Annotated in this window: 103 protein-coding genes and 2 pseudogenes (1 of these 105 running past the window's edge); 50 read left to right on the top strand and 55 right to left on the bottom strand. The window is 73.7% G+C overall.

Annotated features, from left to right (window positions below):
• The 6 genes from AMK25_RS28930 to AMK25_RS32100 all read right to left on the bottom strand — a co-directional run.
• Positions 1–189, bottom strand: partial view of an urease accessory protein UreF gene (locus tag AMK25_RS28930; RefSeq protein ID WP_241826536.1) — the beginning only. Its footprint begins 489 nt before the window's first position; the window shows 189 of its 678 coding nt (coding positions 1–189); its start codon is at positions 187–189; its stop codon lies beyond the left edge, outside the window.
• A 17-nt stretch (positions 190–206) separates the two neighbouring features.
• On the bottom strand, positions 207–770 hold the full coding sequence (gene ureE / locus AMK25_RS28925; RefSeq protein WP_073831525.1) for an urease accessory protein UreE: 564 nt from the start codon (positions 768–770) through the stop codon (positions 207–209).
• Between the two features lie 57 nt (positions 771–827).
• Positions 828–2,546, bottom strand: a complete 1,719-nt coding sequence (locus AMK25_RS28920; RefSeq protein ID WP_073831524.1) for an urease subunit alpha — start codon at positions 2,544–2,546, stop codon at positions 828–830.
• Between the two features lie 41 nt (positions 2,547–2,587).
• Positions 2,588–3,097 carry an urease subunit beta gene (locus tag AMK25_RS28915; protein WP_073831523.1) on the bottom strand — a complete coding sequence of 170 codons (510 nt, stop codon included), beginning with the start codon at positions 3,095–3,097 and terminating at the stop codon, positions 2,588–2,590.
• Positions 3,098–3,140: 43 nt separating this feature from the next.
• Positions 3,141–3,443, bottom strand: a complete 303-nt coding sequence (locus AMK25_RS28910) for an urease subunit gamma (RefSeq protein ID WP_064445193.1) — start codon at positions 3,441–3,443, stop codon at positions 3,141–3,143.
• A gap of 93 nt (positions 3,444–3,536) precedes the next feature.
• Complete coding sequence (locus AMK25_RS32100) at positions 3,537–3,746, bottom strand: MFS transporter (protein ID WP_241826535.1); 210 nt, start codon at positions 3,744–3,746, stop codon at positions 3,537–3,539.
• Between the two features lie 111 nt (positions 3,747–3,857).
• On the opposite strand from AMK25_RS32100, the gene AMK25_RS28900 reads away from it, so the two are divergent.
• A complete protein-coding gene (locus AMK25_RS28900) occupies positions 3,858–4,580 on the top strand; it encodes a YoaK family protein (protein WP_241826534.1) in 723 nt (240 codons plus the stop codon).
• Between the two features lie 3 nt (positions 4,581–4,583).
• Here the strand turns inward: AMK25_RS28900 and proC are convergent, their stop codons facing one another.
• The 4 genes from proC to AMK25_RS28880 form a co-directional block, all read right to left on the bottom strand.
• On the bottom strand, positions 4,584–5,402 hold the full coding sequence (gene proC / locus AMK25_RS28895) for a pyrroline-5-carboxylate reductase (protein ID WP_073831522.1): 819 nt from the start codon (positions 5,400–5,402) through the stop codon (positions 4,584–4,586).
• A gap of 78 nt (positions 5,403–5,480) precedes the next feature.
• Entirely contained in the window at positions 5,481–6,509 is a 1,029-nt protein-coding gene (locus AMK25_RS28890) for a 6-phosphofructokinase (RefSeq protein ID WP_073831551.1), read from the bottom strand.
• 179 nt (positions 6,510–6,688) lie between these two features.
• Positions 6,689–7,192: a pyridoxamine 5'-phosphate oxidase family protein gene (locus AMK25_RS28885; protein WP_073831521.1), complete on the bottom strand. Its 504-nt coding sequence runs from the start codon at positions 7,190–7,192 to the stop codon at positions 6,689–6,691.
• A 56-nt stretch (positions 7,193–7,248) separates the two neighbouring features.
• Positions 7,249–7,752 (bottom strand): polyadenylate-specific 3'-exoribonuclease AS, encoded by a 504-nt coding sequence (locus AMK25_RS28880; protein ID WP_073831520.1) that lies wholly within the window; start codon positions 7,750–7,752, stop codon positions 7,249–7,251.
• Positions 7,753–7,999: 247 nt separating this feature from the next.
• Between AMK25_RS28880 and AMK25_RS28875 the strand changes: the two genes are divergently transcribed.
• Positions 8,000–8,692: a Crp/Fnr family transcriptional regulator gene (locus AMK25_RS28875; protein WP_013287664.1), complete on the top strand. Its 693-nt coding sequence runs from the start codon at positions 8,000–8,002 to the stop codon at positions 8,690–8,692.
• Between the two features lie 63 nt (positions 8,693–8,755).
• Here AMK25_RS28875 and AMK25_RS28870 read toward each other — a convergent pair whose 3' ends face one another.
• Complete coding sequence (locus tag AMK25_RS28870) at positions 8,756–8,998, bottom strand: hypothetical protein (RefSeq protein ID WP_073831519.1); 243 nt, start codon at positions 8,996–8,998, stop codon at positions 8,756–8,758.
• A 59-nt stretch (positions 8,999–9,057) separates the two neighbouring features.
• Between AMK25_RS28870 and AMK25_RS28865 the strand changes: the two genes are divergently transcribed.
• A complete protein-coding gene (locus tag AMK25_RS28865) occupies positions 9,058–12,606 on the top strand; it encodes an ATP-binding protein (protein WP_241826533.1) in 3,549 nt (1,182 codons plus the stop codon).
• Positions 12,607–12,609: 3 nt separating this feature from the next.
• Here AMK25_RS28865 and AMK25_RS28860 read toward each other — a convergent pair whose 3' ends face one another.
• A complete protein-coding gene (locus AMK25_RS28860) occupies positions 12,610–13,305 on the bottom strand; it encodes a lysophospholipid acyltransferase family protein (protein ID WP_073831518.1) in 696 nt (231 codons plus the stop codon).
• Between the two features lie 185 nt (positions 13,306–13,490).
• Between AMK25_RS28860 and AMK25_RS28855 the strand changes: the two genes are divergently transcribed.
• Both AMK25_RS28855 and AMK25_RS28850 read left to right on the top strand, forming a co-directional pair.
• Positions 13,491–14,330: a DUF308 domain-containing protein gene (locus tag AMK25_RS28855; protein ID WP_073831517.1), complete on the top strand. Its 840-nt coding sequence runs from the start codon at positions 13,491–13,493 to the stop codon at positions 14,328–14,330.
• 172 nt (positions 14,331–14,502) lie between these two features.
• Entirely contained in the window at positions 14,503–15,921 is a 1,419-nt protein-coding gene (locus tag AMK25_RS28850; protein WP_073831516.1) for an alpha,alpha-trehalose-phosphate synthase (UDP-forming), read from the top strand.
• 16 nt (positions 15,922–15,937) lie between these two features.
• Here AMK25_RS28850 and AMK25_RS28845 read toward each other — a convergent pair whose 3' ends face one another.
• The 6 genes from AMK25_RS28845 to AMK25_RS28820 form a co-directional block, all read right to left on the bottom strand.
• Complete coding sequence (locus AMK25_RS28845) at positions 15,938–16,762, bottom strand: alpha/beta hydrolase (protein WP_073831515.1); 825 nt, start codon at positions 16,760–16,762, stop codon at positions 15,938–15,940.
• Positions 16,759–18,162 (bottom strand): flavin-containing monooxygenase, encoded by a 1,404-nt coding sequence (locus AMK25_RS28840; protein ID WP_073831514.1) that lies wholly within the window; start codon positions 18,160–18,162, stop codon positions 16,759–16,761. The genes AMK25_RS28845 and AMK25_RS28840 overlap by 4 nt, the downstream gene beginning before the upstream one ends.
• 55 nt (positions 18,163–18,217) lie before the next feature.
• Positions 18,218–18,916, bottom strand: a complete 699-nt coding sequence (locus tag AMK25_RS28835; protein WP_073831513.1) for an endonuclease/exonuclease/phosphatase family protein — start codon at positions 18,914–18,916, stop codon at positions 18,218–18,220.
• 1 nt (position 18,917) lies between these two features.
• The gene (locus AMK25_RS28830) at positions 18,918–19,874 is read right to left on the bottom strand and encodes an ROK family glucokinase (RefSeq protein ID WP_198937697.1); all 957 of its coding nucleotides are present in this window, start codon (positions 19,872–19,874) and stop codon (positions 18,918–18,920) included.
• 64 nt (positions 19,875–19,938) lie between these two features.
• Entirely contained in the window at positions 19,939–20,571 is a 633-nt protein-coding gene (locus AMK25_RS28825; protein WP_073831511.1) for a hypothetical protein, read from the bottom strand.
• 38 nt (positions 20,572–20,609) lie between these two features.
• Positions 20,610–21,065, bottom strand: coding sequence for an SRPBCC family protein (locus AMK25_RS28820; RefSeq protein ID WP_073831510.1), 456 nt, complete (start codon positions 21,063–21,065; stop codon positions 20,610–20,612).
• A 165-nt stretch (positions 21,066–21,230) separates the two neighbouring features.
• Here AMK25_RS28820 and AMK25_RS28815 point away from each other — a divergent pair, with 165 nt between their 5' ends.
• From AMK25_RS28815 to AMK25_RS28795, 5 genes are all read left to right on the top strand, one after another.
• Positions 21,231–23,033, top strand: coding sequence for an AMP-dependent synthetase/ligase (locus tag AMK25_RS28815; RefSeq protein WP_073831549.1), 1,803 nt, complete (start codon positions 21,231–21,233; stop codon positions 23,031–23,033).
• Between the two features lie 14 nt (positions 23,034–23,047).
• Positions 23,048–24,742: a sensor histidine kinase gene (locus AMK25_RS28810; protein ID WP_073831509.1), complete on the top strand. Its 1,695-nt coding sequence runs from the start codon at positions 23,048–23,050 to the stop codon at positions 24,740–24,742.
• A 7-nt stretch (positions 24,743–24,749) separates the two neighbouring features.
• On the top strand, positions 24,750–25,418 hold the full coding sequence (locus AMK25_RS28805; RefSeq protein ID WP_013287678.1) for a response regulator transcription factor: 669 nt from the start codon (positions 24,750–24,752) through the stop codon (positions 25,416–25,418).
• Between the two features lie 197 nt (positions 25,419–25,615).
• Positions 25,616–26,428, top strand: a complete 813-nt coding sequence (locus AMK25_RS28800; RefSeq protein WP_073831508.1) for an SAM-dependent methyltransferase — start codon at positions 25,616–25,618, stop codon at positions 26,426–26,428.
• Positions 26,421–28,172, top strand: coding sequence for a putative bifunctional diguanylate cyclase/phosphodiesterase (locus AMK25_RS28795; protein ID WP_073831507.1), 1,752 nt, complete (start codon positions 26,421–26,423; stop codon positions 28,170–28,172). The genes AMK25_RS28800 and AMK25_RS28795 overlap by 8 nt, the downstream gene beginning before the upstream one ends.
• Before the next feature lie 43 nt (positions 28,173–28,215).
• On the opposite strand, the gene AMK25_RS28790 is transcribed toward AMK25_RS28795, so the two are convergent.
• The 4 genes from AMK25_RS28790 to AMK25_RS28775 all read right to left on the bottom strand — a co-directional run bounded on the left by AMK25_RS28790 (position 28,216) and on the right by AMK25_RS28775 (position 32,769).
• Positions 28,216–29,340, bottom strand: coding sequence for a glycosyltransferase family 4 protein (locus AMK25_RS28790; protein WP_073831506.1), 1,125 nt, complete (start codon positions 29,338–29,340; stop codon positions 28,216–28,218).
• On the bottom strand, positions 29,337–30,596 hold the full coding sequence (locus tag AMK25_RS28785; RefSeq protein WP_073831505.1) for a M48 family metallopeptidase: 1,260 nt from the start codon (positions 30,594–30,596) through the stop codon (positions 29,337–29,339). Before AMK25_RS28785 ends, AMK25_RS28790 begins: the two co-directional genes overlap by 4 nt.
• Positions 30,597–30,938: 342 nt before the next feature.
• Positions 30,939–31,163, bottom strand: a complete 225-nt coding sequence (locus AMK25_RS28780) for a hypothetical protein (RefSeq protein WP_073831504.1) — start codon at positions 31,161–31,163, stop codon at positions 30,939–30,941.
• Positions 31,164–31,368: 205 nt separating this feature from the next.
• Positions 31,369–32,769 (bottom strand): NYN domain-containing protein, encoded by a 1,401-nt coding sequence (locus AMK25_RS28775; RefSeq protein WP_073831503.1) that lies wholly within the window; start codon positions 32,767–32,769, stop codon positions 31,369–31,371.
• 127 nt (positions 32,770–32,896) lie between these two features.
• Here AMK25_RS28775 and AMK25_RS28770 point away from each other — a divergent pair, with 127 nt between their 5' ends.
• The 5 genes from AMK25_RS28770 (at position 32,897) to AMK25_RS28750 (ending at position 38,408) form a co-directional block, all read left to right on the top strand.
• Complete coding sequence (locus AMK25_RS28770; RefSeq protein WP_073831502.1) at positions 32,897–34,654, top strand: DEDD exonuclease domain-containing protein; 1,758 nt, start codon at positions 32,897–32,899, stop codon at positions 34,652–34,654.
• Between the two features lie 129 nt (positions 34,655–34,783).
• Positions 34,784–36,571 (top strand): RelA/SpoT family protein, encoded by a 1,788-nt coding sequence (locus AMK25_RS28765; RefSeq protein WP_073831501.1) that lies wholly within the window; start codon positions 34,784–34,786, stop codon positions 36,569–36,571.
• Between the two features lie 49 nt (positions 36,572–36,620).
• On the top strand, positions 36,621–37,160 hold the full coding sequence (locus AMK25_RS28760) for an NUDIX domain-containing protein (protein WP_073831500.1): 540 nt from the start codon (positions 36,621–36,623) through the stop codon (positions 37,158–37,160).
• A gap of 44 nt (positions 37,161–37,204) precedes the next feature.
• A complete protein-coding gene (locus AMK25_RS28755) occupies positions 37,205–38,068 on the top strand; it encodes a nucleotidyltransferase family protein (RefSeq protein ID WP_073831548.1) in 864 nt (287 codons plus the stop codon).
• 52 nt (positions 38,069–38,120) lie between these two features.
• Entirely contained in the window at positions 38,121–38,408 is a 288-nt protein-coding gene (locus tag AMK25_RS28750; RefSeq protein ID WP_043329379.1) for an Lrp/AsnC family transcriptional regulator, read from the top strand.
• Positions 38,409–38,469: 61 nt separating this feature from the next.
• On the opposite strand, the gene AMK25_RS28745 is transcribed toward AMK25_RS28750, so the two are convergent.
• The 5 genes from AMK25_RS28745 to ctaE form a co-directional block, all read right to left on the bottom strand.
• Positions 38,470–39,138 (bottom strand): DUF4142 domain-containing protein, encoded by a 669-nt coding sequence (locus AMK25_RS28745; RefSeq protein ID WP_073831499.1) that lies wholly within the window; start codon positions 39,136–39,138, stop codon positions 38,470–38,472.
• Between the two features lie 209 nt (positions 39,139–39,347).
• Positions 39,348–40,979: a cytochrome bc1 complex cytochrome b subunit gene (gene qcrB / locus AMK25_RS28740; RefSeq protein ID WP_073831498.1), complete on the bottom strand. Its 1,632-nt coding sequence runs from the start codon at positions 40,977–40,979 to the stop codon at positions 39,348–39,350.
• On the bottom strand, positions 40,976–42,064 hold the full coding sequence (gene qcrA / locus AMK25_RS28735) for a cytochrome bc1 complex Rieske iron-sulfur subunit (RefSeq protein WP_073831497.1): 1,089 nt from the start codon (positions 42,062–42,064) through the stop codon (positions 40,976–40,978). Before qcrA ends, qcrB begins: the two co-directional genes overlap by 4 nt.
• Before the next feature lie 67 nt (positions 42,065–42,131).
• Complete coding sequence (gene qcrC, locus AMK25_RS28730) at positions 42,132–42,965, bottom strand: cytochrome bc1 complex diheme cytochrome c subunit (protein ID WP_073831496.1); 834 nt, start codon at positions 42,963–42,965, stop codon at positions 42,132–42,134.
• A 72-nt stretch (positions 42,966–43,037) separates the two neighbouring features.
• Entirely contained in the window at positions 43,038–43,637 is a 600-nt protein-coding gene (gene ctaE, locus AMK25_RS28725; RefSeq protein WP_030500142.1) for an aa3-type cytochrome oxidase subunit III, read from the bottom strand.
• A gap of 108 nt (positions 43,638–43,745) precedes the next feature.
• Between ctaE and AMK25_RS28720 the strand changes: the two genes are divergently transcribed.
• The 4 genes from AMK25_RS28720 to AMK25_RS28705 all read left to right on the top strand — a co-directional run bounded on the left by AMK25_RS28720 (position 43,746) and on the right by AMK25_RS28705 (position 46,665).
• Complete coding sequence (locus AMK25_RS28720; protein ID WP_073831495.1) at positions 43,746–44,699, top strand: cytochrome c oxidase assembly protein; 954 nt, start codon at positions 43,746–43,748, stop codon at positions 44,697–44,699.
• Positions 44,700–44,803: 104 nt separating this feature from the next.
• Positions 44,804–45,202, top strand: a complete 399-nt coding sequence (locus AMK25_RS28715) for a hypothetical protein (protein ID WP_073831494.1) — start codon at positions 44,804–44,806, stop codon at positions 45,200–45,202.
• Between the two features lie 79 nt (positions 45,203–45,281).
• Positions 45,282–46,328, top strand: coding sequence for an anthranilate phosphoribosyltransferase (trpD, locus tag AMK25_RS28710; protein WP_073831493.1), 1,047 nt, complete (start codon positions 45,282–45,284; stop codon positions 46,326–46,328).
• Positions 46,329–46,458: 130 nt separating this feature from the next.
• The gene (locus tag AMK25_RS28705; RefSeq protein ID WP_073831492.1) at positions 46,459–46,665 is read left to right on the top strand and encodes a hypothetical protein; all 207 of its coding nucleotides are present in this window, start codon (positions 46,459–46,461) and stop codon (positions 46,663–46,665) included.
• Between the two features lie 1,023 nt (positions 46,666–47,688).
• On the opposite strand, the gene AMK25_RS28700 is transcribed toward AMK25_RS28705, so the two are convergent.
• Both AMK25_RS28700 and ctaC read right to left on the bottom strand, forming a co-directional pair.
• Positions 47,689–48,117, bottom strand: a complete 429-nt coding sequence (locus AMK25_RS28700) for a cytochrome c oxidase subunit 4 (protein WP_073831491.1) — start codon at positions 48,115–48,117, stop codon at positions 47,689–47,691.
• 10 nt (positions 48,118–48,127) lie between these two features.
• A complete protein-coding gene (gene ctaC / locus AMK25_RS28695) occupies positions 48,128–49,099 on the bottom strand; it encodes an aa3-type cytochrome oxidase subunit II (protein ID WP_030500135.1) in 972 nt (323 codons plus the stop codon).
• A 171-nt stretch (positions 49,100–49,270) separates the two neighbouring features.
• On the opposite strand from ctaC, the gene AMK25_RS28690 reads away from it, so the two are divergent.
• Together AMK25_RS28690 and AMK25_RS28685 are read left to right on the top strand one after the other, a co-directional pair.
• Positions 49,271–50,422, top strand: a complete 1,152-nt coding sequence (locus AMK25_RS28690) for a cysteine desulfurase family protein (RefSeq protein WP_073831490.1) — start codon at positions 49,271–49,273, stop codon at positions 50,420–50,422.
• Entirely contained in the window at positions 50,419–50,637 is a 219-nt protein-coding gene (locus tag AMK25_RS28685) for a sulfurtransferase TusA family protein (protein WP_073831489.1), read from the top strand. The genes AMK25_RS28690 and AMK25_RS28685 overlap by 4 nt, the downstream gene beginning before the upstream one ends.
• 59 nt (positions 50,638–50,696) lie before the next feature.
• Here AMK25_RS28685 and AMK25_RS28680 read toward each other — a convergent pair whose 3' ends face one another.
• From AMK25_RS28680 to AMK25_RS28665, 4 genes are all read right to left on the bottom strand, one after another.
• Positions 50,697–51,248, bottom strand: coding sequence for an AAA family ATPase (locus tag AMK25_RS28680; protein WP_073831488.1), 552 nt, complete (start codon positions 51,246–51,248; stop codon positions 50,697–50,699).
• Entirely contained in the window at positions 51,245–52,219 is a 975-nt protein-coding gene (locus AMK25_RS28675) for a carbohydrate kinase family protein (protein ID WP_073831487.1), read from the bottom strand. The genes AMK25_RS28680 and AMK25_RS28675 overlap by 4 nt, the downstream gene beginning before the upstream one ends.
• 178 nt (positions 52,220–52,397) lie before the next feature.
• Entirely contained in the window at positions 52,398–52,766 is a 369-nt protein-coding gene (gene erpA, locus AMK25_RS28670) for an iron-sulfur cluster insertion protein ErpA (protein WP_043329360.1), read from the bottom strand.
• Between the two features lie 139 nt (positions 52,767–52,905).
• Positions 52,906–54,066, bottom strand: a complete 1,161-nt coding sequence (locus tag AMK25_RS28665) for a glycerate kinase family protein (RefSeq protein ID WP_198937696.1) — start codon at positions 54,064–54,066, stop codon at positions 52,906–52,908.
• Positions 54,067–54,109: 43 nt separating this feature from the next.
• Between AMK25_RS28665 and nadA the strand changes: the two genes are divergently transcribed.
• From nadA to AMK25_RS28650, 3 genes are all read left to right on the top strand, one after another.
• Positions 54,110–55,285 (top strand): quinolinate synthase NadA, encoded by a 1,176-nt coding sequence (gene nadA, locus AMK25_RS28660; protein ID WP_073831485.1) that lies wholly within the window; start codon positions 54,110–54,112, stop codon positions 55,283–55,285.
• A gap of 213 nt (positions 55,286–55,498) precedes the next feature.
• Positions 55,499–56,854 (top strand): UDP-N-acetylglucosamine 1-carboxyvinyltransferase, encoded by a 1,356-nt coding sequence (murA, locus tag AMK25_RS28655; RefSeq protein ID WP_030500128.1) that lies wholly within the window; start codon positions 55,499–55,501, stop codon positions 56,852–56,854.
• 79 nt (positions 56,855–56,933) lie between these two features.
• Positions 56,934–57,542, top strand: a complete 609-nt coding sequence (locus AMK25_RS28650) for a DUF3043 domain-containing protein (protein WP_073831484.1) — start codon at positions 56,934–56,936, stop codon at positions 57,540–57,542.
• A 76-nt stretch (positions 57,543–57,618) separates the two neighbouring features.
• Here the strand turns inward: AMK25_RS28650 and AMK25_RS28645 are convergent, their stop codons facing one another.
• Positions 57,619–57,927 carry an AzlD domain-containing protein gene (locus AMK25_RS28645; RefSeq protein ID WP_073831483.1) on the bottom strand — a complete coding sequence of 103 codons (309 nt, stop codon included), beginning with the start codon at positions 57,925–57,927 and terminating at the stop codon, positions 57,619–57,621.
• Complete coding sequence (locus tag AMK25_RS28640; RefSeq protein ID WP_073831482.1) at positions 57,921–58,733, bottom strand: AzlC family ABC transporter permease; 813 nt, start codon at positions 58,731–58,733, stop codon at positions 57,921–57,923. The genes AMK25_RS28645 and AMK25_RS28640 overlap by 7 nt, the downstream gene beginning before the upstream one ends.
• Before the next feature lie 67 nt (positions 58,734–58,800).
• Between AMK25_RS28640 and AMK25_RS28635 the strand changes: the two genes are divergently transcribed.
• Complete coding sequence (locus AMK25_RS28635) at positions 58,801–59,361, top strand: helix-turn-helix domain-containing protein (protein WP_073831481.1); 561 nt, start codon at positions 58,801–58,803, stop codon at positions 59,359–59,361.
• On the opposite strand, the gene AMK25_RS28630 is transcribed toward AMK25_RS28635, so the two are convergent.
• From AMK25_RS28630 to AMK25_RS28620, 3 genes are read right to left on the bottom strand one after another with little or no spacing between them, the layout of a single operon-like run.
• Entirely contained in the window at positions 59,345–60,322 is a 978-nt protein-coding gene (locus AMK25_RS28630) for an ABC transporter ATP-binding protein (protein WP_073831480.1), read from the bottom strand. The two genes, AMK25_RS28635 and AMK25_RS28630, sit on opposite strands and share 17 nt — an antisense overlap.
• Positions 60,319–61,131 (bottom strand): ABC transporter permease, encoded by an 813-nt coding sequence (locus AMK25_RS28625; protein WP_073831479.1) that lies wholly within the window; start codon positions 61,129–61,131, stop codon positions 60,319–60,321. Before AMK25_RS28625 ends, AMK25_RS28630 begins: the two co-directional genes overlap by 4 nt.
• A complete protein-coding gene (locus AMK25_RS28620) occupies positions 61,124–61,975 on the bottom strand; it encodes an ABC transporter permease (RefSeq protein ID WP_073831547.1) in 852 nt (283 codons plus the stop codon). Before AMK25_RS28620 ends, AMK25_RS28625 begins: the two co-directional genes overlap by 8 nt.
• 3,525 nt (positions 61,976–65,500) lie before the next feature.
• Between AMK25_RS28620 and AMK25_RS28615 the strand changes: the two genes are divergently transcribed.
• On the top strand, positions 65,501–67,804 hold the full coding sequence (locus AMK25_RS28615; RefSeq protein WP_083664846.1) for a WG repeat-containing protein: 2,304 nt from the start codon (positions 65,501–65,503) through the stop codon (positions 67,802–67,804).
• A gap of 8 nt (positions 67,805–67,812) precedes the next feature.
• Here the strand turns inward: AMK25_RS28615 and AMK25_RS28610 are convergent, their stop codons facing one another.
• On the bottom strand, positions 67,813–68,292 hold the full coding sequence (locus AMK25_RS28610; protein WP_073831478.1) for a cupin domain-containing protein: 480 nt from the start codon (positions 68,290–68,292) through the stop codon (positions 67,813–67,815).
• A gap of 80 nt (positions 68,293–68,372) precedes the next feature.
• On the opposite strand from AMK25_RS28610, the gene AMK25_RS28605 reads away from it, so the two are divergent.
• Together AMK25_RS28605 and AMK25_RS28600 are read left to right on the top strand one after the other, a co-directional pair.
• Positions 68,373–69,032 carry a TetR/AcrR family transcriptional regulator gene (locus tag AMK25_RS28605; RefSeq protein ID WP_073831477.1) on the top strand — a complete coding sequence of 220 codons (660 nt, stop codon included), beginning with the start codon at positions 68,373–68,375 and terminating at the stop codon, positions 69,030–69,032.
• A gap of 41 nt (positions 69,033–69,073) precedes the next feature.
• The gene (locus AMK25_RS28600) at positions 69,074–70,072 is read left to right on the top strand and encodes an aldo/keto reductase family protein (RefSeq protein ID WP_073831476.1); all 999 of its coding nucleotides are present in this window, start codon (positions 69,074–69,076) and stop codon (positions 70,070–70,072) included.
• A 52-nt stretch (positions 70,073–70,124) separates the two neighbouring features.
• On the opposite strand, the gene AMK25_RS28595 is transcribed toward AMK25_RS28600, so the two are convergent.
• Both AMK25_RS28595 and AMK25_RS28590 read right to left on the bottom strand, forming a co-directional pair.
• Positions 70,125–70,922 carry a site-2 protease family protein gene (locus AMK25_RS28595; protein ID WP_073831475.1) on the bottom strand — a complete coding sequence of 266 codons (798 nt, stop codon included), beginning with the start codon at positions 70,920–70,922 and terminating at the stop codon, positions 70,125–70,127.
• Positions 70,919–71,119, bottom strand: coding sequence for a hypothetical protein (locus tag AMK25_RS28590; protein ID WP_073831474.1), 201 nt, complete (start codon positions 71,117–71,119; stop codon positions 70,919–70,921). Before AMK25_RS28590 ends, AMK25_RS28595 begins: the two co-directional genes overlap by 4 nt.
• A gap of 175 nt (positions 71,120–71,294) precedes the next feature.
• Between AMK25_RS28590 and AMK25_RS28585 the strand changes: the two genes are divergently transcribed.
• The 4 genes from AMK25_RS28585 (at position 71,295) to AMK25_RS28570 (ending at position 75,690) form a co-directional block, all read left to right on the top strand.
• Complete coding sequence (locus AMK25_RS28585) at positions 71,295–71,504, top strand: hypothetical protein (RefSeq protein ID WP_030500114.1); 210 nt, start codon at positions 71,295–71,297, stop codon at positions 71,502–71,504.
• A gap of 48 nt (positions 71,505–71,552) precedes the next feature.
• A complete protein-coding gene (locus AMK25_RS28580; protein ID WP_073831473.1) occupies positions 71,553–73,574 on the top strand; it encodes a bifunctional adenosylcobinamide kinase/adenosylcobinamide-phosphate guanylyltransferase in 2,022 nt (673 codons plus the stop codon).
• The gene (cobS, locus tag AMK25_RS28575) at positions 73,564–74,337 is read left to right on the top strand and encodes an adenosylcobinamide-GDP ribazoletransferase (protein ID WP_073831472.1); all 774 of its coding nucleotides are present in this window, start codon (positions 73,564–73,566) and stop codon (positions 74,335–74,337) included. Before AMK25_RS28580 ends, cobS begins: the two co-directional genes overlap by 11 nt.
• Before the next feature lie 63 nt (positions 74,338–74,400).
• Positions 74,401–75,690, top strand: a complete 1,290-nt coding sequence (locus tag AMK25_RS28570) for a DUF2314 domain-containing protein (protein WP_073831471.1) — start codon at positions 74,401–74,403, stop codon at positions 75,688–75,690.
• A 10-nt stretch (positions 75,691–75,700) separates the two neighbouring features.
• Here the strand turns inward: AMK25_RS28570 and gcvT are convergent, their stop codons facing one another.
• Positions 75,701–76,825: a glycine cleavage system aminomethyltransferase GcvT gene (gcvT, locus tag AMK25_RS28565; RefSeq protein ID WP_073831470.1), complete on the bottom strand. Its 1,125-nt coding sequence runs from the start codon at positions 76,823–76,825 to the stop codon at positions 75,701–75,703.
• 166 nt (positions 76,826–76,991) lie between these two features.
• Here gcvT and AMK25_RS28560 point away from each other — a divergent pair, with 166 nt between their 5' ends.
• A complete protein-coding gene (locus tag AMK25_RS28560) occupies positions 76,992–78,560 on the top strand; it encodes a leucyl aminopeptidase (protein ID WP_073831469.1) in 1,569 nt (522 codons plus the stop codon).
• 74 nt (positions 78,561–78,634) lie between these two features.
• Here the strand turns inward: AMK25_RS28560 and AMK25_RS28555 are convergent, their stop codons facing one another.
• The gene (locus AMK25_RS28555) at positions 78,635–78,964 is read right to left on the bottom strand and encodes a hypothetical protein (RefSeq protein WP_013287729.1); all 330 of its coding nucleotides are present in this window, start codon (positions 78,962–78,964) and stop codon (positions 78,635–78,637) included.
• Positions 78,965–79,143: 179 nt separating this feature from the next.
• Between AMK25_RS28555 and lpdA the strand changes: the two genes are divergently transcribed.
• The gene (gene lpdA / locus AMK25_RS28550) at positions 79,144–80,535 is read left to right on the top strand and encodes a dihydrolipoyl dehydrogenase (RefSeq protein ID WP_043329337.1); all 1,392 of its coding nucleotides are present in this window, start codon (positions 79,144–79,146) and stop codon (positions 80,533–80,535) included.
• A 65-nt stretch (positions 80,536–80,600) separates the two neighbouring features.
• The gene (gene sucB, locus AMK25_RS28545) at positions 80,601–82,433 is read left to right on the top strand and encodes a 2-oxoglutarate dehydrogenase, E2 component, dihydrolipoamide succinyltransferase (protein ID WP_073831468.1); all 1,833 of its coding nucleotides are present in this window, start codon (positions 80,601–80,603) and stop codon (positions 82,431–82,433) included.
• A 61-nt stretch (positions 82,434–82,494) separates the two neighbouring features.
• Here sucB and AMK25_RS28540 read toward each other — a convergent pair whose 3' ends face one another.
• The gene (locus AMK25_RS28540) at positions 82,495–83,430 is read right to left on the bottom strand and encodes an SDR family NAD(P)-dependent oxidoreductase (RefSeq protein WP_073831467.1); all 936 of its coding nucleotides are present in this window, start codon (positions 83,428–83,430) and stop codon (positions 82,495–82,497) included.
• Positions 83,431–83,578: 148 nt separating this feature from the next.
• Between AMK25_RS28540 and AMK25_RS28535 the strand changes: the two genes are divergently transcribed.
• From AMK25_RS28535 to AMK25_RS28520, 4 genes are all read left to right on the top strand, one after another.
• Positions 83,579–84,145, top strand: coding sequence for a TetR/AcrR family transcriptional regulator (locus tag AMK25_RS28535; protein WP_073831466.1), 567 nt, complete (start codon positions 83,579–83,581; stop codon positions 84,143–84,145).
• A gap of 44 nt (positions 84,146–84,189) precedes the next feature.
• Positions 84,190–85,515 carry a low temperature requirement protein A gene (locus AMK25_RS28530; protein ID WP_073831465.1) on the top strand — a complete coding sequence of 442 codons (1,326 nt, stop codon included), beginning with the start codon at positions 84,190–84,192 and terminating at the stop codon, positions 85,513–85,515.
• 208 nt (positions 85,516–85,723) lie between these two features.
• Positions 85,724–86,671: an LLM class flavin-dependent oxidoreductase gene (locus tag AMK25_RS28525; protein ID WP_073831545.1), complete on the top strand. Its 948-nt coding sequence runs from the start codon at positions 85,724–85,726 to the stop codon at positions 86,669–86,671.
• An 11-nt stretch (positions 86,672–86,682) separates the two neighbouring features.
• Positions 86,683–87,693, top strand: a complete 1,011-nt coding sequence (locus AMK25_RS28520; RefSeq protein WP_073831464.1) for an aldo/keto reductase — start codon at positions 86,683–86,685, stop codon at positions 87,691–87,693.
• Positions 87,694–87,720: 27 nt separating this feature from the next.
• Here AMK25_RS28520 and AMK25_RS28515 read toward each other — a convergent pair whose 3' ends face one another.
• Together AMK25_RS28515 and AMK25_RS28510 are read right to left on the bottom strand one after the other, a co-directional pair.
• Positions 87,721–88,269: a PIN domain-containing protein gene (locus AMK25_RS28515; protein WP_073831463.1), complete on the bottom strand. Its 549-nt coding sequence runs from the start codon at positions 88,267–88,269 to the stop codon at positions 87,721–87,723.
• Positions 88,270–88,280: 11 nt separating this feature from the next.
• Entirely contained in the window at positions 88,281–88,751 is a 471-nt protein-coding gene (locus AMK25_RS28510) for a helix-turn-helix domain-containing protein (protein WP_073831462.1), read from the bottom strand.
• Between the two features lie 120 nt (positions 88,752–88,871).
• On the opposite strand from AMK25_RS28510, the gene AMK25_RS28505 reads away from it, so the two are divergent.
• Positions 88,872–89,771, top strand: a complete 900-nt coding sequence (locus AMK25_RS28505) for a TIGR01777 family oxidoreductase (RefSeq protein ID WP_073831461.1) — start codon at positions 88,872–88,874, stop codon at positions 89,769–89,771.
• 28 nt (positions 89,772–89,799) lie between these two features.
• Here the strand turns inward: AMK25_RS28505 and AMK25_RS28500 are convergent, their stop codons facing one another.
• On the bottom strand, positions 89,800–91,035 hold the full coding sequence (locus AMK25_RS28500) for an extracellular catalytic domain type 1 short-chain-length polyhydroxyalkanoate depolymerase (RefSeq protein WP_073831460.1): 1,236 nt from the start codon (positions 91,033–91,035) through the stop codon (positions 89,800–89,802).
• Positions 91,036–91,208: 173 nt separating this feature from the next.
• Between AMK25_RS28500 and AMK25_RS28495 the strand changes: the two genes are divergently transcribed.
• The 3 genes from AMK25_RS28495 (at position 91,209) to AMK25_RS28485 (ending at position 94,130) form a co-directional block, all read left to right on the top strand.
• Positions 91,209–93,020 carry a DUF2079 domain-containing protein gene (locus AMK25_RS28495; protein WP_073831459.1) on the top strand — a complete coding sequence of 604 codons (1,812 nt, stop codon included), beginning with the start codon at positions 91,209–91,211 and terminating at the stop codon, positions 93,018–93,020.
• A gap of 70 nt (positions 93,021–93,090) precedes the next feature.
• Positions 93,091–93,732: a lipoyl(octanoyl) transferase LipB gene (gene lipB, locus AMK25_RS28490; protein ID WP_043329324.1), complete on the top strand. Its 642-nt coding sequence runs from the start codon at positions 93,091–93,093 to the stop codon at positions 93,730–93,732.
• 5 nt (positions 93,733–93,737) lie between these two features.
• On the top strand, positions 93,738–94,130 hold the full coding sequence (locus AMK25_RS28485) for a VOC family protein (RefSeq protein WP_073831458.1): 393 nt from the start codon (positions 93,738–93,740) through the stop codon (positions 94,128–94,130).
• 551 nt (positions 94,131–94,681) lie between these two features.
• On the opposite strand, the gene aspS is transcribed toward AMK25_RS28485, so the two are convergent.
• A complete protein-coding gene (gene aspS / locus AMK25_RS28480) occupies positions 94,682–95,968 on the bottom strand; it encodes an aspartate--tRNA(Asn) ligase (RefSeq protein ID WP_073831457.1) in 1,287 nt (428 codons plus the stop codon).
• 357 nt (positions 95,969–96,325) lie between these two features.
• Between aspS and lipA the strand changes: the two genes are divergently transcribed.
• Positions 96,326–97,372, top strand: a complete 1,047-nt coding sequence (gene lipA / locus AMK25_RS28475) for a lipoyl synthase (RefSeq protein ID WP_198937695.1) — start codon at positions 96,326–96,328, stop codon at positions 97,370–97,372.
• A 60-nt stretch (positions 97,373–97,432) separates the two neighbouring features.
• Positions 97,433–99,148, top strand: a complete 1,716-nt coding sequence (locus tag AMK25_RS28470) for a DUF423 domain-containing protein (RefSeq protein ID WP_241826530.1) — start codon at positions 97,433–97,435, stop codon at positions 99,146–99,148.
• 20 nt (positions 99,149–99,168) lie between these two features.
• Here the strand turns inward: AMK25_RS28470 and AMK25_RS28465 are convergent, their stop codons facing one another.
• Positions 99,169–102,318: a helix-turn-helix transcriptional regulator gene (locus AMK25_RS28465; protein WP_241826529.1), complete on the bottom strand. Its 3,150-nt coding sequence runs from the start codon at positions 102,316–102,318 to the stop codon at positions 99,169–99,171.
• A complete protein-coding gene (locus tag AMK25_RS32510) occupies positions 102,315–102,485 on the bottom strand; it encodes a hypothetical protein (RefSeq protein ID WP_174537813.1) in 171 nt (56 codons plus the stop codon). Before AMK25_RS32510 ends, AMK25_RS28465 begins: the two co-directional genes overlap by 4 nt.
• A 215-nt stretch (positions 102,486–102,700) precedes the next feature.
• On the opposite strand from AMK25_RS32510, the gene AMK25_RS28460 reads away from it, so the two are divergent.
• Complete coding sequence (locus tag AMK25_RS28460) at positions 102,701–103,390, top strand: DUF4191 domain-containing protein (protein WP_073831456.1); 690 nt, start codon at positions 102,701–102,703, stop codon at positions 103,388–103,390.
• 60 nt (positions 103,391–103,450) lie between these two features.
• Here the strand turns inward: AMK25_RS28460 and AMK25_RS28455 are convergent, their stop codons facing one another.
• The gene (locus AMK25_RS28455; protein ID WP_073831455.1) at positions 103,451–103,852 is read right to left on the bottom strand and encodes an RDD family protein; all 402 of its coding nucleotides are present in this window, start codon (positions 103,850–103,852) and stop codon (positions 103,451–103,453) included.
• 182 nt (positions 103,853–104,034) lie between these two features.
• Here AMK25_RS28455 and glnA point away from each other — a divergent pair, with 182 nt between their 5' ends.
• Complete coding sequence (gene glnA, locus AMK25_RS28450; RefSeq protein WP_073831454.1) at positions 104,035–105,459, top strand: type I glutamate--ammonia ligase; 1,425 nt, start codon at positions 104,035–104,037, stop codon at positions 105,457–105,459.
• Between the two features lie 58 nt (positions 105,460–105,517).
• Here the strand turns inward: glnA and mptB (AMK25_RS28445) are convergent, their stop codons facing one another.
• Positions 105,518–107,002, bottom strand: coding sequence for a polyprenol phosphomannose-dependent alpha 1,6 mannosyltransferase MptB (gene mptB / locus AMK25_RS28445; RefSeq protein WP_073831453.1), 1,485 nt, complete (start codon positions 107,000–107,002; stop codon positions 105,518–105,520).
• Positions 107,003–107,013: 11 nt separating this feature from the next.
• Positions 107,014–108,426 (bottom strand): polyprenol phosphomannose-dependent alpha 1,6 mannosyltransferase MptB, encoded by a 1,413-nt coding sequence (gene mptB / locus AMK25_RS28440; protein ID WP_073831541.1) that lies wholly within the window; start codon positions 108,424–108,426, stop codon positions 107,014–107,016.
• 36 nt (positions 108,427–108,462) lie between these two features.
• Between mptB (AMK25_RS28440) and AMK25_RS33290 the strand changes: the two are divergent.
• Both AMK25_RS33290 and AMK25_RS33285 read left to right on the top strand, forming a co-directional pair.
• Positions 108,463–109,341: pseudogene (locus AMK25_RS33290) on the top strand (hypothetical protein); the annotation flags it as partial.
• Positions 109,342–109,461: 120 nt separating this feature from the next.
• Positions 109,462–110,199, top strand: a pseudogene (locus tag AMK25_RS33285) (hypothetical protein); the annotation flags it as partial.
• Between the two features lie 220 nt (positions 110,200–110,419).
• On the opposite strand, the gene AMK25_RS28430 reads toward AMK25_RS33285, so the two are convergent.
• Positions 110,420–113,443, bottom strand: a complete 3,024-nt coding sequence (locus tag AMK25_RS28430; RefSeq protein ID WP_073831451.1) for a bifunctional [glutamine synthetase] adenylyltransferase/[glutamine synthetase]-adenylyl-L-tyrosine phosphorylase — start codon at positions 113,441–113,443, stop codon at positions 110,420–110,422.
• Positions 113,444–113,445: 2 nt separating this feature from the next.
• Complete coding sequence (locus AMK25_RS28425; RefSeq protein WP_073831540.1) at positions 113,446–114,213, bottom strand: type 1 glutamine amidotransferase; 768 nt, start codon at positions 114,211–114,213, stop codon at positions 113,446–113,448.
• A gap of 117 nt (positions 114,214–114,330) precedes the next feature.
• On the opposite strand from AMK25_RS28425, the gene AMK25_RS28420 reads away from it, so the two are divergent.
• The gene (locus AMK25_RS28420; RefSeq protein ID WP_443189935.1) at positions 114,331–115,206 is read left to right on the top strand and encodes a S66 peptidase family protein; all 876 of its coding nucleotides are present in this window, start codon (positions 114,331–114,333) and stop codon (positions 115,204–115,206) included.
• The last annotated feature ends 137 nt before the right edge of the window (positions 115,207–115,343 follow it).

Below are 115,343 nucleotides of genomic sequence, written 5' to 3'. Positions count from 1 at the left end.
CGCCACGAGCAGCGCGACGCCGTCACCGGTGGCGGCGGCACGGGTGACCGTCCGCACGAACTCCTGCAACGTGGTCCGGTCGTGCACCGCGCCCTGCTCGACAGCCGTCTCCAGCCCGTTGGAGAAGGAGAACGCGCCGACCGGGAAGACCGAGTCGCCGAACTGGAGCAGCTTCAGGGCCTCGGTCACCGTGGACACCCGGCCCCTCAGTTCAGATCGGCGGGCAGGTGCGTGTGCGGGGTCGAGTCGGCCCCGCCGAACAGCCGCCGCGACTCGTGCGGGGCCAGGTACGCGATGATCTCGGTGCCGGGGATGAACTCGTGGGTGAGGCCGGTGAACGCGTGTGTCCGCATCACCGAGTCCATGACCTTGCGGTCCACCGTCAGCGGGACGTACATCTTGGTGCCCTTCACCACCGCCGGCCAGTGCTGGTTGCCGATCGCGTGGCCGAGTTCGACGGCGGAGCGGATCACCATGTCCAGCGACTCGCCGTGCAGCGTGTCGAGGTGCACGACCATCACCTCGCCGAGCGCGATCCGGGCCACCACAGCGGTCGCCGTGGCGTCGTCCCAGGCGAGCACGTCGCCGTCGCGCAGCCGTACGCCGCGGGACAGGGACAGCGCCAGTTCGGTGCCGAGGCTCGTGGTCCGGCGCAGCCGGCTCTTCTGGGCGTCCCACTGGTCGAGGACCAGGTCGTCGACCTTGGCCTCCCGGAGCCGCTCGGTCCAGGCCGGCTCGTTCACGTTGCCGAGTACCGTTTCGACGAGCATGTGTTCTCCTTTCACGCGGCCCGCCGCCGGCCCGGCCGGGGCGGGCGCCGCGCCGGGTCAGCTGAAGAAGTAGAGCTGGCTGAGGGGAAGGTTCTTGGCCGCCGGCACTGTCGCGTGCACGCCGTCCATCTTCACGGCGAAGGTCTCCGGGTCGACCTCGAGCTTCGGCGTACGGTCGTTGCGCACCATGTCGCGCTTGGTCAGGTTGCGGCAGCCGTAGACCGGCATGACCTGCCGTTGCAGGCCGAGCTTCTCGGCGACGCCCGCCTCGTGCGCGGCCCGGGACACGAACGTCACGCAGTTCTTGGCGACCTGGGTGCCGGTGGCGCCGAACATGGGCCGGTAGTAGACCGGCTGCGGGGTGGGCAGCGAGGCGTTCGGGTCGCCCATGATGGACCAGGCGATCATGCCGCCCTTGAGCACCATCTTCGGCTTCGTGCCGAAGAACGCGGGCTCCCAGAGGACGAGGTCGGCGAGCTTGCCCGGGCTGACCGAGCCGATGACGTGCGATACGCCCTGGGTGATCGCCGGGTTGATGGTCATCTTGGCGACGTAGCGCAGGACGCGGAAGTTGTCGTTGGCGTCGGAGTCCTCGGCCAGCTTGCCGCGGACGTTCTTCATCTGCCCGGCGAGCTGGACGGTGCGCAGCCAGGTCTCCCCCACCCGGCCCATGGCCTGCGAGTCGCTCTGCATCATCGAGATGACGCCCTCGTCGAGGAGCACGTCCTCGGCGGCGATGGTCTCGGTGCGGATCCGGCTCTCCACGAAGGCGACGTCCGAGGGCACCTTCGGGTTGAAGTTGTGACAGACCATGATCATGTCGTACAGCTCGGACTGGCTGTTGATGCCGTACGGCACGGTGGGCGTGGTCGAGGCGGGTAGCACGTTCATCTGGCCGGCGACCTTGATGATGTCCGGCGCGTGCCCGCCGCCCGCGCCCTCGGTGTGGAAGGTGTGGATGGTGCGGCCCTCGAAGGCGGCGATGCTGTCCTCGATGTAGCCGCTCTCGTTGAGCGTGTCGGTGTGGATGCTGATCTGGACGTCGTACTCGTCGGCAACGGCCAGGCAGGACCGGATCACCGCGGGCGGCGCGCCCCAGTCCTCGTGGATCTTGAAGCTGGGCACTCCGGCCATGATCTGCTCGACGAGGGGCGCCCGGCCGCTGCTGTTGCCCTTGCCCAGCAGGCCGATGTTGATCGGCAGGTTCTCGAAGGCCCGCATCATGTTGTGGATGTTCCACGGGCCGGGCGTGATGGTGACGCCGTTGGTGCTGTCGCTGGGCCCGGTGCCGCCGCCCCAGAGGGTGGTGACGCCGTTGCTGAGCGCGGCGTACACCTGCTGCGGGGTGACCAGGTGGACGTGCGCGTCGATGCCGCCGGCGGTCAGGATCAGGTGCTCGCCGGAGATCGCGTCGGTGCCCGGACCGGTCACCAGGCCCGGGGTCACCCCGTCCATGATGTTGGGGTTGCCGGCCTTGCCGATCCCGGCGATCTTTCCGTCCTTGATCCCCACGTCCGCCTTGACCACGCCGAGCAGCGCGTCGAGGATTGTCACGTTGGTGATCACCAGGTCCACCACGCCCTCGGCGCTGGTGGCCTGGCTGGCGCTGCCCATGCCGTCGCGCAGGGTCTTGCCGCCGCCGTACATGACCTCGTCACCGAGGACCCGCAGGTCCTTCTCGATCTCGATGTAGAGGTCGGTGTCACCCAGCCGGATCTGGTCGCCCGTGGTCGGGCCGTACATTCCGGCATATTCCTGCCGTGAGATCTGACTCATGCGTTCTCGCTCCAGCTCTGGCGCGTCGAAGGATTGCCGGGCTACTTGTCGCCCTTGCCGCTCTTGTCCTGGCCCTTGCCCTTGCCCTTGGCCTGGTCCTTGGTCTGACCCTGGTCCTGCTGCTGCGACATGGTCTTGAAGCCGCGCGTCTGGGCCTGGTGGAGCGCCTCGGCCCGGTCCGGCCGGTACCCGGGGATCGGCCCGTCGCCGGTCCAGCCCTGGACCAGGCCGTTGAAGCCGTACACCCGCTGGGAACCGCCGTACGGGACGAGCTGGACGGTCTTGCGGTCGCCGGGCTCGAACCGGATCGACGTCGTGGCCGGGATGTTCAGCCGCTTGCCGAACGCCGACGGGCGGTCGAACTCCAGGAAGCGGTTGGCCTCGAAGAAGTGGAAGTGGGAGCCGACCTGGATGGGCCGGTCACCGGTGTTGTGCACGACCACCTCGGTCACCGGCCGCCCGGCGTTGAGTTCCAGAGGTTGGTCGCTGAGCTTGTAGCCGCCGATGGGCCGAAGGTGCTTGGAGTTCGGTCCCGGATGTTGCTTCGCCATGTCGCCCCCGCTCTGCCGGAGACCGTGGCCTCCGGTCGCTGCTCTACTGGATGGGTGAGTGGACGGTGATCAGCCGTGACCCGTCGGTGAAGACCGCCTCGACCTGGAGCATCGGGATCATGTCCGCCACGCCGGGGATCACGTCGTCCGCCGTGAGCACGTGGCTGGCGTCGTTCATGACCTCCTCGACGGTCTTGCCCTCCCGCGCGCCTTCGAGCGCCGCGGCGCAGATCACCGCCACGGCCTCGGGGTGGTTGAGCTTGACCCCGCGCGCCCTGCGGGCGTTTGCGACCATCGCCAACGAGTGGATCGTCAGCTTGTCGAATTCCTTCGGCGTGAGATGCACTTCGCGATCCCTTCGTCCGCACCTTCTGTACGGTTTCAGCTATTTCGTCACCGTAGGAGCGGATTGACGGCCCCGCAGGCTTTCAGGGAGATTTCAGGAACCGGTGTGCGTCCGCTTGCGCCGGTCGTAGTCGGCGACCCACATCTGCTGGATCTGCTCCAGCGTCCGGCCCTTGGTCTCCGGCAGATAGCGCCGGACGAACAGGAAGCCGACCACGCACAGGCCGGCGAAGAGCGCGAAGACGCCCGACCGCGTGCGGCGGGGCAGCCGATCGGCCGCGCGTCCGCCCGGGCGACCGCCCACCGAAACGGGCGAAAGCCTCTATACGCGACATATAGTAGGTTCGCCGCAGCGGCCCGACAGCGAAATTCCCGGACGCTGCCAGGGCTGCTCCTGCACACGGACGGGGGACGGGTGAACCGGTCGGCGCCGTACGGCCCCGCGGACTCCTACCGCGAGTTCCGGTACCCGCTCGCGGCGCTGGTGCTCGCCGTCGTCACCGCCGGCGCGCTGGACGCCTTCGCGTTCCTGCGGTACGGCGCGTTCGTCGCCAACCAGTCCGGAAACGCCATCTTCCTCGGCATGGGACCGGCCGGCGGACACTCCACGTGGCCCGTCTCCGCGGCGTCGATCGTCGCGTTCGCCACCGCCGCCGGGCTGGTCAGCCTGCTCCGCGGCCGCACCGGGTCGACGGCGGCGCCGCTGGTGGACATCGCCGTCACCGAGATCACCATGGTGGTCTGGACAGTGCTCAACCTGGCGCTCGCGTACGGCCGGGACGGCACCGCGTCCCGGGTGCTGCTCGCCGCCGCCGGCGCGGCCGCCATGGGCAGCCTGACCACGCTGGCGAGCCGCACCGCGGGCATCGCCACGCCGATCACCTACCAGTCGGACACCACGACCAAGACCGGTGAGCGGGCCGCCCGCTGGCTGCTCGGCCCCACCGCCGGCCGGGCCCGGGCCCGGCGGGGCACCCTGCTCGGGCTGCTCGCCCTGGTCAGCTACAGCGTCGGCGGCGCGGTCGGCACGCTCGCCCAGCACCGGCCCCGCTGGGTGCCGCTGTGGGGGACGCTCGCCCTGGCCCTGCTGGTGCTGCTGCTCCGGCGGCACCAGGGACCGGCATCGCGTCCCGGCTGAGCGTCAGTCGGCCTGGGCGGCGAGTTCCCGGGCCCGGTCCCGGGCCGCCTCCAGCGCCGCCAGCATTGCCGCGCGTACGCCGTGGTTCTCCAGCTCGCGGATCGCCGAGATGGTGGTGCCGGCGGGCGAGGTCACCGCCTCGCGCAGCTTCACCGGGTGCTCGCCGGAGTCGCGCAGCATCACCGCCGAGCCGATCGCGGTCTGCACGATCAGCTCGTGCGCCACCTGGCGCGGCAGGCCGAGCAGGATGCCGGCGTCGATCATCGCCTCGACCAGCAGGTAGAAGTAGGCGGGACCGGAGCCGGAGAGCGCGGTGACCGCGTCCTGCTGCGACTCGGGCACCCGCACGGTCGAGCCGAGCGGGGAGAACATCTCCTCGGCCAGGGCCAGGTGCTCGCCGGTGGCGTACGCGCCCGCCGAGATGGCGCTCATCGCCTGGTCGACCAGCGCCGGGGTGTTGGTCATCACCCGGACCACCGGGGTGCCCTCGGGCAGCCGGCGGTTGAAGAACGCGGTCGGCAGGCCGGCGCAGAGCGAGATGACCAGCTTGTCGGCCGGCACCTTCGGGCCGATCTCGTCCAGCAGCGCGGCGGCGTCCTGCGGCTTGACCGACACCGCGAGCACCTCGGCCTCGGTCACCGCCGTGAGGTTGTCCACCACCCGCACGCCGTAGCGGTCGGCCAGCTCCTTCGCCCGGGCGGGGCGCCGCGCGGTGGCGAGCAGCCGCTCCACCGGCCAGCCGGAGCGCAGCAGCCCGGAGAGCATCAGCTCACCGATCTTGCCGGCGCCGATCACCGCGACCGTGTGCACCTCGCGTGCCATCAGCCGTACCCCTTCCCGGGTCGCGTGGGCGTGGCGTGGCGGGCCGGATCACCGGCCCGCCACGCCGTGCGCCGTCGATCAGCTGCCGAAGAAGACCTCGGCCTCGGCGTACCGCTCCAGCGGCACGGTCTTCAGCTCGCGGGTGGCGTCGGCCAGCGGGACGCGGACGATGTCCGTGCTCTGCATCGCGACCATCTTGCCCCAGTCGCCCTCGTGCACCGCGTCGATGGCCTGCAGCCCGAGCCGGGTGGCGAGCACCCGGTCGAACGCGGTCGGGGTGCCGCCGCGCTGGATGTGGCCGAGCACCACGGTGCGGGCCTCCTTGCCGGTCTTGGCCTCCAGCTGCTCGGCGAGCCACTGGCCGATGCCGCCCAGGCGGACGTGGCCGAACGCGTCCAGCTCCTGGTTGTGCAGCACCATCTGGCCGTCCAGCGGCTGGGCGCCCTCGGCGACCACGACGATCGGGGCGTACTGGTGCTGGAAGCGCTTCTCGACGTAGCCGGCGACCTGCTCGACGTCGAACTGCCGCTCCGGCAGCAGGATCACGTTGGCGCCGCCGGCGAGGCCGGCGTGCAGCGCGATCCAGCCGGCGTGCCGGCCCATGACCTCGACCACGAGCGTGCGGTGGTGGCTCTCCGCTGTGGTGTGCAGCCGGTCGATCGCCTCCATCGCGATGTTCACGGCGGTGTCGAAGCCGAACGTGTAGTCGGTGGCGCCCAGGTCGTTGTCGATCGTCTTGGGCACGCCGATGACGTGGACGCCCAGCTCGTGCAGCTTGGTGGCGACGCCGAGAGTGTCCTCGCCGCCGATCGCGATCAGCGCGTCCACGCCCTGGGCGGCCAGGTTCTCCTTGATCCGCTCCACGCCGTTCTCGATCTTGAACGGGTTGGTGCGGGACGAGCCGAGGATGGTGCCGCCGCGGGGCAGGATGCCGCGCACCTCAGGGATGCCCAGGGGCTTGGTCAGGCCCTCGAGCGGGCCCTTCCAGCCGTCCCGGAAGCCCACGAACTCGTGACCGTAGGTGGCGACGCCCTTGCGGACCACCGCCCGAATCACCGCGTTGAGACCTGGGCAGTCGCCGCCGCCGGTGAGCACGCCGATACGCATGATCTGCTCATCCTCCTGGAGCATCAGGTGAAGCCCGGATAAGCCCCAGGATATGTGTCAGATCAGACCATCGGCGCCGTTGCCGGCCCGGGGCGGGCCGTCACTGCGCACTGTAGTCGCCACAGGTGTACGCCGACACCGCACCCCGGGCCGTTCCGGACGACGGACGGCCCTACCCGTCAGTAGCTGACCTCGCGGTTCTCCCCCGCCTTCGGCGGCTTGCCGGTCACCGCCGCCCTGGCGAAGCCGAGCAGGTTGACCACGGTGCTGCCGGGCGAGTCCCAGTACTCCGCCGAACCGGCGTGCACCTTGATCAACGTGATCCCCGGCGTCTCCAGGCCGTCCGGGAACCACACCTTGAGCAGCGGGTTCCACAACTCCTTCGCCCGGCCGGCGTCCCACTCCTCGGTGGCGGTGCCGGCCACCGACACCCAGGCGTGGTGGCGCTGGTCGGAGAAACCGACGTTGACCTGGGGGTTGACCCGGATCTGCCGGATCTTGGCGGAGTCGGCGTACGCGAAGAACCACAGATCCCCGTCGAACTCCGCCTCCTGCAGCCCCATCGGCCGGCTGACCAGCCGCCCGTCCACGCCGGTGGTGGTGAGCAGGCAGATCCGGGCGTCCCGGATCAGCTCGGTGACCCGGCGGCGGGCGTCCGCTGCGGTGGTCGGCTCGTTGCTCATGGGCACTCCTGTCTCCGATCGGCGTGATGCCGCTGCGGTGCCCGGGGCGGAACGGGTCAAACCTCCCGCGCGGTCATCGCCCGCCACCGCGCCAGGTTGTGCCTCGCGTCAACGAGCGCGTCGTGCCGGTCGGCCTCGGCGTCCGGCAGCCGGGGACGGCCCCTGTCGTCCCAGAGCTGGCGCAGCTCCTTGGTGAACCGGGGGATCTCCCGGGGCAGCGCCGGCATCGCGCCCCAGAGCTGGGCCAGCACGACGTGGTCGTACGCGGCGTACCAGGCCCACAGCTCCAACTGCTCGCCCGGCCGGTCCCGCACCGGCTCCAGCAGGAAGTCGTGCAGGTCGTCGCGGATGCGCTCGCGCGAGCGCCAGGCCCGGTCGGCCGGCGAGGGGAGCTTGTCCAGCACGTTGCGCCGCACCCAGGGCACCGCCCGGGAGTCGTCGAACTCGGTGGAGACCGCGTAGAACTCGCGGCCGTACTCGTCGACGACGCCGATCGACACCAGGTCGACGATGCGGCCGTCCTCGATGAATTCGCAGTCGTAGAAATAGCGGTAAACCATCGCCCTCATCCTCGCCCATCACCGGCACGGGCCGGTCGCCGGGGCGTCCACCGAGGTCGGCGGCGGTGCCGGCGGCGGCCGGGCATGGTCACGGAAGTGTTTCCGGGGGTGTACAGCACGCGACGAGAGCGTCATGATCTGATGTGTACCGCCGTCGGGCGCCGAACCGGTTGAGCTGCTTCGTACCGGGACTGACAGCTTCACCCGGTGTGCGAGTTGTGACTTCTGACCGGGGAGGGGTTGGGCCGTGGAGTCTCGCCTGCCGGAGCCAGGTGACGCGCTCACGGGCGTGGAGATGTTCGCCGGGCTGGAGCCGGAGGTGCGGCAGCGGGTCATCGCCGCGGCCGTACCGCGCACCTACCGCAAGGGCCAGCTGCTCTTCGTCGAGAACGACCCCGGTGAGTCGCTGATCGTGCTGCGCCGCGGCGCGGTGGCGGTGTTCCGCACCGCACCGACCGGCGAGCGCGCGGTGCTGTCGGTGATCCGACCCCCGGACGTGCTCGGCGAGGTGTCCCTGTTGGACGCCTCCACCCGCTCGGCGTCGGCCGAGGCGATCGAGGACTGCGCCGCGCTGGCGCTGTCCCGGCCCGCCTTCATGGAGCTGGTGCACTCCAACCCGCGCATCCTGGACGCGGTGATGCGCTCGCTCGGCCAGCTGATCCGGCGGCTCACCGAGCAGAACGCCGACCACGTCTTCCTCGACCTGCCGGGCCGGGTGGCCAAGACGCTGGTCCGGCTGGCCGGCGAGAGCCAGGCCCCGATGATCACGATCGAGCTGAACCAGAGCCAGCTCGCCGAGATGGCCGGCGGCTCGCGGCAGAGCGTCAACCAGGCCATCGGCTCCTTCGCCAGCCGCGGCTGGCTGCGTACCGAGGGACGCCGGATCGTGGTCACCGACGTGGCCGCGCTGCGCCGCCGGGCCGGCATGAACGACCGCTGACACGACGACGGCGGGGGCCGGCGGTCGTCCCGCCGGCCCCCGTCGCGTTCGTCGTACGCCTGGTCAGTCGCTCTTGGTGTCGGCCGGGGGCGCGCTCGGGCCCGGGCCGATCTTCGACGGGTCGGTCTTCTTCGGCGGGGTCGTCGTGGTGGTCGTGGTCTCGGTCGATCCGCTACCCGCGGGCTGCTCCACCATGCCTTTTTCCTCCAGTTCGGCGAGGGTTACGGCGTCCACGTCGACCGTGTCACCGACGGCCCACACCGTCCCCCGTGGATCGGTCCATGAGGCGGACAGCCGGACGTGCACGGCAATCTCCCTGTCGACGGGACTTCCTGCTAGGGGAGACTAGACCCGGCCGAACAGCCGTGACGTCCCGCCGACACGTCGGGTACCCGACTGCGACGGCCACGCGGGACACTGGGGACCTCACGCGTACGGAGCCGGACATCGACCTCACCTGTGGACACTGCGCCCGGACCGCCGGGCCGGACGACCGTTTCTGCGGTGGGTGCGGCCGTCCGCTGGCTGCGGCCTGCCCATCCTGCGGCCACGCCAACGACACCGGCGCCAACTTCTGCACCAACTGCGGCCAGCCGCTGCGCGACCACGCGGTCGCGGTGCAGGAGGACCGCCGCCAGGTGAGCGTGCTCTTCATCGACATCGTCGACTTCACGACATACGCCGAACGGGCCGACCCGGAGCAGGCTCGCGGCCTGCAACAGGCCTACTTCGCCACGGTGCGCCGGCTGGTGCACCAGTACGGCGGCGTGGTGGAGAAGTACATCGGCGACGCCGTCATGGCGCTGTTCGGCGCGCCGGTGGCCACCGACAACGACGCGCTGCGCTGCGTACGCGCCGGACTGGAGCTGCAACGCAGCCTGGCCCGGCAGCCGGCCGGACCGCATCCACCGCTCGGATTCCGGGTCGGCATCGCCACCGGTGAGGCCCTCGTCGACCTGGCCGCGGCGCGCGACGGCGGCCAGGCGTTCGTCACCGGCGACGTGGTGAACACCGCCAGCCGGTTGCAGGGGCTCGCCCCGGTCGGCGGCGTGGTGGTGGACGAGAGCACCTGGGCGGCCACCCGGCGCGAGATGGAGTACGACGACCAGCCGCCGGTGACGTTGCGCGGCCGGTCCACTGTGAGCCGGATCTGGCTGGCCGTACGGGCACGGCCCCGGCGCGACGGGCAGACCGCCGAGCTGACCCCGATGGTCGACCGGGACCACGAGCGGGGCCTGCTGGTCAGCGCGTTGCACCGCACGCTCACCGAGCGCACCTCGCAGCTGCTCACCGTCTTCGGCCCGGCCGGGGTCGGCAAGAGCCGGCTGCTGCGTGAGCTGGCCCGGCACGCCGCCAGCCTGCCCGGCACCCGGGTCACCTGGCTGACCGGCCAGTGCCCGCCGTTCGGCGAGAACGTCACCTACGCCGCGCTGGCCGACATCGTCCGGAGCTGGACCGGGCTGACCGGCGCCGACGACCCGGCCACCATCCGGGACCGGCTGCGCGAGCGGCTGGGCCGCCTCGCCGACCCGCACGCGGTACGGCTGGCCGAGGCGCTGGGCCCGCTCGTCGGCGTCTCCGGCGAACGGCTCACCTCGGCCGAGACCGAGGCGGCGTGGCGGCGCTTCCTGCTCGCCCTGGCCGCGACCGGTCCCACGGTGCTCGTCTTCGAGGACATGCACTGGGCCGACGAGGCGATGCTGTCCTTCGTCGAGCAGCTCGGCGCGGCGGCCCGCAACGTGCCGCTGCTCGTCGTCGCGACCGCCCGGCCGGAGCTGCGCGAGCAGCACCCGGCCTGGACCGGCACGATCAGCGGGGCGATGTCCATCTCGGTGCCGCCGATGCACGACGGCGACATCGACACGCTCTACTCGCTGCTGCTCGGCCAGGCCACGCTGCCGCAGGACGCGCGGGCGCCGCTGATCGAGTTCGCCGACGGCAACCCGCTCTACGCCCAGGAGTACGCGCGGATGCTGCTCGACGGCGGGCTGGCCGAGCGGACCGCCGCGCTCGCGCTCGTCGACCCGGTCGGGGGCGCCGGGATGCCGCGTACCGTGCAGGCGGTCATCGCCAACCGGCTGGACCTGCTCGACCCGGCCGACCGCGCGGTGCTCCAGGCCGCCTCGGTGGTCGGCGTGCAGTTCTGGGCGGCGCCGGTGGCGCTGGCGCTCGGCCGTCCGGCGGAGTGGGTCGAACGGGCGCTGCACCACCTCCAGCGCCGCGACCTCGTCTACGAGCTGCCCGTCTCGACGATGCCCGGCCAGGCGGAGTACCGGTTCCGGCACGTGCTGGTCCGCGACGTCTGCTATCAGCGGCTGCCCCGGGCCGAGCGGGTCGCCCGCCACCAGCGCACCGCCGACTGGCTGGAGCAGCTCGCCGACGGCCGGCAGCACGACCGGGCCGAGGTGCTGGCCAACCACAGGTGGGCGGCGCACGAGATCGCCCGTACGGTCGGCCTGGACCAGGCCCCGCACGCCGCCGCGACCCGGTCCGCGCTGCACCGGGCCGCACGCCGGGCGTACGACCTGCACGCGCTGGAGACCGCTGCCACGCTGGTGGACCGCGCGTTGAGCGTGGAGTGCGGTCCGGACCCGGCGCTCGAGCTGTTCCAGGCCGAGCTGGCGTTCTACCGGGACCGCGACGGCTTCCTCGACGGCGGCGGGACGGCGCTGCTCACCACGCTGGCCGGCCGGCTGGCCGACGCGGGTGACCGGCCCGGCGCGGCGAAGGCGTGGCGGCTGCTGGCCACGGCGGCCTTCGCCCGGGCCGACCGCTCGGAGCTGATGCGCTGCCTCGACCAGGCGATCGGGCTGCACGCCACGCTGCCGGACAGCGAGGACAAGGTCGGCGTGCTGCTGGAGCTGGCCCGGGCGCACATGCTCGACGCGGAGACCGAGCCGGCGTGCGTGGCCGCGCGCACCGCCGCCGAGCTGGCCGAGCGGCTGGGGCTGCGCGAGGCGCGGGCGAACGCGCGCATCACGCTCGCCGTGGTCCGCTACCAGTCCGGCGCCGAGGAGGCGTACGCCGAGCTGGCCGAGGTGACCGAGGAGTGCCGGGTGGAGCGGCTGACCAGCCGCCGCCGCGCGGTGCACAACCTGGCCTGGGTGCTCCAGGAGGAGGGCGACCTGGCCGGCTCGGCCCGGCTGATCGACGAGCAGCGCTCGCTGGACCTGGCCGGCGAGCACGCGCTGACGGTGAGCTTCAGCGACCAGTGGGCCCGGTCGTACTACAGCGGGGACTGGACGGCGGCGCTGCGGATGGCCGAGGGGTCGACGCGGCGCCCGACCGACGAGTGGGACCTGCACATCGTGGCCGTGTCCGGCTGGATCCGGGCACTCGGCGACGACCTGGCCGGCCCGGGCGGCGGCGAGGACCTGGTGGACCAGGCGCTCGTCGCGGCCCGGCGCAGCGGCTTCCAACGCGTGCTGCGTTCCACGCTGGCGCACGCCGCGCTCTGCCGCGCCGTGCAGGGCCGCCGGGACGAGGCGGTGGCGCTGCTGACCGAGCTGGACGAGGACTGGCGCCAGACCCGGATGATCCCGTTCGCCGAGTGGGTGCCGGCGATCGGCCACGTCGCGGCGCTGCTCGGCGGCGACGCCGCGGTGCTGGTGCGCGACCTGCTGGCCCACGCGCCCCGGGTGACCCGCTGGGCGCGGGCGGCCGGGCGGTCGGCCGAGGCGGCGCTGGCCCGGGGCGACGGGGACGCCGCGCGGGCGGGCCGGCTGCTCACCGGCGCGGCCGAGGGGTACGCGGAGATGACCGACGTCACCGACCAGATGATCGCGTCCGCGCTGGCTGTCGTGCCGCTGACCGAGGCGGACCCACCGGCCGCGGCGGCGACTCTGGCCCGGGTACGCGCGTTCGCCGGCCGGCACTCCGCCGCCGGGCTGCTGCGGGTCGCCGGGGCGGGCTGAGGGTCAGGCCGCGAGCGGCTGCCGTGCCGCGACGCCCTTGGCCTTCTGGGCGTACGTGTCGACGTACTCGCGGCCGGACAGCTCCATCAGCTCGTACATGATCTCGTCGGTGACCGCCCGCTCGACGAACCGGTCGCCGGCCATCCCGGCGTAGCGGGAGAAGTCCAGCGGCGGCCCGAAGCGGATCCGCACCCGGCCCAGGTTGGGGATGATCTGGCCGGTCGGCTGGATGGCGTCGGAGTTGAGCATGGCCATCGGGACCACCGGGGCGCCGCTCTCCAGCGCCAGCCGCGCCACCCCGGTCTTGCCCCGGTAGAGCCGGCCGTCCGGCGACCGGGTGCCCTCGGGGTAGATGCCGGCGATGCCACCGGCCCGCAGCACCGAGAGCTGGGTGTCGAGGGCGGCCCGGGCGGCGCGGCCGCCGGAGCGGTCGACCGGGATGGTGCCGGAGCCGACGAAGAACATCCTGGTGAGCCAGCCCTTGAGGCCCCTACCCGTGAAGTATTCGGCTTTGGCGATGAATGTGACTTTTCGCTTGACGATCAGCGGAGTGAAGATCGAATCCGAGAAGGAGAGGTGATTGCTGGCGAGGATCACCGGCCCGGCCTCCGGCACGTGCTCCAGTCCCTCGACCTGCGGGCGGAAGATCAGCCTCAGCAACGGGCCGAGGATGACGTACTTCAGCAGCCAGTACAGCACCGGCGTCCTTCCCGTTCGGTGGCGGCGGGCGGCCCGCCGCGTGGCCCCGCAGGCGCCGGTGGCGCCCGGAGGAGTCCGGGAAGAGGGTACGAACGACGAGCGGCACGCCACAACGCACTCCCGGAACCGGGTGCGGACGTGTCACGATTCAGGGCACGGGCAGCGAACGGCGAAGGGGGTGTCCGGTGTCAGGGGGCGGGCCCCGTCGGGGACGGCGGGACAACGGGCTCGACGCGGCCGAGTACGCGGTCGCGGGCGACGTCGATCCACGCGTCGGCGAGCACCTGCTCGACGTGCTCGCCGCCGGTGGCATCGCGGCCTACCTCCAGCCCTCGGCCGACCTGAACCCGGTGACCCGCACCACCACCGTCCCGGCCCGCCCGGTCGACCGGCTCTACGTCGACAGGTCGCACCTGACCACCGCCCGGGACTACCTCACCCAGCTCGCCGACGAGGGCGGCGGCGACCAGCCGCGCGCCGACGAGCCGGACATCGAGGCCGAGTGGGCGAAGATCGTCGCCGGGTTCCACACCGCGCCGAGCGCCGGCAGTCACCCCTGGCCCGCGGCCGAGGACGTGGACGACCCGCCCGCGCCGGGCGCCGCCGCCGGCAGCCGCGCCGAGGAGCCGGCCGGCCCGACCGCCACCGACGTGCGCCGGCTGCCGTACGCGGCCGACATCTCCGGCGTGTCGCTGAGCCGGGACCGGCACGACGAGCCCTCGCTGCTGGACGGCTTGGACACGTTCGGCAACAACCTGCCCGACGAGGCGTCGGACGAGGAGCACTACACCCCGCCCCCGCCGCCCCCGCTGCCCCGCTTCTCCAAGTACGCGGTGCTCGGCGTGGCCTGCATCGTGCTCGGCTTCCTGCTGTTCCTGTCCCCCACCGTGGTGTCGCTCGTCGACCCGTCGGTGGTCACGCTGCTCGGCTTCTCCGGCATCCTGGCCGGTTTCGTGATGCTGATCTGGCGGCTGCGCCCGGGCGACCGGGACGACCACGACCCGGACGACGGCGCTGTCGTCTGACGCCGCGCAGCCCGGCTCCGCCCGGATGGCGGGACGCCGCCCGCCCTGGGCCGGGGCGTAACAAGCGTGTAACTTACAGTCAGTAGGAATAGGCTGAACGTCACGTCCCGCACCGGCTGTCCGGCTTGCGTCTCTTCCGGGTCGCCGGTTCCCCTGCTGAGCGGAATGCCCGATGCGACAGAGCCCTCTCGTGGTGGTGGCCAACCGCCTCCCCATCGACGACAGTGTGGCGCCCGACGGCGCCTTCGAGTGGCGCCGCAGCCCCGGCGGCCTGGTGAGCGCCCTGCACCCGCTGCTGCGGCAGACGCCCGCCACCTGGGTCGGCTGGGCCGGCGGCACCGGACCCGCCCCGGCGCTGCCGGACGTGGACGGCGTCCGCATGCACACCGTGCCGCTGAGCGCCGAGGACTTCCGCGACCACTACGAGGGCTTCGCCAACGCCACCCTCTGGCCGCTCTACCACGACGCCGTCGAGCAGCCGGAGTACCACCGCCGGTGGTGGGAGGCGTACCAGCGGGTCAACCAGCGCTTCGCCGAGGCCGCGGCCGAGACGGCCGAGCCCGGCGGCCTGGTCTGGGTGCAGGACTACCACCTCCAACTGGTGCCCGGCCTGCTCCGCGACCTGCGCCCGGACCTGCGGATCGGCTTCTTCCTGCACGTGCCGTTCCCGCCGCCGGAGCTGTTCATGCAGTTGCCGCGCCGGGCCGAACTGCTGCGCGGCATGCTCGGCGCCGACCTGATCGGCTTCCAGCGGGCCCAGGCCGCGCACAACTTCGCCCAGCTCGCCACCAAGGTGCTCGGCCTGCCCGCGACCGACCGGCGGATCGGCGTCGACGGCCGGGTGGTGCGCATCGGCGCCTTCCCGGTCGCCATCGACACCGCCGAGATGTCCGCGCTCGCGGCGCGCCCGGAGGTCGCCGAACGGGCCCGCCGGCTGCGGCAGGACCTCGGCCAGCCGGAACAGGTGATCCTCAGCGTCGACCGGATGGACTACACGAAGGGCATCGAGCAGCGGCTCAAGGCGTACCGCGAACTGCTCGCCAGCGGCGACATCAAGGTCCGCGACACCGTGCTGGTCCAGGTGGCCGTGCCCAGCCGCGACCGGGTGGCGCAGTACCAGATCCTGCGGGACCGGGTGGAGCACCAGGTCGGGCGGATCAACGGCGAGTTCGGCCGGGTCGGCGAGCCGGCGATCCACTACCTCTCCCAGCCGTTCGACCGGGCCGAGCTGGTCGCGCTCTACCGCGTCGCGGACGTGATGGCGGTGACGCCGCTGCGCGACGGGATGAACCTGGTGGCGAAGGAGTACGTGGCGGCCCGGGTCGACGGCACCGGTGCGCTGCTGCTCAGCGAGTTCGCCGGCGCCGCCTCCGAGCTGGAGCAGGCGTACCTGGTCAACCCGCACGACCTCGACGGCCTCAAGCAGGGGCTGCTGGCCGCGCTGCGCGCCGGCCCGGAGGACGTGGCGGCCCGGATGCGCGCCATGCGCGAACACCTGGCGCGCAACGACATCCACGCCTGGGCGGCGTCCTACCTGAGCGCGCTGGAGGAGAGCGGGTCGCTCGCCGGCCGCCGCGCCGCCACCCGCTGAGCCGGCGCCCCGGCGCTCACCCCGCCGTGGACGCCGGGTCCTTGTCCAGCCAGTCCAGGATCGCGTCGATCGGCTCCCGCCAGCGGGCGTCGAGCATCAGGTCGTGCCCCATGCCGGGGAAGAGCAGCGGCGCGGAGGCGTACCGCTGGGCGGCCCGGATCAGCGCGGACGCCGGCACGACCCGGTCGTCCGGGCTGCCGAGCACCAGCACCGGCGGCCGGCCCACCGCCGGCTCCGGACCCCGGCCGGTCAGCAGCTGCCACTGCGCCCGCCGACCGGCCCGGCCCAGCCGGGCCAGGTGCCGCCGGGCGTCGGCGTCGGGCAGCTCCCGGCTGAACAGCTGCCGCCGGTTGAGCCGCAGCCCGGCGCCGAAGACCGCCGGCACGGTCCCGGCCGGATTGCGCCGCAACGCCGTGCCGAACGTCGACCAGCCGCCGAGCACCGGCGCCACCAGCACCGCCGCCCGCGCCGGGTAGCGGGCCAGCGCGTGCGCCACGACCCGGGCGCCGGCGCCGTGCCCCACCAGCACCGCCTGCCGCGGCAGGCTCGCCGCCACCTGCGTCACGTCATGGGTGTACGAGCGCAGCGTCGCCTCCGGCGCCGGCTCGCTGCCGCCGTGCCCGCGCAGGCTCAGCGCGTACGCCGGGAAGCCGCGACCGGCGGCGTGCCCCAGCCAGTGCTCGGCGAACGCCCACGCGCCGTGGCCGAACCCGGGCACGAACAGCAGCGGCGGCTTCGCCTCCTCCCGCTCCGGCACCGCGGCGAGGACCTCGCGGCGGGCGGGCCGCTCCGGCCGGGCCCACTCCCAGGACCGGACCACCCGCGTCCGCTCGACCGTCATTTGCCGTCCTCCAGCTCGTGCAGCGCGCGCTGGAGCGCGCGCAGGTAGTCGGCGTGCCCGACCTCGAACCAGTGCCGGGTGCTGTCCTTGACCTTGGCCGAGTACCGCTCGCCGAGGCCCGCGCGGACCTTGCGGTCGAACGCGGCGGCCCGCTCCGGCCGGGTGGCGCGCAGCGTGAGCAGCCGGGCGAACAGCACGCTCTGCCAGTGCGAGATGGGGAAGATGCCGGAGTCCGGCTGCACCAGGCCGACCACGGCGAGCGTGGGATGCCCGGCGGTGAACGCGTTGAGCCACAGCCGGGGCCGCCCGGAGTCGTCCTCGTCGCCGAGCACCTGTCCCTTGAGGAACTCGAAGCGCGGCAGGTATCCGGTGGCGAAGACGACCAGCTCGGGGTCGATGCGCCGGCCGTCGGTCAGCTCCACCGCGCGGTCGTCGAACCGGGCCACGTCCGGCACCGGCGTGACCTCGCCGTGCCCGACGTAGTAGACGAGCTGGCTGTTGGCGATCGGGTGCGTCTCGTAGACGCGGTGGTCCGGCTTGGGCATGCCGAACCGGGTCAGGTCGCCGACGGTCAGCCGCAGCGTCCAGTGGTAGAGCCACTGCCGTACCCGCAGCGGCACCCGCAGCGCCAGCAGCGTGTCGTTCACCTGGTCGGCGGGGCGGCCGAGGACGTACTTCGGGGCGTACCAGTAGCCGCGCCGGGTGGAGTGCCAGCAGTGCGACGCCTGCTGGGCCGCCTCGACCGCGATGTCGCAGCCGGTGTTGCCGGCGCCCACCACCAGCACCCGCTTGCCGCGCAACTGCGCCGGGTCCTTGTAGGACGAGGCGTGCATGACCTCGCCGCGGAACTGCTCCAGCCCCTCGTAGCGGGGCAGCTTCGGCGACCAGTTGTGCCCGTTGGCGAGCACCACCGCGGCGTACCGGGAGGTGCGCTCGGGACCGTAGCCGCCGGTGCTGCGCGTGGTGACGTCCCACCGGTCCCCCTCGACCGGCTCGACCCGTACCACCTCGGTGCCGAACCAGACGTGCTGGCGCAGGTCGAAGTGGTCGGCGTACCGCTCGAAGTAGGACAGGAGCTGGCTGTGGTGCGGGTAGTCCGGCCAGTCGTCCGGCATCGGGAAGTCGGGGAACTGGGTGAACGGCCGGGACGAGATCAGGTGCGTGCTGGCGTACACCGGACTGCGGTCGTGCCGCCAGTTCCAGGCGCCGCCGACGCCTGTCTCCCGCTCGTAGCAGTCCACGCCGAAGCCGGCCTCGCGGAGGTTCTTGACGGCGGTCAGGCCGCTGGCGCCGGCGCCGATGACGCAGACCGTGTCACCCCGGTCGGAGACCGGGCGTTCGGCACGGCTCGGTACGGCCGTCTGGTCCGGATCGGGGTGGCCGAGCTCGGTGGAGGACACCGCGAAATCCTGCCGAGAATGCCAGCCGTTGTCCAGCCACCGATTCCGGGGACGGTCAGGCGGTCGGCAGCAGCAGGTCGACCAGCACCGGGAAGTGGTCGCTGGCGCGGCGGGTCAGCGGCGTGTCCACCACGTCGTAGTCGACCACCGTGATCCGGGGGTCGACGAAGAGCGCGTCGAGGCGGCGGCGCGGGTCGGCGCAGGAGAACGTGTGCCGGTCGGCCCGGTCGGCGGCCAGCGCCGCGTCGGTGAGCCCCTCGGCGACCGTCTGCCAGGCCGGCCCGTCCGGGCCCTCGTTGAGGTCCGCGCCGGCCACCACGGGCAGCGTGGACGCGGCCAGCTCCCGCTTGAACGCCGCCGCCTGCGCCGGCCGCTCGGCCGGGTCGGTGGACAGGTGCGAGCCGGCCAGCAGCAGGTCGACGCCGCCGACCCGGCACCGCGCGTACGCGGCGCCGCGCATGTGCCGCCCCGGGGTCAGCGGATACCGCTGGCAGCTGGTGTCGGTGACCCGCACCCGCAGGGTGGTCAGCAGCACGTTGCCCAGCGACGGCAGGCCACCGGCCGCCACCACCATGCCGAACGACTCGGCGAGCGCGGCGCACTTCTGCCGCCACCGGAACCGGCGCGGTCCCTCCTGGACGATCACCACGTCCGGGGCCGCGCCCCGGACCACCTCGGCCAGCGCGGCGGTGTCGTCCCGCTGTCCGTGGACGTTGTACGACACCACCCGCAGCGGCACACCCGAGTCCGTCATGTCAGATCCGCCGGGCCAGGTCGGCGGCGCCGATCACGCCGGCGGTGTTGCCCAGCTCGGCCGGGCGTACCTCGGCGACGGGCAGGCGGCTGCGCTGGGCCAGCGCCTCGGCGAACGACCGGCGGGTCGGGCCGAGCAGCAGGTCACCGGCGTCGATCACGCCACCGCCCACCACGAGCACCTGCGGGTCGAGGATCTGCGCCATGTCGGCGAGGCTGGTGCCGAGCCAGCGGCCGACCTGGGCGAACGCCTCGGTGGAGACCGGGTCGCCGCCCTTGGCCGCGGCGGTCACCATCGGGCCGGTGATCGACTCGGCCTCGCCGTCGGCCAGCTCCAGCAGCGCCGCGGCCCGGTGCGGCTCCTGGCGGGCGGCGGCGCGGGCGAAGCGGACCAGGGCGCTGCCGCTGGCGTACTGCTCGATGCAGCCCAGCCGGCCGCAGCCGCACTGGTGGCCGTCCGGCACGGTGAGCATGTGCCCCAGCTCGGCGGCGATGCCGTTGGCGCCGCGGACCAGGCCGCCGCCGAGCACGATGCCGCCGCCGACGCCGGTGCCGATGGTGAACATGACCATCGAGTCGTCGGCGTCACGGGCCGCGCCGTAGCGAAACTCCGCCCACGCGGCCACGTTCCCGTCGTTCTCCACGATCACCGGAAGGCCGGTGGCGTCCCCGACGTACGTGCGCAGCGGCTCGTCCCGCCAGGCCAGGTTCGGGGCGAACAGCACGGTGGAGCGGGAGGCGTCGATCCAGCCGGCGGCGCCGATGCCGACCGCCTCGACGGCGTGACCGGCGGCCAGCTCGGTGACGACCTCGATGATGACGTCGCGGGTCTTGGCCACGTCGTCGGCGGGGGTGTCCCGTCGCGTCTGCACGAGTACCGCGCCGGCGTCGTCCACGACACCGCCGGCCACCTTCGTGCCACCGACGTCGACTCCGATGGTCAGCGTCACCGCTGCCACTCCCCTCTGCTGTGCTGCCCGGGAACCGGCCGAACCGGCCGTGCGGTCCCGGGATGTCCGGTGGTCAGGCCCCGTCGCCTGGTGCGTCCGCGCCCACCTCGCCGGACGCCCGCGAGGCGGGCACCACGGGACGGCCGGCCGGTGGCCGGCTCGTCGCCGGTTCCTGCGGCCCGGCGGCGTCGGCGGCACCCGCATCGGCCGCGCCCTCCCCCCGGGTGGCGGCGGACCACACGTCCTGCTCGGGTGCCGGCTGAGAATCATGCCCGGTACGGGTCGCCTCGCGCCACACGTGGTCCCCCGATCCGCCCGGCGCGGCGCCGCCGGTGTCGGCCGGCTGCTCCGGCTCGGCCGGGGTGAACGCCCGGAGCATGCTGGCGACCCCGGCCGCCAGGTCCCCGGCGCCGGTGGCGAGCCGCTCGGCGAACTCGGGACTCGGGTCCCGCAACGCGGCGATACCGCGACAGACGGGGCAGACACAGCATTCCGGCGAGCCGGTGGCGAAACCGGCGGGGCCGGACGCCCGCGGACCGGAACCGGTGTCCGAGCCGGTGTGACCGAGGACACCGGAGAGGATCCCACCGAGCGGACCCCAGGCGCCGGAGCCGGGCGCCGCGGCGGCCATCTTCGCGCCGGCGAGCAGGGTGGCGACGAGGCGCTCGGCCTCTTCCCGGGCCGAACCCGGATCAGTGGTGCCCATGGTTCGGCTCCTCCAGCGTGACTACCGGGACGGTCGGGTCAGTGCGCCGCACCGGGTGCTTCTACCCGGCGCTTGAGCTGCTTCAACGCCGTATCCATGATCATTTTCTCGGCCTTGCGGCGGAACATGCCGAGCATCGCCACGGACAGCTCCACCTCCAGGGTGTAGGTCACCGTGGTCGTCCCGTCCGGGTTACCCACCAGGTCGTACGACCCGCGCTGGGACCGCTGCATCTTCGACGGCGCGACCAGGTGCCACTCGATCCGGGAGATGTCCTCGGCGTACTCGTAGGCCAGCACGTACTCGTCGGCCAGCACGCCCGCGTCGAGCGTGAACCGGACCTGGCTGGCGTAGCCGTCCTCGTACTCCTCGATCACCTCGGCCTCGCGGACCGCCTCGGTCCACTCGGGGTAACTGGGGAAGTCGCAGATGACGGCCGCCACCCGATCCGGTGACGCGCCGATGATGATCGACTGGGTGGAGGAGTCCGCCATGGGGGGAGGCTACCCGGCCGCGTCCCGGCCGGCGCCGCTCCACCCGCCGACGGCGTCCCACCAGCCGGTCGGGCAACCTCCCTGGCCGACCCCCCGGGGTGTGCGGGTAGGTTTCGACAGAGCCGACCAGGCCGGCCCCCGCCGGTAGAGCACGAGGGAGTGCAGGTGCGCGAGTTCTCCGTCCCGCCGATCGTCACCGTCGGCGACGCGGCCAACCTGACCGACCCGGTCTGGGAAAACGCCGAAGTCGCCCCGGACACCGTGCAGTTCGTCCGTCCCGGCGCGGGGACGGCGGCGCGCGAGGAGGTGACCTGCCGGCAGTTCCGCGACGAGGTGGTCGCGGTGGCCCGCGGCCTGATCGCGGCCGGCGTCTCCCCCGGCGACCGGGTCGGCCTGATGAGCCGCACCCGCTACGAGTGGACCCTGTTCGACTACGCGATCTGGGCCGCCGGCGCGGTCACCGTGCCGATCTACGAGACCTCCAGCGCCGAGCAGGCCGCCTGGATCCTCGGCGACTCCGGCGCCGTCGCCGTGGTGGTGGAGAGCACCGCGCACGCCACCCTGGTCGCCGGTGTCCGGGACCGGCTGCCCGAGCTGCGCGAGGTCTGGCAGATCGAGCTGGGCGCGGTGGACGACCTCGTCACCGCCGGCGAGGCGGTGGACCCGGCCGAGGTCGAGACGCGCCGCTCCATGCTCAAGTCCGGCGACGTCGCCACGATCATCTACACCAGCGGCACCACCGGCCGGCCGAAGGGCTGCGTGCTGACCCACCGCAACATCTACACCGACATCGCCAACGCGGTGCCGGTGCTGCCGAACCTGTTCCGCCCGGGCGCCTCGACGCTGCTGTTCCTGCCGCTCGCGCACGCCTTCGCCCGGCTCATCCAGGTCGGCGTGGTGCACGCCCGGGCCACCATGGCGCACTGCGCGGACACCACGAACCTGGTCGCCGAGCTGCAGGACTTCAAGCCGACGTTCGTGCTCTCCGTACCCCGGGTCTTCGAGAAGGTCTACAACGGCGCGCGGCAGAAGGCCGAGGCCGAGGGCAAGGGCAAGATCTTCGACCGGGCGGAGAAGGTCGCCATCGCGTGGAGCGAGGCGCAGGAGCTGCCGGGCGGTCCGGGCCTGGCGCTGCGCGCGCAGCACACCCTCTTCGACAAGCTGGTCTACCGCAAGCTGCGGGCGGCGATGGGCGGCCGGTGCCGCGACGCCATCTCCGGCGGCGCGCCGCTGGGCGCGCGGCTCGGGCACTTCTTCCGCGGCGTCGGGGTGACCATCTGCGAGGGGTACGGCCTGACCGAGACCTCCCCGGCCGCCGCCGCCAACCTGCCCACCGGCACCCGGATCGGCACCGTCGGCCGCCCCCTGCCCGGCGTCACCATCCGCATCGACGACGACGGCGAGGTCCTCATCGCCGGCGACATCGTCTTCCAGGGCTACTGGCACAACGAGGCGGCCACCGCCGAGGCGATCAGCGCCGACGGCTGGTTCCGCACCGGCGACCTCGGGCACCTCGACGACGACGGCTACCTGAGCATCACCGGCCGCAAGAAGGAGATCATCGTGACCGCCGGCGGCAAGAACGTCGCCCCGGCGGTGCTGGAGGACCAGGTCCGGGCGCACCCGCTGATCAGCCAGTGCGTGGTGGTCGGCGACCGGCAGCCGTTCATCGCCGCGCTCGTCACCATCGACGAGGAGGCGCTGCCGAAGTGGCTGGCCGGGCAGGGCCGCCCGGAGACCACGAGCATCGCCGAGCTGCGCGAGGACGCGGCGCTGCGCGCCGAGGTCCAGGGCGCGATCGACCAGGCCAACCAGGCGGTCTCCAAGGCCGAGGCGATCAAGGTGTTCCGGATCCTGCCGCAGGACTTCACCGAGACCACCGGTGAGCTGACCCCGTCGCTGAAGGTCAAGCGGCAGGTCGTGCACAAGACGTACGCCTCGGAGATCGCCGAGATCTACCAACGCTGACTACGATCCGTCACGTGCCCGCCTCCACATCCGGCCAGCCGCAGACGCAGCCCCTCGCGGTAGCGGCCCGCGCGGTTCTCCTCGCGCTGGTCGCCGCCCTGACCCTGTTCGCCACCCGCGACGCCGCCCAGCTCTGGTGGATCGCCCTGCTGGGCGTCGCGGGGCTGCCCGCCGTGCTCGCCCCGCAGCACCGGCTGCTCACCTCGATCAGCCGGTTCGCCGAGGTGGTGGTGCTCGGGCTGGCCGCCAGCCAGGTCGCCGCCGACACCCATCTCACCGGTGTCACCGGCGGGGTGGGCGCCTCGGCGGTGCTGCCGTACCTCGCCGTGCCGGTCACCGTGACCGCGCTGAGCCGCCGGTTCCGCGAGGGCGCCGCGCTGCTCGTGGTGGCGGCGGCGACGCTCGTGGCCAGCGCCGCGTTCACCCAGGTCGAGGGTGGCGCGCAGCTCGGTCAGGTCGGCTACCTGGCGGTCTGCGCCCAGTGGCTGATCCTGGCCGGTCTCGGTCTCTACACCGCCGGCACGCTCCAGCGCGTGATGCGGGTCCGCGGCGAGGGCAAACCCCAGCCGTACGCCGAGGCGACCCGGCTGCTCACCCAGCTGCGTACGGTCGCCCGGCAGCTGCCCGGCGCCACGCTGGACCCGGGCGGCATCTCCGAGCACCTGCTGGAGGAACTGCGGGTGGTGGCGAAGACCGACCGGGGCGCGGTGCTCTCCGCCAGCGGCGGCGGCCGGCTGGTCGTGCTGGCCCAGATCGGCGCGGACCGCGTCGACTGGGAGACCACGCTCGACGCCGACTCGGCCATCGCCGACGCCTGGGCCAGCCAGCAGCCGACCGTCTCGTCGCGCTCGCAGGGCCGCTCCCGGCGCTCCGGGGAGGTCTCCGCGCTGATCGTGCCGCTGGTGGCCGGCGTGCGCACGGTCGGCCTGGTGGTGATCGAGGCGGACACCGCCGCCGCGTACCCGCCGCCGGTGGTGTCCCGGGTGACGGCCCTGACCGGCCCGGCGGCGCTGCGGCTGGAGGCGGCGCTGCTCTTCGACGAGGTGCGCTCGCTGGCGACGAACGAGGAGCGGCAGCGGCTGGCCCGGGAGATCCACGACGGGGTCGCCCAGGAGCTGGTCATGGTCGGGTACGGCATCGACAACGCCCTGGCCACCGTGCACGAGGACGCGGAGGAGACCGCCGACTCGCTGCGCACGCTGCGCCAGGAGGTGACCCGGGTGATCACCGAGCTGCGGCTGAGCCTGTTCGAGCTGCGCAGCGAGGTGGACCGGCACGGCGGCCTGGCCGCCGCCATCGCCGAGTACGCCCGTACCGTCGGCGCCTCCGGCGGCCTGCGGGTGCACCTGTCGCTCGACGAGTCCACCGCGCGGCTGCCGGCCGCGACCGAGGCCGAGTTGCTGCGCATCGCGCAGGAGGCGGTGACGAACGCCCGCAAGCACGCCGGCGCGTCGAACCTCTGGGTCACGTGCGAGGTGGATCCCCCGTACACCCGAATTGAAGTGTCGGATGACGGTCACGGCATCGGTGACCAGCGCCCGGACGGGCACTATGGCCTTGCGATCATGGCGGAGAGGGCGGAACGTATCCGAGGCCGGTTGGAGATCAGGCCACGTCAACCCAGTGGGACGACAGTGGCCGTGGTGCTCGGTTCGTCGCCCCGGCGCGATAAGGTGCGCGGCAGCGCCGCAGCAGCAGAAGGGGAGTAACCCGAGGATGACCAGCAGTCCGACACCGGCCACCCGTACCAAGGTTCTCCTAGTCGACGACCACGACCTCATCCGTAAGGGTCTTCGTCACGCGTTCGAGCGTGACCGTCAGTTCGAGGTCGTGGGCGAGGCCGCCACCGCCGCGGAGGGCGTGCGCCAGGCCGGCGCGCTCCAGCCCGACGTGGTGATCATGGATCTTCGCCTGCCCGACGGCAGCGGCCTGGAGGCCACCCGCGCCCTGCGCAAGTCCAGCGCGTCGATGGGCATCGTCGTGCTGACCATGTACGCCGGCGACGACCAGCTCTTCGGCGCCCTGGAGGCCGGCGCGAGCGCGTTCGTGCCGAAGACCGCGCCGGCCGACGAGGTGGTGGCCGCCGCCCGGCACGCCGCCTCCTCCCCCAGCGCGTTCACCGCCGCCGACCTGGCCGAGGCGATGAAGCGCCGGCTGGCCCCGTCCGGCCCGCAGCTGTCCCCCCGCGAGGGCCAGGTGCTGCGGCTGCTCGCCGACGGCATGAGCGTGGCCGGCATCGCCAAGCAGCTGTTCGTCAGCGAGTCGACCGCCAAGACCCACATCTCCAAGCTCTACGAGAAGCTGGGCGCGGCCAACCGGGCCCAGGCGCTGATGACCGCGCTGCGGCTGGGCCTGCTCGAGGCCCCGGACGCGCCCAAGTTCTGAGGCACACCGCCGGAAGAGGCCCCGTCCGCCACGGACGCGGGCCTCTTCGGCGTCACGGGTGCGGCTGACCGCGCACGGTGAACGGCCGGACGCACAGCGACGACGGTCTTTGCACCACGACGGCGGAGGGGCAGAATACCCGGGGTGATCCGCGCGGCGGTGACGGCCGCGCGTCGTCGACACCCGAGGGGCAGGACATGCAGCGGCCGGACTGGGCACCCGAGACGATCGACATCGAACGCCCCAGCGTCGCCCGCATGTACGACTACTATCTCGGCGGCTCGCACAACTTCGCCGCCGACCGGGCCGCCGCGCGGGCGATGGTGGAGGCGGTGCCGGAGGCCCCGCTGATGGCCCAGGCCAACCGCGCGTTCCTGCGCCGGGCGGTGCAGTACCTCGCCGGGACCGGCGTCCGCCAGTTCCTGGACATCGGCTCCGGCATCCCCACCGTCGGCAACGTGCACGAGATCGCCCAGGGCATCGACAGGGAGTCGCGCATCGTCTACGTCGACGTGGACCCGGTGGCGGTGGCGCACAGCCAGGAGATCCTGGCCGGCAACGAGCGCGCCACGGTGCTCCAGGAGGACCTGCGCAACCCGGAGGCGATCCTGGCCCACCCGGAGGTCACCCGGCTGCTGGACTTCACACAGCCGGTCGCGGTGATGGTCGTGGCGGTGCTGCACTTCATCCCGGACACCGACCGCCCCGAGGAGATCCTGCGGACGCTGCGCGCGGCGCTGGCGCCCGGCAGCCACCTGGTGCTCTCCCAGGCCAGCGAGGACGGCCGCGCCGGCACCGGCGAACGGGCCGAGGCGGAGCGGGTCTACCGGCGCACCGACAGCCAGCTCTGGATCCGCAGCCGGGCCGAGCTGACCGCGCTCTTCGACGGCTTCGAGCTGGTCGACCCGGGCGTCGTATGGGTGCCGCAGTGGCGGCCGGACTCCCCCGACCAGGCCGAGAACGCCGAGCGGGCGGTCTTCATGGGCGGCGTCGGGCGGCTCGGTGGGTGACGACGCGACCCGCTGCCGGCCCGGCGTGTTCGCCCGGGCCTGGGCGAAGGCCGTCTCCGGGACCAGCTACCTGCCGATGACGCAGACGCAGCTGGAGGAGATGCTGCAGCGGCTCACCGAACGGCTGGCCCAGGCGCTGCGGGCCGAGCCGTTCGACATGCGGATCGGCCAGCAGGTCGGCGCGGAACTGGTGCAGGCGCACATCGCCTCCGCCGAAGGGCTGGGCCGCACCGTCGAGGTGATCCAGCTGCGCCTGGTCCGCGACCTCGACCTGGTCGTCGACGACGTCGAGGACCGGATGGCGCGGCTGCTCGCCACCGTCGCCACCGGCTACGCCCGCGCACTGCGCGACCGCACGCTCGACGAGCAGGAGTCCATCCGCCGCGCCGCCATGATCGCCCGGGCGCACGCGGAACGGGCGCTGCGCGACAGCGAGGCCCGGTTCCGGCACCAGGCCACCCACGACCCGCTCACCGGCCTGCCCAACCGCACGCTGTTCACCGAGCGGCTGGCCGCCGCGATCACCCGGGGCGCCGACCGGGTCGGCGTCTGCTTCCTCGACCTGGACCGGTTCAAGGTCGTCAACGACTCCCTCGGCCACCAGGTCGGCGACTCGTTGCTGGTGGCGGTGGCCCAGCGGCTGCACGAGGCGCTCGGCGAGCATCTGGTGGCCCGGCTCGGTGGCGACGAGTTCGTGATCCTGATCGAGCGCACGACCGGCACCGACGACGCGGTGAAGGTCGCCGAGGCGGCGCTCGCAGCGGTTCGCGAACCGGCGCTCGTCGACGGCCACGAGCTGACCGTCTCGGCGAGCATCGGCATCGTGGAGCGCCCGGTCGCCGGCACCTCCCCGATGGAGCTGATGCGCGCGGCCGACAGCACGCTGCACTGGGCCAAGGCCGCGGGCGGGGCCCGCTGGTCGCTGTTCGACGCCGACCGCAACCGCCGCGACCTGGCCCGGTACGCGCTGTCCGCGGCGATCCCGGCCGCGCTGAACCGGGGCGAGTTCTACCTCGACTACCAGCCGCTGACGTCCCTGCGCGACGGGCGGGTGCTCGGCATGGAGGCGCTGGTGCGCTGGCGCCACCCCGAGCTGGGTGTGCTGCGGCCGGACAGCTTCATCCCGCTGGCCGAGGAGACCGGGCTGATCGTCCCGCTCGGCAGCTGGGTGCTGGCCGAGGCGTGCCGCGAGGCGGGCACCTGGCCGGCGGTCGACGGCGACGCGCCGTTCGTCAGCGTCAACCTCGCCGTACGCCAGTTGCACCGGGCCGACCTGGTGCCCGAGGTACGCGGCGTGCTCGGCCGCACCGGCCTGCCGCCGCGCCGGCTGCAACTGGAGATCACCGAGAGCACCATGATGAGCACAGTGGTCGAGCCGGTACGGGCGCTGCGGGTGCTCGGTGACCTGGGCGTCCGGGTCGCCATCGACGACTTCGGCACCGGCTACTGCAACCTCGCGTACCTGCGGGACCTGCCGGTCGACGAGCTGAAGGTGGCCGGCGAGTTCGTCACCGGCCTGCGCGCGCCGGACAGCGGCACCGACGAGCGGATCCTCGCCTCGCTCGTCTCGCTGGCGCACGCACTGGACCTGACCGTCACCGCCGAGGGCGTGGAGACGGCCGACCAGGCGGACCGGCTGCGCGCGATCGGCTGCGACGCCGGGCAGGGCTGGCACTTCGGCCGCCCCGGCCCGGCCGCGCCGCACCTGGGCCGGGTGCCCGTGCACGTCGAAGCCGTCTCCTGAGGCGGACCGGCCGCCGTGCCGGAGCCGCTGTCGAGTGCGGCGGTCAGCCGGTCAGCAGCGCGGCCATCCGCTGCGCCTGCGTCTCCCAGCGCCACTCCCGCTCCACCCAGGCCCGGCCGGCCGCGCCGAACTGCCGGGCCAGGTCCCGGTCGGCGAGCAGCGTGGCCACCCGGTCGGCGAGCTGGGCCACGTCCCGGCCGGAAACCACGTACCCGGTCTCGCCGTCGCGGACCGCGTCCGGCGCGCCCCCGGAGTCGCCGGCCACCACCGGCAGCCCGGTGGCACCCGCCTCCAGGTAGACGATCCCGAGGCCCTCCACGTCCAGGCCCCGGTTACGGGTGCGGCAGGGCATCGCGTAGACGTCACCGGCCGCGTAGTGGGCGGGCAGCGCGTCCGACGGCACGGAGCCGGTGAACACCACGTCGTGTTCCAGCCCGGCCTGCCGGGCCAGCTTCTCCAGCGTCGAGCGGTACGGCCCGCCGCCGACCACCAGCAGCGCGGCGCCGGGCACCCGGCGGCGGATCTCCGGCAGCGCGCGGATCAGCATGTCCTGGCCCTTGCGGGGCACCAGCCGCGACACGCACACCACCACCGGCCGGTCGGCCAGCCCGAGCCGCTTGCGGACCTCCGCGCCGTCGACGTCCGGGTGGTAGGTCTCCACGTCCACGCCGGGCGCGAGCCGACGCAGCTCGGTCAGCCCGTCCAGCACGCGCGCCAGCCGCGTCCGGGTGTACTCGCCGAGGTAGGTGGTCACGTCCACGCCCCGGCCGATGCGGCGCAGCGCCGAGCGGGCGCCGGGCAGCGCCGCCCACCCGACCTCGTGCCCGTGGGTCAGCGCCACCGCCCGGCGGATCCCGGCCCGCCGCCGCAGGCCCGTCGCGAGCAGCCCCAGCGGGGCCGCCGCGCCGAACCAGACCGTGTCGCAGTCGTACGCGCGGGCCAGCCGCGCCGCCCGCCGGGCGATCAGCGGCGTGGGCAGCAGCACCCGGGTACGTTCCCGGACGACCTCGAACGGCTGGTCGGCGTCGAACTTCTCCGCCCCGCGCCAGCTCGACGCGTAGACCACCACCGAGCCGGGCGGCTGGCGTACCGCGAGGTTGTGCACGAACGACTGGATGCCGCCGGGGCGCGGCGGGAAGTCGTTGGTGATCAGCAAGGTGCGGCTCATCGGCCGGACTCCCTGGCGTAGGCGCGGGCGGCGGCCATCCGCTCCACGGTGGACGGGTGGGTCGCCGACCAGAGGTGCTCCCAGCGCGGCGGGTCGGGGTCGGCCAGGTTGACCCCGGCCAGCCGGCGCTGCATCGCCTCGAACGTCGCCGGGTCGCCGGTGAGCGCCAGCGCGTGGGCGTCGGCGCGGGCCTCGATCCGGCGGGAGACCAGCGCCTGCACCGGCGTGGTGAGCAGGCCGGCCACCGTGACCAGCGCGATCAGCAGCGGGAACGCCCGCGGCTGGGCGATCGAGTCGACGCCGGCGAGCCGCAGCAGCGGCGTCCAGGAGCCGATCAGGTAGAGCGCCACCACCGCCGCGGCGGCGCCGAGCGCGCCGAGCAGCGTGCCGGTCCACACGTCGCGGTCCTTGGCGTGCCCCAACTCGTGGGCCACCACGCTCGTCACCTCCGCCGGCTCCGCCTCGCGCAGCAGCGTGTCGTAGACCACCACCCGCCGCGTCGGCCCGAGCCCGGAGACGTACGCGTTCACCGCGCGGGTGCGCCGCGACGCGTCGGCCACGAGCACGTCACGCACCGGTACGCCGTCCCGGGCCGCCATCGCGGTCAGCTCGCTGCGCAGCGGGCCCGGCTCCATCGGGGTGAACCGGTTGAACACCGGCTCGACGAGCACCGGCAGCACGAACGACAGCACCACCACCAGGGCCGCCGCGCCGGCCGCGCCGAACGCCCACCACCAACGCGGGGCCAGCCGGATCACCGTGTAGAAGCCGAGCAGCACCAGCGCGCCGATCACCGCGCTCACCGCGTACGACTTGAGCAGGTCGACCGTCCAGCCGCCCCAGCTCTGGGTGCTCAGCCCGTAGCGGACCAGCACTGTGCGCCGCCAGGCCGCGAAGGGCAGGGTGAGCAGGTCGGCGAGGAACATGACGGCCAGCCCGCCGAGCACGGCCTGCGCGATCCAGTGCCCGCCGAAGGGCCGGCCGGCCAGTTCGACAAGGCGCCCGCCCAGCGGGGTGAGGCCGAGCAGCAGCGCCACCACCAGCCCGACCGCCAGCGCCGACCAGCCCGCCGGGCGCAGCGCGCCGTGGAACGCGCGGCCCCGGGTCACCTGCTCGGCCGGTAACTCCCGCAGCGCCGCGAGCTGGTCGGCTCTCGGCGCGGGCGGCCGGCTCCACGGCACCAGCAGCGCCACCGCCACGAGCAGCGCCACCGCCAGGCCGGCCAGGGTCAGCAGGGCCCACCCGCGCGGGGTCACCGCCGCACCTCGCCGTCGTGCCCGGTCCGCGTCATGCCGCCCCCTCCCGCCGTGACCGCTCATCCTATTGCCCGGCCGCGCAAGCGGGACCGCCGTGCCCGCCCCGCCCCGCTCCCGCCCGGCCCGGCACGCCCGCGCGCGCGGGCGGCCCCGGCCCGCCCGCGCGTGCCGATCTTGGAGTTGCGGTGCCCAGCAAGGCTCACCAAAGCGACATTCTGGGCGCCACAACTCCAAGATCGATGGCCCTTGCCGGGGCCGGGGACGAGAAGGAGGGTCGGATGTCTCTGGCGGCCCTCCTTCAGCGGCAGGCGGAAGCCGGCGGGCAGCGGGCAGCGGGCAGCGTCAGGCGACCCGGCGGCGACGGCCGGGGCGGCGGGGCATCGGCGCCGGCGCCTCGGCAGGCGCTGACGGCAGCACGTCCACCTCGAATCCGGCCCGTGCGAACACCTCGATCGCCCGGTGCTCGGCCGGGCCGAGGTCGGCCGGGTCGGAGTCGAACAAGGCGGTCACCAGACAGCCGGAGCAGCCGGCGCCACGGTTGCCGCAGGTGTCGCAGTCGATCAGCATCAACGCCTCCTGACGGGTCGCCGGTGGCGCTCGGGGAAGGGACCACCACCGTCGGTCACCAGAACGCTAACGCTGGGGTACGACAGAACCGGACAACGAGGCAGCACCCGCCGCGAACCCCAACCAGTACGCCGAAGTGGCGCGATCAGCACGCGCCCGACCCCGCCACTCCCCCGATCCGGAGTCGATCAAGCAGGGATGGCGGTCAGGAGCGGGCCAGGCGCCGCAGCAGCGAGTCGGCGCCCAGCGGGTACGCGCCGTGCCGGCGTACCCCGTCGGCGACCTCGCGGTCGGAGGAGACCACCACCACCGGCCGCCCGGCCGGCTCGGCGCGGACCAGCCGGCGGATCAGCTCGTCCGCGGTCTCGCCCTTGCGGGAGAACAGCACCCGTACGCCGCGCGGCGCGGGCGGCAGCCCGTGGATCCGCTCGGCGCCGTCGAAGACCACAGTGACCTCGTCCCCGGTCTGCGCGGCGATCCCGCCCAGCCCGGTGATCAGCCGCTTGCGCTGCTGCTCCAGCGACATCTCGCCGAAGCCGCGCTTGGTGACGTTGTAGCCGTCCACCACCAGGTGCGCCCGAGGCAGCGCGAGGAGCTGGTCGAGGCGGGCCGGGTCGTCGGTGTCGCGGGCCCGGGTCGCCGGGCCGGCCGCCGCGCCGCCCGGCTGGTCGGCGAACGCGTCGGCGACGAAGTCGGCGGGCAGCTTGTCCACCGGGTCGAGCGCCAGCTCGCGGCGCAGCCCGACGGCCGCCTGGCCGATCGTCTCCAGCAGCAGCCACAGCCGGGCGTCGTCGACCGAACGGGCCTCCTTGGCGCTGGCCCGGGCCACGCCGGCGGCGGCCTCCGCCTCGGCCAGCCGGGCCCGGGCGCGGCGCAGCTCGGCGTCCGCGTCGGCCGCCGCGCGGGCCGCCCGGCCGCGCTCGGTGGCGAGCAGTTCGGTGGCCTTGCGCTCGCGGGACTGGGTCTCCCGCAGGGTACGGGCCAGCTGGCGCGCCTCCTCGCGGAGCTGACCCAGCTCCTCCCGGACCCGGGCCAGCTCGTCGCGCAGCTTCTCCGCCTCCACCCGGGCCACCGCCCGGTCGTGCTCGGCACGGGCGGCCCGCTGCTCGGCCTCGCGGACCAGTTCGGCCACGACCGCGCTGTCGGCCTCGGCGCGTACCGCCTCGCCGCTGGCCTCGATCAGTTCCCGCCAGCCGCGGGGCCGGGCCAGGTAGGCCAGGGCGGCCACCTCGACCGGGTCGGCGGCGGCCGGGGCGGTGCCCTCCACCACCGCCGCGCCGAGGTCGCCGGCGTCGGCCAGCACCCGGGCGGTGATCCGCTGCCGGAACAGCGGGTCGGCGGTGAGCTGGGCGGCGATCACGGGCGCGCCGAGGCGGGCGCGGCGGTTCGGGGCGAACTTGGCTACTCGCCGCAGCGGCACCGGCACCTCGTCGGCGGGCAGGCCGGGCAGCACGGCGGCGGTGAGCGTCACGATCCGCTGTCGGACCGGCTCGGGCAGGGTGGGCTCGGGCTCGACCGGGATCGGCGCGTCCTCACCGGCACCGGGCACGCCGACCACCGGCTCCTCCGCGGAGGAGTGGTCGTCGTGCGGCTCGGTAAGGGGCATGAGGCAAGTCTCCCACCCCGAACGGGCCCACCGCCCGGTGAGTGAGCCGATCTCTCATCGTACCCCCGTGGTATCTCCTGGGGCCGCAGTGACGCGAGTGTCGGACCGTGCCGCTAGCGTCCCGCGGGTGACACGTGCGGAGTACGTCCAGGAGTCGCTGGCCGGCCTGGACACTGCGGCGGGCAGCGCTGTGGACCCGGCGCTGCCGCTCTACGCGACCACCTTCGTGGTGGTCGACCTGGAGACCACGGGCGGCGCGCCCGACGGCGGCGGGATCACCGAGATCGGCGCGGTGAAGGTGCGCGGCGGCGAGGAGCTGGGCGTGCTCGCCACGCTGGTCAACCCGGGCGTGCCGATCCCGCCGTTCATCACCGTGCTGACCGGCATCACCCAGGCCATGCTGCTGCCCGCCCCGCCGATCGAGCAGGTGCTGCCGAGCTTCCTGGAGTTCATCAGCGACGCCGTGCTGGTCGCCCACAACGCGCCGTACGACGTGGGGTTCCTCAAGGCCGCCTGCGCGAAGCACGGCTACCGCTGGCCCAACCCCCGGGTGCTGGACACGGCCGCGCTGGCCCGGCGGGTGCTCACCCGCGACGAGGTGCCCAACCGCAAGCTGGGCACGCTGGCCGCCTACTTCCGCACCGCGACCCAGCCCACCCACCGGGCGCTGGACGACGCCAAGGCCACCGTCGACGTGCTGCACGGGCTGATCGGCCGGCTCGGCGGGCACCAGGTCGACACCGTCGGCGACGCGATCGAGTTCGCCCGCGCGGTCACCCCCACCCAGCGCCGCAAGCGGCACCTCGCCGACGGGCTGCCCAAGGTGCCGGGCGTCTACATCTTCCGGGCCGCCGACGACCGGCCGCTCTACGTCGGCACCTCCGGCGACGTCGCCACCCGGGTACGCAGCTACTTCACCGCAGCGGAGAAGCGGGCCCGGATCTCCGAGATGCTCGCCGCCGCCGAGCGCGTGGAGGCGATCGAGTGCGCCCACTCGCTGGAGGCGGAGGTCCGCGAGCTGCGGCTGATCGCGGCGCACGCGCCGCCGTACAACCGCCGGTCGAAGTATCCGGAGCGCCAGGTGTGGCTGAAGCTCACCGACGAGGCGTACCCCCGGTTGTCGATCGTGCGCGACATCGCGCCGACCGACACGGCCTACCTGGGGCCGTTCCGGTCCCGGCAGGCGGCCGAGCTGGCCGCCGCCGGTTTCCACGACGCGGTGCCGCTGCGCCAGTGCACCCACCGGCTGTCCCGGCGCACGACCATGCCGGCCTGCGCGCTGGCCGAGCTGGGTCGCTGCCCGGCGCCCTGCGAGCACCGGATCACCCCCGAGGAGTACGACGACGCAGCGGCGACCCCGTTCCGCACCGCCACCAGCGACGACCCCGGTGTCGTGGTGGACGCGCTGCTCGACCGCATCGAGGTGCTGTCGGCCGCCCAGCGCTACGAGGAGGCGGCTGTGGTACGCGGCCGGCTCGTGGCGGTGCTGCGCGCGGCGGTCCGGATGCAGCGGCTGGCCGCGCTGACCGGCATCGCCGAGCTGGCCGCCGCCCGCCCGGCGGCCCGGGGCGGCTGGGAGCTGGCGCTGGTCCGGCACGGCCGGCTGGCGGGGGCCGGGGTGTCCCCGCCGGGTGTCCACCCGCGACCGACGATCGCCGCGATCCGGGCCACCGCCGAAACGGTGCTGCCCGGGCACGGGCCGGTGCCGTCCGCGACCGCCGAGGAGACCGAACGGATCCTGTCCTGGTTGGAGCGACCGGAGACCCGCCTGGTCGAGGCGAGCGCCGGATGGGCCTCGCCGGTGGCCGGGGCGGGGCGTTTCCGTGACCTGCTGGCGAAGGCGGAGAGCGGCGGATCGCACAAAGTCTCGACCGAACGCTCATGACCAACTGACCGATCGGACTACCTCGACTCCCTTAGTCTGTTAAAGGAGTGCAGACCTGCCCGATTCGCGGGCTCTGCTCCCGGCCGCCGGTTCCCGGCGGCCGAGGGCCGGGGTGAGGAGGTGTCCCAGGTGGACGTCGACGCCGGACACGGCGCCGCCCTGGGTGGCGCGCTTCCAGCCCAGGGCGAACTACCGCTCACCCGCCGCCTGCGTTCCCTGCTCACCTGGCCGACCGCCGACGGCGACCCGGTCACCACACTGGTCCGCGCCCACCGGGGCATCCACGCGAGCGCCGACTCCTCGATGCTGCGCCGCGCCTACACGATCGCCGAGAACATGCACCGCGGTCAGTTCCGCAAGAGCGGCGAGCCGTACATCACCCACCCGCTGGCGGTGGCGCAGATCTGCGCCGACCTCGGCATGGACACCATCACGCTGGTCGCCGCGCTGCTGCACGACACGGTGGAGGACACCCGCTACACGCTCCAGGCGCTCCAGGAGGACTTCGGCCGCGAGGTCGCCCACCTGGTCGACGGGGTGACGAAGTTCGACAAGGCGTTCTACGGCAAGGCCGCCGAGGCGGAGACCGTCCGCAAGATGATCGTGGCGGCCGGCAAGGACGTCCGGGTGCTGGTGATCAAGCTGGCCGACCGGCTGCACAACATGCGCACGCTCGGGGTCCGCTCGGCCGCCTCCCGGGAGCGGATCGCCCGCAAGACCCAGGAGGTCCTGGTCCCGCTCTGCGACCGGCTCGGCATCCAGACGCTCAAACGCGAACTGGACGACGTGGTCCTGCTGCACCTGCGGCCGGAGGAGCACGCCCGGCTCGCCCGCTTCGTGCACGACCGGCCCGGCTGGGACGCCTACCTCGCCGACGTGGTGGCCCGCACCCGGGTGGCGCTGCGCCGCAACCGGGTGGACGCCGACGTCTCCCCTCGTCCCCGCCACCTCTACTCGATCTGGAAGGACACCGTCGCCGGCGGTCACGCGGCTCCGTACGACCTGCCGCGTATCGCGATCGTGGTGGACGGCCCGGCGACCGACTGTTATGCCGCGCTGGGGGCCGTGCACGGGCTCTGGCGGCCGGTGCCGGGCCGGTTCAAGGACTTCATCGCCTCCCCGAAGAACAACCTCTACCGTTCCCTGCACACGAGCGTCTGCGGCCCGCAGGACCGCACTGTCGAGGTGCTGATCCGCACCAACGAGATGCACCGCTCCGCGGAGTACGGCGTGGCCGCCCACTACCGCTTCCCCCGGGCCGCGGGCCGGGGGGTCGACCGGGCGGACGAGCTGGCCTGGCTGCGCCGGGTGCTCGACTGGGAGCAGGAGACCGTCGACCCGACCCAGTTCATGGAGTCGCTGCGCTGCGACCTGTCGGAGGCGCAGATCCAGGTCGTCGCCGACGGGCGGCAGGTGGTGCTGCCGGCCGGGGCAACCCCGGTCGACCTCGCGTACGAGCTGGGCACCGAGCGCGGTGACCACTGCCTGGCGGCCCGGATCAACGGCCGGCTCGCCCCGCTCTCCTCCGAACTGGAGGAGGGCGACGTGGTGGAGATCTACACCGAGCGCGACACGGAGAGCGGCTTCGAGGCCGACGCGGCCCCGCGCGGGCCGCGCCGGGAGTGGCTGGGCTTCGTCAAGTCCCCGCACGCCCAGATGCAGATCAACCGCTGGTTCGCCGAGCACACCGAGCCGGGCATCTCGATCGCCGACAAGGTACGCCTCGGCCGGGCCTCCATCGGCCTGGCGCTGCGCAAGCACAGACGGGGACTGGCCAGCGACCTGCCGCTGCTGCGGCTGTCCGAGGAACTGGGCTACCCCGACCTGGAGACGATGCTGGTGGCGGTCTTCGACCGCGTTGTCGAGCCGGACACCGTGGTCGAGCAGTTGATCGACCTGGTCGACCACCGGCAGTAGGCGAAGCCGGTTCGCCCGCGTCCGCTCCGGGGCCACTAGCCTGGACGACATGATCCCCCGCGCGCGTGCCACCGGACGGGCCATCGGCTACCAGATCTTCTACCGGCTTCCGGTCCCGCTGCGGCGGCGGCTGGTGCGGCTGGTGGTGCCGAAGTACGTCGTCGGCGCGGTCACGCTGGTCCGCGACGCGGAGGCCACCGGCGCGGGCCGGATCCTGCTGCTGCGCCAGCCGCCCGGCTACAGCTGGACGCTGCCCGCCGGGCTGCTGCAACGCGGCGAGGCCCCGGTGGTCGGCGCCGCCCGGGAGCTGTACGAGGAGTCCGGCGTCCGCCTGTCCCCGGACGCGCTGCGCCCGGCGGCGCCGAACGCGGTGGTGCACGCCAAGGGCTGGGTGGACGTGGTCTTCGAGGCGGAGGTGCCGGCGTCGCGCACCGAGCTGAAGGTGGACGGCGCCGAGGTCTTCGAGGCCGCCTTCCACCCGCTGGACGACCTGCCCCGGCTCAGTCGCGCCACCGCCAACCTGCTGGGCTACTACGGCATCGGCCCGCGCGCCGGCGAGGTCCCGCCGGCCGCGCCACCGGCCGCGTGAGCACCCCGGTCCCCGGCGCGCCCGACCCGGCGGCCCCCGGCGCGGTGACCCCCGGCCCGGCGGCGGGGGTCGAGGTGTGCGCGGTGGTGCTGGCCGCCGGCGAGGGCACCCGGCTGCGCCCGCTCACCGAGCGGGTGCCGAAGGCGCTCTGCCCGGTCGGCAACGTCCCGCTGCTGGACCGGGCGCTGGCCCGGCTGGCCGGGCTCGGCCTCACCGGTCCGGAACGGGTCGCGGTGAACGCCTGCTACCTGGGTGACCAGGTCGTCGCGCGGGTGGGCGACCGGGCCCACCTGTCGGTCGAGCCGGACGCCCCGCTGGGCACCGCCGGTGGTGTGGGCCGGCTGCGCGACTGGATCGCCGGCCGGGGCGTGCTGGTCGGCAACGCCGACGCGTACCTGGCCGATCCCCTGGCCCCGCCCGGGCCGGACATCGCCGCGCTGCTGGACGGCTGGGACGGGCACGGCGTACGCCTGCTCGGCCGGCCCGCCGACGACCCGGACGCCCCCGGGACCTTCGACGGCCACGAGTTCGTGGGTTTCTCGCTGCTGCCCTGGCGGCTGGTCCGCGACCTGCCGGCCACGTTCGGCGACCTGGTCCGGGCGGTGTGGCGGCCGGCGGAGGCGGCCGGCGCGCTCACCGTGGTGCCCTACCGGGGGACGTTTTACGACACCGGCACCCCGGCCGACTACCTGGACGCCAACCTGCACGCCGCCGGCCCGGACGGGCTGGTGGACCCGTCCGCAGCCGTGACCGGCCGGGTCACGGCCTCGGTGGTGGGCGCGGGCGCGCGCGTGCACGGCGACGCCGACCGGTCCGTGGTGTGGCCGGGCGCGCGCGTCGCTGCCGGGGAACGCCTCCACCGGGTGATCCGGGCCGGGGACGACCTGACCGTCCCGGCGGCGCGCTGAGGGCCGCTGGCTCTAGCATGGGCCTCGTCGCCGACGAACGGAGAACCGTCCCGTGATCACCGCGATCGTGCTGATCGACTGCGCCACCGACTCCATCCCCGAGGTGGCCGAGACCCTGGCCAACCTGCCCGGCGTCAGCGAGGTCTACTCGGTGGCCGGGCACGTCGACCTGATCGCCATGGTCCGCGTCCGGGAGTTCGAGCAGATCGCGCAGGTCATCGCCGGCAGCATCTCGAAGGTGCCGGGCGTGCTGAACACCGAGTCGCACATCGCCTTCCGCGCCTACTCCCAGCACGACCTGGAGGAGGCGTTCGCGATCGGGCTCGCGAGCGCCGACTGACACGAGCCGGTGACCGGCCCGCCCTCGTGGGCGGACCGGTCACCGTCGACCGTGCGGTACGTCAGCTCTGGCTGGGCACCGGAGTTTCCGTGGTGCCCGGAGCAGGCTCCTCGGTCTCGGTGCCACCCGGAGCCGGCGACTCGGTGCCACCCGGGGACGTCGTGCCGCCCGGGCTGGGCGTGCCGCTGGCACTGGTCTGCGGAACCGGGACACCCAGCGTCTGGGCCAGGGCCACCAGCGCGTCGTAGTGCGCCTGCAGGACCGGCAGCGCGTCCTGCGCGATCTGCACCACCGACTGCTCCGAACCCTGCGAGATCTCGGTCTGGGTGGCCTGGATGGCCTGGACGTGGCCGGCGAGCTGCGCGGTCACCCAGGCCTTGTCGAACTCGGCCCCGTTGAGGTTGTTCAACTTGTCGAGGACCTTCTGCTGGTCGGCGGTCGGGTCCGCCGGCAGCTGCACGTTGAGCTGCTGGGCGGTCGACTGCACCGTCTGGTCCAGCTGGGTGTGGTCCGTGACGAACATCTTGCCCAGGTCCTTGACCTGCTGGTTCTGGCCCTTTTGCTCGGCCAGGTTACCGGCGGTGATCTCGAACAGGTTGACCTGGTGCACCGCCTGCAGGTACTGCGTGTCCTGCGTCGACGGCTGCGCCGCGGCCTGCGCCGCGGCGGCGGGCGCCAGCCCCACGACCACCAGCGCGGCCATCAGGCCCAGGCGTTTGATTCCCAGCATTCTTCCTCCCCCATGAGACGTCGGACCGCACGGATACCCGGCTGACCGGGGTTATTCCTGCGATTCCACCCGTCCGTGTCGGAGGGCGGCGGGGACCGGTGCACCGCACGCCGGGCACCGGGCGGGCACAACCGGACGAGAAGCGCGAAAACGGCAGTGGCGCCCGCCGGGTGATCCGGCGGGCGCCACTGTCAGTCGTACCGGGAAGGTCAGCGACGGCTCTCGCCGCTGCCGATCTCCTCCCGCTCCGGCCGGTCCTCGACCGGCGGGTGCCCCGGCGAGACCGGCGCCTCGGCCGGCTTCTCGATCGGGTAGAAGAAGCCCCGGATCGCCGGGCCGAGGGCACCGAGCCGGTTCATCTTCTTCGGCACCACCCAGCCGACGTAGTCCAGCGCCGGCGGGTGACCGTCGTGCCCCTCGGCCGAGGTGAGCGGCTGGTGGACCTCGACGAACCGGCCGTCGGGCAGCCGCTTGATGATGCCGGTCTCCACGCCGTGGGCCAGCACCTCCCGGTCGTGCTGCTGCAGACCCAGGCAGATCCGGTACGTGACGTAGTACGCGAGCGGCGGCAGGATCAGCAGGCCGATCCGGCCAGCCCAGGTCATCGCGTTCAGGCTGATGTGGAACTTGTCGGCGATGACGTCGTTGGCGCCGGAGAGCGTCAGCACGATGTAGAAGGCCAGCGCCATGGCGCCCACGGCGGTCCGGGCCGGAACGTCCCGGGGCCGCTGGAGCAGGTTGTGGTGCTTGTAGTCCTTGAGGCGGCGGGCCTCCAGGAACGGGTACATCGTCGACAGGCCCACCAGGATTCCGGGTAGGACCACAGTCGGCCAGAACAACGGTGGAATCACGTACCCGTTGCCGATCGGAATGTGGATCTCCCAGCCCGGCATGAGTCGGGTCGAGCCGTCGAGGAACATGACGTACCAGTCGGGCTGGCTGGCCGCGGAGACCACCCACGCCTCGTACGGGCCGAACAGCCAGATCGGGTTGATCTGGAACATGCCGCCCAGCAGCGCGATCACGCCGAAGACGACCATGAAGAAGCCGCCCTGCTTGAGCGCGTAGCGCGGGAACATCCGCTCGCCGACCACGTTGTCGTTGGTCCGGCCGGGGCCGGGCCACTGGGTGTGCTTCTGCTTGAACACCAGGCCGAGGTGCACGCTGATCAGCGCGACCAGCAGGCCCGGGACGAGCAGCACGTGGGCGATGAAGAAGCGGCTGATGATGATGGTGCCGGGGAACTCCCCGCCGAAGATCGACGAGCTGACCCAGGAACCGATCACCGGGATCGACAGGATGATCGCGGAGGCGATCCGCAGACCGGTGCCGGACAGGCCGTCGTCCGGCAGCGAGTAACCGGTGAAGCCGGCCAGGAAGCCGACCCAGAACAGCAGCGAGCCGATGATCCAGTTGGTCTCACGCGGCTTGCGGAACGCGCCGGTGAAGAACACCCGCAGCATGTGCACCACGATCGCGGCCATGAACAGCAGGGCCGCCCAGTGGTGCATCTGCCGCATGATCAGGCCACCCCGGACATCGAACGAGATGTCCAGGCTGGAGGCGTACGCGGCCGACATCGGGGTACCCCGCAGCGGCGCGTAGCTGCCGTTGTAGATGACCTCGGTCATCGTCGGCTCGAAGAAGAACGTCAGGAAGACGCCGGTCAGCAGCAGGACGATGAACGAGAAGAGCGCGATCTCGCCCAGCAGGAACGACCAGTGGTCGGGGAAGACCTTGTTCAGCAGCTTGCGCAGGGGCGTGGCCACCTGGAAGCGGTCGTCCACCGCCCGCGCGCTCTTGGCCGGCAGCGCGGCGGCATCAAACTTTCGGCGCTTCATGGCCGCTCCCAGAAGTCGGGACCGATGGTCTCGGTGTAGTCGGACTTCGCCACGAAGAAGCCCTCCTCGTCCACCTCGATCGGCAGCTGCGGCAGCGGCCGGTTCGCCGGGCCGAAGATCGGCTTGGCGTTGTCGGTGATGAGGAACTGGGACTGGTGGCAGGGGCAGAGCAGGCGGTTGGTCTGCTGCTCGTAGAGGCTGGCCGGGCAGCCGGCGTGCGTACAGATCTTGGAGTACGCGACGTAGTTGCCCCACATGTAGTCGCCGTGGCCCTTGCGCTCGTTCGCGGCGCGCGACTTCTGCGCGTCGTCCTCCCGCAGGTGGATGAGCAGGGTGGGCGAGTCGGCGTGCTTGTTGCTGACGCCGCCGTCGATACCCGGGAACACGGTGAGCTGGCCACCGACGCTGACGTCGGCGGGGCGGATCGGACGGCCGTCCTCACGGATCAGCCGGATCTTCTTGCCGCCCTCGCCCGGCTGGAAGCCGGTGGTGAACATCTGGTTGTTCTTGTGCGGCTGCTCGATCAGGCCACCGATCAGCGGCGCGGCGGCCACCGCGCCCACCGGCGCCAGGCCGGCGAGGAGCGAGATGCCGAGCAGCGGCCGGCGGCGTACGCCCATCTCGTCGGCCAGGTAGAGCATGGTCTCACCGGTGATCTTGCGACTCTCCGGGTTGTCGACCTGGTCGTGACGATCCTGGATCGACACCTCCTTGGGCAGCAGCTTCTTGCCCCAGGTCAGGATGCCGAAACCGATGCCGAGCAGCGCCAGGCCCAGCGTCACGCCGAGCAGCGGGGTGTAGAGCTTGTCGCCGCCGCGACCCGGCTCCCACTGCCACGGCCACCAGATGTAGACCACCAGGAACGCGGTCGCGAAGACGCCGGTCAGCAGGAACATCAGGGCGACGGTACGGGTCAGCCGGCGCTCGGCCTTGCTGCCCGGGACCACCTGCGGCTCGTAGTGGACGATCTCGATGTCGTCCCGCCGGGCGCCCTCCTGAACGACCTCGAACCGGGAGAGCCGGGGGTCGTTCACGTCGAGCGGCTCCGGGCCACGCTGGGCCTGGTGCTCGGTGTGGGTGCTCATGCCGTCACCTCGCTACGGGTGACGCCGGGGGTCGGCGCCACAGCACTGGAACCATTGATCCGTCCGGTCACGACTTGCCCGCAATCCACAGGCTCGCGAAGACCAGCGCGACGATGCCGACCAGGAAGATCGCGATCCCCTCGGTCGACGGGCCGTACCGGCCCAGGTTGAAACCGCCCGGGTCGCCGTCGTGCTTCAGCGTCTCCTGGATGTAGGCGATGATGTCCGCCTTCTCCTCGGGCGTGATCTGGTTGTCACCGAACACCGGCATGTTCTGCGGGCCGCTCAGCATCGCGGCGTAGATCTGCCGGTCGCTGGCCGGCGCGAGGCTCGGCGCGTACTTGCCGGAGGACAGCGCGCCGCCGCCACCGCCGAAGGCGTGGCACTGCGAGCAGTTGATCCGGAACAGCTCGCCACCGGTGGCCAGGTTGGCGCCCTCACGCAGGTCGCCGTTGGGCACCTCCGGACCGCCACCGAGCTCCTGGATGTACTGCCCGAGCTGGCGCACCTGCTCGTCGGTGAACTGCGGCGGCTTGCGCATGGCCTGGGCCTCCTGCCGGGCCATCGGCATGCGACCGCTGCTCACCTGGAACTCCACCGAGGAGGACCCGACGCCGATCAGGCTCGGACCACGGCCCTCGACGCCCTGGGCGTTGCGACCGTGACAGGTCACACAGCTCACGTCGAACAGCGCCTTACCCTCGTTGCCTGCGGCGGTCAACGGCGGGTTGTCCTGCGCCTGCACGCCGGGGGCGAAGACGGTGTAGGCACCGCCGGCCAGCATCAGCGCGGCGAACAGCCGGACCGCGGCGCCCAGCCGGCGGCGGCCCCTGCTGCGCGCTACGGGCCGCCCGCGCAGCCGCGCGAGCAGACCGCGTCGGCGGTCGTTGTCAGAAGTCATGACCTGTGTCCTTAACCGGTTGGACCTTGTCTCAGGGGACGGAGCAGCGGCGCGGTTCGTGACGCGCCAAGATCACTGGAGCCAGTAGATCATGGCGTAGAGCCCGATCCACACGACGTCCACGAAGTGCCAGTAGTAGGACACGACGATCGCCGAGGTCGCCTGGGCGGGGGTGAACCGGCCCATGGTGGTGCGGATCATGAAGATGATGAAGGCGACCAGACCGCCGGTCACGTGCAGACCGTGGAATCCGGTGGTGAGGTAGAACATCGACCCGTAGCCGTCTTCGTTGATCTTCACGCCCTCGTGCACCAGGGTCCGGTACTCGTTCAGCTGACCGAGTACGAAGATCAGACCCATGATGAACGTGATCGTGAACCACCGGCGCAGGGCGTGGACGTCGCCGCGCTCGGCCGCGAACACACCGATCTGACAGGTGATCGAGGAGAGCACCAGGATCACCGTGAACGTGGTCGCGTACGGGATGTTCAGCACCTCGGTGTGCTTCTCCCACTGCTCCGGCGCAGCCGCGCGGATGGAGAAGTACATCGCGAACAGCGCCGCGAAGAACATGAGTTCGCTGGAGAGCCACACGATCGTCCCGACGCTGACCATGTTGGGTCGGGTCAGGGAGTGGATCCGGCTCTTGTCAATGGCTGGGGCCGCAGTCACGCGGTCATTATTGCCCCTGACCGGGACCGACGATCAGCGGGGTGCCAAACCCGCCCCCTCCGTGGCCCGATCGTGGTGGTCCGCTTCGCCTGACCTACCCTGAAAAGCGTGCTGCACGTCGATCAGATCCTCGCCGTCACCTCGGCCCTTCCGGCGACGCTGGCGGCGGGAGGCGAGAGCGCCCCGCCGCCGTTCACCGTGGCCCGGGTGTTCACCGAGACCCGGCTGGACAGCTGGCTCACGCTGGGCATCGTGCTGGCCGCCGGTCTCTACCTCTACGGGGTGCACCGGCTGCGGCTGCGCGGCGACCGCTGGCCGGTCATCCGTACCGTGTCGTTCCTCGGCCCCGGCCTCGGCGGCATCGCGCTGGTCACGCTCACCGGGCTCGGCGCGTACGACACCGCCCTGCTCTCGGTGCACATGGTCCAGCACATGGTGCTGTCGATGATCGCGCCGATCTTCCTGGCGCTCGGCGCGCCGGTCACGCTGGCGCTGCGCACGCTGCCGGTACGCCCGCGCAAGCGCCTGCTCGCGATCGTGCACAGCCGGATCGCGCGGATCTACAGCTTCCCGCTCGTGGCGTTCACCATCTTCGTGGTGAACCCGTTCGCGCTCTACTTCACCGACCTCTACGAGTTCACCCTGCGTCACGAGTGGGCACACGAGCTGGTCCACGCGCACTTCATCGCCACCGGCTGCGTCTTCTTCTGGCCGCTGCTCGGCCTCGACCCGCTGCCCGGACGCTGGCCGTACCCGGCGCGCGCGCTGCTCATGCTGCTCTCGGTGCCGTTCCACACCGTGCTCGGGCTCACCATCATGCAGAGCACCACGCTGTTCGGCGGCGACTGGTACCCGTCGCTCAACCTGTCCTGGTCCGACCCCTGGAACGACCAGGTGGTGGCCGGGGGCGTCCTCTGGGCCGGCGGCGAGTTCGTCAGCGTCACCATGCTCGCCGTCCTGGTCGTCCAGTGGGTCAGACAGTCCGAGCGCGAGGCCCGCCGGCTCGACCGCGAACTGGACCGCCAGGAGGCCCGCGAGCGCGCCGCGGAAACCAGCGCCTGAGGCCCCTGCAGGGGTACGCCCCGAGCCCGCCCGGGCGGGGCGACAGGCCGAACGTGACGCCCGCTACGATCAGCGGGCAGCTACGAGGTGGGAGCCACGTCACGATGAGCGATCGTCTTTGCACCGTCCTGCTCTACAGCGACGACCCGAAGGTCCGCGACCGGATGCGGCTGGCCGTGGGCACCCGGCCGGCGCCCGGCATCGAGATCGAGTTCGTCGAGGCCGACGAGTACGCCGCCTGCGTCCGGCTGGTCGACGACTACGAGATCGACCTGCTGCTGCTCGACGGCGAGGCGAGCCCGGGCGGCGGCATCGGCATCGCCCGCCAGATCAAGGACGACCGGGACGACGCGCCGCCGACCTGCGTGGTGCTGGCCCGCGCCGCCGACCGCTGGCTGGCCGCGTACGCCGAGGTCGACGCCACGCTGACCCACCCGCTGGACCCGGTGATCGCCGGCAGCACCGTCGCGGAGCTGCTGCGCCGCACCACCGCCGCCGCCTGATCCCCCGGCCTTCGCGCGCCACGGCGACGCGGCCGTGGCGCGCCCCAACCGCTTTCCTCACGCCGCTCGGAGGCCCGTCATGGGCGAACGGACCTGGCCGCTTCTGCTCAACGCGCTGCTGCGCGGCGAGGAGCTCTCCACCGCCGACACCGCGTGGGCGATGGGCGAGATCATGGCCGGCTCGGCCACCCCGGCGCAGATCGCCGGGTTCGCCGTGGCGCTGCGCACCAAGGGCGAGACGCCCGCCGAGCTGGGCGGCCTGGTCGAGGCCATGCTGACCCGCGCGGTGCCGGTGCGGCTGCCCGACGAGGTACGCGAGACCGCGCTGGACGTGGTCGGCACCGGCGGTGACCTCGCGCACACGGTGAACATCTCCACCATGGCGGCGCTCGTGGTCGCCGGGGCCGGCGTCCGCGTGGTCAAGCACGGCAACCGGGCCGCCTCCTCCTCGTGCGGCACCGCGGACGTGCTGGAGGAGCTCGGCGTACCGCTGGACCTGGCACCCGAGCAGGTGGCCCGCTGCGTCACCGAGGCCGGCATCGGCTTCTGCTTCGCCGCCCGCTTCCACCCCGGCATGCGCCACACCGGCCCGGTCCGGCGCGAGATCGGCGTACCCACCGCCTTCAACTTCCTCGGCCCGCTGACCAACCCGGCGCGGCCCCGCGCGGGCGCGGTGGGCTGCTTCGACAAGCGGATGGCCCCGGTGATGGCGGCCGTCTTCGCGGCCCGCGGCGACTCCGCGATCGTGGTACGCGGCGAGGACGGCCTGGACGAGTTCAGCACCGGCGCGCCCACCCGGGTCTGGGTGGCGCAGCAGGGCACCGTCACGGAGGCGCTGCTGGACGCGGCGGAGCTCGGGGTGCCCCGGGCCACCCTCGCCGACCTGCGCGGCGGAGACGCGGCCTACAACGCCGACGTGGTCCGCCGCCTGCTGGCCGGCGAGACCGGCCCGGTGCGGGACGCGGTGCTGGTCAACGCCGCTGTCGCGCTGTCCACCCAGGGCCCGCTCGACGGTGATCTGCACGAGGCGCTGCGGGCCAACCTGGACCGCGCCGCCGAGGCCGTCGACTCGGGCGCCGCCGCTGCCGCGCTGGACCGCTGGCTGGCGGTCGCGCGCACCGCCTGACGCGGGCCTGGCGCGGGTGTTGTCGTACCGGCGTGCCAAACTACACGGGAGTTATTTTCCGTTTTCGGTCTTTGGTCCACCGGCCGGCGCCCCACCGCCCCGGCCGGTGCCCGGAGCGAGAGGAGCCCCCGTGTCTGACCGCGAGCTGCACTGCGACACCTGCGAGGACGTCGTGCTGTTCGAGGCGCCGCCCTGCGGCGACGGGCACGGCGTCGACTGCCCGGAGCTGATCTGCACCGGCTGCGGCGCGGCAGTGGTGATCGCCACGTTCACCTTCCGCCCGACGCGCCTGTCCGGCCGCCGCCCTCGCCGCCCGTCCCACCCCCAGGCCGCCTGACCTCCCCTCCCCTCCCGCCCTTCCCGCGCCGCACCGCGCCTCTTCCCGCGCCGCGTCGTTCCCGCGCGCACCGCGCCGTTCCTGCGCCGGGCCATTCCTGCGCTACGCCTTCTCCTGTGCCGCGCGCCTTCCGCGCCGTGCACCTTCTGCACTTTCCGCGCACCGCGCCGCACCCCTGCTGCACCCTCTCCGCGCACCCGCGCCTGTCCGCGCCGCTTGCTTACGCCGCTGGGCGCGGCCGCCCACCCTTCCCGCCCCCGCCACGCCCGACAGTCCAACCGCCCGCCGCTCGTGATCAAGGAGTCTGTGTCCCCCACGGTTGTCCAGGCGGACACAAACTCCTTGATCACCTCCCCGTGGCCTGCAGGGGCGGGCGTTCCCCCGTCCGAAGCGGTGATCAAGGGGTTTGTGTCACCGGCGGTGCGCGAAATTGCCCCAAACTCCTTGATCAACGGGGCAGGGCGGGTGCCGGGAGCACGGCAGGCGTTGGGCCTTGGGCGTGAGTGTCGGCGGTGACCCCGTGACGGCACCGCGCCATGGGAGACGGACTGCGGTTTCGCCCACCAGGCCAAGCCGCGCGACGAGATCTTGGAAGGAAACGGCGCTCATGGCCCGCCAGAAGGGCCCCAATCTTCCAAGATCTCCGACAGCGCCCCGCCCCGAGAGGGATAAGTCAGACAGAAGGCCCCTCACCCCGGCTTGATCGACTCCACTTCCCCGAAGTGGCGGCATCATCACCCTTGATCAACACCATTTCCCCGAAGTGGTGCCATCAGAGGCTCCGCGACACCACCACTTCGGCGAGCTGGTGTTGATCTCGCCGGGCGGCAGCGCGCCGGAGGCGGAGCGGGACAGCGCCAGGCCGACCGCACGGGCGGTGATCATGAGGTTGGCGGGGACAAAAAGGACCGCCGATGCCGTCAACTTCATGATCAACGCGCGCAGCGCGGGGGTAGGCGGGAGGGGGGAAAGCGGCAGGCCCGCTACCCCGGGAGGGGTGCGGGCCTGCGGTGGTGCTTCGGGTCAGTGCTCGGCGGTGCGGCGGGTGCCGGAGTAGTACTCGAAGAGCAGCCCGCAGGTGGCGAAGACCACCGCCACCATGCCCAGTCCCAGCAGCCAGAACTGCCAGAACACCAGACCGAGACCGGCGATCGCGGCGGCCAGCGCCAGACCGAACGGCCAGTAGCTGCCCGGGCTGAAGAAGCCGACCTCACCGGCGCCGTCGGCGATCTCGCCGTCCGGCCGATCCTCGGGGCGCAGGTCGATACGGCGGGAGACGAACCAGAAGAAGCCGCCGCACATGGCACAGAGCAGGAAGGAGAGCAGCAGCGCCACGGTGCCGATCCACTCGATGCGGCCGTCGCTGTCGGCGTACGTCCAGGCGCCGTAGAGGATGGCCGCGCCGAGGAGGAACGTGGCGATGGTGAGGAAGATCTTCCACTCGGTCTTCATGCCGGACCTCTCAGCTTCCCGCGCCGGCCTGGGCGTCGGACGGGTTGAAGTTGTTCACGTCACGCCGGGTGTCGAACGGCTTCGTCTCGGTGGCGTACTCGGGCTCACCGATCGCGCCGAGCGCCTCCTGGGTCGACTTGCCGGCCTTCTTGGCCGCCAGGAACTGGTCGTACTTCTCCGGCGAGACGACCCGCAGCTCGAAGTTCATGAAGGCGTGGTAGCTGCCGCACAGCTCGGCGCAGCGGCCGACGAACGCGCCCTCCTGGTCGATGCTGGAGACCTCGAACGTGTTGCGCACGTTGCCCGGCATGACGTCGCGCTTGAACAGCAGCTCCGGCACCCAGAACGAGTGGATGACGTCGCGGCTGGTCTCCTCGAACCGGATCGAGCGGCCGCTGGGCAGCACCAGCACCGGGATGACCTCGCTGGTGCCCAGCACCGAGGCGACGGTGTTGGCGTCGCGGCCCTCGCCGTCGCGGTAGTTGAACTGCCAGTTCCACTTGAACGCCACGACCTCGACTGTGACGTCCGGGTTCTTCGACTCCTTGATCACGTCGGTCTGCACGACCGCCGTGTAGTAGAAGAGCACGGAGACCACGAGGATCGGCGCGATGGTGTAGAGGAACTCCATCGGCAGGTTGTAGCGGGTCTGCACCGGCAGCTCGTTGCCGCGCTTGCGGTAGCGGACCACGCACCAGAAGATCAGGCCCCAGACGAACACACCGACGGCCAGCGCCGCGATGCAGGACGCGATCCACAGGTCGTACATGCGCTGCGACTCGGGCGTGATGCCGCCCTGCGGCCAGCCGAACCCGCCGAACGCCTTGCCGACGTCACAGCCGGTGAGCGAGACCAGCAGCGCCGCCGCGCCGAGACCGAGCCCGGCGATTCGACCAGCGCCACGCCGCCGGCGTCCACCGGCTCCCGGGGAAGCGCTGTCCCGTACGGCCGAGCGCCGTACCTCCGAACTCCTTGCGACCACCTGGTCCTGCCTCCCTAGCGCGCCGCGGCGGTTGTTCTCCCTGACACCGACGGCAAAGGCGTCACCGACGGTCGCAGATTACTCGACCATGACCGGCCAGGCCGTCTTGGGGTCGCTGTCCACCCCCATCGGGGGGATCTTGGGCGTAACCGGGCGATAGCGTGGAACGTCATGAGCGCCTCCCCGGTCTACCTGGACGCCGCCACCGCGGCTCCGCTGCATCCGGTCGCGCGGCAGGCGATGCTGGCCGCCCTGGACGACGGCTGGGCCGACCCGGCCCGGCTCTACTCGGCGGCCCGCCGGGCCCGCCAGCTCCTCGACGCCGCGCGGGAGGCCGCCGCGCAGACGCTCGGCGTCCGCGCCGACGAGCTGTCCTTCACCCCCAGCGGTACGGCGGCAGCGCACGCCGCCGTACTCGGTGCCCTGGCCGGGCGGCGGCGGGCCGGGGCGACGCTGGTGCACTCGGCGATCGAGCACTCGGCGGTGCTGCACGCCGCGCAGCGGCACACCGCCGCCGGCGGCGCGGCGGTGTCCGTACCGGTGAACCGGTCGGGCCGGGTGGACCTGGACGCCTGGGCGTCGGCGGTGGCCGCGCCCGGCGTGGCCCTGGCCGCGCTGATCGGGGCCAGTCACGAGGTGGGCACGGTGCAGCCGGTGCCCGCCGCTGCCGAGTTGTGCGCCGAGGCGGGCGTGCCGCTGTACGTGGACGCGGCGCAGCTCGTCGGCCGGGCGCCGCTGCCGGCGGGCTGGTCGGTGCTGACCGCCAGCGCGCACAAGTGGGGCGGGCCGCCCGGCGTCGGGCTGCTGGTGGTGCGCAAGGGCGCCCGGTGGGAGTCGCCGTACCCGGCCGACGAGCGGGAGTCGGGGCGTACCCCGGGGGTGGTGAACCTGCCGGCGGTGGTGGCGGCGGCGGCGAGCCTGCGCGCGGCGGCGGCCGACGCGGCGGCCGAGGCGGCGCGGCTGGGTCCGCTGGTGGACCGGATCCGGGCGCGGGTGGCGGCCGAGGTGCCGGACGTGGAGGTGGTCGGCGACCCGGTGGACCGGTTGCCGCACCTGGTGACGTTCTCCTGCCTGTACGTCGACGGCGAGGCGCTGCTGCACGCGCTGGACCGGCGCGGGTTCGCGGTGTCGTCCGGCTCGTCGTGCACGTCGTCGACGGTGCGGCCGTCGCACGTGCTGGAGGCGATGGGGGTGCTGTCGCACGGCAACGTGCGGGTGTCGCTGCACCGGGAGACCACCGAGGCGGACGTCGAGCGGTTCCTGACCGAGCTGCCCGGGATCGTCGCCGACCTGCGGGCGGAGGCGGGGGTGACGGACCTGTGAGCGAGCCGGACGAGGTGCTGGACTGCCGGGGGCAGCGCTGTCCCCTGCCGGTGATCAATCTCGCCCGGCTGGTGCCGGGGCTGCCGGCGGGCGCGGTGGTGCGGGTGCTGGCCGACGACCCGGCGGCGGCGGTGGACATCCCGGCGTGGTGCCGGATGCGCGGGCACGAGTTCCTCGCCGCGCACGAGGGGCCCGCCTACGACGTCCGGGTGTAAGGAAGGGCCCCTTGTTAACGCCTCGGGTAGAGGAAGGGGCCCTTCTTAACACCCAACGCTCAGCTGAGGTAGGCGAGGATGCCCGGCAGCGGGTCGGCCGCCACGGCGGTGTCGACCACCAGGCGCGGGCCGATCAGCGGCTCGTACTCGGCGCGGCGGCGCAGCGTCAGCTCCCAGGTGCCGTCCTCGGGCGGGCGCGCGTCGACCCGGCGGCGGTGCTCCGCCTCGTCGCCGCAGTGCACCTCGATCACCCGCAGCGGCACGCCGGCCCGTTCGGCCACGTCGTGCCAGAGGCCCCGGGCGCTGGCGACCGGGTTCACCGCGTCGACCACCACGCTGAGCCCCAGGCCGAGCTGCACCTCGGCCAGCCCGGCGACCGCGCCGTACGCGGCCATGCCCGGCACGTCGCCGGTGAGGCCGTAGCGGTGCAGGGCCCGCTCGACCGGGTCGACCGGCAGGACCGGGGCGCGCAGGGCGACGCCGACGCGGGCGGCCAGGGTGGTCTTGCCCACGCCGGGCAGCCCGGCGAAGGCGACGAGAACCGGGCCGCCGGAGCCGGGGCGGACCGCCTCCGGGTCCACCCCGCCCCCCGGGACGGCCGCGCCGGTCACAGCAGGTGCGGCCGGACGTCCTCGGCGGCCGCGTCACCGTACGACTCGGCGAGTCGCTTCACGAACAGGTCGCGGCGGACCTCGTACTCCTGGCCGCCGAAGTTCTCCAGCACGAGCGTGGCGAGCAGGCAGCCGACCTGGGCGGCGCGCTCCAGGCCGACGCCCCAGTCGAGCGCGGCGAAGAATCCGGCCCGGAAGCCGTCGCCGACGCCGGTCGGGTCGACCGCCTGGATCTCCCGGGCGATCGGCACCCGGATCGTGCCGATCTCCCGGCCGGCGATCTCCACACCCTGCTTGCCCAGCGTGGTGACCCGCACCTTGACCCGGTCGAGCAGCTGCTCGTCGGTCAGTCCGGCCTTGCTCTGCAGCAGCGAATTCTCGTACTCGTTGGTCATCAGGTAGTCGGCGCCCTCGACCAGGCCGAGCACGTCCTCGCCGTCCATCCGGGCGAGCTGCTGGGACGGGTCGGCGACGAAGGCGTAGCCGCGGTCCCGGCACTCGCCGGAGTGGCGGATCATCGCAGCCGGGTCGTTGGCGCTGACCAGCACCAGGTCGAGGCCGCCGAGGCGCTGCGCCACCGGCTGCAGCTCGATGTTGCGGGCCTCGCTCATCGCCCCGGCGTAGAAGGAGGCGATCTGGCACATGTCGGTGTCGGTGGTGCAGACGAAGCGCGCGGTGTGCGCCACCTCGCTGACGTGCACCGAGTCGCAGTCGACGCCGTGGCGCTCCAGCCAGGAACGGTAGTCGGCGAAGTCGGCGCCGACCGCGCCGAGCAGCACCGGGCGCAGCCCGAGCTGGGCCATGCCGAAGGCGATGTTGGCGGCGGTGCCGCCGCGCCGCAGGACCAGCTCGTCGACGAGGAAGGAGAGCGAGACCTTGTCGAGCTGGTCGGCGATGAGCTGGTCGGCGAACCGGCCCGGGAAGCTCATCAGGTGGTCGGTCGCGATCGAGCCGGTTACGGCGATCTTCATGTCAACCCTCGTGGTCGGGAGCACGGCGCGGTCAGCCTACCGGCCCCCGGACCGGACGGACGGCGGTCGGTCACCAACCGGTCGATCAGCGCACACCCGGACGTCACGCACGGGGTACGACGAAGCGGCGGGCCGCCCCAGTCGGGGACGGCCCGCCGTTTTCGGTCGGTGCGTCGACTCAGCTGAAGGAGTCGCCGCAGGCGCAGGAGTTGCCCGCGTTCGGGTTGTCGATGGTGAAGCCCTGGGCGTCGATCCGGTCGGCGAAGTCGATGGTGGCGCCGGTCAGGTAGGGGGCGCTCATCCGGTCGACGACGACCTCGACACCGTCGAAGTCGGTGACGATGTCACCGTCGAGCGAACGCTCGTCGAAGAACAGCTGGTACCGCAGGCCGGAACAGCCACCCGGCTGCACGGCGACCCGGAGCCGCAGGTCGTCGCGGCCCTCCTGCTCGATCAGGGCCTTGACCTTCTGCGCCGCGACGTCGGTGAGGACGACGGTGCTGGGGGCCTTGGCCTCGGTCGACTCGGTCTGCGCTGGCGTGGTCACGTGGAAGTCTCCCTGCGCGGTATAGGTCCGGACGTCCTGGCCAACGCCGCACGTCCGCCAGTGATTCCCGGTGTGGTCCGTCTTTCGATCGTACGCCGCCGTCGGCGTCACCACCCGGCGGCGTGACCAGCGGAACCGGTCAGCGGCTCCACTGCCCGGCCAGCCGCGCGCCGAGCGCGCGGAGCCCCTCGGCCGGGCGCGTCATCGCCGCGTCCACTCCCCCGTGCTCCTCGCCGCCGAAGTGCTCCACCAGGCTGTACGCGTCGGTCACGCCCGCCGCGGCGGCCTCCCGCCGTCCGGTGCTCACCCGTCCCGCCAGCACCACGCAGGGCACGCCCCGGTCCCGGGCGGCCCCGGCCACGCCCGCGACCACCTTGCCGCGCAGCGACTGGTGGTCGAACGAGCCCTCGCCGGTGATCACCAGGTCGGCGGCGTCGAGCGCGGCGTCCAGCCGCACCGCGCGGGTGACCAGCCCGATGCCGGATTCGCACCGGCCGCCCAGCGCCAGCACTGCCGCGCCGAGGCCGCCGGCCGCGCCGCCGCCGGGCAGCGCTCCCAGCCCGGGCGGGCAGCCCGGCAGCCGCTCGGTCAGCACCTCCGCCCAACGCTGCAACGCGGCGTCCAGCAGCAGCACGTCGGCCCGGTCGGCGCCCTTCTGCGGGCCGAAGACGCTGCTCGCGCCGTGCAGCCCGAGCAGCGGGTTGTCCACGTCGGTGGCGGCGACGAGCGTCGCGCCGCGCAGCCGGGGCTCGCCGTCGAGCGCGGCCACCGCGGTCAGCGCCGCGCCGCCGTACGGCAGGGCCCGGCCGGCGGCGTCGAGCGGGGTGACGCCGAGCGGGACGAGCATCCCGGCGCCGCCGTCGTTAGTGGCCGAGCCGCCCAGCCCCACCACCACTGTGCGCGCGCCCGCCTCGACCGCGGCGGTGACCAGCAGCCCCAGCCCGTACGAGGTGGTGGCCTTCGGGTCGCGTTCGGCGTCGGCGAGCAGGTGCAGGCCGCACGCCTGGGCGCTCTCCAGGTACGCCGTGCCGTCGTCGGTGAGCAGGATCTCACCGGTGGCCGGGCGGCCCAGCGGGTCGACGGTGGGCACCGGCAGCCGGCGTCCGCCGAGCGCCTCGGCGAGCACCTCGACGAACCCCGGTCCGCCGTCGGCCAGCGGCCGGACCAGCAGTTCGTCGCCGGGGGCGACGTCCCGCCAGCCCTCGGCCACCGCGGCGGCCACCTCGGGGGCCGACAGCGTGCCGGCGAACTTGTCCGGGCAGAGCAGCACGCGCATGCGCAGCAGTGTGGCAGGCCACATCCGAGGCGGCTGCGGCGCGGGCGCGCTGTGGGACCATGGGGGCGTGACTTCGACCTGGGTTGAGCCGTCCAACACCGCCACGGCGCTGCTGCTCCTCGGCCGCGGCAGCGACCCCGCCACCGAACGTGGCGTGGAGTGTCCGGGTGATCTCCCCGCGCCGAGCGACCCCGATCTGGTGGCGCGCGCCGCCGCCGCGAAGGCCGCGCTCGGCACGAAGGTGTTCGTGCTGGGGCACCATTACCAGCGCGACGAGGTGATCCAGTTCGCCGACGTGACGGGCGACTCGTTCAAGCTGGCCCGGGAGGCGGCGGCCCGGCCGGACGCGGAGTACATCGTCTTCTGCGGCGTGCACTTCATGGCCGAGAGCGCCGACATCCTCACCTCGGACGCACAGAAGGTGATCCTGCCCGACCTGGCGGCCGGCTGCTCGATGGCCGACATGGCGGTGCTGTCGCAGGTCGAGGCCGCGTGGGACACGCTCACCGACCTGGGCGTCGCGGCCGACACCGTTCCGGTGACGTACATGAACTCCTCGGCCGACATCAAGGGCTTCGTCGGCCGCAACGGCGGCGTGGTCTGCACCTCGTCCAACGCCAAGCGCGCGCTGGACTGGGCGTTCGAGCAGGGCAGCAAGGTGCTGTTCCTGCCCGACCAGCACCTGGGCCGCAACACGGCGGTGCTGGAGATGGGCTTCTCGCTCGACGACTGCGTGCTCTACGACCCGCACAAGCCCAACGGCGGGCTGACCGCCGAGCAGCTGCGGGACGCGAAGATGATCCTGTGGCGCGGTCACTGCTCGGTGCACGGCCGCTTCACGCTCGACAGCGTCAACGACGTACGTGAGCGGGTGCCGGGCGTGAACGTGCTGGTGCACCCGGAGTGCCGGCACGAGGTGGTGAACGCCGCCGACCTGGTGGGCTCGACCGAGTTCATCATCAGGACGATCGAGGCGGCGCCGGCGGGCTCGGCGTGGGCGGTCGGTACGGAGCTGAACCTGGTCCGCCGGCTCGCGCTGGCCCACCCGGACAAGCAGATCATGTTCCTCGACCGGGCGGTCTGCTACTGCTCGACGATGAACCGGATCGACCTGCCGCACCTGGTGTGGGCGCTGGAGGAGCTGGTCGCAGGCCGCGTGGTCAACCAGATCACAGTCGATCCGGAGACCGCCCGACACGCCCGGTCGGCGCTGGACCAGATGCTCGCGCTTCCGGGAGCCTGATCACCCTCGGTCACCCCACTGGCACACAAACGCACCGGACACCCGGTTCGTGCCCTCGCTGGTGTTGTGACCGATTCCATTTTCGTCACGGAGGGCTATGCTGCCGGGGCGATGACACACGCGGCCCGTTTTCCCATGGCCGCGTTCCGGGTAGCGATGAACGTCGTGCACCCATCACTAGACACAGCAGTACCCAACGCGCTGGAGGTTGCGTTGACCGACGACGTCCTGGTCGTACACGGAGGCACTCCGCTTGAAGGGCGGATCCGCGTGCGCGGCGCGAAGAACCTGGTGTCCAAGGCGATGGTGGCCGCCCTGCTCGGCGACACACCCAGCCGGCTGTTCGACGTGCCCCGTATCCGTGACGTCGAGGTGGTCCGCGGTCTGCTCGGCCTGCACGGCGTCAAGGTCAGCGACGGCGACGAGGAGGGCGAGCTGGTCTTCGACCCCTCGAACGTCGAGAGCGCCAGCACCGACCAGATCAACGTGCACGCCGGTTCCAGCCGGATTCCGATCCTGTTCTGCGGCCCGCTGCTGCACCGGCTCGGCCACGCGTTCATCCCCGACCTGGGCGGCTGCCACATCGGCCCGCGGCCGATCGACTTCCACCTCCAGGCGCTGCGCGAGTTCGGCGCGACGGTCGACAAGACGCCGGAGGGCCTGCACCTGTCCGCGCCCAACGGGCTGCACGGCACGAAGTTCGCGCTGCCGTACCCGAGCGTGGGCGCCACCGAGCAGGTGCTGCTCACCGCGGTGATGGCCGAGGGCGTCACCGAGCTGCGCAACGCGGCGGTCGAGCCGGAGATCATCGACCTCATCTGCGTGCTGCAGAAGATGGGCGCGATCATCAAGGTGCACACCGACCGGGTGATCGAGATCCAGGGCGTCAAGAAGCTGCACGGCTACACCCACCGGCCGATCCCGGACCGGATCGAGGCGGCCAGCTGGGCGGCGGCGGCGCTGGCGACCCGCGGGCACGTCGAGGTGCTTGGCGCCCAGCAGGCCGACATGATGACCTTCCTGAACATCTTCCGCTCGGTCGGCGGCGAGTACGAGGTCACCGACCTGCGCCCGCCGCGCGGCGGCAGCCCGGGCCAGGAGGGCGGCATTCGCTTCTGGCACCCGGGCGGCGAGCTGAACGCGGTGGCGCTGGAGACCGACGTACACCCGGGTTTCATGACCGACTGGCAGCAGCCGCTGGTGGTCGCGCTCACCCAGGCCCGCGGCCTGTCGATCGTCCACGAGACGGTCTACGAGCAGCGGCTGGGCTACACCGAGGCGCTGAACACGATGGGCGCCAACATCCAGGTCTACCGGGACTGCCTGGGCGGCACCCCGTGCCGCTTCGGCCGGCGCAACTTCAAGCACTCCGCGGTGATCGCCGGGCCGAGCAAGCTGCACGCGGCCGACCTGGTCATCCCGGACCTGCGGGCCGGGTTCAGCCACCTCATCGCGGCGCTCGCCGCCGAGGGCACCTCCCGGGTGTACGGCGTGGACCTGATCAACCGCGGCTACGAGGACTTCGAGGCGAAGCTGGCCGACCTCGGCGCGCACGTCGAACGTCCCTGACCGTCCCGTTCACTCGACCGTCCGCGCCCGGTGCACCCGTGATGTGCACCGGGCGCGGCCGGTTGGCTACCCTTGCCGCGTGCCGTCGCTGTTTCGCCGCAAGTCCGCCGACCTCGTCGAGGAGTCCGTCACCACTGTGACGACCGACGAGGAGTCCTCCGCCGCCCGTCCCCGGGGCTACACGCCCAGCAAGAAGGAACTCGGGCAGGTCACGCCGAAGCGTCCGGTCGCCGGGCGTCGGCCGACCGCGCCGGCCAAGCCGTTGACCAAGGAGGAGGCCCGCGCGCAGCGCCGCGCCGCCCGCGCCGAGGCCGCCGCCGAGTTCCGTCGCGAGGGCGGCCCGCGTGACCGGGGCCCCGAGCGGCTGCTGGCCCGCAACGTGGTCGACTCCCGGCGTACGGTCGGCACCTGGTTCTTCGGCGGTGCGCTGATCGTGCTGGTCGGTTCCAACCAGGCCATGCCGCCGATCGTGCGGCTGCTGTCGAACCTGCTGTGGGGCGCGCTGGCGCTCGGCGTGCTGATCGACTCGGTGCTGATCTCCCGGAAGATCAAGCGGCTGATCCGCGAGCGCTTCCCGAAGAGCACCGAGAAGCTCGGCTCGATCTACTTCTACGCGATCATGCGGTCGATCACGTTCCGCCGGATGCGCGCTCCCGCGCCCCGGGTGAACATCGGCGACAAGGTCTGACCGGACGTACCCGGAACCGGCCCCTTCCCGCTCCGGCGGTGAGGGGCCGTTCTCGTGCGCGCCTGCCGATGCCGGGTCAGTTCACCCCGAGCAGGCGCAGTACCGCGGTGGTGGCGGCCGCCGCGACCACGACCAGCACGAACGGCGCCCGGCGCCAGGCGAGCACCAGGCCGACCAGCACACCGGCGGGCCGGGCGTACCCGGCGAAGCCACCGGCCTCGGTCAGCGCCGCGGTGGCGGCGAGCGCGGCCAGCAGCGTGGCGGCGCCGACCGGCAGCAGGTGCCGGGCCCATTCCGGCAGGTCCAGCCGGTCCCGTAGCAGCACCCCGGCGACGCGGAAGCCGTAGGTGCCGGCGGCCAGCGCGAGGATCACGGCGATCAGCACGAGACCTCCCCCGCCCGCACATCCCGCCGGGCCTCGGCGTCGTCCACCGGTCCGCGTCCGGCCGTGTCCGGCACGGAGACCGGATCGCCGCTCGGCGCGGCGTCCCTGTCGGACGGCACGGCGGGCGCGGCGGGCGGGCGGCGGCGGGCCAGCATCGGCAGTACCAGCGTGGCGAGCGCGAGCAGCACCGGCAGCCCGGCCGGCAGCAGCGGGGTCGCCAGCACGGCCAGGCCGGCGCCGAGGAGCGCCACCCGGCGCGTCTCCCGGTCACGCAGGCTGGGCAGCAGCAGGGCGGCCAGCCCGGCCGGGAAGGCGGCGTCGAGTCCCAGCGCGGCCGGGTCGCCGGCCGCGCCGCCGGCGAGCACGCCGAGCGCGGTGCCGGTGTTCCAGGCCAGGAAGAGCAGCACCCCGGCGAGCCAGAACGCCCGGCGCCGCCCCGGTCCGGCCGGGCGGGCCAACGCGAACGCGGTCGCCTCGTCGGTCATCAGGTGGCTGCCGAGCAGCCGCTGCCAGCGCCGGGAGCCGAGCGCGCCGCCGAGGGCCAGGCCGAACGGCAGGTGCCGGGCGTTGAGGAGCAGGCCGGCGAGGACCGCCGCGAGCGGGCTGCCGGCCACGACGAGGCCCACTGCCATGAACTGGGCGCCACCGGCGTAGACGATCGCCGACATGGCCAGTGCGGCCCAGGCGGGCAGGCCGGCGGCCACCGCCACGGCGCCGAACGACGCGCCCACGGCGAGCATCGCCGCGCCGATGGCCGCGACGTCGCGGAGCACCCGGGCGTCGCCCGTTCGGTATGCCGTACGCATGTCCATTATCCTGAACGCGAGAACGCTTGTTCGTCAAACCGAACAAACCGACCGTTGGAGCGAACACATGGCGATCGACCCCGCTCCCCCACTCGCCACCATCGCGGCAGCGCTGCGCCGCGAGCGCGAACGGGCAGGCCTGTCGCTCACCGAGCTGGCCCGCCGCGCCGGCATCGCCAAGTCCACGCTGTCCCAACTGGAGTCGGGCTCCGGAAACCCCAGCGTGGAGACGCTCTGGGCGCTCGGCGTGGCGCTGGACGTGCCGTTCAGCCGCCTGGTCGAACCGCCGGTCGCCGCCGTCCGGGTGGTCCGGGCCGGCGAGGGCCCCCGGATCCGGTCCGAGCACGCCGACTTCTCCGCCACGCTGCTCGCCGCCGGGTCACCGCACGTCCGGCGGGACGTCTACGTGATGGAGCTGGAACCCGGGGCGGTACGCCTCGCCGAGGCGCACACCCCGCGCAGCGTCGAACACGTCGTCGTGGCCGCCGGCCGGATGCGCGTCGGTCCCGAGACCGACCCGGTCGAGCTGGGCCCCGGCGACTACGCCACGTTCCCCGGTGACACCCCGCACCGGTACGAGGCGCTGGCCCCCGGCACGTTCGCCGTACTCGTCATGGAGCACCCGTGACCGCGGCCGGCGCCCGGTAGAGCCGGGCCACGACCTCCTCGATGTCGGGCTCCACGATCGAGATGTCCCGCAGCGTGGCCACGCCGGCCAGCCCGGACACCACCTCGGCGACGGTCGCCCGTTCCAGTGCGAAGACCAGCCGCCGCCCGTCCGCCTCCACCCGCTGCACCGGCGCGCCGGGCAGCACCGGCGGCTCGGGCAGCGCCGCGTCCAGCTCGGCGACCACCATCCGGCGTGAGCCGTACCGGCGGTGCAGCTCGGCGATCGACCCGTCGTGCACCACCCGCCCGTGGTCGATCACCACGAGCCGCCGGCACAGCCGCTCGATGTCGGCCAGGTCGTGGGTGGTGAGCACGAGCGTGGTGTCGCCGGCCCGGCCCAGCTCGGCCAGGAAACCGCGCACCGCCTGCTTGCTCACCACGTCCAGGCCGATCGTCGGCTCGTCCAGGAACAGCACCTCCGGGCCGTGCAGCAACGCCGCGGTCAGCTCGCCGCGCATCCGCTGACCGAGCGAGAGCTGCCGGACCGGCGTGTCCAGGAACGCGTCCAGGTCGAGCAGGTCCCGGCAGCGGGCCAGCCGGGCCGCGTGCTCGCCGGCCGGCACCCGGTAGACGTGCCGCAGCAGGTCGAACGAGTCCCGCAGCGGCAGGTCCCACCAGAGCTGCGAGCGCTGCCCGAACACCACGCCGATGCGCAGCGCCAGGCGCGTCCGGTCCGCCACCGGGCGCAGCCCGCACACCCGCGCCCGGCCCGACGACGGCGTCAGCACGCCGGTGAGCATCTTCAGCGTTGTCGACTTCCCGGCGCCGTTCGGGCCGATGTAGCCGAGCATCTCGCCGCGCTCCACCCGCAGGTCGACCCCGTCGACGGCGGTCACCGTCCGCTTCTCCCGCCGCAACCGCCCGGCCCGGACCCGGACCGTGAACTCCTTGCGCAGCCCGTCCATCTCGATGACGCTCATGACCCCGTACTCCGGTAGTGGCGGACCCCGACGCGCCAGGCCAGGGCGGCCAACGACGCCGCGACCACCGCGACGCCCGGCGCGGCCCAGCCCGCCCAGGGCGGCAGGCCGAGCGGATCGGCGCGGCCCAGCAACGCCAGCGCCGGGTGGTAGCTGACGAAGGCGAACCCCATCCCGTACGCGAACAGCGCGCGGAACCAGCCGCCGTACACGGTGACCGGGTACGAGGTGAAGTCACGCCCGCCGTAGGTGACCGAGTTGGCCAGCTCGCCGGAGTCGACCCAGTAGAACGACACGGTGGCGGTCAGCACGAAGACCGAGGCGAAGAAGACCACGGCGGCCAGCGGCGCGACGACTGCCAGCGCCACCCGGCCCGGTGTCCAGTCGATCCCTGCCGAGCCGAGCGCGAACAGCAGCACGGCGAGCCCGAACACGGCCCGGGACAGCTTGCGCAGCGGCAGGTCCATCAGCAGCAGCTGCGGCAGCGCGCCGAGCGGGCGGACCAGCACGGCGTCGAGCAGGCCGGTGCGCACGTACCGGGGAAGCCGTTCGATGTTGCCGACCAGCAGGTCGGCGGTGGCGAAGCCGCACGACGACAGGCCGACCACGACGAGCGTCTCGCGCAGCGTGAAGCCGCCCAGCTCCCGCGTCACGCCGAAGATCACCAGGACAGTGACCACGTCGAACACCGTCGCGCCCACGTTGCCGACCAGGTCCACCACGAACGAGGTGCGGTACGCCGCCTGCGAGCGCGCCTGCACGCCGAGCAGCGCCCGGTACGCCCGCAGCGCGCCACCGCCCTCAGCCACCCTGCACCACCAGGCGGCGCTCGGCGCGGCGCTGGATCAGCCGGCACAGCGCCAGCAGCACCACCACCCAGCCGGCCTGCATCCCGACCAGGGCGAGACCGGTGGACATCGGCTCCCGCTCCACGAGCACGTCCAGCGGCACCTGGAGGATGCTCGGGAACGGGGTGGCGTACCGCAGGACCGCCTCCAGCGGACCCGGCAGGAACCCGAGCGGGAAGTAGAGCCCGGCCAGCACGCCCGAGCCGAGCGTCCACAGGATCATCGGGCCCCGGACGTCCTGCAACCAGTACGCGGTGGCGTTGACCAGATAGCGGCAGCCGAAGCAGACCACCACCGCGAGCAGCGCGGAGAGCAGGAACAGCGGCACCGTGGCCCAGTGCCGGGGCACGTACACGGCGAAGAAGAACGGCCCGATCACCAGCGGCGGCACCAGCCGGGCCAGCGCCGCGAACCCGGCCCGGCCCAGGTCGGTGGCGAGGTAACTGGTCACCGGATGCACCGGCCGCAGCAGGTCGGCGGCCACCTCGCCGGTGCGGATCCGGTCGGCCAGATCGGTCCAGCCCCAGATGGCGATCACCGCCAGCAGCCCCTGACCGGCCCAGACGAACGTGGCGAGCTGCGCCCGGTCGTACCCGGCCACAGTGCCTGCCGCGCCGGTCGCGGCGAGGAAGATGTAGCAGCGCAGAAAGCCGAACACGGTGTTGGTGCACAACCCCGCCACGGCGGCCTGACGGTAGGTCGCGTGCCGCCGGAACCCCGCCGCCGCGATCGCGCCGAATGTCCGAAACCATGGGGTAACGTGTGCGCCGGTGGGTGGTGCCACAGTGGCGGTGACCGAGCCCACGCCGTTACCCTCCTTCCGCAGCCACGACGTGCTGGACCGGGCGACTGTACCGGCACGTCCGGCGCCCCAGCGCGAGAATTTCCAATGAGGTGACACCGCCGTGAGCGAGCGACGCGAGCCGGCCCCGGGGCCGTCCCGCGCGAGCGGCGGGAGGGGTTGCCGATGAGTGGCTGGGGCAGCTGGCGCGAGCCGGCCGAACCGGCCTGGGCCGCCGAGCCCACCCACGAATGGCAGCCGCAGTTCCCCGGGCAGCGCTACCCCGGTGACATCGGCATCGAGAACCTGACGCCGCGCCGCCGCGCCGTGGTCGGCCGCGCCGAGGTACGCCCGGTCAGCCCCACGCCCGACGCCGACCCGTACCCGGTCAGCCCGGCCGGCGCGAACCCGGTCAGTCCGGCCGGGTTCCATCCGGTCAGTCCGGCGCCCGACGCCGATCCGTATCCGGTCAGCCCCGCGGGCGCGCACCCGGTCAGTCCCGCCGGGTTCCATCCGGTCAGCCCCGCGTCCGGCGACGCGTACCCGGTCAGTCCCGCCGGTCCCCGGCCGGGCCGTGCGGCGCACGGCGGGAGCGGGCACCCGGCCCGCCCGGCGGGCCCCCGCGACGCGCACCCGGTCAGCCCGGCGGGTCCGCACGGCCCGCACCCCGCCGGCCCGGCGGGTCCACGCGACGCGCATCCGATCAGCCCGGCCGGGCCCCGCAGGGCCGATCCGGTGAGTCCCGCGGGTCCGCGCGACGCGTACCCCGTCAGTCCGGCCGGCCCACGCGACGCGCACCCGGCCGGTCCACACGGCACGTATCCGACCCGTCCCGCCGGTCCGCGCGGGGTCGAGCCGGCGGGGTCCGGCGGTCCACGCGGTGGCGGCCCGGCCGGTCCGGCCGCTTCCCGCGGGGCGTACCCGGTCGGGCCCGCGGGTCACGGCGGCCAGCGCCCCGCCGGCAGCCCTCCGGACGATCGTCGCGGGCACCCCACGGACGGGCGGCGGCCCTGGCCGGAGGATCGGCACCCCGGCCCGCCCACGCCGCCCGACCAGCGGCTCGACCAACGCTGGGTACGTCCCGAGGCCGCACCGCGCCGGCCGTCCCAGCCGGGCTGGATGCCGGAGCCGAACGAGTTCCCGGACCATGCCGAGCGCCGGGCCGACCGCCCGCACCAGGCCGACGGACGCCGCGCCCCGGTCGAGGGCCCGCCTGCCGCGTCGGAACAGCGGTGGGGCTCGGCGTCCGACGCGCGGCGGGACCACTCCCCCGCCGGGCGCCGCGAGTCCATGCCCGACGGACGCCGTGACCGCTTCCCGGACGAGCGCCGGGAGCCGCCGTTCGACGGGCGGCGCGACCACGGCGCCGGGCGTCCGGCCGATCGGCGCGACGACGCCGTGTCGCCGCTGGAGCGGGGCGCGGCCGGGTGGGGCCAGCCGGGCCGGGACGGTTGGCGCGGCACCGACGGTGACGGCTGGCGTGACCCGAGCAGGCGTCCCCCGGCGGAGCGGCGTGAGCCGGTGGACGGCCGCGCCCCGGCAGATCACCGCTCGCCGACGGACGGCCGCCCCTTCGCGGATGGCCGTGCGCCGGGCCGGGAGGCCGCCGCGTACCCGGAGACCCAGCGCCGCGCGCCCGAGAACGGGCATCCGCAGACCGAGCCCGACCGGTATGGCGCACCGCGTCCCGCCGCCGACCAGCGGTGGCAGGGTCAGCGCCCGCCGGCTGACCGGTCCCGCCCGCACCAGGGCGAGTGGCCGATCATCGAGCCGAGGTCCCGTCCCGAGCCGGACACGCGCCGGCCGGACGAACGGCAGCGCCCGCAGGAGGAACGGCCGGCGCCGCAGCGGTACCCGATGCCGCCGTCCGACGCCGCCCGCCCCGACGCACGCCACCCGGAGCAGGGCAGTTCCGTCCGCCCAGGCTCGCGAGGCACCCGGCCGACCGGTCCGGGCAATCAGTCCGACCTCGCCGGTCACCGCGACGAGACGCACTCCCAGCCCTCCGCCACCCGGCCGCCCACCGCCATGCCCCGCCCCGAGCCCGGTCGGTCGCAGCCCGACGCTGCCGCCCGCCCCGAGGCCCCTGCCCCGCAGTGGCCGACGCGGCCGGACGCCCCCCGGCCCGGATCGCCCGACCGGAGTCCCGCGCAGCCGGACGACCGTCGGTCGTCGCAGGATGCACGCAGGCCGGCCCCGCCGGACGAGCGCAGGTCGACGCCGCCGGCGCAGTGGCCGGTGCGGCCGGCCGGTCACCCGCCGCCCCGAGTCGCCGACGGCCGGGAGACGGGACCTGTCGAACCGGCCGCACACACCCGCCCCGACGACCGTCCCCGGGTCGCCCCGGGACGCCCTGATCCAGTTCCGCCGCCGGCCGCGCCCGGCCGTTCCGGGGAAGGCCCGGCCACGCCTCGGACCGGCGACACCCCGCGTCCGGCATCTCCAGAGCCGCAGGCCGGCGTGCCCGCCGCGGGCACTCCCGCTTCCGGCGCGGTCGCCCCCGCCGCGTCGCCTTCCGACGCGCCCATTTCCCGTACGCCCGCTTCGGGCGTACCCACATCCGGAGCGCCCGCGTCCGGCGCGTCCGCTACCAGCGCACCCACATCCGGAGCGCCCGCGTCCGGCGCGCCCACGTCCGGCGCCCCCGCTTCTGGCGCACCCGCGCCTGGAGCACTCACGTTCGACGCCCCCGCTTCCGACGCACCCGCGCCTGGCGCTCCCACGTCCGGCGCGCCCAAGTCCGGCGCACCCACGACCAGCGCGTCCACGTCGGGAGCGTCCACTTTTGGCGCGTCCGCTCCCGGAGCACAGGGTCCGGGTGGCGCGGGAGCAACAGGCCGCAGCGAGAGGGCGACTCGGCCCACGCCACCGCAGGACCGGACCGGCGAGCGTCCCGGCTCGCCTTCTACCGACCAGGTGAACCCGGCCCAGGCCGCGACGGCTCGCCCGGCACCACCCGCTTACCCGGGTTCCGGGCCCGCACAGCAGACCGCCGACAGGCCAGCCGTACCCACGCCGGCCAGGCCGGTCGAGCAGGGACCCGGGGCCAGGCCCGCCGACTCGGTGGAGCACCCCGCCCCGATCGCGCCCCGCCCCGCCGCCGAGCCCGCCGCCACCGGCCAGCCCGAGGCTGGACCGGACGCCGGAGCCACGCCGGGTGCGGACGCTGGTCGTCGCGAGTCCGAGCTGAGCGCTCCGTCCACGTCGGCCACTGAGCCCAACCGGCCCGACGCCACCGTCAGCCCCCAGCCCACGCCCGGGACAGGGCGGACGGCAACCGGTCCGGCCACCGACCGGACCCACGAGCCGTCGGAGCGAGCCGAGCACCCCCATGCGGGAACGACGACTCCGTCCTCCCCCGCCACGGATTCCGGCCCCGAGGCATGGTTCCGCCCCAGCCAGCCCACCACCCCCGCCGCCGCCCCGAAACCGCCGGAGATCTTGGAAGATTTCGGCCCCCCTGGGGGCCATTTCGTACCAAGATCTTCGGCGGACCGGGCTGAGCCGGCGACGCCGCGCCCAGGGGCGGCCGCGGGAGACGCTGCCGCGATGCCGGGCCGTGCCTCCGGGGTGGGTGCGGGCGGGGTGGGCACCACACCGACGCTGCCCGGGACGGGCGTCACCACAAAAACCGACGCCGCAACCAGCAACGACACACCGGCCGCCACCAGCACCAGCACCAGCACCAGCACCAGCACCAGCACCAGCACCAGCACCAGTGAATCCACAAGCGCCGCCGACGTGCCAGCCGGTGGCACACCGGCGGAGCGAGGAACGACCACCGACCCGGCGGCCGGACGCCTGGACACGCCGGCCGGGCCCGCCTCCGGCGGCGAGAACGCGGGCAATCGCATGTCCGCCGACACCGGAAGCGGCGGGCCGGTCACCGACGCCGAACCGCCGGTCACTGTGGCGGCGGCACCCGGCGCGACCGCGCCCGCATCGGATTCCGCGCCGACCGGCACCACTCCCTTCGTCGACGCCGTAGCCGCGCAGGGCGCAGCGGCATCAGAGGCCATCGGTGGGGAACCGACGGCAACCGACGACCCGCACGGGTCCGCTCATATCGAGGACAGGGCCACCGCGCCGCAGCCGGTCGGCACCCCGGTCCACAGTGACCGCACCGACCTCCCAGCCGCGCAACCGGAGCCCGCCGGCACCCGCGCCGCCGCCGAGCGCACCGTCATCACAACCTCGCAGCCGGAGCCCGCCGACACCGAGGCCGGCAGTGATCACACCGCGCCGCCGGAGCCCGCCGACACCGACCACACCGACATCACAGCGCCGCAACAGGAGCCCGCCGACACGCCTTCCGCCGGGCCGGGCGACGACTCCGCCAACGAGACCACGCCGACCGACTCGACCGGTGACCCGGACCCCGCGCCCGCCGAACCCTCGACCGACGGCGAGCCCGCAGCCCACACCGACGCCGCAGCCGTCGACCCGGACCACGACCGCGAGCCCACACCACCCGAGCCGACCGACGCGGCGACTCCCCGTACACAAGAACCGGACGCCGAACCGGCGGCACCGCCGCCGCCCCCGGCGGACCCGGAGCAGGCCCTCGCCGCGGTCGGCTGGCGGCTGGATCCGCGTACGCTGCGCGAGGAGGCGCCCGATCCGGCGCAGCTGCGGCTGATCCGGGACGGCCTGACCGGCAAGCTCGACACCACACTGGACAACCGTGGCCGGGCCCGGCTGCTGAGCCTGCGGGCGGTGGCGTCGCGGATCCTCGGCGACCTGGACGACGCGCTCGGGGACGCGCGGCTGGCCGTCACGTACGCGGAATCGACAGGTGAGCTACGGCGTACCGCGCTGGCCCGCGCCCGTCTGGCCGAGGCGCTGCGGTGGCGGGGTGACCACGCGGAGGCCGACCGGCTCTTCGCCGAGGCGAACTCGCCGGAGCTGCCGGACCCGCTGCGCGCGCTGCTGCACGAGCACGCCGGACGGAGCTGCTACGACCAGGGCCGGCTGACCGAGGCGTGCCTGCACTTCGAGCGGGCGCTGGACCTGCGCCACGGCGAGGACGCGCCGATGAACGCGCGCGTCGAGGTGGCGCTGGACGCGGTCGCGGAGCGGGCCGCCGCCGACGGTTTCGGTCCCGTGCCGCGCCGGCCCGAGGAGGTGCTCGGCGCCCCGCGTCTCCCGGTGGCGACGTTCGACGAGGAGCAGCAGCTCTGGGGGTACGCGAACGCCGACGGCGAGATGGTGATCGCGCACCGGTACGCCGAGGCGCAGCCGTTCCACGAAGGGCTGGCCTGGGTACGCCGTCCGGAGGCGTCGCGCTGGGCGCTGATCGACACGTCCGGCGTGGCGCTGATCGAGGCGAACAACGGCTACCGGGCGGTGGGCGCCTTCTCCGAAGGGCTGTCCTGGGTGTCGATGGACGGCAAGGGCCGCTGGATGGCCGTCGACCGGATGAACATCGTGCGGATCCCGCCCGGGTACGAGGAGGTCAGGCCGTTCCGCAGCGGCCTGGCTGCGGTACGGCAGAACGGCGGCTGGGGCGCGGTGGACCTCACCGGCGAGGTGGTGGTGCCGACCCGGTACCACGGTCTCGGTACGCCGCTGGCCGACGGACGGAGGGTGGACGGGTTCACCGCCGACGGCCTGGCAGTGGTCGAGCTGGCCGGTCGCCGGGGCGTGGTGGACCGGGGCGGCCGGGTGGTGGTCACGCCGGCGTACCCGACCGTGGTGGTGCATCCGGTGGCGTTCCTGGTCGCCACGGAGTCGGGCCGGTGGGGCGCGCTGGACCGGCGCGGCGAGCCGCTCATCGACCCGGTGCACCCCGGCCACGCGGCGGTGGTCGCGGAGATCGACCGGCTGCTCGCCGACGCCAGCCCGGTGCTCTGACCCGCGCCTCACGCCGACGGCGGGGGGCCCAGCAGTTCGATGCCGTTGCGGGCGGCGGCGTGCCCGAGCGCGGCCGGGTCGATCGGGGCGGGGTCGGGCAGCCGGCGTTCGGGCGCCGGTACGCCCGCCTCGGCGGCGAACCGCTCGAACCCGGCCGGGGTGGTGATCTGGAGCGCGCGCAACGGCTCGTCCGGGCCGACCACGAAGGTGTGCGCGAGCCCGACCGGCAGCAGGACGAAGTCACCGGGCCCGGCGGTGAGCGTGTCGCCGTCGCAGAGGAACCGGGCGGTGCCGGAGAGCAGGTAGAACATCTCGTCCTCGACCTGGTGGCGGTGCAGCGGCGGGGCGAAGCCGGGCGGGTTCACGAACTCGGCGACGGTGAGCCGGTCCCTGGTGTGCCGGCCGCCGGCCTTCAGGGTGCACAGGTTGCCGAGGAACCAGTACGCCTCGCCGTCATGGGGCCCGAGCAGGTAGGGGCGGATGGACATGACGGCCTCCCGATTTCGATGAACAGAGCAATATTCGATAGTCAGCAGTCTGCTGAATACGTTGTTAGTATCGCGAGGTCATGGCTGGAGTCAAGGACGGCAAGGCGACCCGCCCCTACCGCTCGACGGTGCGCGAGGAGAACGCGCGGCGTACCCGGCAGGCGGTCGTGCGGGCGGCGACCCACCTGTTCGTCACCCGCGGCTACGCGGCGACGTCGCTGGCCGACGTGGCCGCTGCGGCCGGCGTCGCCCGGCCCACCGTGTTCGCCGCGTTCGGCTCCAAGGCCGCGCTGCTGCACCAGGTGCTCGACGAGGCGCTCGCCGGTGACGACGAGCCGGTGCCGGTGGCGCGTCGCCCGTGGTTCCAGCCGGTCTGGGAGGCGACCGACCAGGGTGCGGTGCTCGACGCGTACGCCGGGGTCTGCTCGTTGATCGGTCACCGCGCAGCCGGCGCGTTCGAGGCGGTGCGTCGCGCGGCGGACGAGGCGCCCGAGGTGGCCGAGCTGTGGGAGACGCTGCTGCGCAACCGTCGCGCGGGCGCCACCATGGTGGTCGACCACCTGCTCACCCTGGACGGTCCGCTACGGGCGGGCGCGGGCGCCGGACGCGCGGTCGACACGCTGTGGTTCTACAACGACCCTGCGCACTACGCGGCGTTGGTGCAGCGGTGCGGGTGGACGGAGGAGAGCTTCCGGGAGTGGCTCGGCGCCCGGATGCGGGACGCGCTGCTGCCGGGGTGAGCCGCACGGCGGGGACGACCGGCCAGGACTAGGGTCGGGCCATGGAATTCCGTCACCTGGGCCGCTCCGGCCTGATGGTCAGCGAGATCTCGTACGGCAACTGGATCACCCACGGCTCGCAGGTCGAGGAGGACGCCGCGCTCGCGTGCGTCCGCGCCGCCCTCGACAGCGGCATCACCACGTTCGACACCGCCGACGTGTACGCCGGCACCCGGGCCGAGTCGGTGCTCGGGCGGGCGCTCAAGGGTGAGCGCCGCGAAGGGCTGGAGATCTTCACCAAGGTCTACTGGCCGACCGGGCCGGGCCGCAACGACCGGGGCCTGTCCCGCAAGCACATCATGGAGTCGATCGACGGCTCGCTGCGTCGCCTGCAGACCGACCACGTCGACCTCTACCAGGCCCACCGCTACGACTACAGCACTCCGCTGGAGGAGACGATGGAGGCCTTCGCCGACGTCGTGCGCTCCGGCAAGGCGCACTACATCGGCGTCTCCGAGTGGAAGGCGTCGCAGCTGCGCGAGGCGCACGCGCTCGCCCGCGAGCTGCGCATCCCGCTGATCTCCAACCAGCCGCAGTACTCGATGCTGTGGCGGGTCATCGAGACCGAGGTGATCCCGGCCAGCGAGGAGCTGGGCATCGGTCAGATCGTCTGGTCGCCGATGGCGCAGGGCGTGCTGTCCGGCAAGTACCTGCCGGGCCAGCCGCCGCCCGCCGGCTCCCGCGCCACCGACGAGAAGTCCGGCGCGAACTTCATCGCGCGGTTCCTGAACGACGACGTGCTCACCCGGGTGCAGCGGCTCAAGCCGCTGGCCGAGCAGGCCGGGCTGACCATGCCGCAGCTCGCCGTCGCCTGGGTGCTGCAGAACCCGAACGTCGCCTCGGCGATCGTCGGCGCGTCCCGGCCCGAGCAGGTGAACGACAACGTGAAGGCGGCGGGCGTGAAGCTCGACGCCGACCTGCTCAAGGCGATCGACGAGATCGTCGAGCCGGTCACCGAGCGGGACCCGGCGAAGACCGAGAGCCCGGCGCAGCGTCCGTGACGCCCCTCCCCGGGCCGGCGCGACCGCCGGCCCGGGGACGCACGGCCCGCGCTCAGCCCTGCCAGAAGCGGATCAGGGCGAACCCGATCTGGTACAGCTCCCGCGGGAGCCCGAGGGCGTCGCCGACGGCGAACACGGCACCGAAGAACGCCCGGTTGATCTGCGGGCTCCACAGCAGCGCGAAGAGCAGGATGAAGCCGTACGGGGCGAACAGGTCGTACATCCGCCGGTAGGCAGGGCTGAGCCAGGGCTGGAGCATGTTGCCGCCGTCCAGGCCCGGCACCGGCAGCAGGTTGAGCACGCTGGCGGTGAGCTGGAGGAACGCGAGCAGCCCGACGCCCGCCCAGAACTCCAGCGGCCCGCCCAGCTCGGGACCCCACGCCACCGCTGCCACCAGCACCAGCGTGAACAGCACGTTGGTGGCCGGCCCGGCGAGGCTGACGAGCGTGTGCCGCAGCCGGCCGGGGATGGCGTGCCGGTCCACCCAGACCGCGCCGCCGGGCAGGCCGATGCCGCCGAGCAGCACCACGACCACCGGCAGCACGATCGACAGCAGCGGGCTGGTGTACTTCAGCGGGTTGAGCGTCAGGTAGCCCCGGTGGGCGATGTCCCGGTCACCGGCCCGGTACGCGACCACGGCGTGGGCGTACTCGTGCAGGCAGAGTGAGACCAGCCAGCCGGAGACCACGAAGAGGAACACGTCGAACCGGACGTTGCCGTACCGGTTCCAGGCCATCACCCCGCTGGCGACGAAGAGCGCGACCAGGGCCAGGAAGATGGGGCTCGGCCGGAACGCCGCCCGGGGCACGCCGAGGACCAGCGGCTCGCCCGGGCGGTCGTAGCCGGTCATTCGGCCGGGGGTTGCAGGCTCATCCGGTAGTCCACCCGGTCGTCCTCGACCAGCACGACTGTGGTGACGCCGGATGCCGCGAGCTCCCGCCAGGTCTGGCCGATCCACGACTCGGCGTCCGCCTGGCTCGTGAACGACTCACCCGGTCCGTCGACCGCGTCGCCGTTCGTGCCCTCGTACCGCCAGCTCCACGCCATGCCGCGTCTCCCCTCGCCGCCGTCGTCCCGCAGGACGCCAAACCTCCGCAAGCCTAGTCGCCCGCCCACGACGCTTCACCCCTCGACCGGCGCGGGCCGACGCGCGGGTGCCCGCAAGGTTCGGCCGTCACCAGCGGGGTATCCACGCCGGACGTCGTCAGCGAGGGAGGACACCATGCGGCCGTTGCGGGAGATGGACACCGAGGAGGTACGGGCGATGGCGGTACGCGGCGGCATCGAGGCGGCCCACGAGATGGACCGGGAGGAGCTGCTCGACGCGCTCCTCGCCCGCCCCGGCGAGGGAGCCTGGCAGGAGGATCCGAAGCCGGTTGACGTGAATCCCAACGACTATCGCTTCGAGGCCCCCGAGCGCCGACCGCGATGAGCCACCTCTCACTGCCCCGCCCGGGCGCCGGCATCTAAGGTACGGGGCATGTCCGTTGACGGGTGGCACACCCTCCTGGTGCTCGGCGGTATCCGCTCCGGCAAGTCCGAGATCGCCGAGTCGCTGGTCGCCGACGCGCCCACGGTCCGGTACGTGGCGACCGCCCCGGCCGGGGATCCCGAGGACACCGAGTGGGCGGCCCGCCTCGCGACGCACCGCGCCCGCCGGCCGGGGAGCTGGACCACCGAGGAGACGGCCGCGGACCCGGGCCGACTGGTCGAGGTGATCGCCGCCGCCGGGCCGAACGAGACGCTGCTCGTGGACGACCTGGGCGGCTGGGTGACGGTGCTGCTCGACCCGGCCCACCAGCCGGCCGACGACACCGCCACGATCGCCGAGCTGGCCGCGGCGGTGCGCTCCAGCACCGCCCGGCTGGTGCTGGTCAGCCCCGAGGTGGGCCTGTCCCTGGTGCCCACCACGCCGCTCGGCCGGGCGTTCACTGACGCGCTCGGCGCCGCCAACCGCGCGGTCGCCGACGCCTGCGACGCGGTCGCGCTGGTGGTCGCCGGTCAGACCACGTGGCTCAAGCCGGCCGCTCCGGCCCCCGCCCACGCCGTGCCGCCCGCCGCCACGTCGCCCGAGGCCGAGCCGAGCCGCGACGCGGCACCCCAGGTCGCGACATCCTGGGCCACGGCACCCCGGCCCGCGCCGGACCAGGCCGCGCCGACCGGAGCCGCCGCGAACCGGACCGCGCCGGCTCAGGCCGTACCGGCCGACCTCGGCGCCGGGGACGTGACGCTGCCCGAGGTGCTCACCCCGGCCGCCGCCCCGGTGCCGGCACCGGCCACGCCGGAAGCGCCCGGTACGGGTGACTGGGCCGCCCCCACCATGGCGCTGCCGATGATCGCCACCGGCCTGGTGATCCAGCCGGGCATGGAACTGCCGATGCCGGACGACTACACCGGTCCGCAGGCGGTCGACCGGCTCGCCACGCTCGACCTGCCCGGCGCCGGTCTCGGCGTGCTGGAGCAGGTGGTCGGCTTCGCGGCCGCCACCCAGGGCACCTCGATGCCGCGTCCGTGGGACTCGGTGCGCGTACTGCTCATCCAGGGTGACCACGAAGGCGGCGTGTCGGCCGGCGCACCGGCCGGTGAGTCGGCCCGCCGGGCCCGGCAGGCCCGCGCCGGCCGGGGCGCGCTGGCCCGGCTGGCCGCCGAGAACCGCGCCGATCTGCAAATCGTCGAGGCGCCCACGTCGGCGCCGATCGAGGACGGCCCGGCCCTGCCCGGCGACGAGGTCGAGGCGGCGCTGCGCTACGGCTGGCGGCTCGCCGAGCAGGCCGCCGACGCGGGGGTGCAGTTGCTGGTGCTCGCCGCGTGCGGTGCGGGCGCCGAGGCCGCCGCCGCGGCGGTGCTCGCGGCCACCGCGGGCGCGGAGCCGCCCACCGTGCTCGGCCGGGTGATCACCGAGCAGGGCGAGATCGACGACGCCGCCTGGATGGTCCGCTGCGCGGCGGTACGGGACGCGCTGCACCGCACCCGCCGCTCGACCCGCGAGGCCAAGGACATCCTGGCCGAGCTGGGCGGCGGCGACATCGCGCTGGCCACCGGCGTCCTGCTGGGCGCCACCGCCCGTAAGGTGCCGGTGCTGCTGGACGGTCCGGTCGGCACCGCCGCCGCGATGGTCAGCCGGGACCTGGCCGGCCAGGCCCGGCACTGGTGCCTGCTGCCCGACCACGGCGGCCGTCCGGGCGTGCGGCTCGCCGCCGACGTGCTCGGCCTGACGCCGCTGGTGGACCTGCGGCTCGACCTGGGCGAGGGGGCGACCGCGCTGGCCGCACTGCCGCTGCTGCGCTCCGCGCTGACGCTCGCCGCCACGCTGCCGGTGCACCCGTCACTCGGCGGCGACGACAGCGACGCCGGCGGCACCAGCGACAGCGGCACTGGCGACGACAGCGACGCCGGCCGTACCGACGACGAGCCGGACTTCGCCGAGCCGGAGCCGGCCGGGCCGGGACCGACCACGATCGGGTCCGACGAGCCGGTCTCCCCCGGCCGACGTGCCGACTGAGGCGCGGCTCGCCGACGGCATCCGGCTGGCGCTCACCACGTTCACCACCCTCCCGGTACGCGCCGGCCGGGTCGACCGGGCCGCCGCCGGCACCGCGATGGCGCTCGCCCCGCTGGTCGGCGCGCTGCTCGGCGCCGTACTCGGCGGGGCGCTGCTGCTCACCGGCGCGCTCGCGCCACCGCTCGTCGCCGCAGTGGTCACGGTCGGGCTGGGCGCGCTGCTCACCCGGGGGCTGCACCTGGACGGGCTGGCCGACACCGTGGACGCGCTCGGCTCGTACCGGCGTGGTCCGGCCGCGCTGGAGATCATGAAGCAGCCGGACGTCGGCCCGTTCGGGGTGGTCGCGCTGGTGGTCGTACTCCTGCTCCAGAGCGCGGTGCTCGCGGAGCTGGCCGGACGGGACGCCCTGGCCGCGTTCGCCGCCGTGGTCGCCGCTACCGCGGCCGGGCGGCTCGCCGTCGGCCTGGCCTGCCGGCGCGGCGTGCCGGCCGCGCGGCCGGAGGGCCTGGGCGCGCTCGTGGCCGGCACGGTCGGGTGGGGCGCGCTGGCGCTCGGCGCGGTCGCCGTCGCGCTGGCGGCCGTGCCCGCGGCGCCGGACCGTCCGTGGCAGGGGCCGCTCGCCGTGCTCGGCGCGCTCGCCGTCGCGGCGGGGCTGCTCCGGCACCTGGTACGCCGCTTCGGCGGCATCACCGGCGACGTGCTCGGGGCGCTCGTGGAGATCGTCACCACGCTGTCCTACCTGGGACTGGTGCTGACCGGCTGAACGCCACCGGCCCGGGCGGGTAGCGTTCGGGGCGAGTGCACCGGCGCGGTCGAGGGGGACGGCATGCTCATCACGGACGACTTCCTGCCGGTACCGGTGCCCGAGTCGCTCGACGCGACCTATCTGGTGCCGATCACCGGGCTGCCGAAGGTGAGCCCGAAGACCGCCGTGGAGGGGCTGGCCGGCCGGCTCGCCGAGCCGGTGCACGGGCTGGCCCGGCAGATGCTCGACAGTCCGCTGATGACCGTGGACACCCGTACCGTCGACGAGTTCCCCGAGCTGCCGCCGGACCTGCTCACCGCGTTCGGCGCCACCGAGGAGCAGCTGGCCCGGCTCGCCGCCGCCACCCATCTGGTGGTGGTGCAGGCCGAGTACCGGCCGGGCTGGCCGCCCGCGCACGAGTGGGCCGCCCGCGCGGTGGCGGCCGCGGTCGCCGAGACGGTCGGCGGGGACGTGGTGGACGTCTTCGGGCTCCAGTTCCTCGACCCGGCGGCGGCGCTGCGCTCGCTGCCGGACGAGCAGGGCCGGATCCGGCTCGTCGACTGGGTGCTGGTGCCCTACTCGTCGGACTCCGACGGGCTCTGGTTCACCACGAAGGGGCTGCGCCGGTTCGGGCTGCTGGAGTTGCAGGCCCAGGGCGTGCCGGACCACCTGACCCGGGCGTGGGGCGCGGTGATGACCGGCGCGGCCCGGCGGTTGCTGCGGGACTGGACCGACGGGCTGGCCGGCGAGGAGGTGCCGGCGTTCGTGCAGCTGCCGGTGCTGGCCACGGTGACCGGGCACGACATCGCGGTGGCGTACGGCAATCCGGAGCAGCACGGCGCGACCGCGCCGGTGCTGCTGCGGCTGGAGCTGGACCCGGCCACCGACCCGGACGCCGACTCGTTCCTGAGCCTGAACCCGCCGCCCGGGCATCCGGGGCCGCCCGGCCGCTACTTCGCCGCCGCCTGCGCGACGCTGTTCAACGGCATCCAGCCGGACGTGCGCTACACCCGCACCGGTGACGCGATGAGCCGCGCGGTGGAGACCGCCCGCGCCGCGCTCGGCGACATCCGGGCCCGCTTCCTGGCCGGGCGGCTGCCCGAGGAGAGCCAGCTGGTGGTCAAGTACGGGCTGCCCGGCGACGACGGGCCCGAGTACGTCTGGGCCGGGGTGACCTCGTGGGACACGCCGGAACGGATCGTCGCGGCCAGCGCCAGCGACGCCAACACCGACCCGAACGTACGGATCGGATCGCCCGTGGTGGTGGAGGCGTCGGACGTGGTCGACTGGGCGGTGCTGGACGGCACCGGCGTGCTGGAGGGCGGTTGGACACAGGCAGTCCTCGACGCCGGGGAGCGCGGCGAGGACTGACCCGCGCGGCTCAGCGCACCGAGGGCTGGACGAACGGCGGCCTGGTCAGGCGCATCCGGGCACGACGGCCGCGGATGTCCACCTCCAGCTCCTCGCCGTCGGGCAGCTTCGGGTCGGTGTCGACCAGCGCCAGCGCGATGCCGTGCTTGAGCGTCGGGCTGAACGTGCCGCTGGTGACGGTGCCGACCTGCTTGTCGCCCGCGTACACGGCCATGCCGGGGCGCGGGATGGCCCGGTCGACGGCGGTGAGGCCGCGCAGCGTACGGGCCGGGCCGGCGGCCTTCTCGGCGCGCAGCGCGTCGCGGCCCCAGAACGCCGGCTTGTCCCAGCCCACCGCCCAGCCGGAGCGGCCCTGCACCGGGGTGATCTCCGGGGAGAGGTCCTGCCCGTGCAGCGGGTACCCCATCTCGGTGCGCAGCGTGTCCCGGGCGGCCAGGCCGCAGGCGCGTACGTCGTCGGCCGCGGCGAAGAGCGCGTCCCAGACGGCGACCGCGTGCTCGGACGCCACGACCAGCTCGTAGCCCAGCTCGCCGGTGTAGCCGGTGCGGCACACGGTCAGTTCCACCCCGGCCAGCGTGGCGGTGGAGAAGCTCATGTAGTCGTGCCCGGTGGGCAGGCCGAGCGCGCCGAGCAGGTCCGCCGAGCGCGGGCCCTGGACCGCGAGCACCGCGTACGCCTCGTGCTCGTCGGTGACGGTGACGCCGGCGGGCGCGGCGGCGCGCAGCCGCCGGGCGACCTCGGCGGTGTTGGCCGCGTTGGGGATCAGGAAGACGTGGTCGTCGGCGTGCAGGTAGGCGATGATGTCGTCCACCACGCCGCCGGTGGCGTCGTCGCAGCAGAGCGTGTACTGCGCCTGGCCGGGGGCGATCCGGCCGAGGTCGTTGGTGAGGCAGGCGTTGACGAAGTCCGCCGCGCCGGGCCCGGTGACCCGGATCTTGCCCAGGTGCGAGACGTCGAACACGCCGACGCCCTCGCGGACGGCCGTGTGCTCCTTGAGCACGCCGCCACCGGCGTACTCCAGCGGCATCTGCCAGCCGCCGAAGGGGGCGAACTTCGCGCCGAGCGCGGTGTGCCGCTCGTGCAGCGGGGAACGGCGCAGCCGGGTCTCGGCGGCGTCGGAGGTCACCTCGGTCATGGGTGGCAACTTACCGGCCGCGACGACTGTGGTTAGCATCGGCGGGATCCCGTCGGCGCGCATCGGCGGGACAGCCACGCCTCCCGGCGGGTAGGTTGCCGCCGGAGAGACCTTCATCGCCGGTACGCGACGACGCGACCGGCCCGGCCCGCCCGGAGTAGCTTTCGTGACATCGCCCCGCACCACCCTCAGCCTGGTCGACACCGACCCCGCCGAACTCGCCGTCGACGCGATCGTGATCGGCGTGCACAGCCAGACCACCGAGCCGGGCAGCGGTGCACCCGCCCACGCCCTGCTGCTGGCCAGCGGCGCGGAGAGCATCGCCGCCGCGTTCGACGGAAAGCTGACCGAGACGCTGGCTCTGCTCGGCGCGACAGGTGGCCCGGGCGAGGTGATCAAGCTGGCCACGCTGGGCACGGTGACCGCGCCGCTGGTCGTCGCCGTCGGGCTCGGTCCGGAGCCCTCGGGCGCCGCCCCGGCTCCGGAGTCGCTGCGCCGGGCCGCCGGCGCGGCCGTACGAGCGCTGGCCGGCGCCCCGCGCGTCGCCCTCGCCCTGCCGCTGCCCGACGACGCCGACGCCCCGGCCGCGCTGCGCGCGGTCGCCGAGGGCGCGCTGCTGGGCGGCTACCGGTTCGCCGGCTACAAGACCAAGCCGCAGCCGGCCCGGCGCGAGCCGGTGGCCGAGGTGCTGGTGGCGGTGCCGGACGCGGCCGACGCGACCGCGCAGGCCGAGGTCGCCCGGGCGCAGGCGGTGGCCGGCGCGGTGCGGACCAGCCGGGACTGGGTGAACACCGCGCCGAACGAGCTGCGTCCCCCGGCGTTCGCCGACGTCGTCTCCGCCGCCGCCCGCGAGGCCGGGCTGGAGGTCGAGGTGCTGGACGAGGCGGCGCTGAAGGCCGGCGGCTACGGCGGCATCCTCGCCGTCGGCCAGGGCTCCGAGGCCCCGCCCCGGCTGGTGAAGATCACCTACACGCCCGCAGGCGGCGGCAACGGCAAGCGGGTCGCGCTGGTCGGCAAGGGCATCACGTTCGACACCGGCGGCATCTCGATCAAGCCGGCGCAGGGCATGTGGGAGATGAAGTCGGACATGGCCGGCGCGGCGGCGGTCGGCGCGGCCATGCTGGCGGTCGCGGCGCTCAAGCCGTCGGTCACCGTCACCGGCTACCTGCCGATGGCGGAGAACATGCCGTCGGGCACCAGCTACCGTCCCGGCGACGTGATCAGCATGTTCAACGGCAAGAAGGTGGAGGTGCTCAACACCGACGCCGAGGGCCGGATGGTGCTGGCCGACGCGATGGCGCGGGCCTGCGCGGACGGCGCGGACTACCTGTTCGAGACCTCGACGCTGACCGGTGGGCAGGTGATCGCGCTGGGCAAGCGGATCGCCGGTGTGATGGGCACCCCCGAGCTGTGCGAGCGGGTGCGGGTAGCAGGTGACGAGACCGGCGAGCCGGCCTGGCCGATGCCGCTGCCGGACGACGTGCGCAAGGGCATGGAGTCGGACGTCGCGGACATCTCGCAGGTCAACGCCGGGATGGACCGGGCCGGGCACATGCTCCAGGGCGGCGTGTTCCTGCGCGAGTTCGTCACCGACGACGTGGCGTGGGCGCACATCGACATCGCCGGCCCGGGCTACCACTCGGGTGAGGCGACCGGCTACTGGACCAAGGGCGGCACCGGCGTGCCGGTGCGTACGCTGCTGCACCTCGTCGAGGACGTCGCCACCAACGGCTGACGTGTAAGGAAGGGCCCCTTCTTAACGCCTGGCGTTGTAGAAGGGGCCCTTTTTAACACCTGGGTTCAGGTAGCTCAGAACAGCTCGGGACGGCGCTTGCGGCGCTCGTTGTAGTCGCGCATGCGCTGCGGGTACCCCATCAGCCGCACGTCGTAGATCGGAATGGCGATCCGGTGCGCCCAGCGGCGGGCCTCGTCCGGCCCGCCCACACGCCGCCGGGTCCACTCGCCGTCGTCGGCGATCAGCATGATCGTGGTCTCGGTGACCGTCGTGCGGGGTTCGATGTACGCCTCGACGCCCTTACGGGTCCGGACGAAGTTCTCCAAGTGGTCCAGATCGGCGCGGTCGGCGGCACGGTCGCGGCTCGCCGGGGCGGCCCGCTTTCGTCGTCGGAACAACCCCACCGAATCCACTCCTCCCCCAGCGCCGTCATCGTGGACGGTGCCAAGGGTACGTGTCACCGACGTGTCGTTGGGCACCTCGGTACGCGCCCGGTCCGTGGTGGTGACAAGATGACCGAGGTGGGGTGTGCCTGTTACTCCGCCGTAACCCCCGATGCAGTGACGCGACCTGGGAGTTGGATGTGAGCGAGCCGAACGACACGACCTTCGACATCGTCATCCTCGGAGGTGGTAGCGGCGGCTACGCGGCGGCGCTGCGTGCCGCCCAGCTGGACCTCTCCGTCGCCCTCATCGAGAAGAGCAAGCTGGGCGGGACCTGCCTGCACAACGGGTGCATCCCGACCAAGGCGCTGCTGCACGCCGCCGAGATCGCCGACCAGACCCGCGAGTCCGAGCAGTTCGGCGTGAAGGCCGAGCTGGTGGGCATCGACATGAAGGCGGTCAACTCGTACAAGGACGGCGTGATCTCCCGCCTGTACAAGGGCCTGCAGGGCCTGGTCGGCAGCAGCAAGAAGATCACCTTCGTGGCGGGCGCCGGCAAGCTGGTCGGCAAGAACGTCGTCGAGGTCGACGGCAAGCGCTACACCGGCCGTAACGTCGTGCTGGCCTCCGGCTCGTACGCGAAGAGCCTGCCCGGCCTGGACGTCGACGGCGAGCGGATCATCACCAGCGACCACGCCCTGACCCTGGACCGGGTGCCGTCCTCGGCGATCGTGCTCGGCGGCGGCGTGATCGGCGTCGAGTTCGCGAGCGTCTGGAAGTCCTTCGGCGTGGACGTGACCATCGTCGAGGCGCTGCCCCGCCTGGTCGCCGCCGAGGACGAGGAGTCGTCGAAGGCCCTGGAGCGGGCGTTCCGCAAGCGGAAGATCAACTTCAAGGTCGGCAAGCCGTTCGAGAAGGTCGAGAAGACCGACAAGGGCGTGAAGCTGACCATTCAGGGCGGCGACACGGTCGAGGCCGAGCTGCTGCTGGTCGCCGTGGGCCGTGGCCCGAACACCGCCGGCCTCGGCTACGAGGAGCAGGGCGTCAAGATGGACCGCGGCTACGTGCTGACCGACGAGCGGCTGCGCACCAGCGTGCCGAACGTCTACGCGGTCGGCGACATCGTGCCCGGCCTGCAGCTCGCGCACCGCGGCTTCCAGCAGGGCATCTTCGTCGCCGAGGAGATCGCCGGCAAGAGCCCGGCCGTGATCGACGAGGCCGGCATCCCGCGCGTGACCTACTGCGACCCGGAGCTGGCCTCGGTCGGCCTGACCGAGGCGAAGGCCAAGGAGCAGTACGGCGCCGACAAGATCAAGACGTACAACTACAACCTGGGCGGCAACGGCAAGAGCCAGATCCTCAAGACCGCGGGCCACGTGAAGCTGGTCCGGGTGGACGACGGCCCGGTGGTCGGCGTGCACATGGTCGGCGCCCGGGTCGGTGAGCTGATCGGCGAGGCGCAGCTCATCTACAACTGGGAGGCGTACCCGGCCGAGGTGGCGCAGCTCGTGCACGCCCACCCGACGCAGAACGAGGCTCTGGGCGAGGCGCACCTGGCCCTGGCCGGCAAGCCGCTGCACGCGCACGCCTGACACGACAACCGCGGCGTCCGGCGACGGGCGAGAATCCCACCAGGGAATGAAGGAGTCTGGAGAACATGCCGGTATCGGTCACCATGCCCCGGCTCGGCGAGAGCGTCACCGAGGGCACCGTCACGCGCTGGCTCAAGCAGGAGGGTGACACCGTCGAGGTCGACGAGCCCCTGCTCGAGGTGTCGACCGACAAGGTCGACACCGAGATCCCGTCCCCCGCGGCGGGCGTGCTGAGCCGGATCGTGGTCGGCGAGGACGAGACCGCCGAGGTCGGCAGCGAGCTGGCGGTCATCGCCGGCGAAGGCGAGGACGCGGGCGCGGCTCCCACCGAGGAGGCCGAGCCGGCCACCGAGCCGACGGCCGCCGCCGAGGGCACCGGCCCCGAGCCGGAGCAGGCCGAGGAGGCCGCCGCCGAGCCGGGCGCCGAGGCCGAGCAGCCGGCCGTCGAGGAGCCGGCCCAGCCCGCCGCGTCGTCGGGCGAGGGTACGCCGGTGACCATGCCGGCCCTGGGCGAGAGCGTCACCGAGGGCACTGTCACCCGCTGGCTCAAGCAGGTCGGCGAGACCGTCGAGGTGGACGAGCCGCTGCTGGAGGTCTCCACCGACAAGGTCGACACCGAGATCCCGTCGCCGGTCGCCGGCACGCTGCAGGAGATCAAGGTCGCCGAGGACGAGACCGCCGACGTCGGCGCCGTGCTGGCGATCGTCGGGGTGGCCGGCGCCGCGCCCGCGAAGGCGGAGCCGAAGCCCGAGCCCAAGCCGGAGCCCAAGGCCGAGGCGAAGCCCGAGCCCAAGCCGGAGCCGAAGGTCGAGGAGCCCACGCCGGGCGCGGCCTACAACGAGCCGGCCGCCGAGGCGGAGCAGGCCGCGCAGCCGGCCAAGGCCGAGGCGGCGGCGCAGCCGTCCGCTCCGGCCGCCGCGCAGCGCCCGAGCGTTCCGGCCGAGTTCGGCGAGGACTCCGCCGGGTACGTGACGCCGCTGGTGCGCAAGCTCGCCGCCGAGCACGGCGTGGACCTAAGCTCGGTCAAGGGCACCGGTGTGGGTGGCCGCATCCGCAAGCAGGACGTGCTGGAAGCGGCCGAGAAGGCGAAGGCCGCCAAGCCCGCGCCGGCCGCCGCTCCGGCCGCCAAGGCGGAGGCGCCGGCCCAGCCGGCCGCCAAGCCGCAGCCGAGCGCCAAGCGGGGTACGACCGAGAAGCTGCCGCGTATCCGGGCCACCATCGCCAAGCGGATGCAGCAGTCGCTGCACGAGACGGCCCAGCTGACCACAGTGGTCGAGGTGGACGTCACCCGGGTCGCCAAGCTGCGGGCGCGGGCGAAGGAGTCGTTCCAGGCCAAGCACGGCGTGAAGCTGTCGTTCCTGCCGTTCTTCGCGCTTGCGGCGATCGAGGCGCTCCAGACGTACCCGATCGTCCAGGCCAGCATGGACCTGGAGGGCGGGACGATCACCTACCCGGCCGCGGAGCACCTGGGTATCGCCGTGGACACCGAGCGCGGGCTGCTCGTGCCGGTCATCCACAACGCCGGTGACCTGAACATGGGCGGCATCGCCAAGCGGATCGCCGACCTGGCCGAGCGCACCCGGGCCAACAAGATCACCCCGGACGAGATGGCCGGGGCGACCTTCACGGTGACCAACACCGGCAGCCGGGGCGCGCTGTTCGACACCCCGATCGTGCCGTCGCCGCAGTCGGCGATGCTCGGTACGGGCGCTGTGGTGAAGCGCCCGGTCGTGGTGAACGACCCGGAGCTGGGCGAGGTCGTCGCGATCCGGTCGATGGTCTACCTGGCCATGTCGTACGACCACCGGCTGATCGACGGCGCCGACGCGGCCCGCTTCCTCACCGCGGTGAAGGAGCGGCTGGAGGCCGGCAACTTCGAGGCCGAGCTGGGTCTGTAGATCCGAGACGGCGAGGGGGCGCGCGGCGACATGCCGCGCGCCCCCTTCGTCGTTTGCAGCCTCAGCCCTTCAGGTGCTCCTCGGAGACCGTCCAGAGCTGCTCGGCGGCCTCCGGGTCCCGGGCGTACGGGGCCCAGCCGGTCCGCGTGCCGGGCTGGTTCGGTCCGGCCTCCTGGCAGTCCTCGAAGTACCGGCCGCCGACGCCGTCGAGCAGCGGTGAGGTGGCGACCAGCACCGAGGTCGCCGCGCCCTGCTCGGGGGTCTTGAAGGCGGCCGCGTTGCCGCTGCGCATCCGTGCCAGTTCCTCCTCGCTGATGTAGCGCTGCAGGTTGGTCCGGATCGCGCCGGGCATCAGCGCGTTGGTGTAGATGCCGTCGTCGGCCCAGCGCCGGGTCGCCTCGACCGCGAAGAGCACGTTCGCGGTCTTGGACTGCCCGTACGCCAGCCACGGGTCGTACGGCCGCTGCCGGAAGTGGATGTCGGAGAACACCACCGGTGAGCGCAGGTGGGCGCCCGAACTGACCGAGACGACACGCGCGCCCCCGGCCGCGGCGAGCGCCGGGCGCAGTCCGGTGGCCAGCGCGAAGTGCCCGAGGTGGTTGGTCGCGAACTGCATCTCCCAGCCCTGCTCGGTGCGCATCTCCGGGGAGGCCATGATGCCGGCGTTGTTGACGAGCATGTGCAGCGGGCCGTCCCAGTTCCGGACGAACGCGGCCACCGACGCGAGATCGTCCAGGTCGAGCGGGGCGACCAGGATCCCGTCGTTGCCGGTGGCGGCGGTGATGTCGGCGGCGGCGCGCTGACCGGCCTCGGTGTTACGGACCGCGAGGGTGAGGTCCGCTCCGGCGGAGGCGAGCGCGCGGGCGGTCTCCACGCCGATCCCGGAGGCGCCGCCGGTGACGACGGCCCGCCGGCCGGTCAGGTCCAGGTCGCGGACCACTTCCAGGGCGGTGGTCTCGGAGTCGAACGGGGTCGTGACTGGTGTCGGGGTTGTCATGGTCCATCCTTGTCGACGGCGACGCGGACCGATGTCCGCCCGCTACGATCAGAAGCGGAGGATCCTCCGTTACTTGCTCAGCATAACCGGAGGGGACTCCGGTTACCATCGACCCGGGCCTGCGACCCGGTCGAGCCGAGGAGGAACCGTGCCCGACCGTCCGCTGCGCGCCGACGCGCTGCGCAACCGGCAGCGCCTGCTGGACGCCGCGGTGCAGGCGTTTTCCCAGGCGGGCGCGGAGGTAACGCTCGATCGCGTCGCCAAGGAGGCCGGCGTCGGCATCGGCACGCTCTACCGCCACTTCCCCAGCCGGGAAGCGCTCATCGAGGCGGCGTACCGCAACGAGCTGGAGAAGCTCTGCGACGCCGCGCCGTCGCTGCTCGCTACCCGGCCCGCCGACGTGGCGCTGCGGGCGTGGATGGACCGGTTCGTCGACTACCTCGCCACCAAGCGGGGCATGGCCGACGCGCTACGGCTGGTCATCGCCTCCGGCGCCAACCCGTACACGCAGAGCCGCGACCGGCTGCTGGCCGCGCTCGGCGAACTCCTCGCGGCCGGCGCGGCGGCCGGTGTCCTGCGCGCCGACGTGGCCGCCGCCGACGTGCTCGCCAGCCTCAGCGGGGTCTCCCTGGTGGCCGGCGAACCGGACCAGCGCGCCCAGGCCGGACGCCTGCTCGACCTGCTCATGGACGGCCTGCGCCACCGGCCGGGCTGACCGAATCGGCCACCCGGACCGACGTGCGCTGACAGACTCGGCCGGTGGGCTCGTACCGCTGGCGGGGACGCCTGGGGCCGGCGGTGCCGGTGGCCCCCGGCGCCCGCGTCGACCGGTTCGAGATCTTCTTCGACCTGGTCTTCGTCTTCTCGTTCTTCATCATCACCCGGGCCACCGCCCTGCAGGTGAACGGCGGGGCGCTGCTGCACGCGCTGCTGGTCCTCGCCGTGCTCTGGTGGTCGTGGGTCGTGCACAGCGTGGTCGCCACCCGGGTACGCCTCGGCGAAGGCTTCGTCCCGGTGCTCATGACCATCGGCATGGCCGCGCTGTTCACGTTCGCCCTGTCCCTGCCGCAGGCGTTCCGGGACCCCACCGGCAACGCGGCCGGGCCGATGGTCGCGGCGCTCAGCTACACCGTCCTGCGGTTGATCCACCTGCTGTTGTACCGGCACGCCATCCGGGACAGCCCGAACGAGCGCCGGCAACTCCTCCGGTTCGCCCCGGAGCTGATCGGCAGCACCGCGCTGCTGCTGGTCGCCGCGCTGCTGCCGCCGAGGATCGACGACCTGTTCTCCGCGGCGGTGCTCCGGGACGTGCTGTGGGCGGTGGTCATCCTGCTCCAGTACGGCACCGGCATACTCGCCGGCACCTGGGGCTGGGGCGTCGCGTCCGCCGAACACTGGACCGAGCGGTACGACCTGATCCTGATCATCGCGCTGGGCGAATCGGTGATCTCGGTCGGCGTCGGCAGCAATCTGCTCGGCCAGCCGCCCACCTGGCCGGCCGTGGCCGCCGCCGTGCTCGGCATCTTCTTCACCGCCGCGCTCTGGTGGGCGCACTACGACATGATCGGGCCGGCCGCCCGGATCGCGTTGCACGTCGCGCAGGACGGCCCCCGGGTGGCGATGGCCCGGGACGCGTACGCGTACCTGTTCCTGCCGATGATCGCGGGCATCATCCTGTTCGCGCTCGGCGCCGAGACGATCGTGCACGACATCGCCGACCCGAACGTGCCACCGAGCGAGCCGGCGCACGGTCCGGGCGTGCCGCTGCTGTTCGGCGGCGTGATCTGCTACCTCTGCGGCAACATGCTGTTCCAGCTGCGTACCCTGCGCACGCTGAGCTGGACCCGGGTCGCGACGGCGTTGCTGCTCGGCCTGGCCATCCCGGTCGCGGAGCGGGTCCCCGGGCTGGCCGCGCTGGGCATACTCACCGCCATCACCGTCGGCATGGTGGCCGTCGAGGTGATCGTCTTCGACGAGGGCCGGCGGGCCCTGCGGAAGCTGGTCTTCGAGGAACGCGCCAGCCACGAGGCGCACGAGGCGGCCTGGCGGGCCCGCTGGCACGACCGGCGCGACGAAGGCGAGTGAACCAGCGTCCCGCCGCTTCCGTGGAACCTGCCGGATCGGCGCTCCCCGCCGGCCTGGCCCGCCTCGACGCGGCGTGAGGTGTCTTGTTAAGAAGGGGCCCTTTCACCTCCTCAGACGTTAAGAAGGGGCCCTTCCTTACGGTTCGGCCGTTGGCAGAATCGGCGGGTGCGGGGTGGCCGGCGACGCGGCGCGCGCCGATGCTGAGGCGATGGCGACCTTCTCCGTACAGGCCCATCCCACCGACGCGGCGAGCTGGACCGAGCTGGCCCGCACCGTCGAGGCGGCCGGTTTCGACGCGCTGTTCGCCGCCGACCACCCCGGCGACTGCGCGTCGCCGTTCGTCGCGCTGGCCGCCGCGGGAGCCGTGACCAGCACACTGGGCCTCGGCTCGTACGTCTCCAACGCCGCCGTCCGGGAGCCGATCCTGCTCGCCGCCGACGTGGCCACGCTGGACGTGGTCTCCGGCGGGCGGGCCCGGCTCGGCCTCGGCGCCGGGCACACCCCGGCCGAGTGGCGGGCCGTCGGGCGCGAGCGCCCGGACGTCGCCGGCCGGGTCCGCCGCTGCGTCGCGGTGGCCGAGGCGGTACGGGCGCTGCTGGCCGGCGACGAGGTCACTGTGGACACCGAGGAGCTGACCGCGTACGCCGCCCACCTCAAGGAGCCCCGACCGGTCCAGGACCGGATCCCGCTCACCGTCGGCACCGCGAACTCGGCGCTGCTGCGCTGGGCCGGGTCGCACGCCGACGTGGTGGGGCTGACCGGCTTCGGGCGTACCCTCTCCGACGGCCACCGGCACGAGGTCAGGTGGCGGACCGACCAGATCGAGGCGCAGCTCGCCCACGTCGCGGCCGGCGCCGCCAGCCGGGAAACGCCGCCGGTGCTGGAGGCGCTGGTCCAGCACGTCGCGGTCACCGACGACGCGGAGGCGGTCGCGGCGCCGCTCGCCGCGAAGCTCGACCTCACCGTCGACGAGCTGCTCGCCACCCCGTTCGCGCTGGTCGGCACCGCCGACGAGATCGTCGCGGCGGTGGCCGGGCACGAGCGCCGCTGGGGCGTCACCCACTTCGCGGTACGCGCGGGCGCGGTGGCGCCGCTCGCGCCGCTGCTGCCCCGGATGGCCGGAAAAGCGCTGGACTTCGAGCCCGCTCGAAAGTGAACACTGTGCCCATGACGACGACACGACGGCTGGGTCGCAGCGGCATCGAGGTCAGCGCGATCGGCATGGGCTGCTGGGCGATCGGCGGTCCGCTCTGGGACGGCAGCCAACCGCTCGGCTGGGGCGAGGTGGACGACGACGAGTCGGTACGCACCATCCACCGGGCCCTCGACCTGGGCGCGACGCTGTTCGACACGTCCAGCAACTACGGCGCGGGGCACAGCGAGCGGGTGCTCGGGCGCGCGCTGGCCGACCGCCGGGACCGCGCGGTCATCGCCACCAAGTTCGGCTACCCCACCGACGAGGCGACACGGCAGGCCCTGGGCGAGGACGCCACGGCGGACTACGCCCGGCGCAGCCTGGAGGGTTCGCTGCGTCGGCTGGGCACCGACCACGTCGACCTCTACCAGCTCCACCTGGGCGGCCTGCCCGTGCCGCAGGCACTCGACCTCGTCGGCACCCTGGAGGACCTGGTCGCCCAGGGCAAGATCCGGGCGTACGGCTGGAGCACCGACGACCCCGCCTCGGCACGCGCCTTCGCCGAGGCCGGACCGCACTGCGCGGCGATCCAGCACGACCAGTCGGTGCTGCGGGACAACGCGGCCATGCTCGCGGTCTGCGCGGAGTTCGACCTGGCCGCCCTGAACCGGGGGCCGCTGGCGATGGGCCTGCTCACCGCGAAGTACCAGGACGCGCCGGCCGCCCGGGGCGACGACGACGTGCGCGGCCTGGCCCCGGAGTGGCTGGACTGGTTCACCGGCGGCGTACCGCGCGCCGAGTGGGCGCAGCGGGTGGCCCGGGTCCGCGAGGCGCTGACCGTCGACGGCCGCACCCTCGCCCAGGGCGCGCTGGGCTGGCTGCTCGCCCGCAGCCCGCACACCCTGCCCATCCCCGGCTGCCGGACCGTCGCGCAGGCCGAGGAGAACCTCGGCGCGCTGGCGTACGGGCCGCTGCCGCAGGACGCGTTCGCGGAGGTGGAGCGCCTGCTCGCCGACCTGCGTACCGCACCGGCCAGCGCCTGACCGCCAGGGGCTCGCTGCGGAGGGCGCCTAGAGGTGTCGGCGGACCTCCGCGGCGAACCGGGGCAGGCCGGTGCGTCCCAGCAGTACGAGCAGACCCGGTACGGTCGTCGGCTCCCTGCGGTAGGCCGCCGCCTGCCGGTGCAGGACGTCGAGTGTCTGCCCCGGGTAGAGGTCCAGCTGATCGAGCAGGAAGTCGTCCGGATGTACCGCCACGATGTCGAAGGGCTTGAGTGACGGCTCGGGAAAGTCGCCGACGTTGAACGTGACCAGCACCTCCGCGTTCGCCCGGACGGCGGCAGCCAGCACGTGCCGGTCCTTGGGGTCGTTGGACATGCCGTCGATCAGCGACTCGTATCCGCTGACCATGGCGTCCGGAAACGCTCCGGACATCTGGCTGAGCCGGCGGTCGACCCGCTCTTCCGCGATGCCACGTGCGATCAGGTTGCGTCGCAGCTCGACCAGGATGTCCCTGGACCAGAGGGGTCGGTAGGCGGCGACCTCGGCCAGACGCAACAGGGTGTCACAGAGATGCGCCGGGTAGAGGACGCAGGTGTCGAGAAAGGCCGGGAACGCCACTCAGGCCACGCTCATCTCGTCCTGCGGGGGGTGGCGGTCGCGTCGTACAGGCCGCCTTCCTCAGCGTCGGCGGTCATCTGGTCGAGCGTGCGCCGCCGCGCCTGCCGGGTCCGCTCCTGGTAGTCGAGAACGTCCCGGAGCATGACTCGCCGGTGCCGGCCCCGCATCGTGTGCGGCATCTCCCCCTCGGACAGCAACCGGACCAGTGTGGGCCTGGAGATGTTGAGAAGGTCTGCCGCCTCCTGGGTCGTCAACATCGTGTTGTGCGGCGCGATGGAGATCGCGAGGCCTTCGGACAACGCCGTCACCACGTCCCGCAGCACGCCGTACAACTCGTCCGGGATGTCGATCTCTGACCCGTCCGGCCCGACGAGCCTCGCCCGCGCGCGACCGCCCGCGCCCCGCAACTCCTGTACGAATCTGGCCAGCTCAGCAGGGTCTTCCGGAGGAAGGACGGTACGTTCACGCAGGGCGCTGCTCATGACGCAAGCCTATAGCTATTCGAAAAAAACGCAATCCATTGAGAGAATGAGCGCGGACGTGGCGAGTGAGTGATTTCGCTCAACGCATCCGAATCGCGCTCCGTACTCGAAGATGTGAGTATGCGGATCCTCATGGCCGGCGTGTCCGGCTTCCTCGGCACCCGACTGGTCGACTGCCTCACCGCGGACGGCCACCAGGTCACCCGCCTGGTCCGCCGCCCACCACGCACACCCGCCGAACGCCAGTGGAACCCGTCCGCCGCGCAACTGGACCCGCAGTGCGTCGCCGAAGCGGACGCGGTGGTGAACCTGGCCGGCGCCGGGGTGGGCGACAAGCGCTGGACCGACGAGTACCGCAAGCTGATCCGGACCAGCCGGGTGGACAGCACCACCACGCTCGCCATCACGATCGCGGGTCTGCCCGCCGCCGACCGGCCCGCGGCGCTGCTGAACTCCTCGGCTGTCGGCTGGTACGGCAACACCGGTGACCGCGCGGTCACCGAGGAGGCGCCGGCCGGCGAGGGGTTCCTCGCCGACGTCTGCCGGGTGTGGGAGGCCGCGACCCGGCCGGCCGAGGACGCGGGCGTACGGGTGGTGCGGCTGCGTACCGGGCTGCCGCTGCACCGCGACGGCGGCCTGCTCAAGCCGCAACTCCTGCCGTTCCGGCTCGGCGTCGGCGGCAAGCTGGGCAACGGGCGGCAGTGGCTGCCGTGGATCTCGATGCGGGACTGGCTGAACGCGGCGAAGTTCCTGCTGGACCGCGACGACGTGGCGGGGCCGGTCAACGTGGTCGGCCCGGCGCCGGTCACCAACGCCGAGTTCACCCGGGAACTCGCCCGTCAGCTGCACCGCCCCGCGATCATGCCGATCCCGGCGGTGGCGCTGAAGGTGGTGCTCGGCGGCTTCTCGCAGGAGGCGCTCACCAGCACCCGGGTGCTGCCGGGCGTGCTCGACAAGTCCGGCTTCCCCTGGACGCATCCGGACCTGCCGGGCGCGCTGCACGCCGCCCTCACGGAGTGAGCCCGCGAGGGCGGCGCGGCGTTGCGGTTCAGCAGCCGATCACCCAGTACGCGGGCCCGGTCTGCTTGAGCGTGCTCGTGTAGAACGTGTTGTAGAGGCCCATCCGCTGCCCGCTGCCCAGCGCGTAGGCGTACCCGCCGGACTGGTAGGCCCGCCCGGCCACCACGTGCGCGTAGTTGCTGGCGGTGACGCAGACCGGCGCCGCCGTCGGCGAGGGCGTGGGCGAGGGCGACGCGGTGGGGGTGGGCGACGCGGTCGCCGTCGGGGTCGGGCTCGGCGAGGCGCCGCCACCACCGAGGCCGAAGAAGAGCGCGTCCCGGTACGTCGAACAGATGGTGTCCAGGAAGTACGCCCCGGCGGTGCCGCACTGGTCCGCGCCCGTACCCGGGTCGACGGGGGTGCCGTGGCCCATGCCGGAGACCCGGTAGAGGCGGACCTGGTCGTTGCCGTAGACCTCCAGGCTCGTGCCGGACGGCAGCGTGGAGGTGCTGGTCGGGGTGGTGGACACGCCCAGCACGTTCGTCCACTGGTCCCGCGACTCGACGGCGTTCGCGGTCGCCACCGTGGTGTCGCTGGTGCCGTGCCAGATCGCCACCCGGGGCCGGTTGCCGGTGTAGCCGGCGTACGCGCCGCGGGCCAGGTCGCCCCACTGCGCCGGGGTCTTGTCCACGCCCGGGTTCATGCAGCTGAACGCGGTGACGGTGCTGGTGGCGCAGCGGTACGGAATGCCGGCGATGATCGAGCCGGCGGCGAAGACGTCGGGGTAGGCGGCGAGCATGGCCGCGCTCATCGCGCCACCGGCGGAGAGGCCGCTGACGTACACGCGGGCGGCGGCGGTGCCGTAGTTGGTCTTGGCGTAGTCGACCATCTGCTTGATCGACAGCGCCTCGCCCTGACCGCGGGCGGTGTCACCGGTCTCGAACCAGTTGAAGCAGGAGTTGGCGTTGTTGCCGCTGGGCTGCTGCGGCGCGATGAGCGTGAACTTCCACTGGTCGGCGTACTTCTGCCAGCCGGAGTTGGTGACGTAGGTCGAGGCGTTCTGCACGCATCCGTGCAGCAGCACCACGGCGGGCGCGCCGGCCGGCAGGCCGTCCGGGCGGTACGCGTACATGGTCAGGTTGCCAGGGTTGGAGCCGAAGCCGGTGACCTGGGTGAGCGAGGCGGCCTGGGCGGGGAGGGCGGCGACCAGCGCGGTGGCCGCGGCCAGCACGACCCCGGCCGCCGCTCCGGCGACGCGGGCGATGAGGGATGAGGAGCGGGGCACGGGACCTCCCGATCGTGGAATGTGAACTGAGTCACTTCCGAGTTGCCGCGACGTTACGGCCGTGTTTCGTCACACCGGAATGGCCGCCGCTCACACATTCACGACCGGCGAAGTGTGCGGGCGAGTTTCGTGTCCGGGCGGTCTGCCCAGGTCAGGTTGGTAACGTCCGCTGCGTGCCGTCCTCCCCGTTCCTGGCCACCGGGCCGTCGACGACCCGCGTCCGTGACCGGCGGGCCGACCTGCTGGTGACGCTCGCCGCGCTGGCCCTGGCCTTCTGGGTCACCAGCGGCATGTGGCGTGACCCCAACAGCCGCGCCATCACCGTCAACTCCAGCGACCAGGCGTTGTTCGAGTGGCTGCTGGCGTTCGGCGGGCACGCGCTCACCCACGGGGAGAACCCGCTCTACACCACGCTGATCAACGTCCCGGACGGGGTGAACCTCGCGGTGAACACGTCGATCACCGTGTACGCGGCGGTCTTCGCGCCGCTGACGTACCTGATCGGGCCGCCCGCGACGTTCCTGGTGATCCTCACGCTCAACCTCGCCGCCACGGCGGTGGCCTGGTACTGGCTGCTGAGCCGGTACCTGGTGCGCAGCCGGCTGGCCGCCGGCGTGGGGGCGCTGTTCATCGCCTTCTGCCCGGCGATGGTGTCGCACGCCAACGCGCACCTGAACTGGACCGCCGGCTGGCTGGTGCCGCTGCTGATCTGGGGCGTGTTCCGGCTGCGCCGCCCCGGCCGCGCGGTCACCGGCGGGATCGTGCTCGGCCTGCTGGTGGCGGCCGCGTTCTCGATCGCCGCCGAAGGGCTGTTCTTCACCGCGCTGGCGCTCGGCGTGTTCCTCGCCGTCTGGGCGCTGCACCCGGCCCGGTGGCCGGAGGTACGCGCCGCGCTGCCCCGGATGGCGGCCGGGCTGGGCGTCACCGCGCTGGTCGCCGGGGCGCTGCTGGCGTACCCGCTCTGGCTGCACTTCCTCGGGCCGCAGCGGTTCCACGGCACCGGCTTCGACCCGCTGATCCACTCCGAGGACATCGCCGCGTACGGGTCGTACCCGCGCCGGTCGCTCGCCGGCTGGGCCGGGTGGGGCACGTCGCTGGCGCCCAACCCGACGGAGGAGAACTCGTTCTTCGGCGTACCCCTGCTCCTGCTCGCCCTGGCCTGCTTCGCGCTGCTGTGGTGGCGCGCGGACCGGGCGTTCCGGGCCACCCTCGCGGCGCTCGGGGTGACCGCCGTGGTCTTCGCGGTGCTGTCGTGGGGGCCGACTGTGAAGTGGAACGGCCGCCGTTTCGACCAGACGCTGCCGTTCGGGGTGCTGGACAACCTGCCGGTGATCAACGCGGCGTTGCCGTCGCGGCTGGCGCTCGTGGTCGCGCCGGTGATCGGCCTGCTGCTGGCGTACGCGATCGACTCGCTGCGGGCCCGGCCGCCTCGGCGCCGGGTGAGCGGGCTCGCCTGGGCGCTCGGGTTCGTCGCCGCGCTGCTGCCGCTGGTGCCGACGCCGCTGCTCACCAGCGTCCGCGAGCCGATTCCCCAGTTCATCACCAGTGGCGCCTGGCAGCGTTACGTCCCGCCGGACGGGGTGCTGACGCCGCTGCCGCTGACCGTCGACGTGTATCCGGACGGGCAGCGCTGGCAGGCGTACGCGCTGGCCCACCGGCAGGGTGAGTTCCGCATCCCGGCCGGGTTCTTCCTCGGCCCGGGCGGGCCGGAGGGCCGGGGCCGGATCGGGCCGGTGCCGCGCACCTTCGACTCGCTGATGGATCAGGCCGGCCGGACCGGGCTGGTGCCGATCATCACCGACGGCAGCATCCGCGAGTCCCGGGCGGACCTGCGCCACTGGGGCGTGCGGGCGGTGGTGCTGCCGGACCGGGTGCACGGCGCGAAGTACGACGTCGACGAGGATGCGCTGCGGCGCACCGCCACCGCGCTGCTCGGCCCGCCGGAGCGGGTGGAGGACGTCTGGCTGTGGCGGGTGCCGGACTGACCGCCACCTCGGCCCGATGGCGACCAGGCTCACGGGTCCGGTTCCCGGGGCGCGGGACTAGGCTGGACGGGTGAGCGTGACGACTTCCGGGCTGACCGCCGTCCGTGCCGGCCTGCTCGACTACCAGGCCGCCTGGGACGAGCAGCGCCGGCTGCACGAGGCGGTGGTGGCCGGCGAGCAGGGCGACACGGTGCTGCTGCTGGAGCACCCCAGCGTCTACACCGCCGGCAAGCGCACCGAGCCGTGGGACCGGCCGATGGACGGCACCCCGGTGGTGGACGTGGACCGCGGCGGGAAGATCACCTGGCACGGTCCGGGGCAGCTCGTCGGTTACCCGATCGTCCGGCTGCCCGACCCGGTCGACGTGGTCGCGTACGTCCGCCGCACCGAGCAGTTGCTGATCGACGTGTGCGCCGAGTTCGGGCTGGCCGCCGGCCGGGTCGAGGGGCGCTCCGGCGTGTGGGTGCCGGAGGACGACAGGGGCCCGGCCCGCAAGGTGGCCGCGATCGGCATCCGGGTGGCCCGTGGCGTCACGCTGCACGGCTTCTCCGTCAACTGCGACTGCGACCTCGGCTTCTTCGACCGGATCGTGCCCTGCGGCATCCGCGACGCCGGGGTCACCTCGCTCACCGCCGAGCTGGGCCGGCCGATCACCGTCGCCGACGTGCTGCCGGTGGTCGAGCGGCACCTGCCGACGCTGACGCAGGTCTGAGCCCGGTGCGGCTCGACCTGGTCACGCTCGTCGTCGCCGAGTACGACCCGGCGATCGCGTTCTTCACCGAGGTGCTCGGCTTCGAGCTGTCCGAGGACAGCCCGTCGTTGACCAACGACGGCCGCCCCAAGCGCTGGGTCGTGGTACGCCCACCGGGCGGCGGCACCGGCCTGTTGCTGGCCCGCGCCGACGGCGAGCACCAGGCCGGCGCGGTCGGCGACCAGACCCACGGCCGGGTGGGCTTCTTCCTCCAGGTCGACGACTTCGACGCGGCCTACCGCCGGATGCTCGACGCGGACGTCGAGTTCGTCCGGCCGCCCCGCACCGAGCCGTACGGCCGGGTCGCGGTCTTCCGCGACATCGCCGGCAACCACTGGGACCTGCTCGGCCCGGCCTGACCGCTCCCCCGGCCCTGCCGCGCCTCGCCGTGCACCCGGGCCGTTCGCGGCTCACCCGCGTGGTCCCGCCTTCGGCCGTGGTCCGGCTCGTGGTCCCGCCCGCCCTCGCTGTGGCCCCGCACTCGGCCACGCGCATCCGCTCGACACGCGGTGGCCGACGGCGCCGCCCTCCCGACCCCGCCCCACCGGTGTCACCATGAGTGACATTCGAGAGCCCGAGGCTTACACCCCTCCGCGGACTTTGCTCTGCAGCCGCACACGCGGCGGTGACTCCCGGTCGATCGTTGCATCCATGGCTGCAGAGCAAAGGGCGCAGACACCCATCCCTCCCTCCCGAAGGCTGTTCGCCATAACCCCTGTTCAGAGCCAATCCGCCACCGACAAGGGTGTCCAGCAGCCCCGAACGCACCATCACTTAGCGTCACCTCGGCGCGGCACAGCCTTTCCTCACTCTCGGTGGTCAGGCGCCCAGTCCACGGCACCGGGCAGCGAGACACCGACGAGCACGCGCCGCGCCGCAGCGCGTCGCATGCCCCCACCGGCCGCAGCCGTCAGGGCGTGAGGCGGTGCAGGTCGCGCGGGAAGGCGGTCACCTCCCGGACGTTCGCCGCGCCCGTCAGCCGCGCGACGAACCGCTCCAGCCCGATCGCGAACCCGCCGTGCGGCGGCATGCCGTGCCGGAACGCGTCCACGTACCCGGCGTACGGCTCGGCCGGCTCGCCCCGCGCCGCCAGCGCGGCCAGGTAGTCGGCGTGCCGGTGCAGCCGCTGCCCGCCGGTCACCAGCTCCACGCCGCGGAACAGCAGGTCGAAACCATTGGAGTACGCGGGCCGCGCCGGGTCCGGGTGGGTGTAGAAGGGACGTTTCGCCATCGGGTAGCCGGTGACGAAGAGGAAGTCGCTGCCGTGCTCGCGGAGCGCCCACTCCCCCAGCGCCCGCTCGTGCGCCGGCGCCAGGTCGGGTTCGTCGGCCGGCGCTCCGGCGATCTTCAGCGCGTCGGTGAAGTGCACCGCCGGGATCTCGGCCGGCACCTCCGGCACCGTCACGCCGAGCGTGGCCAGCGCGCCGTCCGCCCGGTCGGCGACTGTCGCCACCATCCCGGCCAGCGTGTCCCGCAGCACCGCCATCACGTCCCGGTGGTCGGCCACGAACCCCAGCTCGACGTCGAGCGACGTGTACTGGGCCAGGTGCCGCGCGGTGTCGTGCGGCTCGGCGCGGAACACCGGCCCGACCTCGTACACCCGCTCGAAGACGCCCACCATGAGCTGCTTGTAGAACTGCGGCGACTGGGCCAGGTAGGCCGGACGGCCGAACCAGTCCAGCGCGAACACGTTCGCGCCGCTCTCGGTGGACGAGGCGACCACCTTGGGCGTGTGCACCTCCACGAAGCCCTGCCCGTCGAGCGTTCCCCGGAACCCGGACACGGCCGCCGCCGAGATCCGCAGCGCGGCGGACCGGACCGGGTGCCGCAGCGCGATCGGCGCGTGGTCGAGCTGCGTGGACAGGCCGGCCGTGAGCACCGGCCGGTACAGGTCGAACGGCGGCGGGACGGCGGGTGGCCCGAGCGGACGTACCGCCGGGTCGACGACCTCGACCCCGGCGGGCGCGGCCGGGTTCGCGACGACGGTGCCGACCACCTCGACGACCGTCTCCTCGGTGAGCGCCTCGACCTGCGCGCGCACGGCGGGCGCGGCGACCACCACCTGGGCGAGCCCGCCGCCGTCGCGGAGGACCAGGAAGGCCACCGACTTGAGCAGCCGGCGGCGGTGGACCCAGCCGGCGAGTCGCACGGTCGAGCCCACCTGGGCGGGAAGTTGAGAGGACAGGATGCGTTGCACGACGACTACCTCCTTGACCAATCGCAACGCGATCCCCAGGGAGGTGTGGGCGAGCGGGAACCTCGCGGTGCCACCACACCTTCGCTCCCGCCGGGGCGGGAGCCTCGTTCGTCGCCTTTTCACCGGGGCCGGCCGGGCGGGCTCTACTGGGCGCGAAGGCGCCGTTCTTCCCGCAGCTCGGGAGGGTCTTCGCGGCCCGGCACCAGACCGCCTCGCAGCAACCGGCGGCTCTCTCGACTGGCGGATCGGTCCGTTACTCGGCTCCGTCACAGCTCTGCCCGGCACGCTAGCACCGGACGCCTCGCGGTGTGACCGGGATTTTTGGCCCTTCGTGTCCGGTGTCACAACGATTCCGGGGTGACGGCGGTCGCCCGCCGTTCATCGACCGGCGCCGACCGGCGTACGCTCGGTTTTGTGACGATCGAGCAATCCGCGCCGACGACTGAGCAGCCCGCGCGCCCCGCGACGGTCGCCCCGGAGGGGCGGCGCATGCTGCGGATCGAGGCACGCAACGCCGAGACGCCGATCGAGCGCAAGCCGCCGTGGATCAAGGTCAAGGCCAAGATGGGCCCGGAGTACACCCAGTTGCGCGGGCTCGTCTCGCGCGAAGGGCTGCACACCGTGTGCCAGGAGGCCGGCTGCCCCAACATCTACGAGTGCTGGGAGGACCGCGAGGCCACCTTCCTCATCGGTGGTGACCAGTGCACCCGGCGCTGCGACTTCTGTCAGATCGACACCGGAAAGCCGGCCGAGTTCGACGCCGACGAGCCGCGGCGCGTCGCCGAGTCGGTCGCCGCGATGGGTCTGCGTTACGCGACCATCACCGGTGTCGCCCGCGACGACCTGCCCGACGGTGGCGCCTGGCTCTACGCCGAGACGGTCCGGCAGATCCACGCGCTGCAGTCCGGCTGCGGTGTCGAGCTGCTGATCCCCGACTTCAACGCGGTGCCGGAGCAGCTTGCCGAGGTGTTCCGCTCGCGGCCGGAGGTGCTGGCCCACAACGTGGAGACGGTGCCGCGCATCTTCAAGCGGATCCGCCCGGCGTTCCGCTACGAGCGTTCGCTCGACGTGATCCGCCAGGCCCGCGCCGACGGCCTGGTCACCAAGAGCAACCTGATCCTGGGCATGGGCGAGGAGCGCGCCGAGGTGTCCCAGGCGCTGCGCGACCTGCACGAGGCGGGCTGCGAGCTGATCACCATCACGCAGTACCTGCGCCCCTCCCCCCGGCACCACCCGGTCACCCGCTGGGTCAAGCCGGAGGAGTTCGTCGAGCTGCGCGAGGAGGCCGAGGAGATCGGCTTCGCGGGCGTGATGAGCGGCCCGCTGGTCCGCTCGTCGTACCGCGCGGGCCGCCTCTACCAGCAGGCGCTCGCCGCCCGCCAGGAGGTCGTCGCCGCCGGCTGAGGCCGGCCGTCGACCGCGTCACCGTCCGCCGGCCGCCCGCCGGATGCCATGATCACAGGCATGACCGCCGGGGTACGCGAGGAGCCACGCGAAGCCGCGCGCCCTCGTACGCCCCGGCGGCTGCCGTTGCCGACGCTGCTCGCGGTGCTCGTCGGGTTCGCCGCTGTGGGCTACCGGCTGGCGCTGCTGTTCGCCGACGTGCCGCCCACGAACAGCGACGAGGCGACGATGGGGCTGGCCGCCCTGCACATCGCCCGCGGTGACGGCTTCCCGGTCTGGTTCTACGGCCAGGCGTACATGGGCACGCTGGAGGCGTACCTGGCCGCGCCGCTCGTCGCGCTGGCCGGGCCGTCGGTGCTCGTGCTGCGGCTGCCCACGCTGGCGCTGTACGCGTTGTTCCTGCTGCTGTCCTGGCGGCTGACGCGGCGGCTCGGCGGTGACCGCTGGTACGCCCTGCTGGTCGTCGCCGTGCTGGCGCTGGGCGCGGACCGGGTGGTGAAGAACCAGTTGATCGCCGGTGGCGGCTATCCCGAGCTGAACCCGGCCGGCGCCGCGCTGGCGCTGCTCACCGTCGGGCTCTGCGTGACCGGGCCTGGTGCGCGGTGGCCCCGCTGGGCGGCCTGGGGGCTGATCGCCGGGGTGCTGCTCTGGGTGGACCCGCTGATCCTGCCGTACGTGCTGACGCTCGGCGTGCTGCTGGTGGCGTGGCGGTGGCGGGAACTGGCCGGACGGGCCGGGGTGGTGCTGGCCGGGGCGCTGCTGCTGGGCGCGGCGCCGATGGTCGTGGACAGCCTCCGGCACGGCCGCAACCCGGTGGCCGCGGTGCTGGCGGCCGGTGGCACAGGCGCGCCGGCGGACTGGGCGGACCGGCTGCACGGCGGCCTGGTGCTCGGGCCGCCGCTGGCGATGGGCTTCTGCTCGCCCGGCCGGTGCGCCACCTGGCAGCTCTGGTGGGCTGTCGCGTTCCCGGTGCTGCTGGCGCTCGCCGCGCTCACCGCGTGGCACACCCTGCGCCGCGCCTCCGGCGGTCCGCGCTCGGCGGAGCGGGTGTCGGCCGGGGTGCGGCTGGCGCTGCTCGGCGGCGCAGCCGGTGTCCTCGCCGCGTACGCGGTGAGCAACGCGGCCGGTCGGACGCCGATCGAGAGCAGCCGGTACCTGTCGTGCCTGGCGGTGGCGGTGCCCGCCCTGCTCTGGCCACTGTGGCAGGCCGCCCGCCCGCTCGCCGCCCGCCCGCTGACGTGGCGGCGCCAGCTCGCCGAGGTGGCGGCATCGGAGGAGGGTGGATACCGCTATCTCCCCGAGGTGGAGTCGATCAAGGCGATCGGCGAGCGGGCGGCCGGGGCGAGAGCCCGGGTGGCGGGTGTCGGGGCGCTGGTGGTGCTCGCGGGCGTGCTCGGGACCGGCGCGGCGGCCACAGTGGAGGTGATCCGGGCGGCGCCCGCCGTGCACGCCGAGGCGGACCGGCACCGCTCGCTCGTGGACACGCTCGGCGCGCTCGGCGTCCGGCACGTGCGCGGCGGCTACTGGACGTGCAACCGGCTCACCTACGCCACCGGCGAGAACGTGCTCTGCGCCGTGGTCGAGGACGACCTGCGCCCCGGGTTCGACCGGCTGCCCGCGTACCGTCGGGAGGTGGCCGCCGACCCGGACGCCGCCTGGGTGGCGCTCGCCGGCTCGCCGCTGGCGGCCCGGCTGGACGCGCGCCTCGGCCCCGAAGCGGGCGCGCTCGACGTCGTCACCGTCGCCGGCTGGCGGATCTACCTGCCGCGCCGCTGACACAGACCCGACGCGGCGCGCTACCGGGCGCGGCGCTGCGCCGGGGCGGGTGGCGGTACGTCGAGCAGGCCGAGGCGGTGGGCCAGCGCGGCTGCCTCCACCCGGTTGGTCACGTCGAGCTTGGCGATGATCCGGGACACGTGCACGCTCGCCGTCTTCGGCGAGATGAACAGCCGCTCGGCGATGCGGCTGTTGCTGTGCCCCTCGGCGACCAGCCGCAGCACCTCCCGTTCCCGGCTGGTCAGCAGGTCCGGCCCGGGTCGCCCGGTGCCGCGCAGCCCGACCCGGCGGGCCAGCGTCGCCGCCTGCTCGCCCAGCGGGGTCGCGCCCAGCCGGGCGGCCACCTCGACGGTCTCCCGTACCGCGGCGGCCACCTCGTCCCGCTCGCCCGCCGCCGCGGCCGCCTCGGCCAGCCCGAGCAGCGCCCGGCCCAGCGGGTACGGCTGCCCGGCCGTCCGCCACGCCGCCACCGCCGCCCGCCAATGGGCGAGCGCCCCGGCGGGACCGGTGGACGCGAGCCCGGCCAGGACGGCGGCGACGTCGGCCGCGTACGCCTGCTCGGCCGGGTGCCGGGCGGGCAGCGCGGCGGCCGTCGTGGACACGTCGGCGGCGAGCGTCGCGTCACCGGTCAGCGCGGCGGTACGCGCCACCGCGCTGAGCACCGGCCAGCCCTCGCGCGGCAGGTCGGCCAGGTGCGGGTCGGCCAGGGCGGCGCGCGCCGCGCGTACCGCTTCCAGCTTGTCGTCGGCGGAGAGCGCGGCCTCGACGCGCAGCTCGTGCAGCGGCAGCCGGTGGTTCGGCCACAGGTAGGGGCGGCTGAGGAACGCCAGCGCCCGCCCGACGACCTCGTCGGCGGCGGGATGGGCGCGGGCCAGGTGGAGCCCGGCGCGCAGTTGCAGCCAGTGCAGCCCGGAGACGCCGGGCGGGTCGATGCGGGCCGCCTCGGCGCAGGTGCTGTCCGCCTCGTCCCAGCGGCCCAGCGCGATCAGCGCCTCGGCCCGGTTCGACAGCAGGTACGCCCCGATCGAGCGGCTGATGCCGACCCGGCGCGCCTCGGTCACCCCGGCCGCGGCTGCCTGTTCGGACTCGTCGTAGCGGCCCAGCTCGTAGAGCACGTCGGAGAGGAAGACCAGCGCGCTGACCAGGGCCCACGAGTCACCTGCGGCGCGGGCCCGCGCCTCGACCCGGCGCAGCTCGGCCAGCCCGCGCTCCGGGGTGCCGTCGAGGCGGTGCAGCAGGGCGATCCGGGTGGGCAGCAGCACCAGGTCGGTGCCGACCTCGGAGGCGCCGGCCGCCGCCTCGGCGGCGACCGAGGCGGCCTCGCGCGGGTCGACCTTCATCAGGTGCGACGCGATGTCGGCCAGCACGGCGAACCGTTCCGCGCCGTCGGGGGCACCGGCCGCCAGCCGGTACGCCTCGCGCAGCTCGGCCGCGCCGTCGCTCTTGCCGAGCAGCGCGAACAGCCGGCCCCGGTGGTCGAGCAGGCGGGCGGCGCGCAGCGGCTCGGCATCGGGGTCGACCTCGGCCAGCGCGGCCCGGGTGAGCGTGAGCGCCCGGCTGAGGTCACCGGCGGTGACCGCCGCGGTGAGCGTCTCCTCCAGCACCCGCAGGTGGTCCATGCCGAGCCGGTCGGCGGCGTCGGGCACCTGCTCCCACAGTTCGAGGACGCGCTCCAGCAGCCGGCTCTGCTCGGCGTACGCGTACCGGTCGGCGGCCGCCTCGGCGGCGAGCCGGGCGGCGGTGAGCGCGCGCGGGTGGTCGTGCGCCGCGTACCAGTGGTGGGCGATCTCGGCCGGGGCGCGACCGGCGGCGACCAGGTGGGGTTGGGCCTCGATCGCGGCGGCGTACCGGGCGTGCAGCCGCGCGTGCTCGCCGGGCAGCAGGTCGTCGTGCACGGCCTCGCGGACCAGCGCGTGCCGGAACTCGTAGTCGCCGTCCGGGTCGGCCACCACGAGCTGCCCGGCGACGGCGGCGCGCAACGCGTCCTCCAGCTCGGCCTCGGGCAGGCCGGCCACCTCGGCGAGCAGCTGGTGGGCGAAGCGGGTGCCTCCGGCGGCGGCGATCCGCAGCACCCGCTGGGCCGGCTCGGGCAGCCGGTCGACGCGGGCCAGCAGCAGGTCGCGCAGCGTCTCCGGGATGGCGGCGCAGCCGACCGGGCCACCGGCGGCGGCCAGCTCCTCGATGAAGAACGGGTTGCCCTGGGTGCGTTCGTGCACGTCGTCCACGGTCCGGGCGTACTGCTCGATGCCGAGCAGGTCGGCGAGCACGGCGGCGGTGCCGTCACGGTCGAGGCGGCCCAGTTCGATCCGGTCGACGCCGCGGACCCGGTCGAGCTCGGCGAGGAACGGCCGTAGCGGGTGCCCGCGGTGCAGCTCGTCGGTGCGGTACGTGCAGACCACCAGCAGGCGGGTGGCGCGGGCGGCCCGCACCAGGAAGCCGATCAGATCGCGGGTGGAGCGGTCGGCCCAGTGCAGGTCCTCGATCACCAGCACCAGCGGGCGTTCCTCGGCGAGCCGCCGGAACAGGTCGGCGACCAGGTCGAACAGGTAGCCGCGCGGGGTGTCGGCGAGGGCCGGCCCGGCGGGCGCGGCGGCCGCGGCGGGCATCCGGGCCAGCTCCGGCAGCAGCCGGGCGAACTCCGCCTCGTAGCCGGCGAAGGCGGCCGGCCCGTCGTGGCGCAGCACGTCGCGCAGCGCGGCCGCGAACGGGGCGAACGGCAGGCCGGCCTCGCCCAGCTCCAGGCACTGGCCGACCAGCAGCCGCGCCCCGGCGGTGTGGACGTGCGTGCCGAACTCCTCCAGCAGCCGGGTCTTGCCGACCCCGGCCTCGCCGCCGACGAGCACCGTTGTCGGGTCGCCGGACCGGGCCCGGGCCAGTGCGTCGCCGAGCACTGTCAGCTCGGGCCGGCGGCCGACGAGGACGGTGCTGGCGGCGCGTACTGTCACGCCGTCGAGCATGCCACGGCCCCCCGACGGCCCGGCCCGGCCGATCGGGCGGTGGACGGCCGCCGGGCCGGCCGCCCCCGTGACGGCCGGACCGGCGAGTTTCCCTACGGCACCGGCCGCGCCCACGAACCCGGTGACGGCCGGACCGGCGAGTTTCCCTACGGCACCGGCCGCGCCCACGAACCCGGTGACGGCCGGACCGGCGACGGCCGCCGGTGCGGTCACCGGCGGGCGTCGGTGGTGCGGGCGTGGTGCTGCCGGCGGCTCAGCCAGCCGCGCGGGTGCCGGCGGGGCAGCGACCGGGCCAGCCGGTCCTGCGCCGCGTCGGCCTGCAGCTCGGAGGCGTGGCTGCGGTGGATGCTGAGGATGAACTCCGCGTCGTTGCCGAACATGTCGGATCTCCCTGTCGTGCGTCTGTCGTCCCTGTCGAGATCCACTTTTCGCGCGAAGGTGCCCCCGGCGCATGGGTACGCAGCCTGATCTTTCCCCCGGCGGCCTCCTTACCTGAGGGCCGGCCGGGGCCGGCGCGGCCGTAAGGTACTCAGCCCGCGCCGGAAGGGGCGGCCACGGATCAACGTGACGTGCGCCGACCACTAGACTCTGCGGCATGGCAAAGCCCCAGGAGAAGGTCTCGTTCGGCCAGCGGCTGAAGCAGATCGGGATGGTGTTCCGGTTCACCGCCAAGCAGGACAAGTGGTTCGCGCCGCTGACGGCGGCGGCGGTGCTGATCCCGCTCGCGCTCACCGTGGTCGCGGTGATCGCCTGGGGCTGGATCTGGCTGCCGATCGGCATCCTGCTCGCCCTGCTGGCCGTGCTGATCGTGCTCAACCTGCGCTCGAACAAGGCGATGATGAACGCCGCCGAGGGGCAGCCGGGCGCGGCGGCGCAGATCATGGAGAGCATGCGCGGCGACTGGCGGGTCACTCCGGCGGTCAGCTCCACCACGCAGATGGACATGGTGCACCTGGTGGTGGGCCGGCAGGGCGTGATCCTGCTGGCCGAGGGGCACCCGCAGCGCGTGCGTGGCCTGCTCGGCCAGGAGAAGCGCCGGCTGGCGAAGGTGATCGGCACGGCTCCGCTGCACGACTACGTGATCGGGCAGGGCGAGGGTGAGCTGCCGGTCCGCAAGCTGCGGATGACGCTGATGCGGCTGCCCCGCGCCCTGTCCCCGAAGGACGTCAACGCCCTCGACAAGCGGCTCAAGGCGCTGACCGCGCGGCCGCAGATGCCCAAGGGCGCGGTCCCGAAGAACATGCGGCCGCCGCGCGGCGCGTTCCGGCAGACCCGGGGTCGCTGACCTCCGGCGTACGCGAGAAGGAGCCGGTCCCGTTCGGGGCCGGCTCCTTTCTCGTGCGGGTCAGCGGCGCGGCGCGTCGGTGACGACGGAGCCGGCGAGCCGGTCGTGCAGGCCGCGCCGGTGCTCGTCCATGAGCAGGGCCGGCACGACGAGGGCCAGCAGGAATCCGCGCAGCAGCCCGCGGAGCAGCCCGATCCGGCCGCCGTCGGCCCAGGCGACGCAGCGCAGCCGGGTCAGGTACATGCCGGGGGTCTGGGCGAACAGGCCGATGAAGAAGCCGTACTCCAGGATCAGCACCAGGACCGGCGGCCAGCCGTCGCGGACCGGGTCGGAGAAGGCCCGGGCGACCATCAGGCACAGCACCCAGTCGATGATCAGGGCGCCGAATCGGCGGCCGAGGCTGGGCGGGGTGAAAGCGGGGTCGGTGGCGGGCGGCACCGGTGTGGCGGCGGTATCGGTCACAGCGGCCAGGGTAGCGCCGCCGCGACCCTCAACGAAAATTCCGACATTCCGCACCAGACGGCGCAGGATGACGCTCCGCAAGCGACGTAACACGGCGGAAACAGACGAGACACGGCAGGGCAACCCCCCGGCCATAGCGTCGCCAGTAGTTAGCTACCGGAGTGGACCTGCCAGGAGGACGTGTGTTCGCCAATTCCGAGGAACTCCTGCGATACCTCGCCAACGAGGACGTGAAGTTCGTCGACGTACGTTTCTGTGACCTGCCCGGCGTGATGCAGCACTTCAACCTGCCGGTCGAGTCGTTCGACGACAGCGTGTTCACCGACGGCCTCGCCTTCGACGGCTCCTCGATCCGCGGGTTCCAGGCCATCCACGAGTCCGACATGCTCCTGCTGCCGGACGTCGCCACCGCCTTCATCGACCCGTTCCGCACGCAGAAGACCCTCGCGCTGAACTTCTTCATCCACGACCCGTTCACCCGCGAGGCCTACTCCCGCGACCCCCGCAACGTCGCCAAGAAGGCCGAGGCCTACCTCGCCGCCAGCGGCATCGCCGACACCGCCTACTTCGGCGCCGAAGCCGAGTTCTACATCTTCGACTCCATCCGCCACGAAACCTCCGCCCACCAGTCGTTCTACTACATCGACTCGATCGAGGGCGCCTGGAACAGCGGCCGGATCGAAGAGGGCGGCAACCGCGGCTACAAGACCGCCTACAAGGGCGGCTACTTCCCGGTGCCCCCGGTGGACCACTACGCCGACCTGCGCGACCGGATCGTGCGGCGCCTCGTCGACGGTGGCTTCACCGTCGAGCGTTCGCACCACGAGGTGGGCACCGCCGGCCAGTCGGAGATCAACTACAAGTTCTCCACGCTGCTGCACGCCGCCGACCAGCTCCAGCTGTTCAAGTACATCGTCAAGAACGAGACCTGGGCCGCGGGCAAGACCGCCACGTTCATGCCCAAGCCGCTCTTCGGTGACAACGGCTCCGGCATGCACACCCACCAGAGCCTGTGGCGCGGCGGCGAGCCGCTGTTCTACGACGAGACCGGCTACGCCGGCCTGTCCGACACCGCCCGCTGGTACATCGGCGGCCTGCTGCACCACGCCCCGTCACTGCTGGCCTTCACCAACCCGACGGTGAACTCCTACCGCCGCCTGGTGCCCGGCTTCGAGGCGCCGGTCAACCTGGTCTACTCGCAGCGCAACCGCTCCGCCTGCACCCGCATCCCGGTCACCGGCAGCAACCCGAAGGCCAAGCGCGTCGAGTTCCGGGTGCCGGACCCGTCCAGCAACCCGTACCTGGCGTTCTCGGCGATGATGATGGCCGGCCTGGACGGCATCAAGAGCAAGATCGAGCCGCCGGCGCCGATCGACAAGGACCTCTACGACCTCCCGCCGGAGGAGTGGGGCGACGTCAAGCAGGTCCCGGGCTCGCTGCCGGAGGTGCTCGACGCGCTCGAGGCCGACCACGACTACCTGCTCGACGGCGGCGTGTTCACGCCGGACCTGATCTCCACCTGGGTCGACTGGAAGCGGGCCAACGAGGTCGACCCGGTGCGCCTGCGCCCGACCCCGCACGAGTTCGCGATGTACTTCGACTGCTGAGCACGCTCGTCAGCACCGGCCGGGCCGGCTCCGCGATGGCGGAGCCGGCCCGGCCGTTTCACGCGGCTCGTCGGCGCAGCGCCCGGACGCCGGTCACCGCGACGACCACCACCAGCACCGTCATCAACACCGCGCCTGGTGCCTTGGTGAACCGGGCCAGGTTGGTCCCGTCGGGCAGCGTGAGCAGCGAGACCACCGCGCAGGGGGCCACGAACCAGACCTCCCGGGCCAGCGGCACCGCCGCTACCGCGAGCAGGGTCAGCGGCCAGATCGCGTACCAGGGGTGGAACACCGGCGCGAGCAGCACCGTGGCGGTCAGCGCCAGTCCCGCGCCGAGCAGCGCCACCCGGGGCCGGGCCAGAGTCAGCCGGGCGACCCGCTGCCGGGCGTCGTCGAGCCGCCGCAGCCTCGTCCACGCCCGCCACCAGAGCGCCACCAGCGCTCCGGCCAGCAGCGCCAGCGCGACCGTCCGGGCCACCGGCACCGCCGCCGGCCGCCGCCCGGCCAGCTCGCCGGCGTAGTCGATGACGAACCCGATCGCGGTGGGCGGCGAGGTCCACTGCTGCGAGTCGCCGCTGTGGCCGAGCCCTCCGATCCAGCCCAGCCCGAGGCCGGTGGCGAGCGAGACGACGAGCAGCGTGCCGAGCACCGACGCGGCCAGTTGCCCGCCGTCGCGCAGCAGCGCCCGCCAGGTGTAGCGGCCGAGCACGGCGGCGAGCGCCGCGAACGGCAGCGCCACCGCCGCCACCGCCTTCACCGCCACGGCCAGGCCCAGCAGCACCCCGGCCACCAGCAGCGCACGCGGCTTGCCCGGCCGGCGAACCAGCACCAGCAGGCCGAGCAGGAGCAGTCCGAGCGCAAGCGCGTCGTTGTGCGCCCCGGCCACCAGGTGGATCCCGACCAGCGGGCAGGCGAGCACCAGCCACGCGGCCCGGCGTGTGGGCACCCCGGCGGCCCGGGCCAGGCCGGGCAGGCAGAGCGCGGCCAGCAGCACCCCGGCCACCGCGACCAGCCGCAGCGCCACCACCGTCCCGATCAGGCCGCCGCCGGCGAGCACGGCGAGCCCGGCCAGCAGGACGAAGAACGGCCCGTACGGCGCCGGGGTGTCCCGCCAGATCGGCGACACCGAGTCGGTCCACGGGCAGCCGGCCGCCGCGACCCCCACCCGGTACGGGCTGAGCCCCTGCGTCCACGTCCAGCCCTGGCAGGCGTACGAATAGACGTCGCGGCTGCCGAGCGGCGGCGCGGCGAGCAGCGGCAGCGACCAGAGCCCCGCGGTCAGGTACGCCCACCGGCCGGACGGCGCGCCCCACCGCAGCGACCACCAGGCGCCGACCAGCAGCAGCGTCCCGGCCAGCCAGCAGCCGAGCGTCAGCGGCCCGTTCGGGGCCGCCCAGATCGCGGCGAGCGTGCTGCGCGGGGGCGGACCGGGCAGCGCGCCGCCGAGCCACCCGGCGGCGGTGAGCAGCACCGTCCCGGCGAGACCGGCGTAGCGGGCGACGGCGGCGGCGATCGGCCGGACCGGTCCGTCGACCTCGCTCACCGGCACACTCCTCAGTCCGCGGGAACCGGCTGCCGGCCCTTGCGAGCCGACCGTACCAACCACACGACCACCCCGATCACGAACAGGGTCATCAGCGGCGCACCGGGCATCTTGCTGAACCGGGCCAGCCCGGTACCGTCGGCGAGCACCAGGAACGACGACACCACCGTGACGATCGAGAACCAGAGCGTGCGGTGCGCGGTCGCGGCAAGCACCGCCAGCGGCCACAGCCAGTACCAGGGGTGGAACAGCGGGGACAGCGCGACCGTGGCGGTGAGCGCCAGCGCGGCGTGCCAGAACGGCTCACCGCGACGGAACGACCGGAACCAGAGCCAGACCAGCACGCCGATCAGCGCGACCATGCCGATCGCCCGGGTCACCGGCAGCGCGTCGACGTGCACCCCGAACGGCACCAGCAGGTAGCCGACGGTCTGCCCCACCGCCGTCGGCGGCGACGTCCAGGCCACCACCAGGCTGCCCTGCTCCAGCCCGCTGATGAAGCCCAGCCCCAGGCCGGAGACGACAGTCACCCCGGCCAGCGCCACGAGCGACCCGCCGACCACCCACCCGCCGTCGCGGACCAGCGACCTGATCCGGTACGCCCCGACGATGGCGGCGAGCGCGGCGAACGGCATCACGACCAGCGCGGTGACCTTGACGGCGGCTGCGAGTCCGAGCAGCGCCCCACCGGCGAGCAGCGGCCAGGGCCGGCCCGGGCGGGCCGCCACCACCGCCAGCCCGGCCACGAGCAGGCCGATCATCAGCGCGTCGTTGTGCGCGCCGGAGACCAGGTGCACCGGCACCAGCGGGCTCGCAAGCGCCAGCCACAGCGCCCGCCGCGGCGGCACCCCGCAGCGGCGGGCCAGCACCGGCAGGGCCCACGCGGTGAGCGCCACCCCGGCCACGGCGAGCAGCCGGAACAGCGCGACAGCGCCGAGCAGCGACCCGGTGGCCTCCACCACCGCGCCGGCGAGCAGTACGAACAGCGGCCCGTACGGCGCCGGGGTGTCCCGCCAGATGAAGGAGATGGTGTCCAGCCAGGGGCAGGGAAGCGCTGACACGCCCTGCTCGTAGGGGTTGATCCCGGCCGAGAAACTGGCGCCCTGGCAGCCGTACGCGTACACGTCCCGGCTGCCCAGCGGCGGCGCGACCAGCATCGGCAGCAGCCACAGCGCGACTGTGACCAGCACCCAGCGCGACGACGGCACCCGGTCCCGCAGCGACCACCAGGCCCACGCCAGCAGCGCGGTGCCGACCAGCCACAACCCGATGGTCAGCGGCCCGTTCGGGCCCTGCCAGATGCTGACCGGGGTGGGACGCAACTCGCCGTCGGGCAGGGCGCCGCCGAGGAACGCGGCCACGGCGAGCAGCACCGAACCCGCCAGGCCGATCCAACGCGAGAGGTGGTGAGACACGCCCGACATGCTGCCAGTACGGTGGTTCGCGATCAGGAGGTGGGCATGCGGGGCGGTCGGGTGGTGGCGGTGTCCGCCGCGTTCGCGCTCGTCCTGGCCGTGCTGTATCTCACCCTGCCGGTCACCGGCTCGGACCTGTCCGCCCAGGTCGCCCGCGCCGACTTCTTCGCCGCGCACCCGTCCGCCCTGGTCGACCTGCGCTGGTACGGCGGCGTGCACCCGTGGGGCTACAGCCTCGTCTCGCCGCCGCTGATGGCGCTGCTCGGCGTACGCGTCACAGGCGCGCTCGCGCTGCTCGCCTCCGCCACCGCGTTCGCCGCCCTGCTCGTGCGTACCCGGGTGCCCCGCCCGCTGCTGGGCAGCCTGGTCGGCGTGCTGACGATCGCCGGCAACCTGGTGTCCGGCCGGGTCACCTACGCCCTCGGCGTCGCGTTCGGCCTGGCCGCGCTGCTCGCGCTCACCGCACCCGCCCGCCGCACTGCCGCGGCCGACCCGGCCGGTGCAGCGGGTGGCGGCCGGAGCGTCTGGGCGGCCGTCGCCGCCGTTGTCGCCGCGCTGCTCGCCTCCGCGGCCAGCCCGGTGGCCGGGCTGTTCGTCGGGCTCGTCGGCGTCGCGCTGCTGCTGACCCGCCGGTACGCCGACGGCCTGCTGCTCGCCGCACCCGCGGCCGGGCCGCTGGCCGTGACCGGGCTGCTGTTCGGCGAGGGCGGCTGGATGAACATCAGCCGCACCGACACCGTGCACGCCGTGGTGACGAGCCTGCTGGTCGCGGCGCTCGTGGCGTACCGGCCGGTGCGGGTAGGCGCGCTGCTGTCCGCGGCCGGGGTGCTGGCGTCGGCGTTGCTGCCCACGCCGGTCGGGCTGAACGCCACCCGCCTGGTGGTGATGTTCGCGCTGCCGCTGCTGGCCGCCGCCGCGACGCCACCGGCATGGTTCACCGCAAGCCGCCTCAGCGGTCGACTCGGCGCGGGCTGGGGCGGCGCGGGCCGACTCGGGGCGGGCCGGGGCGGCGTGGACCCGGACAGCGAGGGCCGTTCCGACAGCGGCCCGCGTGGCACGGGCCGACCCGGCGAGGGTCGGTCCCGCCGGGCGGTCGGCGCGGCCGGGCTGGCCGCCCTGCTCGCCGTCGTCTGCTGGTGGCAGCCGCCGGTGGTCACCGCCGACCTGCACAGCGCCGACGATCCGACGGCCGACCCGGCGTACTACACGCCGCTGCGCGCGGAACTGGCCCGGCGCGGGCTCACCGGACGGGTGGAGGTGCCGCCGACCCGCAACTACTGGGAAGCGGCCCGGATGGGCGAGGTGCCGCTGGCCCGGGGGTGGCTACGGCAGGCCGATATCGACCGCAATCCGCTCTTCTTCACCACTGTGCCCGGCGCGGACGGCACCGGCATTCCGCTGACGCCCGTCACCTACCGGGACTGGCTGGCCGACAACGCGGTGCAGTACGTGGCAGTGCCCGACGCCGAGTTCTCCTGGGTGGGGCGATCCGAGGCGAAGCTGGTGGAGCTGGGCCAGCCGTACCTGACCGAGGTCTGGTCGGACCGGCACTGGAAGCTGTACGCGGTCGCCGACCCCACCCCGATCGTCGGCGCACCGGGCGAACTGGTCCGCCAGGACGGCGCCTCGATCACGTTCCGCGCCCCCGCCGCTGGCCCGATCCGGATCCGGATCCGCCACACCCGCTGGCTCACCGCCTCCGACGGCGCCACGGTCACCCGAGACGGCAAGTGGACCACGGTGACGGTCCCCCGAGCGGGCACCTACACCCTCACAAGCTGACCCCGGCGCGAGATCTTGGTACGAAATGGCCCCCATAGGGGCCGTTCTCTACCAAGATCTCTCGGCTCTCCCGGGATGCGGAACGCTCTTCTCGCCTGTCGAGACAAGCGCCAGCAGAGGCGTAGCTAGGGCTGCAAGTGCAAGATCTCCGAGGGCAGGGCGAGACCGAGGGCAGGCTGGCTGGCGCAGCGCAAGCAAGAGGCGTGGGCGAGCGCAGGGTCTACAGGGGTGACTCCAGGATGCGCTGGACGACTGTGCGGGAGTGGCGGCCGGTGCGCAGGTACTCGTCGAGGAACTCGCCCTGGTCCTCGCGCCCCAGCAGCCGCACCACCCCGGCCAGCTCCACCCCGTGCCGGGGTAGCTGGTCACCGGCCCGGCCGCGTACCAGCATCAGCGCGTCGCGCACCTCGGCGGCGAGTGTCCAGCCGGCGGCCAGCTCGGCGGCGTCGGTTGCGTCGAGCAGGCCGGCGTCGCGGGCGGCGGTCAGGGCGTCGAGCGTACGGGTGCCGCGCAGCTCGGGTATCCGGCCGGCGTACCGGAGCTGGAGCAGCTGCACGGCCCACTCGACGTCGGCGAGCCCGCCCCGGCCCAGCTTGGTGTGGGTGGCCGGGTCGGCGCCCCGGGGCAGCCGCTCGGTCTCGACCCGCGCCTTGATCCGGCGGATCTCGATGACCTGTTCGCGGGTCAGCCCGTCGGCCGGGTAGCGCACCGGCTCGATCATCGCCTCGAACTCGGCGCCCAGGTCGGCGTCGCCGCAGACGAACCGAGCCCGCAGCAGCGCCTGCGCCTCCCATACGCGCGACCAGCGCGCGTAATACTGCGCGTACGCGGCGAGGCTCCGGACCAGCGGGCCCTGCCGCCCCTCGGGGCGCAGGTCGGCGTCGACGCCGAGCGGCGGGTCGGGGGCGGGCGCGGACAGCAGCCGGCGCAATTCCTCGGCGACGGCGTGCGCCGCCGCGCTCGCGGTGCTCTCCTCCACCCCGGGCGGCGGGTCGTAGACGAACAGCACGTCGGCGTCGGAGAGGTAGTTGGACTCGTACCCGCCGAGCCGGCCCATGCCGATCACCGCGAAGCGCAGGCCGGGCGGTCCGGGGTGGACGGTACGGGCGGCGCGCAGCGCGGCGGCGAGCGTGGCGTCGGCGACGTGGGACAGCGCGGTGCCCACCGCCGTCACGTCGACCACCGTGGGCCGGCGTTCCCCGCCGCCGACCGGGCGGGGGGTGAGCGGGGCGAGTGAGCCGGCGCGGCTGAGCACGTCGGCGGCGGCGATGCGGACCAGTTCCCGGCGGCGCAGGGCGCGGACCGCCCGGATCGCCTCGACCGGGTCGTCGTGCCGCGCGGCGGCGGCGGCGAACCCGTCGACGAGCGTCTCGCGCGGGCGCGGGGTCAGTTCGCTGTCCTCGGCGAGCAGCCGCAGCGCCTCCGGCTCGCGGGACAGCATGTCGGCCGCGTACCGGGACGAGGAGAGCACCCGGGCCAGGCGGCGCGCGACAGGGCCGGAGTCGCGCAGCAGGCGCAGGTACCACGGGGTGCTGCCGAGTTTGTCGGACACCTGCCGGTAGTTGAGCAGACCGCGGTCCGGCTCGGGGGCGTCGGCGAACTCGTCGAGCAGCACCGGCAGCAGCGTGCGCTGGATCGCGGCGGTACGGCTGACCCCGCCGGTGAGCGCCTGCAGGTGCCGCAGCGCGCCGGCCGGGTCGGCGAAGCCGAGCACCTCCAGCCGGTGCCGGGCCGCCTCGGGCGTGAGGCGCAGCCCTTCGGCCGGTACCCGGGCCACGGATTCCAGCAGCGGCCGGTAGAGCAGTTTGGCGTGCAGCCGGCGTACCTCGGTGGCGTGGGTGACCCACTCGGCGCGGAACTCCTCGACGGCGCTGCGGCCCGGCGTGGCCGCGTAGCCGAGCGCGGCGGCGAGCCAGCGCAGCGCGGCCGGCTCGGTCGGCACTGTGTGGGTGCGGCGCAGCGCCTGGAGCTGGAGCCGGTGCTCGACGGCACGCAGGAAGCGGTAGCCGCGCAGCAGTGCCTCCCCGTCGGCGCGGCCGACGTAGCCGCCGGCGACGAGCGCGCGCAGCGCCGGCACGGTGCCCGGCACCCGCAGCGACTCGTCGCCCCGGCCGTGCACGAGCTGCAGCAGCTGGACGGCGAACTCGATGTCGCGCAGCCCGCCCGGACCGCGCTTGATCTCGCGTTCCAGCTCCTTCGGCGGCACGTTGTCGAGGATCTTGCGGCGCATGGACCGGACGTCCTCGACCGCCTCGGGGCGTTCGGCGGCGGTCCACACGAGCGGGGCCAGCGCCTCGATCCACTCCCGGGCCAGCTCCAGGTCGCCGGCGGCCGGGCGGGCCTTGAGCAGCGCCTGGAACTCCCAGGTGCGGGCCCAGCGCTTGTAGTAGGCGAGGTGGCTGGCGAGCGTGCGGACCAGCGGCCCCCGGTTGCCCTCGGGGCGCAGCGCCGCGTCGACCGGCCAGGCCACCAGGCCGCAGATCTGGATCAGCCGGGTGGCGACCTGGGTGGCGGCGGGCAGGTCGTCGTCGGTCGCGGAGACGAAGATGACGTCGACGTCGGAGACGTAGTTCAGCTCGTCGCCGCCGCACTTGCCCATCGCCACCACGGCGAGGCTGGGGCGCGGCGTGCCCTCGGGCAGCTCGGCGACGGCGATGTCGTAGGCGGCGGCCAGCGTGGCGTCGGCCAGCCCGGACAGCGCCGCCATGGTCTGCTCCAGGCCGCGCCCGCCGGTCAGGTCGGCCGCCGCGATCCGCAACAGCGCCAGCCGGTACGCCTGCCGCAGCAGCGGGACCGCGCCGGTCATGTTGGTGAGCCGGGCGGCCACGCTCAGGTCGAGCCGGCCGTCAGCGGTGGGGGCGAGCCCGTCCGGCTCGGTGGCCAGCACCGCCCACTGCCCCGGGTTGGCCACCAGGTGGTCGCCGAGCGCGGAAGAGGCGCCGAGCACCGCGATCAGCCGGCGGCGCAGCCCGGGGTCGGCGGCCAGCGCGTCGCGTACGGCCACCTCGTCGCCGGAGCGCCGCTCGGACTCGACCATCCGGTGCAGCTGACGCAGGGCCAGGTCCGGGTCGGCGGCGCGGGACAGCGCGGCGAGCAGCTCGGCGGCGCGTTCGTCGGCCGGCTCCTGCGTGTCGGGCCGCCACAGGGCGAGCCCGTCCGGGCCGAGCAGGTCGGCGGCGCGCGTCGCGCCGTCACCCTCGGCGAATCCGTAGCGGGCCAGGCGCCCGCGGGCCGGCCGGGTCACCGTCAGGCCCCGAGCAGCGGCAGGCTGCGGCGCGGGTTGTCGTCGCCGAGTTCGCCGAGCGCGAGCGCGGCGAACCGGATCGCGAACGGCTGCCACGCCTCCTCGACGTCGGCCATCACCCGGTCGCAGGCGGCCACCACCAGCTCCGGGTCGTAGTCCAGCTCAGCGAGCACCGCCGAGTCGCGGGACCACTCGGCGATCATCGCGGTGTCGCACTCGATGTGGAACTGCAGGCCCCAGGCCCGGTCGCCGAGGCGGAACGCCTGATGCGGGTAGCGGGTGGACGCGGCCAGCAGCGTCGCGCCGTGCGGCAGCTCGGTGATCTCGTCGGCGTGCCACTGGAGCACGTCGGGCATCAGCGGCACGTACCGGAACAGCGGATCGTCCTCGGCGGCGTCGCGCCGGCCCACCAGCGCCGGGCCGATCTCCGGCCCGGACGGGCTGCGCTCGACCAGGCCGGCGTGCGCGGTGGCGAGCAGTTGCGCGCCGAGGCAGATCGCGAGCGTGGGCACCCGCTGGCGGACCGCCTTGCGCAGCAGCCCTTCCAGCGCCGGGAACCAGGGCGCGCCGGGGGCGCCGTCGGGCCCCGGGTACGCCTGCTGGTCGCCGCCGAGCACCACCAGGGCGGCGTATCCCTCCAGGTCGGCGGGGAGCGCGTCACCGGCGTGCGGACGCAGGACGCGCAGCTCCAGGCCCCCTTCGGTGAGCCACTCCCCCAGGCGGCGGAGGTCGTCGGTCGGGTCGTTCTCGATCACCAGCGCGGTCGCCACGACGTCGAGGCTAGCCGGTACGCCCGACAGCGGACCCTTCGGCTCGGCGGCACTAGGCTGCCGATCGTGCCCGACGACTGCCTGCGCCCACCGGCCCTGCGTCCCGGTGACGCGGTGATGCTGGTGTCCCCGTCCGGACCGACCCGTCCCGAGCGGGTGGCCCGTGGCATCGAGCTGCTGACCGGCTGGGGGCTGCGGCCGGTGCCCGCGCCGAACGCGTACGCCAGGCGGGGTTACCTGGCCGGCGACGACGCGCTGCGGGCCGCGGACCTGAACGCGGCGTTCGCCGACCCGGAGATCCGCGGCGTGATCTGCACCCGGGGCGGCTACGGCGCGCAGCGGGTGGTCGACCTGATCGACATGGCGGCGGTACGCCGGGACCCGAAGGTGGTGGCCGGGTTCTCCGACATCACCGCGTTGCAGTTCGCGCTCTGGCGGGGCGCCCGGCTGGCCGGCGTGCACGGCCCGGGGGCCGCGTGGCGGGACGAGCGCACCCCGCTCCGCTCGGCGGAGTCGCTGCACGCCGCGCTGACCAGCGCCGAGCCGGTGACGGTGGCGGCTGTCGAGGCGGAGGAGACGTACCCGGTGCGGGTGCCCGGGCGGGCCGAGGGCCGGCTGCTCGGCGGCAACCTGTGCCTGATCACCGCGTCGATCGGCACGCCGGACATGCCCGACCTGACCGGGGCGATCCTGCTGGTCGAGGAGGTGCAGGAGCCGCCGTACAAGGTCGACCGGATGCTCACCCACCTGCGTCGCTGCGGCGCGCTGGACGGGATCGCCGCTGTGGCTGTGGGCCAGTTCACCGAGTGCGCGGACGACTGGGACACGACTGTCGTGGACGTGCTCACCGACCGCCTGGGCGACCTGGGCGTACCGGTCCTCGGCGGCCTGCCGATCGGCCACGGCCCCGACCAGCTCACCGTCCCGGTCGGTACCCCCGCGGTTCTGGACGCCACCACCGGCACCCTCACCGTGACGTCCGCCGTCCGCTGACGCCGAGCCCCGGCCCCGGCCCCGGCCCCAGCCCCAGCCCCAGCCCCAGCCCCAGCCCCAGCCCCAGCCCCAGCCCCAGCCCCAGCGATCATGAAGTTAGCGGCAGTTCAGAGATGGCGGGGTCAAGGGGTGAGTGC

The organism is Micromonospora sp. TSRI0369 (assembly GCF_001905625.1).
In the GTDB taxonomy this organism is placed as follows: Bacteria; Actinomycetota; Actinomycetes; order Mycobacteriales; family Micromonosporaceae; genus Micromonospora; species Micromonospora echinospora_A.
Note: the sequence above shows the minus strand (reverse complement) of the source record. Positions and strands in the feature narration are given on the sequence as shown.

Coding starts and splice junctions, on each gene's coding strand:
- AMK25_RS28915 (WP_073831523.1), bottom strand. CDS start 3,097: ATGGCGAAGCAACATCCGGGACCGAACTCCAAGCACCTTCGGCCCATC.
- AMK25_RS28505 (WP_073831461.1), top strand. CDS start 88,872: ATGCGGATCCTCATGGCCGGCGTGTCCGGCTTCCTCGGCACCCGACTG.
- AMK25_RS28510 (WP_073831462.1), bottom strand. CDS start 88,751: ATGAGCAGCGCCCTGCGTGAACGTACCGTCCTTCCTCCGGAAGACCCT.
- AMK25_RS28470 (WP_241826530.1), top strand. CDS start 97,433: ATGACCGCCGGGGTACGCGAGGAGCCACGCGAAGCCGCGCGCCCTCGT.
- AMK25_RS28805 (WP_013287678.1), top strand. CDS start 24,750: ATGACCAGCAGTCCGACACCGGCCACCCGTACCAAGGTTCTCCTAGTC.
- AMK25_RS28635 (WP_073831481.1), top strand. CDS start 58,801: ATGGCGATCGACCCCGCTCCCCCACTCGCCACCATCGCGGCAGCGCTG.
- AMK25_RS28820 (WP_073831510.1), bottom strand. CDS start 21,065: ATGGCGGACTCCTCCACCCAGTCGATCATCATCGGCGCGTCACCGGAT.
- AMK25_RS28640 (WP_073831482.1), bottom strand. CDS start 58,733: ATGCGTACGGCATACCGAACGGGCGACGCCCGGGTGCTCCGCGACGTC.
- proC (WP_073831522.1), bottom strand. CDS start 5,402: ATGGCACGCGAGGTGCACACGGTCGCGGTGATCGGCGCCGGCAAGATC.
- AMK25_RS28745 (WP_073831499.1), bottom strand. CDS start 39,138: ATGCTGGGAATCAAACGCCTGGGCCTGATGGCCGCGCTGGTGGTCGTG.
- AMK25_RS28835 (WP_073831513.1), bottom strand. CDS start 18,916: ATGACGGACTCGGGTGTGCCGCTGCGGGTGGTGTCGTACAACGTCCAC.
- AMK25_RS28890 (WP_073831551.1), bottom strand. CDS start 6,509: ATGCGTATCGGCGTGCTCACCGGCGGCGGCGACTGCCCAGGTCTCAAC.
- AMK25_RS28885 (WP_073831521.1), bottom strand. CDS start 7,192: ATGAGCAACGAGCCGACCACCGCAGCGGACGCCCGCCGCCGGGTCACC.
- AMK25_RS28850 (WP_073831516.1), top strand. CDS start 14,503: ATGCGACAGAGCCCTCTCGTGGTGGTGGCCAACCGCCTCCCCATCGAC.
- mptB (WP_073831541.1), bottom strand. CDS start 108,426: ATGTCGGGCGTGTCTCACCACCTCTCGCGTTGGATCGGCCTGGCGGGT.
- AMK25_RS28570 (WP_073831471.1), top strand. CDS start 74,401: ATGCTCATCACGGACGACTTCCTGCCGGTACCGGTGCCCGAGTCGCTC.
- AMK25_RS28675 (WP_073831487.1), bottom strand. CDS start 52,219: ATGAAGATCGCCGTAACCGGCTCGATCGCGACCGACCACCTGATGAGC.
- qcrB (WP_073831498.1), bottom strand. CDS start 40,979: ATGAAGCGCCGAAAGTTTGATGCCGCCGCGCTGCCGGCCAAGAGCGCG.
- AMK25_RS32510 (WP_174537813.1), bottom strand. CDS start 102,485: ATGTTCGGCAACGACGCGGAGTTCATCCTCAGCATCCACCGCAGCCAC.
- sucB (WP_073831468.1), top strand. CDS start 80,601: ATGCCGGTATCGGTCACCATGCCCCGGCTCGGCGAGAGCGTCACCGAG.
- gcvT (WP_073831470.1), bottom strand. CDS start 76,825: ATGACCGAGGTGACCTCCGACGCCGCCGAGACCCGGCTGCGCCGTTCC.
- AMK25_RS28460 (WP_073831456.1), top strand. CDS start 102,701: ATGGCAAAGCCCCAGGAGAAGGTCTCGTTCGGCCAGCGGCTGAAGCAG.
- qcrC (WP_073831496.1), bottom strand. CDS start 42,965: ATGACTTCTGACAACGACCGCCGACGCGGTCTGCTCGCGCGGCTGCGC.
- ureE (WP_073831525.1), bottom strand. CDS start 770: ATGCTCGTCGAAACGGTACTCGGCAACGTGAACGAGCCGGCCTGGACC.
- AMK25_RS28775 (WP_073831503.1), bottom strand. CDS start 32,769: ATGCCCCTTACCGAGCCGCACGACGACCACTCCTCCGCGGAGGAGCCG.
- AMK25_RS28920 (WP_073831524.1), bottom strand. CDS start 2,546: ATGAGTCAGATCTCACGGCAGGAATATGCCGGAATGTACGGCCCGACC.
- AMK25_RS28580 (WP_073831473.1), top strand. CDS start 71,553: ATGTCCGTTGACGGGTGGCACACCCTCCTGGTGCTCGGCGGTATCCGC.
- AMK25_RS28780 (WP_073831504.1), bottom strand. CDS start 31,163: ATGCTGATCGACTGCGACACCTGCGGCAACCGTGGCGCCGGCTGCTCC.
- AMK25_RS28700 (WP_073831491.1), bottom strand. CDS start 48,117: ATGAAGACCGAGTGGAAGATCTTCCTCACCATCGCCACGTTCCTCCTC.
- AMK25_RS28715 (WP_073831494.1), top strand. CDS start 44,804: ATGAGCGATCGTCTTTGCACCGTCCTGCTCTACAGCGACGACCCGAAG.
- AMK25_RS28605 (WP_073831477.1), top strand. CDS start 68,373: ATGGCTGGAGTCAAGGACGGCAAGGCGACCCGCCCCTACCGCTCGACG.
- AMK25_RS28595 (WP_073831475.1), bottom strand. CDS start 70,922: ATGACCGGCTACGACCGCCCGGGCGAGCCGCTGGTCCTCGGCGTGCCC.
- AMK25_RS28520 (WP_073831464.1), top strand. CDS start 86,683: ATGACGACGACACGACGGCTGGGTCGCAGCGGCATCGAGGTCAGCGCG.
- AMK25_RS28615 (WP_083664846.1), top strand. CDS start 65,501: ATGCCGGGCCGTGCCTCCGGGGTGGGTGCGGGCGGGGTGGGCACCACA.
- AMK25_RS28845 (WP_073831515.1), bottom strand. CDS start 16,762: ATGACGGTCGAGCGGACGCGGGTGGTCCGGTCCTGGGAGTGGGCCCGG.
- AMK25_RS28540 (WP_073831467.1), bottom strand. CDS start 83,430: ATGACAACCCCGACACCAGTCACGACCCCGTTCGACTCCGAGACCACC.
- AMK25_RS28600 (WP_073831476.1), top strand. CDS start 69,074: ATGGAATTCCGTCACCTGGGCCGCTCCGGCCTGATGGTCAGCGAGATC.
- AMK25_RS28665 (WP_198937696.1), bottom strand. CDS start 54,066: ATGTGGCCTGCCACACTGCTGCGCATGCGCGTGCTGCTCTGCCCGGAC.
- AMK25_RS28825 (WP_073831511.1), bottom strand. CDS start 20,571: ATGGGCACCACTGATCCGGGTTCGGCCCGGGAAGAGGCCGAGCGCCTC.
- AMK25_RS28585 (WP_030500114.1), top strand. CDS start 71,295: ATGCGGCCGTTGCGGGAGATGGACACCGAGGAGGTACGGGCGATGGCG.
- AMK25_RS28690 (WP_073831490.1), top strand. CDS start 49,271: ATGAGCGCCTCCCCGGTCTACCTGGACGCCGCCACCGCGGCTCCGCTG.
- trpD (WP_073831493.1), top strand. CDS start 45,282: ATGGGCGAACGGACCTGGCCGCTTCTGCTCAACGCGCTGCTGCGCGGC.
- AMK25_RS28610 (WP_073831478.1), bottom strand. CDS start 68,292: ATGTCCATCCGCCCCTACCTGCTCGGGCCCCATGACGGCGAGGCGTAC.
- qcrA (WP_073831497.1), bottom strand. CDS start 42,064: ATGAGCACCCACACCGAGCACCAGGCCCAGCGTGGCCCGGAGCCGCTC.
- AMK25_RS28630 (WP_073831480.1), bottom strand. CDS start 60,322: ATGAGCGTCATCGAGATGGACGGGCTGCGCAAGGAGTTCACGGTCCGG.
- AMK25_RS28590 (WP_073831474.1), bottom strand. CDS start 71,119: ATGGCGTGGAGCTGGCGGTACGAGGGCACGAACGGCGACGCGGTCGAC.
- AMK25_RS28420 (WP_443189935.1), top strand. CDS start 114,331: ATGCTGGTGTCCCCGTCCGGACCGACCCGTCCCGAGCGGGTGGCCCGT.
- AMK25_RS28790 (WP_073831506.1), bottom strand. CDS start 29,340: ATGAGCCGCACCTTGCTGATCACCAACGACTTCCCGCCGCGCCCCGGC.
- AMK25_RS28880 (WP_073831520.1), bottom strand. CDS start 7,752: ATGGTTTACCGCTATTTCTACGACTGCGAATTCATCGAGGACGGCCGC.
- AMK25_RS28525 (WP_073831545.1), top strand. CDS start 85,724: ATGGCGACCTTCTCCGTACAGGCCCATCCCACCGACGCGGCGAGCTGG.
- AMK25_RS28760 (WP_073831500.1), top strand. CDS start 36,621: ATGATCCCCCGCGCGCGTGCCACCGGACGGGCCATCGGCTACCAGATC.
- AMK25_RS28800 (WP_073831508.1), top strand. CDS start 25,616: ATGCAGCGGCCGGACTGGGCACCCGAGACGATCGACATCGAACGCCCC.